This window comes from Paenibacillus turicensis (assembly GCF_017873435.1).
GTDB lineage: Bacteria > Bacillota > Bacilli > Paenibacillales > Paenibacillaceae > Fontibacillus > Fontibacillus turicensis.
The window spans coordinates 57,672-173,014 of the sequence record NZ_JAGGKG010000004.1 but is presented as its reverse complement, the minus strand read 5'-3'; the positions used below and the strand labels follow the sequence as shown (position 1 = coordinate 173,014).

The 115,343-nt window shown below is 39.9% G+C and carries 98 protein-coding genes, 2 pseudogenes and 2 riboswitches (1 of these 102 only partly in view); of the genes and pseudogenes, 68 read left to right on the top strand and 32 right to left on the bottom strand.

The features are described 5' to 3' along the window. The 3 genes from J2Z32_RS06370 to J2Z32_RS06360 all read left to right on the top strand — a co-directional run. Positions 1 to 510, top strand: the 3' portion of a protein-coding gene (locus J2Z32_RS06370) for an ABC transporter ATP-binding protein (RefSeq protein WP_210088338.1). Its footprint begins 393 nt before the window's first position; 510 of the gene's 903 nt are visible here — the last part of the coding sequence; its start codon lies off the left edge, out of view; its stop codon occupies positions 508 to 510. Beyond that, entirely contained in the window at positions 485 to 2,467 is a 1,983-nt protein-coding gene (locus J2Z32_RS06365; RefSeq protein ID WP_210088337.1) for a hypothetical protein, read from the top strand. Before J2Z32_RS06370 ends, J2Z32_RS06365 begins: the two co-directional genes overlap by 26 nt. A 197-nt stretch (positions 2,468 to 2,664) precedes the next feature. After that, the gene (locus J2Z32_RS06360) at positions 2,665 to 3,174 is read left to right on the top strand and encodes a VanZ family protein (RefSeq protein ID WP_210088336.1); all 510 of its coding nucleotides are present in this window, start codon (positions 2,665 to 2,667) and stop codon (positions 3,172 to 3,174) included. A gap of 525 nt (positions 3,175 to 3,699) precedes the next feature. Here J2Z32_RS06360 and J2Z32_RS06355 read toward each other — a convergent pair. Further along, positions 3,700 to 4,077 carry a MerR family transcriptional regulator gene (locus J2Z32_RS06355; RefSeq protein ID WP_210088335.1) on the bottom strand — a complete coding sequence of 126 codons (378 nt, stop codon included), beginning with the start codon at positions 4,075 to 4,077 and terminating at the stop codon, positions 3,700 to 3,702. Positions 4,078 to 4,202: 125 nt separating this feature from the next. On the opposite strand from J2Z32_RS06355, the gene J2Z32_RS06350 reads away from it, so the two are divergent. Continuing rightward, positions 4,203 to 5,174, top strand: coding sequence for an aldo/keto reductase family protein (locus tag J2Z32_RS06350; RefSeq protein WP_210088334.1), 972 nt, complete (start codon positions 4,203 to 4,205; stop codon positions 5,172 to 5,174). 321 nt (positions 5,175 to 5,495) lie between these two features. Further along, positions 5,496 to 7,031, top strand: a complete 1,536-nt coding sequence (locus J2Z32_RS06345) for a flavocytochrome c (protein ID WP_210088333.1) — start codon at positions 5,496 to 5,498, stop codon at positions 7,029 to 7,031. Positions 7,032 to 7,155: 124 nt separating this feature from the next. On the opposite strand, the gene J2Z32_RS06340 is transcribed toward J2Z32_RS06345, so the two are convergent. Both J2Z32_RS06340 and J2Z32_RS06335 read right to left on the bottom strand, forming a co-directional pair. After that, on the bottom strand, positions 7,156 to 8,331 hold the full coding sequence (locus tag J2Z32_RS06340; protein ID WP_210088332.1) for a phosphodiester glycosidase family protein: 1,176 nt from the start codon (positions 8,329 to 8,331) through the stop codon (positions 7,156 to 7,158). Positions 8,332 to 8,393: 62 nt separating this feature from the next. Continuing rightward, positions 8,394 to 9,026 carry a hypothetical protein gene (locus tag J2Z32_RS06335; RefSeq protein ID WP_210088331.1) on the bottom strand — a complete coding sequence of 211 codons (633 nt, stop codon included), beginning with the start codon at positions 9,024 to 9,026 and terminating at the stop codon, positions 8,394 to 8,396. A 199-nt stretch (positions 9,027 to 9,225) separates the two neighbouring features. Between J2Z32_RS06335 and J2Z32_RS06330 the strand changes: the two genes are divergently transcribed. Together J2Z32_RS06330 and J2Z32_RS06325 are read left to right on the top strand one after the other, a co-directional pair. After that, on the top strand, positions 9,226 to 9,582 hold the full coding sequence (locus J2Z32_RS06330; RefSeq protein WP_210088330.1) for an MmcQ/YjbR family DNA-binding protein: 357 nt from the start codon (positions 9,226 to 9,228) through the stop codon (positions 9,580 to 9,582). A 183-nt stretch (positions 9,583 to 9,765) separates the two neighbouring features. Then, positions 9,766 to 10,152, top strand: coding sequence for a hypothetical protein (locus J2Z32_RS06325; protein ID WP_210088329.1), 387 nt, complete (start codon positions 9,766 to 9,768; stop codon positions 10,150 to 10,152). Between the two features lie 96 nt (positions 10,153 to 10,248). Here J2Z32_RS06325 and J2Z32_RS06320 read toward each other — a convergent pair whose 3' ends face one another. Continuing rightward, a complete protein-coding gene (locus J2Z32_RS06320; RefSeq protein ID WP_210088328.1) occupies positions 10,249 to 10,815 on the bottom strand; it encodes an NADPH-dependent FMN reductase in 567 nt (188 codons plus the stop codon). A 14-nt stretch (positions 10,816 to 10,829) separates the two neighbouring features. Next, positions 10,830 to 11,894, bottom strand: a complete 1,065-nt coding sequence (locus J2Z32_RS06315; RefSeq protein WP_210088327.1) for an LLM class flavin-dependent oxidoreductase — start codon at positions 11,892 to 11,894, stop codon at positions 10,830 to 10,832. Positions 11,895 to 12,014: 120 nt separating this feature from the next. On the opposite strand from J2Z32_RS06315, the gene J2Z32_RS06310 reads away from it, so the two are divergent. Next, positions 12,015 to 12,356 (top strand): winged helix-turn-helix transcriptional regulator, encoded by a 342-nt coding sequence (locus J2Z32_RS06310; RefSeq protein ID WP_210088326.1) that lies wholly within the window; start codon positions 12,015 to 12,017, stop codon positions 12,354 to 12,356. Between the two features lie 14 nt (positions 12,357 to 12,370). Here J2Z32_RS06310 and J2Z32_RS06305 read toward each other — a convergent pair whose 3' ends face one another. Then, the gene (locus tag J2Z32_RS06305) at positions 12,371 to 12,703 is read right to left on the bottom strand and encodes a hypothetical protein (RefSeq protein ID WP_210088325.1); all 333 of its coding nucleotides are present in this window, start codon (positions 12,701 to 12,703) and stop codon (positions 12,371 to 12,373) included. 200 nt (positions 12,704 to 12,903) lie between these two features. On the opposite strand from J2Z32_RS06305, the gene J2Z32_RS06300 reads away from it, so the two are divergent. After that, positions 12,904 to 13,683 (top strand): MerR family transcriptional regulator, encoded by a 780-nt coding sequence (locus J2Z32_RS06300; protein WP_210088324.1) that lies wholly within the window; start codon positions 12,904 to 12,906, stop codon positions 13,681 to 13,683. Between the two features lie 59 nt (positions 13,684 to 13,742). Next, positions 13,743 to 14,495 (top strand): SDR family NAD(P)-dependent oxidoreductase, encoded by a 753-nt coding sequence (locus tag J2Z32_RS06295; protein ID WP_210088323.1) that lies wholly within the window; start codon positions 13,743 to 13,745, stop codon positions 14,493 to 14,495. A gap of 136 nt (positions 14,496 to 14,631) precedes the next feature. Here the strand turns inward: J2Z32_RS06295 and J2Z32_RS06290 are convergent, their stop codons facing one another. Beyond that, positions 14,632 to 16,782: a TerD family protein gene (locus J2Z32_RS06290; protein ID WP_210088397.1), complete on the bottom strand. Its 2,151-nt coding sequence runs from the start codon at positions 16,780 to 16,782 to the stop codon at positions 14,632 to 14,634. A 388-nt stretch (positions 16,783 to 17,170) separates the two neighbouring features. Here J2Z32_RS06290 and J2Z32_RS06285 point away from each other — a divergent pair, with 388 nt between their 5' ends. Beyond that, on the top strand, positions 17,171 to 19,453 hold the full coding sequence (locus J2Z32_RS06285; protein WP_210088322.1) for a hypothetical protein: 2,283 nt from the start codon (positions 17,171 to 17,173) through the stop codon (positions 19,451 to 19,453). Positions 19,454 to 19,498: 45 nt separating this feature from the next. Further along, the gene (locus tag J2Z32_RS06280) at positions 19,499 to 20,650 is read left to right on the top strand and encodes an immunity 26/phosphotriesterase HocA family protein (protein WP_210088321.1); all 1,152 of its coding nucleotides are present in this window, start codon (positions 19,499 to 19,501) and stop codon (positions 20,648 to 20,650) included. 149 nt (positions 20,651 to 20,799) lie between these two features. Here the strand turns inward: J2Z32_RS06280 and pelA are convergent, their stop codons facing one another. Then, a complete protein-coding gene (gene pelA / locus J2Z32_RS06275) occupies positions 20,800 to 21,753 on the bottom strand; it encodes a pectate lyase (protein WP_210088320.1) in 954 nt (317 codons plus the stop codon). A 238-nt stretch (positions 21,754 to 21,991) separates the two neighbouring features. Between pelA and J2Z32_RS06270 the strand changes: the two genes are divergently transcribed. From J2Z32_RS06270 to J2Z32_RS06260, 3 genes are all read left to right on the top strand, one after another. Continuing rightward, a complete protein-coding gene (locus J2Z32_RS06270) occupies positions 21,992 to 22,594 on the top strand; it encodes a DUF1349 domain-containing protein (RefSeq protein ID WP_210088319.1) in 603 nt (200 codons plus the stop codon). Positions 22,595 to 22,766: 172 nt separating this feature from the next. Next, on the top strand, positions 22,767 to 24,980 hold the full coding sequence (locus J2Z32_RS06265; RefSeq protein WP_245251249.1) for a peptidase G2 autoproteolytic cleavage domain-containing protein: 2,214 nt from the start codon (positions 22,767 to 22,769) through the stop codon (positions 24,978 to 24,980). A gap of 122 nt (positions 24,981 to 25,102) precedes the next feature. Then, positions 25,103 to 26,365: a peptidase G2 autoproteolytic cleavage domain-containing protein gene (locus J2Z32_RS06260; RefSeq protein WP_210088318.1), complete on the top strand. Its 1,263-nt coding sequence runs from the start codon at positions 25,103 to 25,105 to the stop codon at positions 26,363 to 26,365. Positions 26,366 to 26,500: 135 nt separating this feature from the next. Here the strand turns inward: J2Z32_RS06260 and J2Z32_RS06255 are convergent, their stop codons facing one another. Further along, a complete protein-coding gene (locus tag J2Z32_RS06255; RefSeq protein ID WP_210088317.1) occupies positions 26,501 to 26,974 on the bottom strand; it encodes an RNA polymerase sigma factor in 474 nt (157 codons plus the stop codon). A 202-nt stretch (positions 26,975 to 27,176) separates the two neighbouring features. Here J2Z32_RS06255 and J2Z32_RS06250 point away from each other — a divergent pair, with 202 nt between their 5' ends. The 6 genes from J2Z32_RS06250 (at position 27,177) to J2Z32_RS06225 (ending at position 33,891) form a co-directional block, all read left to right on the top strand. Then, positions 27,177 to 27,890: a response regulator transcription factor gene (locus J2Z32_RS06250; protein ID WP_210088316.1), complete on the top strand. Its 714-nt coding sequence runs from the start codon at positions 27,177 to 27,179 to the stop codon at positions 27,888 to 27,890. Next, entirely contained in the window at positions 27,887 to 29,344 is a 1,458-nt protein-coding gene (locus J2Z32_RS06245; protein WP_210088315.1) for a sensor histidine kinase, read from the top strand. The genes J2Z32_RS06250 and J2Z32_RS06245 overlap by 4 nt, the downstream gene beginning before the upstream one ends. Then, on the top strand, positions 29,344 to 30,540 hold the full coding sequence (locus J2Z32_RS06240) for a hypothetical protein (RefSeq protein ID WP_210088314.1): 1,197 nt from the start codon (positions 29,344 to 29,346) through the stop codon (positions 30,538 to 30,540). The genes J2Z32_RS06245 and J2Z32_RS06240 overlap by 1 nt, the downstream gene beginning before the upstream one ends. Before the next feature lie 183 nt (positions 30,541 to 30,723). Next, the gene (locus J2Z32_RS06235) at positions 30,724 to 31,404 is read left to right on the top strand and encodes an ABC transporter ATP-binding protein (protein WP_210088313.1); all 681 of its coding nucleotides are present in this window, start codon (positions 30,724 to 30,726) and stop codon (positions 31,402 to 31,404) included. A gap of 23 nt (positions 31,405 to 31,427) precedes the next feature. Further along, on the top strand, positions 31,428 to 32,786 hold the full coding sequence (locus J2Z32_RS06230; RefSeq protein ID WP_210088312.1) for an ABC transporter permease: 1,359 nt from the start codon (positions 31,428 to 31,430) through the stop codon (positions 32,784 to 32,786). A gap of 28 nt (positions 32,787 to 32,814) precedes the next feature. Further along, positions 32,815 to 33,891, top strand: coding sequence for an efflux RND transporter periplasmic adaptor subunit (locus tag J2Z32_RS06225; RefSeq protein ID WP_210088311.1), 1,077 nt, complete (start codon positions 32,815 to 32,817; stop codon positions 33,889 to 33,891). 64 nt (positions 33,892 to 33,955) lie between these two features. Here the strand turns inward: J2Z32_RS06225 and J2Z32_RS06220 are convergent, their stop codons facing one another. Continuing rightward, entirely contained in the window at positions 33,956 to 34,900 is a 945-nt protein-coding gene (locus J2Z32_RS06220) for a MerR family transcriptional regulator (protein WP_210088310.1), read from the bottom strand. Between the two features lie 444 nt (positions 34,901 to 35,344). Between J2Z32_RS06220 and J2Z32_RS06215 the strand changes: the two genes are divergently transcribed. From J2Z32_RS06215 to J2Z32_RS22695, 11 genes and pseudogenes are all read left to right on the top strand, one after another. Further along, positions 35,345 to 37,198: a sensor histidine kinase gene (locus tag J2Z32_RS06215; protein ID WP_342453922.1), complete on the top strand. Its 1,854-nt coding sequence runs from the start codon at positions 35,345 to 35,347 to the stop codon at positions 37,196 to 37,198. Continuing rightward, complete coding sequence (locus J2Z32_RS06210; protein ID WP_210088309.1) at positions 37,186 to 38,268, top strand: response regulator transcription factor; 1,083 nt, start codon at positions 37,186 to 37,188, stop codon at positions 38,266 to 38,268. The genes J2Z32_RS06215 and J2Z32_RS06210 overlap by 13 nt, the downstream gene beginning before the upstream one ends. 111 nt (positions 38,269 to 38,379) lie before the next feature. Continuing rightward, positions 38,380 to 39,693 (top strand): extracellular solute-binding protein, encoded by a 1,314-nt coding sequence (locus tag J2Z32_RS06205; protein WP_210088308.1) that lies wholly within the window; start codon positions 38,380 to 38,382, stop codon positions 39,691 to 39,693. A 176-nt stretch (positions 39,694 to 39,869) separates the two neighbouring features. Then, a complete protein-coding gene (locus J2Z32_RS06200) occupies positions 39,870 to 40,739 on the top strand; it encodes a carbohydrate ABC transporter permease (protein WP_210088307.1) in 870 nt (289 codons plus the stop codon). Between the two features lie 10 nt (positions 40,740 to 40,749). Then, entirely contained in the window at positions 40,750 to 41,631 is an 882-nt protein-coding gene (locus J2Z32_RS06195; protein ID WP_210088306.1) for a carbohydrate ABC transporter permease, read from the top strand. Between the two features lie 185 nt (positions 41,632 to 41,816). Next, entirely contained in the window at positions 41,817 to 42,614 is a 798-nt protein-coding gene (locus tag J2Z32_RS06190) for an alpha/beta hydrolase (protein WP_245251247.1), read from the top strand. 327 nt (positions 42,615 to 42,941) lie between these two features. After that, positions 42,942 to 43,565, top strand: a complete 624-nt coding sequence (locus J2Z32_RS06185; protein WP_210088305.1) for a polysaccharide deacetylase family protein — start codon at positions 42,942 to 42,944, stop codon at positions 43,563 to 43,565. Between the two features lie 535 nt (positions 43,566 to 44,100). After that, positions 44,101 to 45,978, top strand: coding sequence for a carbohydrate-binding protein (locus tag J2Z32_RS06180; protein ID WP_210088393.1), 1,878 nt, complete (start codon positions 44,101 to 44,103; stop codon positions 45,976 to 45,978). Between the two features lie 95 nt (positions 45,979 to 46,073). Next, positions 46,074 to 47,618, top strand: coding sequence for a glycoside hydrolase family 43 protein (locus tag J2Z32_RS06175; protein ID WP_210088304.1), 1,545 nt, complete (start codon positions 46,074 to 46,076; stop codon positions 47,616 to 47,618). Positions 47,619 to 47,761: 143 nt separating this feature from the next. Beyond that, positions 47,762 to 48,988 (top strand): annotated as a pseudogene (gene xynC, locus J2Z32_RS06170) (glucuronoarabinoxylan endo-1,4-beta-xylanase XynC); the annotation flags it as partial. Between the two features lie 90 nt (positions 48,989 to 49,078). After that, positions 49,079 to 49,429: a carbohydrate-binding protein gene (locus tag J2Z32_RS22695; protein WP_425342982.1), complete on the top strand. Its 351-nt coding sequence runs from the start codon at positions 49,079 to 49,081 to the stop codon at positions 49,427 to 49,429. A 127-nt stretch (positions 49,430 to 49,556) separates the two neighbouring features. Here J2Z32_RS22695 and J2Z32_RS06165 read toward each other — a convergent pair whose 3' ends face one another. From J2Z32_RS06165 to J2Z32_RS06155, 3 genes are all read right to left on the bottom strand, one after another. Next, the gene (locus tag J2Z32_RS06165; RefSeq protein ID WP_210088302.1) at positions 49,557 to 50,315 is read right to left on the bottom strand and encodes a ChbG/HpnK family deacetylase; all 759 of its coding nucleotides are present in this window, start codon (positions 50,313 to 50,315) and stop codon (positions 49,557 to 49,559) included. A 61-nt stretch (positions 50,316 to 50,376) separates the two neighbouring features. Further along, positions 50,377 to 52,344: a glucose PTS transporter subunit IIA gene (locus J2Z32_RS06160; RefSeq protein WP_210088301.1), complete on the bottom strand. Its 1,968-nt coding sequence runs from the start codon at positions 52,342 to 52,344 to the stop codon at positions 50,377 to 50,379. A 198-nt stretch (positions 52,345 to 52,542) separates the two neighbouring features. Next, positions 52,543 to 53,373, bottom strand: a complete 831-nt coding sequence (locus J2Z32_RS06155) for a PRD domain-containing protein (RefSeq protein WP_210088300.1) — start codon at positions 53,371 to 53,373, stop codon at positions 52,543 to 52,545. Between the two features lie 302 nt (positions 53,374 to 53,675). On the opposite strand from J2Z32_RS06155, the gene J2Z32_RS06150 reads away from it, so the two are divergent. From J2Z32_RS06150 to allD (J2Z32_RS06105), 11 genes and pseudogenes are all read left to right on the top strand, one after another. Continuing rightward, positions 53,676 to 54,449, top strand: a complete 774-nt coding sequence (locus J2Z32_RS06150; RefSeq protein ID WP_210088299.1) for a Cof-type HAD-IIB family hydrolase — start codon at positions 53,676 to 53,678, stop codon at positions 54,447 to 54,449. Positions 54,450 to 54,642: 193 nt separating this feature from the next. Beyond that, positions 54,643 to 55,431, top strand: a complete 789-nt coding sequence (gene allE, locus J2Z32_RS06145) for a (S)-ureidoglycine aminohydrolase (protein WP_210088298.1) — start codon at positions 54,643 to 54,645, stop codon at positions 55,429 to 55,431. A 25-nt stretch (positions 55,432 to 55,456) separates the two neighbouring features. Beyond that, on the top strand, positions 55,457 to 56,530 hold the full coding sequence (gene allD / locus J2Z32_RS06140) for an ureidoglycolate dehydrogenase (protein ID WP_245251245.1): 1,074 nt from the start codon (positions 55,457 to 55,459) through the stop codon (positions 56,528 to 56,530). A 268-nt stretch (positions 56,531 to 56,798) separates the two neighbouring features. Then, the gene (gene allC / locus J2Z32_RS06135) at positions 56,799 to 58,025 is read left to right on the top strand and encodes an allantoate deiminase (RefSeq protein WP_210088297.1); all 1,227 of its coding nucleotides are present in this window, start codon (positions 56,799 to 56,801) and stop codon (positions 58,023 to 58,025) included. 88 nt (positions 58,026 to 58,113) lie between these two features. After that, on the top strand, positions 58,114 to 59,316 hold the full coding sequence (locus J2Z32_RS06130) for an MFS transporter (protein WP_245251243.1): 1,203 nt from the start codon (positions 58,114 to 58,116) through the stop codon (positions 59,314 to 59,316). A gap of 202 nt (positions 59,317 to 59,518) precedes the next feature. After that, a pseudogene (gene fdrA / locus J2Z32_RS22325) lies at positions 59,519 to 61,282 on the top strand (acyl-CoA synthetase FdrA); the annotation flags it as partial. A gap of 30 nt (positions 61,283 to 61,312) precedes the next feature. Further along, entirely contained in the window at positions 61,313 to 62,572 is a 1,260-nt protein-coding gene (locus tag J2Z32_RS22320) for a YlbE family protein (RefSeq protein ID WP_425342981.1), read from the top strand. A 12-nt stretch (positions 62,573 to 62,584) separates the two neighbouring features. Then, positions 62,585 to 63,442, top strand: a complete 858-nt coding sequence (locus J2Z32_RS06120; RefSeq protein WP_210088294.1) for an oxamate carbamoyltransferase subunit AllH family protein — start codon at positions 62,585 to 62,587, stop codon at positions 63,440 to 63,442. 13 nt (positions 63,443 to 63,455) lie between these two features. Further along, positions 63,456 to 64,415, top strand: a complete 960-nt coding sequence (gene arcC, locus J2Z32_RS06115; protein WP_210088293.1) for a carbamate kinase — start codon at positions 63,456 to 63,458, stop codon at positions 64,413 to 64,415. A 273-nt stretch (positions 64,416 to 64,688) separates the two neighbouring features. Beyond that, positions 64,689 to 65,477: a (S)-ureidoglycine aminohydrolase gene (allE, locus tag J2Z32_RS06110; protein WP_210088292.1), complete on the top strand. Its 789-nt coding sequence runs from the start codon at positions 64,689 to 64,691 to the stop codon at positions 65,475 to 65,477. A 26-nt stretch (positions 65,478 to 65,503) separates the two neighbouring features. Further along, positions 65,504 to 66,577: an ureidoglycolate dehydrogenase gene (allD, locus tag J2Z32_RS06105; RefSeq protein WP_210088291.1), complete on the top strand. Its 1,074-nt coding sequence runs from the start codon at positions 65,504 to 65,506 to the stop codon at positions 66,575 to 66,577. 73 nt (positions 66,578 to 66,650) lie between these two features. Here allD (J2Z32_RS06105) and J2Z32_RS06100 read toward each other — a convergent pair whose 3' ends face one another. Next, the gene (locus J2Z32_RS06100; protein WP_210088290.1) at positions 66,651 to 68,282 is read right to left on the bottom strand and encodes a PucR family transcriptional regulator; all 1,632 of its coding nucleotides are present in this window, start codon (positions 68,280 to 68,282) and stop codon (positions 66,651 to 66,653) included. A gap of 142 nt (positions 68,283 to 68,424) precedes the next feature. Here J2Z32_RS06100 and J2Z32_RS06095 point away from each other — a divergent pair, with 142 nt between their 5' ends. From J2Z32_RS06095 to allB, 3 genes are all read left to right on the top strand, one after another. Beyond that, entirely contained in the window at positions 68,425 to 69,645 is a 1,221-nt protein-coding gene (locus J2Z32_RS06095) for a pyridoxal-phosphate-dependent aminotransferase family protein (protein ID WP_210088289.1), read from the top strand. Positions 69,646 to 70,005: 360 nt separating this feature from the next. Further along, positions 70,006 to 71,463, top strand: coding sequence for an allantoin permease (allW, locus tag J2Z32_RS06090; protein WP_245251241.1), 1,458 nt, complete (start codon positions 70,006 to 70,008; stop codon positions 71,461 to 71,463). Between the two features lie 69 nt (positions 71,464 to 71,532). Further along, complete coding sequence (gene allB, locus J2Z32_RS06085) at positions 71,533 to 72,900, top strand: allantoinase AllB (RefSeq protein ID WP_210088288.1); 1,368 nt, start codon at positions 71,533 to 71,535, stop codon at positions 72,898 to 72,900. Between the two features lie 76 nt (positions 72,901 to 72,976). Here the strand turns inward: allB and J2Z32_RS06080 are convergent, their stop codons facing one another. Further along, positions 72,977 to 73,417 (bottom strand): pentapeptide repeat-containing protein, encoded by a 441-nt coding sequence (locus J2Z32_RS06080; protein ID WP_210088287.1) that lies wholly within the window; start codon positions 73,415 to 73,417, stop codon positions 72,977 to 72,979. Positions 73,418 to 73,677: 260 nt separating this feature from the next. Here J2Z32_RS06080 and J2Z32_RS06075 point away from each other — a divergent pair, with 260 nt between their 5' ends. Further along, entirely contained in the window at positions 73,678 to 74,199 is a 522-nt protein-coding gene (locus J2Z32_RS06075) for a DinB family protein (protein WP_210088286.1), read from the top strand. Between the two features lie 149 nt (positions 74,200 to 74,348). Here J2Z32_RS06075 and J2Z32_RS06070 read toward each other — a convergent pair whose 3' ends face one another. Continuing rightward, positions 74,349 to 75,281, bottom strand: a complete 933-nt coding sequence (locus tag J2Z32_RS06070; RefSeq protein ID WP_210088285.1) for an AEC family transporter — start codon at positions 75,279 to 75,281, stop codon at positions 74,349 to 74,351. 40 nt (positions 75,282 to 75,321) lie between these two features. Beyond that, entirely contained in the window at positions 75,322 to 76,188 is an 867-nt protein-coding gene (locus tag J2Z32_RS06065; RefSeq protein ID WP_210088284.1) for an alpha/beta hydrolase, read from the bottom strand. 245 nt (positions 76,189 to 76,433) lie between these two features. On the opposite strand from J2Z32_RS06065, the gene arcC (J2Z32_RS06060) reads away from it, so the two are divergent. Further along, entirely contained in the window at positions 76,434 to 77,381 is a 948-nt protein-coding gene (gene arcC / locus J2Z32_RS06060) for a carbamate kinase (protein WP_210088283.1), read from the top strand. Positions 77,382 to 77,502: 121 nt separating this feature from the next. On the opposite strand, the gene J2Z32_RS06055 is transcribed toward arcC (J2Z32_RS06060), so the two are convergent. Then, positions 77,503 to 77,676, bottom strand: a complete 174-nt coding sequence (locus J2Z32_RS06055) for an N-acetyltransferase (RefSeq protein WP_245251240.1) — start codon at positions 77,674 to 77,676, stop codon at positions 77,503 to 77,505. 174 nt (positions 77,677 to 77,850) lie between these two features. On the opposite strand from J2Z32_RS06055, the gene J2Z32_RS06050 reads away from it, so the two are divergent. Continuing rightward, entirely contained in the window at positions 77,851 to 78,303 is a 453-nt protein-coding gene (locus J2Z32_RS06050) for a hypothetical protein (protein ID WP_210088282.1), read from the top strand. 313 nt (positions 78,304 to 78,616) lie between these two features. Here the strand turns inward: J2Z32_RS06050 and J2Z32_RS06045 are convergent, their stop codons facing one another. The 3 genes from J2Z32_RS06045 to J2Z32_RS06035 all read right to left on the bottom strand — a co-directional run bounded on the left by J2Z32_RS06045 (position 78,617) and on the right by J2Z32_RS06035 (position 81,415). Beyond that, on the bottom strand, positions 78,617 to 79,561 hold the full coding sequence (locus J2Z32_RS06045) for a DMT family transporter (protein WP_210088281.1): 945 nt from the start codon (positions 79,559 to 79,561) through the stop codon (positions 78,617 to 78,619). Between the two features lie 107 nt (positions 79,562 to 79,668). Beyond that, positions 79,669 to 80,613, bottom strand: coding sequence for a sulfurtransferase (locus tag J2Z32_RS06040; RefSeq protein ID WP_210088280.1), 945 nt, complete (start codon positions 80,611 to 80,613; stop codon positions 79,669 to 79,671). Between the two features lie 19 nt (positions 80,614 to 80,632). Next, positions 80,633 to 81,415 carry a CPBP family intramembrane glutamic endopeptidase gene (locus J2Z32_RS06035; RefSeq protein WP_210088279.1) on the bottom strand — a complete coding sequence of 261 codons (783 nt, stop codon included), beginning with the start codon at positions 81,413 to 81,415 and terminating at the stop codon, positions 80,633 to 80,635. A 755-nt stretch (positions 81,416 to 82,170) separates the two neighbouring features. Here J2Z32_RS06035 and J2Z32_RS06030 point away from each other — a divergent pair. The 3 genes from J2Z32_RS06030 (at position 82,171) to J2Z32_RS06020 (ending at position 86,010) form a co-directional block, all read left to right on the top strand. Beyond that, positions 82,171 to 82,812, top strand: a complete 642-nt coding sequence (locus J2Z32_RS06030; protein WP_210088278.1) for a restriction endonuclease — start codon at positions 82,171 to 82,173, stop codon at positions 82,810 to 82,812. Positions 82,813 to 83,282: 470 nt separating this feature from the next. Continuing rightward, positions 83,283 to 85,403 carry a DNA topoisomerase III gene (locus J2Z32_RS06025; protein ID WP_210088277.1) on the top strand — a complete coding sequence of 707 codons (2,121 nt, stop codon included), beginning with the start codon at positions 83,283 to 83,285 and terminating at the stop codon, positions 85,401 to 85,403. Between the two features lie 196 nt (positions 85,404 to 85,599). Beyond that, positions 85,600 to 86,010, top strand: coding sequence for a DUF4183 domain-containing protein (locus J2Z32_RS06020; protein WP_210088276.1), 411 nt, complete (start codon positions 85,600 to 85,602; stop codon positions 86,008 to 86,010). Between the two features lie 116 nt (positions 86,011 to 86,126). Here J2Z32_RS06020 and J2Z32_RS06015 read toward each other — a convergent pair whose 3' ends face one another. From J2Z32_RS06015 to J2Z32_RS05985, 7 genes are all read right to left on the bottom strand, one after another. Then, positions 86,127 to 86,777, bottom strand: coding sequence for an HAD family hydrolase (locus J2Z32_RS06015; protein WP_210088275.1), 651 nt, complete (start codon positions 86,775 to 86,777; stop codon positions 86,127 to 86,129). Further along, positions 86,774 to 87,439, bottom strand: a complete 666-nt coding sequence (gene thiE, locus J2Z32_RS06010; protein ID WP_245251238.1) for a thiamine phosphate synthase — start codon at positions 87,437 to 87,439, stop codon at positions 86,774 to 86,776. Before thiE ends, J2Z32_RS06015 begins: the two co-directional genes overlap by 4 nt. A gap of 10 nt (positions 87,440 to 87,449) precedes the next feature. Further along, a complete protein-coding gene (gene thiD, locus J2Z32_RS06005) occupies positions 87,450 to 88,292 on the bottom strand; it encodes a bifunctional hydroxymethylpyrimidine kinase/phosphomethylpyrimidine kinase (protein ID WP_210088274.1) in 843 nt (280 codons plus the stop codon). Positions 88,293 to 88,461: 169 nt separating this feature from the next. Further along, positions 88,462 to 88,561, bottom strand: a riboswitch (TPP riboswitch). A 64-nt stretch (positions 88,562 to 88,625) separates the two neighbouring features. After that, on the bottom strand, positions 88,626 to 89,867 hold the full coding sequence (bcmE, locus tag J2Z32_RS06000; RefSeq protein WP_210088273.1) for a thiamine pyridinylase: 1,242 nt from the start codon (positions 89,865 to 89,867) through the stop codon (positions 88,626 to 88,628). 44 nt (positions 89,868 to 89,911) lie between these two features. Further along, positions 89,912 to 90,676, bottom strand: coding sequence for a class I SAM-dependent methyltransferase (locus tag J2Z32_RS05995; RefSeq protein WP_210088272.1), 765 nt, complete (start codon positions 90,674 to 90,676; stop codon positions 89,912 to 89,914). Further along, positions 90,654 to 91,664 carry a thymidylate synthase gene (locus J2Z32_RS05990; protein ID WP_210088271.1) on the bottom strand — a complete coding sequence of 337 codons (1,011 nt, stop codon included), beginning with the start codon at positions 91,662 to 91,664 and terminating at the stop codon, positions 90,654 to 90,656. Before J2Z32_RS05990 ends, J2Z32_RS05995 begins: the two co-directional genes overlap by 23 nt. 12 nt (positions 91,665 to 91,676) lie before the next feature. Next, a complete protein-coding gene (locus J2Z32_RS05985; protein WP_210088270.1) occupies positions 91,677 to 92,111 on the bottom strand; it encodes a nucleoside 2-deoxyribosyltransferase in 435 nt (144 codons plus the stop codon). A gap of 225 nt (positions 92,112 to 92,336) precedes the next feature. Between J2Z32_RS05985 and J2Z32_RS05980 the strand changes: the two genes are divergently transcribed. Together J2Z32_RS05980 and J2Z32_RS05975 are read left to right on the top strand one after the other, a co-directional pair. Beyond that, on the top strand, positions 92,337 to 92,600 hold the full coding sequence (locus tag J2Z32_RS05980) for a DUF1294 domain-containing protein (RefSeq protein ID WP_210088269.1): 264 nt from the start codon (positions 92,337 to 92,339) through the stop codon (positions 92,598 to 92,600). 106 nt (positions 92,601 to 92,706) lie between these two features. Further along, positions 92,707 to 93,141: a universal stress protein gene (locus J2Z32_RS05975; protein WP_210088268.1), complete on the top strand. Its 435-nt coding sequence runs from the start codon at positions 92,707 to 92,709 to the stop codon at positions 93,139 to 93,141. Positions 93,142 to 93,257: 116 nt separating this feature from the next. Here the strand turns inward: J2Z32_RS05975 and J2Z32_RS05970 are convergent, their stop codons facing one another. The 4 genes from J2Z32_RS05970 to J2Z32_RS05955 all read right to left on the bottom strand — a co-directional run bounded on the left by J2Z32_RS05970 (position 93,258) and on the right by J2Z32_RS05955 (position 97,027). Further along, entirely contained in the window at positions 93,258 to 94,109 is an 852-nt protein-coding gene (locus tag J2Z32_RS05970; RefSeq protein ID WP_210088267.1) for an SDR family oxidoreductase, read from the bottom strand. A gap of 154 nt (positions 94,110 to 94,263) precedes the next feature. Next, the gene (locus J2Z32_RS05965; RefSeq protein ID WP_210088266.1) at positions 94,264 to 95,433 is read right to left on the bottom strand and encodes an MFS transporter; all 1,170 of its coding nucleotides are present in this window, start codon (positions 95,431 to 95,433) and stop codon (positions 94,264 to 94,266) included. Between the two features lie 51 nt (positions 95,434 to 95,484). Further along, positions 95,485 to 96,306 (bottom strand): MerR family transcriptional regulator, encoded by an 822-nt coding sequence (locus J2Z32_RS05960; protein WP_210088265.1) that lies wholly within the window; start codon positions 96,304 to 96,306, stop codon positions 95,485 to 95,487. A gap of 259 nt (positions 96,307 to 96,565) precedes the next feature. Then, positions 96,566 to 97,027, bottom strand: a complete 462-nt coding sequence (locus tag J2Z32_RS05955; protein WP_245251237.1) for an ASCH domain-containing protein — start codon at positions 97,025 to 97,027, stop codon at positions 96,566 to 96,568. A 275-nt stretch (positions 97,028 to 97,302) separates the two neighbouring features. Beyond that, positions 97,303 to 97,404, top strand: a riboswitch (purine riboswitch). A gap of 158 nt (positions 97,405 to 97,562) precedes the next feature. Between J2Z32_RS05955 and purE the strand changes: the two genes are divergently transcribed. The 14 genes from purE (at position 97,563) to ilvA (ending at position 115,055) form a co-directional block, all read left to right on the top strand. Continuing rightward, on the top strand, positions 97,563 to 98,060 hold the full coding sequence (gene purE, locus J2Z32_RS05950; RefSeq protein ID WP_210088264.1) for a 5-(carboxyamino)imidazole ribonucleotide mutase: 498 nt from the start codon (positions 97,563 to 97,565) through the stop codon (positions 98,058 to 98,060). Beyond that, the gene (purK, locus tag J2Z32_RS05945; RefSeq protein WP_210088263.1) at positions 98,057 to 99,310 is read left to right on the top strand and encodes a 5-(carboxyamino)imidazole ribonucleotide synthase; all 1,254 of its coding nucleotides are present in this window, start codon (positions 98,057 to 98,059) and stop codon (positions 99,308 to 99,310) included. Before purE ends, purK begins: the two co-directional genes overlap by 4 nt. Beyond that, a complete protein-coding gene (purB, locus tag J2Z32_RS05940; protein WP_210088262.1) occupies positions 99,307 to 100,602 on the top strand; it encodes an adenylosuccinate lyase in 1,296 nt (431 codons plus the stop codon). Before purK ends, purB begins: the two co-directional genes overlap by 4 nt. A 25-nt stretch (positions 100,603 to 100,627) precedes the next feature. Next, positions 100,628 to 101,530 (top strand): phosphoribosylaminoimidazolesuccinocarboxamide synthase, encoded by a 903-nt coding sequence (locus J2Z32_RS05935; protein ID WP_210088261.1) that lies wholly within the window; start codon positions 100,628 to 100,630, stop codon positions 101,528 to 101,530. Between the two features lie 1,158 nt (positions 101,531 to 102,688). Then, a complete protein-coding gene (purS, locus tag J2Z32_RS05930; RefSeq protein ID WP_210088260.1) occupies positions 102,689 to 102,934 on the top strand; it encodes a phosphoribosylformylglycinamidine synthase subunit PurS in 246 nt (81 codons plus the stop codon). Positions 102,935 to 102,937: 3 nt separating this feature from the next. Beyond that, a complete protein-coding gene (gene purQ / locus J2Z32_RS05925) occupies positions 102,938 to 103,627 on the top strand; it encodes a phosphoribosylformylglycinamidine synthase subunit PurQ (RefSeq protein ID WP_210088259.1) in 690 nt (229 codons plus the stop codon). Then, complete coding sequence (purL, locus tag J2Z32_RS05920) at positions 103,605 to 105,848, top strand: phosphoribosylformylglycinamidine synthase subunit PurL (protein ID WP_210088258.1); 2,244 nt, start codon at positions 103,605 to 103,607, stop codon at positions 105,846 to 105,848. The genes purQ and purL overlap by 23 nt, the downstream gene beginning before the upstream one ends. Next, the gene (purF, locus tag J2Z32_RS05915) at positions 105,833 to 107,320 is read left to right on the top strand and encodes an amidophosphoribosyltransferase (RefSeq protein WP_210088257.1); all 1,488 of its coding nucleotides are present in this window, start codon (positions 105,833 to 105,835) and stop codon (positions 107,318 to 107,320) included. The genes purL and purF overlap by 16 nt, the downstream gene beginning before the upstream one ends. A gap of 513 nt (positions 107,321 to 107,833) precedes the next feature. Further along, positions 107,834 to 108,877: a phosphoribosylformylglycinamidine cyclo-ligase gene (gene purM / locus J2Z32_RS05910; protein WP_210088256.1), complete on the top strand. Its 1,044-nt coding sequence runs from the start codon at positions 107,834 to 107,836 to the stop codon at positions 108,875 to 108,877. Further along, entirely contained in the window at positions 108,877 to 109,488 is a 612-nt protein-coding gene (purN, locus tag J2Z32_RS05905; RefSeq protein ID WP_210088255.1) for a phosphoribosylglycinamide formyltransferase, read from the top strand. The genes purM and purN overlap by 1 nt, the downstream gene beginning before the upstream one ends. A 261-nt stretch (positions 109,489 to 109,749) precedes the next feature. Then, the gene (gene purH, locus J2Z32_RS05900; RefSeq protein ID WP_210088254.1) at positions 109,750 to 111,297 is read left to right on the top strand and encodes a bifunctional phosphoribosylaminoimidazolecarboxamide formyltransferase/IMP cyclohydrolase; all 1,548 of its coding nucleotides are present in this window, start codon (positions 109,750 to 109,752) and stop codon (positions 111,295 to 111,297) included. 30 nt (positions 111,298 to 111,327) lie between these two features. Beyond that, entirely contained in the window at positions 111,328 to 112,605 is a 1,278-nt protein-coding gene (gene purD / locus J2Z32_RS05895) for a phosphoribosylamine--glycine ligase (protein WP_210088253.1), read from the top strand. A 175-nt stretch (positions 112,606 to 112,780) separates the two neighbouring features. After that, positions 112,781 to 113,713 carry a VOC family protein gene (locus J2Z32_RS05890; protein ID WP_210088252.1) on the top strand — a complete coding sequence of 311 codons (933 nt, stop codon included), beginning with the start codon at positions 112,781 to 112,783 and terminating at the stop codon, positions 113,711 to 113,713. Between the two features lie 79 nt (positions 113,714 to 113,792). Then, positions 113,793 to 115,055: a threonine ammonia-lyase IlvA gene (ilvA, locus tag J2Z32_RS05885; protein ID WP_210088251.1), complete on the top strand. Its 1,263-nt coding sequence runs from the start codon at positions 113,793 to 113,795 to the stop codon at positions 115,053 to 115,055. Positions 115,056 to 115,343: the final 288 nt, after the last annotated feature.

The following is a 115,343-nucleotide window of genomic DNA, read 5'->3' as shown; positions in this document are numbered from 1 at the left end:
CAACGTCAAGCGGCGTTTTGGTTAGCATTAAGCTGTATGCCAGAATTGCTTATTATGGATGAACCTATTGATGGACTTGACCCCGTAATGCGTCAGCAAATTAAAAATTTATTATTTCAAGAGGTAGCAGATCGAGAACTCACCGTTTTGATTTCCTCACATAATTTACGGGAAATTGAAGATTTATGTGACCATGTGGGGATTATGCATAAGGGGCAAATGATTGTGGAGAAAGAATTGGATGATCTCAAGGCAGATACACACAAAATCCAAGTTGCCTTTCGTAACGCACAGGATGCAGATGCCATACAAGGACAACTCAACCTATTACATACAGAGCGAAGGGGGAGTATTGTGTTGTACATTGCAAAAGGGGAGCGAGAACAAATTAAATCACAATTTCAAAGCTATAAACCTTATGTGCTAGATATTTTACCATTAACGTTAGAGGAAATATTTATTTATGAAATGGAGGATGTGGGTTATGACGTCACACCGCTTATATTGTAATCGTAGCATCCTTATTCAAAATTTTAGGCAACATGGCTGGATTAGTATTTTATACTTGTTAGCATTACTATTTGTGTCGCCTTTATATATGTTGGGGAGAACAGCTGAAGATCGGGTCTCGATTTCAAGCTTATTTGAAGTAAATGGTACAGGCCAAGGGCTAATGATTTTAATTTTCCCTGTGCTTGCTGGTATTTTTATTCTTCGTTATATTCAGTCGAATAAGCAGTCAATCCTAATTCATAGTTTACCTCTTCGGAGACAGCATATTTTAAGCACAAATCTAATTTCAGGTTTCATTATGCTGTTGGTCCCGATTTGGATTGTTGCAGGATTTACCTCCATATTATCATCCGTTACAACACTATATTATGAATTTTCTGGTTTGATCATTTTAGAATGGGGTCTAGTTGTTAGCATATTTACTTTATTTATGTTCAGCTTCACCGTATTTGTGGGTGTATGTATCGGGCAATCGATTTTACAAGGAGTTATTACTTATGCGTTTTTAATCTTTCCAGCATTAATGAGTGCTTTAATTAAAGAACATTTATCCTTTTATTTAAAAGGGTATTATTCAGCTGTTGGCATAAGAAGTGATGATACAGTAATTTCACCCTTCATTTATATGACTACGTTAGGAAATTCTGCACCAGACATAACTTTATTGTTAGTTTATTGTGGTCTAATTATTTTATTTACAGTCCTATCATTTGGTTTATATAAGCTTCGTCAGGTTGAAAATGCAACACAAGCGATAGCTTTTAAATTTTTAAAGCCCTTATTTCGGATTGTGATGATGCTTGGGTCAGCGTTAATTATGGAAGAGTATTTTTCAATGCAGTGGACGAATTGGATATCTGCTTGGACTGTGGCAGGTTGTATCCTTGGCGGATTAATAGGATTAATACTCGCAGAAATGATTCTTTTGAAAACATGGTTAGTTCCATTTCGTGTCCTATCTAAAGGCGCTTTAATATACGGAACTATAACAGTGCTGATGTTGTATATCCCTGTTGCGAGCTGGAATGGCTATTCAAGTAAAATTCCTGCTATAGAGCAAATTGAGAGTGTAAGTATGGGGCATCCTTATTTATATATGGATAGTTACAGTGAAGGTGGTAGGGAGCCAAAGCGATATTCTAATGACCCAGTGTATGTGAGTGCAGTTCATCAATTACATGAAAAGTTGATTGAGGCAGACTTCCCAACGCCTAGCCGTAGATTTGATCCAAAAGGAAATCAACTACTGTCTATTCGTTACAAGCTTAAGGATGGAGAAGAGTTGAACAGAAATTATAATTTGCCAACAAGTATGTTTGAACAAGAGCTGTTAGCAATCTTTAATACAGATGCTTACAAATATAATGAAAATCGATTGTATGAATTTGATTATGTAATTCGAAGTATTACGTTAACCTCAGAGTTGATACCAGAACGTATAATTGTGCTCAGTGATCCGCAGGAAATGGATGAGTTTAAAAAGCTTTTGAAAGAAGAGATCTTATCTCAGCCAGCAAGTCTAAAACCAAATGATATTGCTCCAATAGCCCGTATTAAAATGAGTCATGGTGATGATAGCAATGATTGGTCAGGTGAAATCGAACCTAGCTTCGATAAAATTAGAACTTGGTTAAAGGAAAAAGAACTCTCAGAGCGTCTAGAGGTCACTCCAGAACAAGTCGAGTCTGCGGATATTGCTTTGGTATCTATAAAGACGCCAGGATTTACTTATCCTCATAAAGATGACGTAAAGGCAAAAATGAAAAATATTAAAAAAATATCTGTTGAGGATCAAGCGATTATTTCTGAGGTTTTAAATCGGAACAGTCGTTCATTTGAAAGCAGTGGTGAGCAATTATTTTATGTAGCCTTAAAGCTTAAAAATGGTCAAGAGGTATACACAATGGTAAGAGAAAAAAATGCCTCTACAGCTTTAAAGGGATTGTTTAATTAAGAGCAAAGAATAAAAAACAGATAGAAAAATATAAAGATATAAAGATATAAAGATATAGAGATATAGAAAGAGATAAAATTAAGAAGATATGAAAAGGAATCCCCTTACGTTCAGCATCAAGATACGCTTGTTATACAGAGCATATTTTCTGGTGTGATCTAAGGGGATTATGTTTAATTAGCTGTAGGAGGCGCAAAATGAAAGACAAAGTAACGAAAGTGACCAAGCTTCTTTTTTCTATTTATTTGATTGCATTAGTATGGATTATTTTATTTAAATTAAGTTTATCGTTTGAAGACCTTGGTCATATGAGAAGTATCAACCTAATCCCCTTTAACGAATCGCTTGTACTTAATAACAAGTTAGATTTTAGTGAAATCATAATGAATGTCATTATTTTTATGCCGCTTGGGATTTACATAGGAACCCTTTGTTCAAAATGGTCAACAGGGAGAAAGATTTTCCTGCTCTTTTTAGTCAGCTTATTATGTGAAGTCTTCCAATATATTTTGGGTGTAGGCGCATCTGACATTACAGATATTATTAACAATACCGTTGGGGGTATCGTGGGTTTGCTTATTTACGTTGGGATAGTGAAAATTTTCAAAGATCAGTTAAAAGCACAGAAATTTATTAATGTAATTGCTGGAATTGGAACAACGTTGATGGTGGTAGTGCTGGCTATTATTGTGGTGAGTAATATGTAATGAAGATTGATTGTAACTTTATAGAGTAAAGAAATTCATAACAACAGCCTCCACTGTTTTAAACGTCGCACTCACATAGAGTGCGACGTTTATATGACGTAATATTGGAAAGTCGCAAACCAATTTCAATCCACGCGCTCACATAGAGTGCGACTGCCGTAACTCCTGAATCACTCACCAAATAAGTATTTTAATCCACGCACTCACATAGAGTGCGACAAATACTGATTTTAATAGTATGACAGATGAGGTTATATTTCAATCCACGCACTCACATAGAGTGCGACAGCGGCACTTTTCGCCCCTTGTGCCATAAGGGATTTGAGCCGCAAAAGTGCGAAGGAATTATGTAAGCGTTTTAATTATACCTAAAAAATCATCAAAACGCTACAATCCCTTACTGGGCTTGAGGTGCGGAGGAGCCGGGGTTTTCATGTGAGCTTGGGGTTCGCACCAACAAGTTCTTATCACACATTTCACATTCTACTTTCCTATCTGCTCAAATCAAATCATTACTTATATCTATTAATGTGTATCAATATGAAACGTTCCTATTTCTTGATAATGCTCTAGTTTATAGTTGATGATGCCCAAGCTACGATTTAGCATGTTAATTTGATCCAAAATTTTGTCCTTATGCTCTTCTAGCAAATGTTTCCGCTCTTCACATGTCGCTGAGCCCTCTAAGCACAATGTCATAAATGCTTTGATTTCGTCTAAAGACATGCCGCTATCCTTCAGACAACATACTAATTCAAGCCAGCAGATGTCCATTTCAGAGTATTTGCGTGTACCGTATTCCGTCTTTTTTAATAAAGGCATAAGCCCCTCTTTATCATAATAACGTAAGGTTGACGGGGGGAGGTTAGTACGTTCTGCAACCTGCTTAATTGTAAACTCCATATAAATCTTCCTCTCTACAGAGAATGGTGCTTGACTTAAAGTTAAGTTTAACTCCTATTATTAGATTGAGCAATAAATTTACTTGATCCTGATAATTCAACAAAAAATTTCAAGGAGTGATCGTATTGAAATATAGACGTCTAGGAAACAGTGGGCTTAAAGTAAGTGAAATTGGGCTAGGGAGCTGGTTAACGTATGGCTCGGCAACTGCGGAGGAAACGGCGAAGGCCTGTATTCACAAGGCGTATGAGCTAGGTATTAATTTTTTTGACACCTCTAATTCATATGCTGGAGCGGAAAAGGTAATGGGGAACGCCTTAAAATCCTACCCTCGCAGCAGTTATGTGCTTGCTACAAAATTGTTTTTTCCACAAGGAAGTGGGCCAAACGACAGGGGATTGTCACGCAAGCATATTATGGAGCAATGTGAAGCTAGCTTGAAACGACTAGGTACAGATTATATCGATTTATATCAATGCCATCGTTTTGATGCGGACACACCAATGGAAGAAACACTTCGAGCGTTAGATGACCTCAAGGTACAGGGGAAAATTTTATATTCAGGTGTAAGCGAGTGGTCTGCATCGCAAATTGCAGAGGCAACGTCAATTAGTAAGCGTTTGCAGTTACGCCCATTAATTTCTAATCAACCGATTTACAATATGTTTGAGCGCTACATTGAAAAGGAAGATGTGATTACAAAATGTCAGCAGGATGGTGTTGGGTTAGTCGTATTTTCACCGCTTGCTCAAGGCGTGTTGACGGGGAAATACAAGCCAGGGCAAGAAATTCCACAAAATAGTAGAGCGGCTAATGAGCAAACAAATGGTGTAATTAACAGCTACCTACGTGAAGACGTATTGAACTGTGTAGCTAAGCTTACGGATGTTGCAAATAATATGGAATGCACCTTGTCACAGCTTGCGCTAGCATGGGTATTACGACAACCTGTTGTAAGCTCTGCTATTATTGGCTCAAGTCGTCCTTCTCAAATTGAAGAAAACGTGAAAGCGTTGGAATTAGATTTAACCCCAGAGGTGGTTGCAACAATAGATACTATTTTGTCTGAGGTTAGCGACTTTGCACCAATGAGATAAAGCATAAAGTAGAGAAAGAGAATATAGTAGAGATACAAAAAATAGAAATAGAAAAATAGCAGAATGAGATATAAAAGGTAGATGCAAAAAGATAGACAAAAGAAGATAGACAAAAGTAAAAACCCTTTAGCTTTTAACAAAAACTAAGTTGCCGTTAAAGATGTTACGGAGCACTTAGTCATTGTTTGGCTAAGGGGTTTTATTTGTGACATTACTTACATTAGTTTAAAAACTATTTTATTAATTAAATAAGCTATTAATATAGTGAACTTTATTACTATAATGATATTGTGAAATAATGCACAAGGGGGCAAATACAAAATGAAAAAGAAAACAACGGTCCTATTTACACTCCTTCTTTCCATGATTCTTGTTATTGCAGGATGCGGAAATAGTGGTAGCAGTAATACCGACAAAAAAGCGAATGAACCACAAACGAAAAATGAGGAGAAAAAGGAAGATTCAGTTGCAGGTGCGTCTCAAGCTTCATATACTCCAATTGATCAATTAAAAGATAACTACGATATCATTATTGTTGGTGCTGGTGGTGCGGGGATGTCTGCTGCACTTGAAGCAAAAGAAAAAGGATTAAACCCTGTTATTTTTGAAAAAATGCCAGTAGCTGGTGGGAATACTACAAAGTCTTCTTCTGGTATGAATGCATCTCAAACGAAATTCCAAAAAGAACAAGGGATTGAAGATAAAAACGATTTATTTTATGAAGAAACTTTAGCTGGGGGTCACAATACAAATGATAAAGAAATGCTTCGTTTCTTTGTAGACAACTCTGCTAGCGCAATTGACTGGTTAGATTCAATCGGTATCAAATTAAACAACATTACCATTACAGGTGGAATGAAGGAAAAACGTACTCACCGTCCTGAAGATGGTTCCGCAGTAGGTAAATATCTTGTAACTGGTTTAGTTAAAAATGTACAAGAAAAAAGTATTCCTTTGTTTGTAAATGCAGATGTAAAAGAAATTACGCAAGCAGACGGTAAAGTAAACGGTGTTAAAGTCGTTATTGACCAAAAAGACGAAAAAACGATTACTGCAAAAGCAGTCGTAGTGACTACAGGTGGATTTGGTTCAAACGCAGATTTAATTGCTAAAGTTAGACCAGATCTAAAAGGCTTAGTAACTACAAACCAAGTTGGTAGCACTGGTGACGGAATTACAATGATTGAAAAGCTTGGTGGCGTAACCGTTGATATGGATCAAATTCAAGTGCATCCAACCGTACAACAAGATAAATCTTATTTGATTGGTGAAGCTGTACGTGGTGAAGGTGCAATTATGGTTTCTAATGAAGGTAAACGTTTTGTAAATGAATTAAATACACGTGATAAAGTAACAGCAGCAATTAATACTTTACCTGAAAAAGCAGCAACCTTAGTCTTTGATTCAGGTGTAAAATCTCGCGTAAAAGCAATTGAGCAATACGACAAAATGGGCTTTGTTGTAAAAGGTGACACAATTGAAGATTTGGCAAAAGCAATTAATGTTCCTGCAGATCAATTAAAAGCAACGATGGATACTTGGAACAAAGCAGTGAAGGATAAAAAAGATAGTGAATTTGATAGAACCACAGGAATGGATAATGACTTATCTGGTGCACCTTATTATGCAATCAAAATCGCGCCAGGAATTCACTATACTATGGGTGGCATTAAAATCAATACAAACACAGAAGTGTTAAATAAAGAGGGTAAAGCGATTGCTGGTTTGTTTGCAGCAGGGGAAGTCACAGGTGGATTACATGGTGAAAACCGTATCGGTGGTAACTCTGTAGCTGAAATTATTATTTTCGGACGTCAAGCAGGAATCAAATCTGCAGAATATGTTCAAGCAAAATAATACAACCTCATAGAAGCATTTTAAAAACAGCAGGCTATAGGAGATTATCCTTAAGCCTGCTGTTTTTTATTTGAAGCCACTCCCTGCTATGTAGTCTCTTACCTCATAGCTGATCAAGTACTGATTATTGATATTTCACAATGATTGCATTACTAATTTTACGCCCAGGGCTTGTTAAATACTTTCCGTTATAATACAGCCCACTTGATGCGCCACCATCTAAGTTCATCGCCTGATAAGCACCTGCCTGCTTCATAATTTCGGCAAGCTGAGGAATGGTTGCTCCACCTGTGGTGATCAAAATGAGCTTGTGATCCTTTGTAATCCCAAGTGCACTTCTAGCCCCACCACCTGTTAAAATTTTAGGGTCTTTAAAGCCTTCATTTTTCACATCTAAGGCAATTTTACCGTTAACGAGAAGTCTTGGTCCTGCTTGAATTGCACCGTTGATTTGTTCCGCTTCCATCTTCTCTTTGTATTCAGCCTCATGAATCACGTTTGCGAATGAATTGTAATCAAAGGTAAATATAGATCGGTTGTCACCATAATGCTTGCGCTCCCCTTGTTGAACGATATATCCGTAAGGAGTTTTAAAGCTTTCCTTCGTATAGGCATCAAAAAATGTCCCGTTAATTGCTACGATGGCTTTGTTACGTTTAGCAATACTGCTTAAATCCTCCACCTTACCAATTTCATTGCCTGCTAAAGCGACGTCAAGCTGGATTTTAGGATGTAATAAGGAAACGGTAACCATTTGTACAGAAAATGATTTGGACTTCACCTTAAATGTTTTACGCTCGTTAGTAATAGGTTTGCTACTTGCGGTAAATTGCCCCTTCTTAGCCACAGGTAATATTACATTAGCATCGCCGAGTCCAATAGAAATCGAGGAGGATGTATTACTCCATACAACAGAATATCCAAATGCTTGTCCTAATGGTGCAACAGGGATGTAGGTAACTCCATTTTCTACAAAGGGTGCTTCTATGAGCGTGATCATTTCCTCATTGTTTTGTGCGGATTTGCTCCCGACTGTAAATGTGAGGGTTTTATCATTTTGCGTAATGATAATTTTTTTCTGATCAGCAATCCATTGTACCGTTACATCAGGAAACTGGCTTAAAGTAGCCACTGGGATAAAGGTTTGATTACTTTTAGCATCCAATAAACCAACTTGCTTCGGAGTAGGTGCAGCGGCTTGAGCTGAACCCGAAGCAATAGTCGTTAGCGTGACAGTGAGCAGTGCTGCACATAGTGCTAAGCTTCCCCTTTTTAAAACAGACAAAACCTTTTTCTTCATTTGTTTAAGTCCCCTTTAGTATGATGATAGTTATAAAGTAGTGCGCAACTAGTTCTAAAGTATTATCGGGATAAAAGTAGTTTTTGTGAAGGGAAATGTTCTTCCCAATATTGTTTCATCGTATGAAGTACATCTAGCTTTTCTTGTTCTGTCACCCCTTGTTGACTAAAATCTGCTTGTTGCCAATATCGATAGTTCATATAAATCGCATGCTTGTGTGCTCTAATTTCGCAATAAAAATCCATAGAGTTATAATCCAAGATATTTTTCCAAATTAAAAATTGTTCTTCGACTCCTTTGTTCTCAAAAATGGGGATACGTGGCGTAGCATCATGCCCTGTATACTGTTCGCCGTAAAAGGCATCTATAGTTTGAATATGTCCTACAATATTGTGATTTAGCTCATCTAGATCCTCCGCAGGGATCCATAACTCATGATGTTGCTTTGAGCCTACAATCTGCTCCTCATATTGATCAATAAATGGGCTAGCCACCTCAAATTTAGTAACGAAGCCTACATATCCTGAAAAAGGGTCCTTAGTATTCCAATCCCGTGCAATTTGTGTAGCATATTTTTGATTTAGTACGGGGTAGAAAATAGGCTGTTCAGGCAAACGCGGAGGAAATGCCTTTAGGTCAAGCTCTAGTATAAGTTTCATTTCTTGTGACCCTACCGGTCTATATAAGGTTTTCATGACGGTTGCTCCTTATCTTGATTAGCTTGATTATAAGTACTAGTTTTTTTAGTTACTCAACTAAATTATATGAAAAGTTTACCATCTTTGAAATGAATTTAAAAGAATAATACGAACGTCAGTTTGTTTTTGGAGTGGGATTAACCTATACTTACAGTGAAGTGTTTTAAAAGGATAAAAGGATAAAGGGATGATTAGGATGAAGCTACGACAAGAAGTGATTGAATATTGCTTAACCCTAGAAAATACATATGAAGATTACCCATTTCATGATAGTAATTGGGCTGTCATACGTCATGGAATGAATAAAAAGATGTTTGCATGTATCTTTGAGAGACAAGGTTATATTTGGATCAATGTGAAGGGTGAGCCTGAGTTATTAGACTTGCACAGACAAATGTACACCGCAGTAGTTCCTGCGTTTCATATGAATAAAGAGCACTGGAATTCAATTATTTTAGATGGAACCGTACCAGAAGAAGAAATCTGTGCGATGATTGTTCATAGTTACATGCTAACCAAACCAAAAATAAGAATAAATAAAAGCAGTAACTGAGTGAATGGTAGGGAGAGCCTTAAAAGTTACGTGGTTTTTTGTGATTTTTATTATTTTTGAAAAATTGAACTTAGACTATTCTAAACTTAATATAAGATTTAAAACTTGAGAAATCTGATGTTACAAGTTACGGGGAGTAAAGGGATGAAGGGGTTGAACATTTAGAAGTAGGGGGCACAGAGTATGAGAAAAATTAAATTAGGCAACTTGATTAGTTTACTGATTTTGACCCTAGTGATTGTCATTACTGGTTGTGATCGAAGATTATTGTATATAGGAAATAGTACTTCAAATGCAATGAATGGTTCGTATAAGTTGTTTAGTGGGACTGAAGATAAAAATATTAACCTGAAGCAAGGGGAAATCTTGAATATAAAGTATTCTTCCGAGGTGACAAGTGGCAAGTTGTTCATTCAATTGTTTAATCCTGAGAAAGAGCTTATTAACGATTTTAAAACAAACGCATCAGATGATGTAGAGATCAAGGCAGAGCAAAGTGGCAAATACCAAATAAAAGTCATAGGTGAAGATGCCAGCGGCAGTTTTGATGTCAGTTTCTCAGTAAAGTAAAAGAAGAAAAAAAAGCACCGCTAACGAAGTAGATGAATCTCATCTTTTCATGCAGCAGTGCTTTTTTTTAAAAAATATGATCAAAAACCATATTCCTTAAAAACCATATTCCTCATCTTTTTTTGCTTGAATCGCTTGGTACAAATCTGCTTGGAGCTTAATATCCTCTGCAAGACGTTCCATCCGGAACAACACATCATCGTTGGTAATCGTTTTTTGTGCAAAATCCTTTTCTTCGATAAATACGTAGGTTTGCACAATTTGTGCCTTCATATAAGATAAAATAGGTTTGAGCTGCTGCTCTGCAACGAGATAATGCTTGCTTGAGCCTGCGGTAACCACGATCCCCACCACTTTACCAAGTAAAGCCTGTGGAGGTAACAGGTCAAAAATATTTTTTAATGTGCCTGGCAAGGAGGCTTGAAATACAGGTGTCCCAAAAATAATGACATCCGAGTCCATTAACTGCTGTGTGACATACCCCGTATCCCCTTCATATTCCAAATAGTTGCGTCCATCGCTAAACTGTAGCTCATAATCTGCAAGATTTATGAGCTCGACGGTGTCCGAATTAAATTGCTTCTCTACATATCCTTTCATTATTTCAAGGGCTGTATTTGTTTTAGAGCCAACAACGGTGCCCACAAGTAAGGTGACCTTCATTGTATCTTTCTCCTTTACGACTTAGTTTTAACAGAATTAGCAGTGTACTTCCGTAAAGCAGGAAGTATCTCCGTTCCGATAATCTCAATGTTATTCATAATTTTCGCATGAGGTACACCACCAAAATCTAGTTGTCCCGTATATCGTTGATTACCGAAAACTTCATGCTGATGAAGAATTTTTTCGATAATCTGTTGAGGACTACCAACATTAATTGTGTCGCGTGTATCCATACCCTGCGCGAAGTTTTGTTTAGGATAGCCATGTCCATTCGTAATCTTCATTCCTTCATTAATATGTGGGTAGTATTCTTTAAGTGCCTGTTGGGAAGTTTCACTCACATAAAAAAATCCTGCCGTGGCAATAGGAAGCTGATTTGGATCAAAGCCAGCGTCAGTTGCCGCCTCTCGATAAGCATCAACAGTATGCTTAAATGTAGAGGCGGGGCCACCAAGATGAGCCATATACATCGGTACACCTGCCTGCCCCGCGCGAATAGCGCTTTCCAAGCTACCACCAACCGCTCGCCATATTGGTAACTGTCCAGTCTTCGGACGTGGTAAGACATGTGCATTTGTTAAAGGCTTACGGAAGGAGCCACTCCAGTTCAGATATTCCTGTTGATTAATCTTGAGTAATAAATCAAATTTTTCCTCAAATAGCTCCTCATAATCATTTAGGTTATAACCAAGTAATTTATATAAGCCAACTCGAGAAGCACGACCTGCAATAATCTCGGCTCTTCCGTCTGAAATTAAGTCAATAGTAGCAAAATCCTCAAATAAGCGTACTGGATCAAGTGTACTAATTACTGTAGTTGAGCTTCCAATCTTTATTGTATTAGTTGCCTGTGCAATGGCGGATAATACCACCGTGTGAGCCTGTGTTGCAAAATAGTCCTGATGGCTCTCGCCAACGCTAAAAAAGTCAACTCCCGCTTGTTCAGCGAGCTGTGCCATTTCAATAATCTGCTTAACTCTCTCCTGTGCTGAAATATGTTCTCTGGAAACTGGATGTGGAAGATGATCACCTAACGTATATATCCCAAACTCAAAGTTATTCTGTGAGGGAAAAGACATCTTATACACTCCTTTAATTATTGATATAAACTAATTATAATTTATTATCTATAAAATTGTAAGTAGTATATAAAATGTGCTATAGTATCCTTAAGGAAACTAATGGGAGGATATCATATTATGGTTCGTAAAAATCCTGAGTTTTGCAAGATAGAAAATGCCCTAGAGGTGCTTGTAGGAAAGTGGAAGCCCATCATTTTATTATATTTAATGGAGCATGATAAGATGCGTTTTGGAGAGCTACGACGTAAATTACCAGGCATAACCCAAAAAATGCTCACCAAGCAGCTAAGAGAACTTGAAGCAGAAGAGCTGATTAGTCGCAAGGTTTATCCAGAAGTCCCACCCAAGGTGGAATATTCAATTACTGAATACGGAAAAACATTAAATGGAATTTTAGAGGCGATGCATGAGTGGGGCGTGCGCCATCAGGAGCGGATGAGTGGAAAGCAGGGAAAATGAGGCTATCAACGTCCTTATGTTTCACTTTTAATTTTATCAATCGCAATGGCGTAAATATTTTCAATTAAACCATGCTTATCACTTTGCTTAAGTAATTTTTTCAGTTTAGGTAATGCGGGTTTTCCTAATTCAACTATGTTTTCAAAAGCCTGATTATTCTTAATATAGTCATAGGGACTAGAACTAAGGCCAACTGGTGTAGACGCCAAATCAGAGATGGATTGCTCAAGCTCCGCTATATTTTGTTGAATTTTTTGTTCCATATTAACCTGAACTTTAAAATACGATACAGTCACAAACACAATAATAAACGAAGTCATTAACAAATAAAATAATTTCTTCTTCATAGGTTCACGTCCTTTAGGATCTGAATGAGAGGATGTTATATACATAACGTAGTAGGCATAGAAAAATTTCTATTTTCACTTCAAAAAATTAAATAAAAACTGATATAAGTGCTCTTGTGCTTGTTTAATTGATGAAAACTGATATATTCCTTTCCAAACAATATATATAGTTAGAAACTATGACGAGGAGGAAAGAATTGATGGATGAAGGGTTGCTTTTAATTAATGACTTCAGCAAGTTAACTGGTCTCTCCAGAAAGGCATTGTATCTCTATGACGAACAAAACCTCTTATCTCCTGCTTTTGTGCACTCTGAAACAGATTATCGTTACTACCATCAGAATCAATTGCTGACTGCCAAACGGATTCGGTTGTTGAAACAAGCTGGTTTTGGACTGAAAGAGATCAAGCAGGTATTTGATGAACAGTTAGATAAAGATGAAATTCAAACCCTGATTGAACAGAAGGTAAAAGCAGAAGAGCAGAAGATCATTCAGGCGACGGGAGCAATCGAGCAATTAAAACAACTGACAAGAGATCTGGATGGTTTAGCCGCGGAGGAAACTAGCTATGTTCCTGCTATAGAGGTAACGGAACTACCGGTATTGATGAATGAGAATATCTGTGTCGTCCTTAATGAAGCAGAAAAGTTACTAGCTGAGAACAATACAACGCAAGACGAGCGGATAATCAAGTACAGGATACAGGATGGGAAGGTAATTCCAGTGGCAGTGGCTTTTCGAGGAATGGGGCAAAACTTTGAGAGGGGTGTGCCCCTATCGTACTTTGGGTTTAACGCACAGATTTTCCGATGCGAAGTGAATCCTTACCAGGAAGAATCTCCACTAAAGATTTTGGACCTTATGGAAAAATCTCAACGAGAATTTTCTACCATTTTTGTCTATGAACGAATCTTGAATCCGGACGATTTCCTGTATTCTACCAACCGTTTTTCCGAATTTATTATTCCAATCAGCTAATCCTAGTTGACCTTTCCCTTAGGGAAAACCTTATAGTCGTTACTAGGAGGCGATAGATAATGGAAAAAAGTAAGTACGCTCTGGTCACAGGTGCTTCAAGAGGGATTGGAAAAGCGATTGCCATCCAATTGGCAAGGGATGGATTTCACCTGCTGTTGCATTATAATCAGAACCTGGAACAAATAAAAGAAGTTCAACGGAACATTCATGCTTTAGGCAGACTGAGTCACCTAATCCAAGGGGATTTCAACACCACCCAAGAAATCCAGAAGTTCATTGAGAGAGTTAATGACCAAATGGCACAAGCAAGCATACTTCTTCATACCATCGTCCATAACGCCGGACATGCAACGTCAAACGGGTTTGCGGAAGCGGACTTTGAGGAGTTCGACCTGCTCTTCAATGCTAATGTAAAAGCGCCATACTTTATCAGCCAATCGTTGCTGGAGAAGGTGGAAGACCAGGGGCGGATCATCTGTATCTCTTCAGGTGTCACCCGAATCGCCTTTCCGCACATGATGCTGTACAGCATGACTAAAGGGGCAATCAATACAATGACATTTACGCTAGCGAAAGAAGTCGGTAAGAGAGGGATAACTGTCAATTCGGTGATGCCTGGGATCATCGACACGGATTCGACTGCAGACTGGCTCCATACAGCTGAAGGCCAGAAAAACGCAGCGGAAATGAGCGCACTTGGACGAGAAGGGCAGCCAGAAGAAATCGCGCAGGTTGTTTCTTTTCTGGCGAGTGAAAAGGCGAGCTTTATTACGGGACACAATTTGGACGCAACGGGTGGCAGCCATCTATAGGTCAGTAAATAACAGCCAAGGGATTCCATGAGAATTTTCTTGGCTTTTTGTATGAGCCGCCTGGCGTTCTTGTCTGCATCCTTACGTACAAAACATATAAAACAAAAAAAGAAGAACTTCATGACGAAGCTCTTCCTTATAAATATTGACCAACAATAGTACCTGTGTCAAAAGGGGTAACCCCTTCATCCATTGAAAAGATAGTGTCGGCTTCTTCAATATTGCTTGTAACCACACCTCTTGCTGTCGCATGTAATTGGAACAAATCGTATAAATTAGGCTTCACCACAGATGTCATCGCTTGCCCAATTGCGATCATTCCCTTTAAATTACCTTCGACATTGTTGTAATAAGCAGGATGTCTACGAAGTGCAAGATCACACCAAATGACTTCTCGCTTGAACAAATCAAGAATAACAGGGATTGCAATTTGTGTATCTGCGGCTAAGTCAATCACATCTACGACGGTTTTAGGATTAAATACTTCTCTAGAATCCGTTTTGCTACGCATCATCCAACCAGCAAAGCATTCAGGCAAGTCACAAAAGGCTTGGAGTGTAAATGAATTTAAATAGGATACGACATAACGACCGCCATATTGCAGAACAGAATCAATATCGATATCAATGAATTCACATGCGCCTTGAGGGGCAGAGACGATATCCCCACTATGATATGCCTTGTACTGGGAAGAACGAAGGTTGGTATAAGAAATATGCTCCATATATTCCCATTTCTTATTATACATAATGCCAGACAAGTCAATATCTACACGTCCACTATGCGTACCATTGATTTTTCCTTCCTTCCACCACAAGAAAAAGCGAATTGTATTACCTTGAGGCATCGCAATGCGACTTCCTCTCGTTAATGTACGGAGCGATTTACTTGCAGAACGCATTCCGAAGGGAACATGATGTTTTTGCAATGAATCTGCAATAAACACCTTCCCTAAAGGCTCAAGAGTACTGAAGCGCTCAATAAGCACCTGCTGGCATAACGTAACAATTTCTGAACAGAACTGTTCACTTAATTTAGGCAATGTATTTGGAATCGCTATCGCTTTACCGACACTCCCCTTTGGGAAAAAGGTACGCCATTTAGGTGCATGATTTCTATGGTTAAAGTGGGTCATAACTTGCAATAGTACAGGTGTAGAAACCTCCTTAGCGATGAGGCTAAAGGTAAAGACAACCTCATCAGGCGAAGGATGTGTACGAAGCAAATGATCAAGACGACGAGCAAATTCACCAGGACGTTCTGCTAAAAGATAGGTTGCCCCTACGGTATTATGATAGCGAAGCGCCTGCTCTACCTCAGTACGAAACGTTACTATTTTTTGTCCATTACGAATAGAGTCAAAGGCCTCTGCACTTTGCGGATACTGTTTTTTATATTCCGAAGGATGGATAATTTCACCTAAACGAATCCAGCGCTCTTTATATCTCACCATATCCTCTAGCGGCTCATTGCATTGATTCAATAAACCTAACAGCAGTCTGCGCTCTGAGCGCTTGAACTTTCTGAATTTAGTATTGTCGGCTAAGCTGACATCGCCCTCTGATAAGGCTACCGCTAGGCGAAGCACATCCGTTGCTGTCTTAAAATAGCGGCCAATATAAGTGACATCGGCTTTCCCGTATTTTAGTAACAATCCTGCAATAAAGGCTACATTTTCTTTTAAAGGAATCTCTGAAGGTAATAATTGCGCTACATTTTGTTCCTCCATAATAACAAGCTCTATAAGCTCCTTGTCCCCTGGGGAAATGGAGGTTTTAGCTGACATTAAATGCTGAATCATTTCATAAAATTGCTCTAGACCACCTAGTTCAATCACACGTAAGTTCTTTTTAGCTAATTTCTCTTTTTCTTTATTATTCTCTTTATCATTAAATATAGCGGTTTTGATTTCATGTGCGGATGTCTGATCAATGACTTCTTCCTCTGGCATTAGCAGCGTATAGTAATGATAGATTGCATTCAAGTAAAGCTCGGCTTCATCCATCTCCATCACTTGCTCAGGAAAATTTGGATACATCGGCTTGTATTTGTAGTTTGCCTTTACCATCCTTTTAAGCTGTGCTTCAATAGAACGATAATTTGCAATAAAATTAGGGATAGATAATGTTCGTAAGGCTTCAATTAATGGTTTAGAAAAGGTAAAGCCAAGCTGCTCTATATTTTTAATTGCAGAAGCTAAGTAGGATGTAGGAACACGATGTTGACTTGGTTCAATGATCCATTTTAGTTGCTGTTGTAAGTAAATTTCATTGTACATCGTATTCATGTTTGATTTGGTGGACAATATGGCCACCTCCTTAATAAGTAATACACAAGCAGGAAACCCGCATCTCTGAACGCCTAATGTTTTATAGAAGGAAGAAATGCGATAGCCTGCTTGCGTCATCTGGAAGTCTGCCACCCTATTAGATTAAGGGTTAATTAGAAGGAAGGATGGCAATAGCCTGATGATAAGAAGAAGCGTATGCTGCTTCCTGTCATTTACTTTAGCAAAGGAAAAATATACTGAACATGGTAAAAGTATTACGAACCGAAAAATTACATGATCACATTGTTGTTTCATTTTCCTATTTTTAGTTTTATGTAAAGTGGGCATAATTACCTGATTTGTATACTTGTCTGTTGTTTTGGATTAGAGAGAAGGAGAAAAGAATATGAAACGTATTGGAAATTTTTTAATGAAATTTATTTTTTTATTCCCTGTCATATTTTTAAGCTTTATGGTATGGCGGGATTATAGTTCTGAAATAAATTACGTGAATGAAAGCCCCCCGTCATTAAGTGGAATATATTATTTTGATGAAGGGAATAAACTTGCGGTGTTGAGAGCTGGGGAACATGGAAACCTTAATCTCAATATTATTGACGCTAAAAGTGGGGAAGTTTTAAAAACAACAACGATGCCTTCTAATGTTCACAATCAGGTTGTAGGTGCATATCAGCAAGATAAATTAGTGCTTACAACTTATGGGGATGAAGAGAAGCTAGTGGTCAAAACGATTGATCCTAGTATGGAGATCACTACGATTTCACAAGGAGAGCTTCTAATTCCAACCTTTTTAGGATCAGATGTAAAAGCGTGGCGGGATAGATTGTTTATGGCTGGAGATACCGTTAATAATGAAATGTATGTGGCGCAAATTAGAGATGGCAAGCTGGAGAAGGCGATCCTAAAAAAAGGGGATTTGCTACCCGTACGACCTGAACGAATACGTCTAGTAAATGGTTTAGAGGATCAAGGCTCCACGGTTCCAATATTTGAAGTTAGCTTAATCAATGATGAGACGGCATACATAAGTGGCATTTTAAACGACAAGCAGGTTCCGTTAGTCACATTGCAGCAAAAAAATGAAAATACCTTTACAGGCAGAGAGCGAGCAGAAGCGGAGTTTAAAAAACAATTTAAAATAAACCAGACGAAACGAATTGGGGTGGACGGAGGTTTCCCGTCACAACCTAAATATTTTAATACAGTAACTCAGAAATGGGGAGCGCGTGTTGCTACGCCAAAACCCCTGTATAATGCGATCATCTATACTTTAAATCAAGATGAGGTTTTAATGCTGGGATCAACGACTGAAGATAAACTAGAGGGCAAGTCACTTGGTTATATTGTAAATACACAATCGGGAGCAATGACAGACGTAACGCCACTGGTTGCTCCGCTTGCATACAGTGATTTAGAAAAAGCAGGAGTTTCTTTCTTTAAAAATTATAAAAGTGAATGGTTGTATTACAACATTCAAGGGCAAAATGCCGGCGTGATGAATGTAGCAAACGACCAAACACAGCAAGCTACAGAGCAGCAAGCTCAGAAGTGGATTAATTATAAAGTTGCGAGCGTTTCTTTAGAAAGCTTTTTGCATTATTTGAGTAGCTGGAATGCTTTAGTGATTAATTGGATTGTGTGGGTTGGCATAACACTATTTACTGTATTAGGTCTAGGCATATTACCCGGATTAATGAGAAGAAGTCGTATGAGTAAGCTAGCCAAAGGTGTCGTATGCCAAGGGACGATCATCAATATGAAGGAAACGGGCTTATACGTCAACGAACGACCACAGGTGTTATTTACAGTTGAATTTGAGGATGAAGGTAGATTAAAAACAGTAGAGATTAAACAAGTAATTTCCTTCTTAAATGCGGGGAATATTGGCGATTCTGTCGTGATTAGTTATGATCGTAAACGAAATCGTGCGATGTTCCTTACAGAGGAAGATACAATGCCTTCAGGCAATTCACCAAGAGGGAAAGCTGCACAAGGTGAGCAAAGTGAGCAAATTAATAATGCGGTGTTAGAGCAAATTGAGAAGTTTGGATCAATTGGGCGAGGGAGAGCACTACTCTTACATTTTAATGCGGCGGGTAAAAAGTATGCTGTGCCTGTCGTTCAGCCTATTGGATTTGAATATCGAATTGGTGAGCAGGCGACACTCCTTATCGTAAATGGATTAACACGAATTCGTAGCTACTGTCGTGCTTTATATAACAAGGATAGTAACATGGTTCAGCTACAAGGTAAAATTGTAGGAATTGATAAGTACTCCATTACGATTCAAAATCGTCAGTTGATGTTGGTGGATGTCGTTGTTGAAGAAGGCCCTGTACGTTTAAATAAAAGTAACAGCTTGTTTGTACCTCAAGGCATGCCATTACAAGAAGGTTTACCACTGCCAGTGAGCTTTAGAAATGAGGATTTCAGGAAAGAGGTTCGCTTGCTGAAAGGAAAGCAAGGTGGGGCAAAGGTTGTGGATGTGACATATTCAGGCACAATTGGAGAGCGGCCGTTTGCTCATATTACAGTCGAGCGTGCAGGAACTTTGTTCACAATTGAGCAATCGATTGAACCGGTTTATGGAGTTGCTGTTGGGGATGAAATTTGGATTGCGTATGACGAGGTCTCAAGAGAAGCAGTAATTATTAATTATGCATCGTAGGTGGCATACACCAAAATCAAACATACTACCAGAGGGGATGTTGAGTTGGAGCAGTGGCAGTGGCTTAGTAATGAAATTCGTCCATTTGTAGGGCTAGAATTGGTTCAATCCTCTTGGGATTTAGTAGAGCTAAAAAAAGGTTATTATGTTTATTTTGATGGCGATTTGATCCGTAAACGAATTTCAAGTTCACTTGAAGCTTATCAGGAAGAGGATGTGGACATCAAGGTTCGAGAACGCGCCTTTGTGTTGCCAAAAACAAACAGAGGCAAAGAAAAAAAACTGAATTATACAAGTGTGTCTAGCTTCAAGGCAGATGGAGTCACCTTCTCGACTGGAATAATAAGGGATAATGGTCAGGGCTACGTTACTGCGTATAATTCACGGAATAGTATGAACTTGCCCTTTTCAGGATATGAGCATTTGAGCAGTAAGGAAGAAATTGTAGCATGGTTAGCTCATTTTCCTACAACGATACCTCCAGATTATAAGCAGAAGCTAAATCGCTTAAAACATATGAAAAATAAAGGTTATCACGCTGTGCCTGGAGATATTTTTAGAGTCGAGCTTGATTTATTTACTTATGGATATGTATTAGTGATTGGCAAACTGCGTGACTTGGAGAAGGATAACCTATTTATAGAGGAAAGTATTTGGAAAAATGTAATGACGATGCCACTGTTCGTGAGACCTTATTTATGGAAAACGACGGAGCGTTCACCATCATTAGAGGACATTGTTGCCGCTCCATTATCTGAGTCAACAAAAATCGTAATGGACGATCACTTTTTACGTGGGAGATATGAGTTTCTCTATCACAAGGAGCTAGAGGAAGAGGATATTGTTTTTCCAGTTGGATACGGACCTAGCTTGAACTACGGCAAGGAACGTATTTATCGATTAAGCTGGGGGTTAGGTACAGTGTTTAAGCCTGAGGAGCAAACCACCTTTAAACCTGATTGGAATTTTCTTAATCATGGTGTGTCTGCGGGCATTTCACCAGTGAACTTTGCTCCACCCTCTGAACGGGGAAACGAAAAAGCCTTAACTCATCCTCAGTATGAACAGGCGTGGAAGGAAGTACTTAGAGAGTTTGGTTTTTCGGATGATATTACGTACGATGAGTTCTGCCGAGAGACAGGAGCTTTAACCCGATCACAATATCTTGATTATGTGAAAAGCAAATACCTTCGCTAGTTTTGGCTTTTGCCAACCACTAATTTATATAGAGGAAGAGAAGGATAATATAGAAAATGATTTAGCCCCTTATATCGTATTCCGCTACAAGGGGCTAAATTTTATACTAATATGTTAAGCATGAAATTAAACATGTATTAAGCTGACCTCTATAATTTTGAAGGCCAATTTCCGTACCACGCATAGCCTGTTCTACGTTCTTTTTCAATATCGCTGAGTCTAAATTTTACGACACCGTCACGTCCTACAAAGATAGGGCGATGGGTATTAATTTCATAAAATCTAGCCCAAATTGGTGTTTTGTTGCTTGGGTCACTGATTACGACAACATCGCCATTTTTCTTTTCTACACGAATGCCTGTGATTTGGACAGATTTAAACCAATTTTCAGCTGCCTTAATTGAAGCTGTAATTTTGCTGTTAGCTGGTCTAGTTTTAAGGAATTTAACAATGTTAACACTTTCAGAAGCAGTTATTGATGGCACCTCATAAGCTCTTGCACTAGCAGGTGCTAGATTACTAGCATTGTGCTGTTGTCCCCATGCCGTTAACACACCTTTAGACACGATTTGTGTCTTTAAGATACAATCTACGCCTTTATTAACAGCTTGTTTGCTTCTATTTGCTAAATTACTATCGACAAAAGAGAAATCGCCTTTTCTATTTCCAACATCATCTAATAATATCATTACATTAATCATCGCATTATCATTATACGTAATATGAGCGTGATAACCGGACCCTTGATATACTTGTGGCCATCCACCATTAGAATACTGCATATTTAGTAGAAAATTAATTCCTTTTATCGCTGCGTTAGAATACGTTTTATTGTTTGTTTTCTTGAACTCAGCAGCGAGTCTTCTTATTTCAGTATAAGTTGCTTTGTTGTCAATGGTAGCTTTAGCCCATTCACCACTAGTTTGCTTGTAATCCTTACGCCAACCCCCGTTAGAAAGCTGGTTTTTAACAATATCCGAAATACTTGCCGTTGTACCTGAGGCATCTGCAGCAACAACGGTGCCAACTGGCTGTAAAATGGCGGCAGGGACAGAGAGAAGTAGTGTGAAAGCGATTGCAGCAGAAATCGTACTCTTTTTCATAAAATCAACCTTTCTATAATTATATTAGTATTTTTGTAATAAATTACAATTAACTAGAGTGTAAAGGATAGCTCAGATGAAAGTCAATATTTGTAAGCATTTTTAAAGTAATAAAACTTAAATTGTTATGAATTAAGGTTAGAAGTATATTTTAGAGGCATAGATTTGATGGTATATTATACCTTGTGGTGCACCCTTTTTACGAGAGAGCGTTGTAACTATGGAGGAGGAGCTTGTTATGAAAAAAATCGATTTCGAGCATTTCAAGTGGCTTAATGAAAGTGACCTTAGATTTGAAGATGACAAAATGATCATGTATGCCCCACCACAAAGTGATTTCTTCTGCAGTCATAAAGTTTCTTCCCAGACGGGAACGCCTGAGTCACGTACAAATGCTCCTTTTTTCTTTACAGAAGTAGCGGGTGATTTTGTAATGAAGGTGAAGGTGGAGCTTGAATTCAAGGATGTCTATGACTCTGCCACCATTATGGTAATGGATAATTTGGAGTTGTGGGCGAAGTTATGCTTTGAATATACCGAATTTGATACACATGCAGTGGTGAGTGTCGTGACCAATGGGATGTCGGATGATGCCAATGGCAACAACGTAGAGGGAAATGAAATGTGGCTACAAATGACACGAGTAGGGCAATCCTTTGCTTTTCATTATTCCGTAGATGGGAAGAAATACGATATGGTCAGGTATTTCCATCTACCCGTTCAAGATACAGTCAAAGTCGGGTTTGTACCCCAATCCCCCTCAGGTCAAGGTGGGAAACGTGTCTATTCCCAATTTTCATTACAATCTAAGACGGTAAGTAATCTAAGAATGGGACAATAAAATAAATTACTTATAGCAGTTACTTAAAAACACTTAAGCTTGTGCAAAAATAAGCTAAGTGTTTTTTTGTTTGTTTTATACATAGCTTGGACTAATAACCGAGTATGTTTGCCGTTCCGACAATTTTTAATAGGAATAAACTGAAAAAGAGAACGAAAAAGGAGGAATTATAATGGAAAATAATACCAATAATAATGCTTCCGGTTTTGGCGCTACAGCAGAAGGCATTGAAACTTCAGCGATTGGTATGGCTTCGCATACAGAGGGTTACCAGACTAATGCGCTGGCGACCTCGGCGCATGCCGAAGGGAGCTTTAGTAACGCATCAGGTGTAGCTTCGCACGCGGAAGGGTACCAGACGCAGGCGACAGAAGAGTCTTCCCATGCCGAAGGCAATGCCTCGATTGCTGCTGGGATTGGGTCTCACGCGGAAGGATTTTTGACGATTGCAGGTGGGCAAGGTGCTCATGCTGAGGGCTTGCGAAGCAATGCAGGGGGTGTAGGTGCCCATGCCGAGGGAGCCAGTTCCTTTGCGAGTGGGGACGTCTCGCATGCGGAAGGATTGGGGGCGGCAGCAAGCGGAAGTGCTTCTCACGCCGAAGGCAGCTTTACGACTGCTTTAGGTGATGCTGCGCATGCTGAGGGACATTTTTCAATAGCCTCAGGAGCCGTATCCCACGCGGAAGGGATCAGCACTTCTGCAATTGGAGACTCGTCCCATGCGGAGGGGAATCAGACCCGAGCAACTGGAACGTCTTCGCATGCGGAAGGGAGTTTATCGGTAGCTTCAGGAGCTGCATCTCATGCTGAGGGACAGTCAACCGTAGCCTCAGGAGCTGGTGCGCATGCGGAAGGGAGTTTATCGGTAGCTTCAGGAGCTGCATCTCATGCTGAGGGACAGTCAACCGCAGCCTCAGGAGCTGGTGCGCATGCGGAAGGAACCAGATCTACTGCAATTGGAGACTCGTCCCATGCTGAGGGAAATCAGACCCGAGCAACTGTAACATCTTCGCATGCTGAAGGAAGTCTATCCGTATCATCAGGAGTAGCATCCCATGCAGAAGGACAGTCCTCGGTAGCCTCAGGAGTAGCATCCCATGCTGAGGGGTATTTCTCCGTAGCCTCAGGAGCAGCATCCCATGCGGAGGGAGCCCAGACCCAAGCAATTGGAACGTATTCCCATGCTGAGGGGTATTTATCTGTGGCCTCGGGGGTATTTTCCCATGCCGAAGGAAGATCACAGGCAACAGGCGACACTGCCCATGCGGAGGGTGTGGTTACAAAGGCCTCTGGACATGCAGCTCATTCAGAAGGATACGGTACAGAGGCCTCAGGAGAATTTTCCCATGCCGAGGGACAGTCATCGGTGGCCTCAGGAGCGATATCTCATGCTGAGGGATTCAGTACAGTGGCCTCGGGAATTTATTCTCATGCTGAGGGGTATTTAGCCGTAGCTTCAGGGGGGTATTCCCATGCAGAAGGAAGATCACAGGCAACAGGCAATACTGCCCATGCGGAGGGGGTAATTACAAAGGCAACTGGATATGCATCTCATTCGGAAGGTAACAATACAGAGGCGTCAGGGGATTATTCCCATGCCGAAGGACAGTCAACTATAGCATCAGGTGCTATATCCCATGCGGAGGGAAACGGCACAGTGGCATCAGGGAATTATTCCCACGCTGAAGGGTTTTATACCACCGTTACTAGTAATCATATTTACTCCCACATTATGGGCACTTATGGTTCAAGCTTATATCCAAACTCATGGCACCTTGCCAACGGGACAAGTGCTAATATTCCCGGACTCGCCGCAGTCCTAGAAGGCGCAACAGGTAACCTGTATATTGACGGCACAGTGATGTCTCCTGCTGCGGATTATGCAGAGATGTTTGAGACTGTAGACGGACTCCCATTGGAACCCGGCTATTTTGTTACGTTGGTTGAAGAGAAGATTAGAAAAGTAAGTGCGGAGGATGACTATGTATTGGGCATAGTAAGCGGTAGATCCTCTGTGGTCGGAGAGGCACATCATCTAAACTGGCAAGGTAAATATGTGACGGATGAATGGGGACGTATCAAATATGAGGAAGTACCACCGTTGGATGAGAAGGATGAACAAGGGGACACGTTAATAGAAACGAAGATAAAAGCGGCAGTGTTAAACTCTGAATTTGATGCTTCGCGTTCTTATGTTCCTCGGATAGAGCGTCCAGAATGGGTGACAGTTGGATTAATTGGAAAGCTACTCGTACGAGACGACGGTACCTGCGTAAAAAATGGATATTGCCGTCCTAACCGTGACGGGATTGCAACAGCCGCTTCGTCGGGCTACCGAGTTATTAAGAGAACAGGCGCCAATCAGATTAAGGTGCTATTCAGATAAAATCAGGTCTTCCCTTGTTCCCTTTTCTGGGGCAAGGTTTTTTTATAATTTAGTCTATTATCCATGTTTTCTAGTAAAGCATTTCATAGAATATATTACTGGAGAACAAGGAGGTAATTAAGATGACGGATGAATACAACAATAACGCATTAGGCTACGGCTCAACTGCGGAGGGGATCAATACAACAGCATTAGGGATGGCATCGCATACGGAGGGCTATCAGACATATGCGTTAGCCACATCGGCGCATGCCGAAGGAAGCTTCAGTAACGCATCGGGTGCGGCCTCGCACGCGGAAGGATACCAAACGATAGCGGGGGAGCAGTCTTCCCACGCGGAAGGCAATGCCTCAATTGCTACAGGGATTGGATCTCACGCGGAAGGATTTCTGACGACTGCAGGAGGAACAGGGGCGCATTCCGAAGGCTCAAGAAGTACTGCTTATGGAGGAAGTGCACATGCGGAAGGAGTTAGTTCCTTAGCAAGCGGAGATGGATCTCATGCCGAGGGACTTGGAACGGTTGCAAGCGGTATCTATGCCCACGCGGAAGGCAGTCTTACGACTGCCTCAGGCTTAGTATCTCATGCGGAAGGACAACTTTCCGTAGCGTCAGGACCTGTCTCTCACGCCGAGGGCGGAAACACAACGGCTTCAGGAGCCTTTTCCCATTCAGAGGGATTTTCAACCACAGTTACTAATAATCACCCTAATTCGCATATAATGGGTATTTATGGTAACAGTTTATACTCCTCCTCATGGCACCTTGCCAACGGGACAAGTGCTACTATTCCCGGATTAGCCGCAGTCCTCGAAGGTGCCACAGGCAACCTCTATATTGACGGCACAGTAATGTCCCCCGCCGCGGATTATGCCGAAATGTTCGAGACGGTAGACGGACTCCCGTTGGAACCGGGTTATTTTGTCACTTCAGACAAACAAAAAATTCGAATAGCAACAGATGAGGACAACTATATTTTGGGGATTACTAGCGGAAGACCATCCGTGGTTGGAGGGGCCTATCATTTAAATTGGCAGGGGAAATATGCAGTAGACGAGTGGGGCAGAGTCAAATATGAAGAGGTCCAAATCCCAGAAGAGAAGGATGAGCAAGGCCATACAATGATGGAGATAGAGCCTACTGTGATCAAAAGGGCAGTGCTCAATCCCAATTTTGATGCCTCACGAAGCTATACTTCCCGAATCGATCGACCAGAATGGGTGGCAGTCGGAATGCTTGGAAAGCTACTAGTACGCGATGATGGCACTTGTGTGGAAAATGGCTTTTGCCGTCCGAATCGCGATGGAATTGCTACAGCGTCAGAGGAGGGTTATCGTGTATTAGAACGTATGGGTGCAAATCAAATTCTAGTTGTGGTAAAGTAGCCTAACCTTGTTTATAACATTAAATTATGGCTCAATCTTGAAATCAGTGCTTGGCCGCTGACACAATCGTCAGAACGCTCTGGATCGTAGTTACCACCCTCTAGTCGCTGTCAAGTACTGATTTATAAATAGAGCCTAAATTATATTCGCCTTAATTTTATTTACTGCATGAAAAAGAGACGATTTCACCATGCTTTCGCTACGGTTCATAAGCTGAGCGGTTTCTTTAATAGAGTAGCCATCAATCACACGAAATTTCACAACTTTTTGGTGCTCGATATTACTTACATATGACATTAAATCTGTCACGCCTTCCCCAACTTCTAGTTGGGAAATATCACTATGATACGTTGGCACTTGAAGCTTATAATTACGTAGTAATTCATACTTTCTTTTTCGATATAAATCAATAACGAGATTACGAGCAATCCTTTTTAGAAAATAGAGTAAACGTTCCTCTGGAACATGTAATTCATATCGCATTAACCGAATAAAGCACTCCTGAGTTAGATCCTCAGCGTCTTGTTGTTGTTTTAATAAACCATAAATATATTGATTAAGTTCAAATTTGTATCGATTATAGGCTTGTTGAATATCAAGTGGATTCATTTAAGCTGCTACCCCTTACTTCATTGTGTAGAAATATGATCATGCTCTATGAACTCTATTTTATGTAGGTGATGTTTCTAAAACTCTCTTACTTGTATCGGAGTTGTAACATTTACCTGTTAGGGCTAGTCAAGTTGTTTGCTAGAATACAAAATGATAGGTGAGTAGGTTTAACCTAAGTGACAGGAGATAGACAAAAGCGATGAAACCAAAACAAATATTAATTATTGAAGATGAGGAATCGATTCGGGATATATTGTCTTATTCATTACGAAAAGAAGGCTTTTTAGTGATAGAGGCAGCGAATGGAGAAAGAGGTCTTCACTACGTTAAGCAGCACAAGCCTGACTTAGTATTGTTAGATTTGATGTTGCCTGATATGAGTGGGTTTGATGTGTGCAGACAACTCTCCTTTACTACGAAAATACCAGTCATTATGATTACGGCCAAATCAGATATGTTAGATAAGGTGCTTGGCATGGAAATTGGGGCAGATGACTACATTACGAAGCCGTTTGATATTCGCGAGGTTGTGGCACGTATTCGTGCTATTTTTCGTCGGATTGGGTTACTCACTGAGCTTCCCCTACAGTCTGAACGAGAAGTTACGCGCATTGGCAAATATGTTGAGGTGTATAGGGATGAACGAGAAGTGTGGAAGGATGGCGAACGTATTTTATTAACGAATAAAGAGTATGACTTACTTCTGTTTTTAGTGGATCATGATCGCAGAGTATTTACCCGTTCAGAGCTACTAGATAAAGTATGGGGCTTTGAATTTGCAGGGGATACACGCACTGTAGATATTCATGTTCAGCGAATACGGAAAAAGCTAGATCATGATCATCATGCGACGTCCATCATTGAAACGGTGTTTGGAGTTGGTTATAAGCTGGATACGAAGGTGCAGACATGAGATGGACGATTCAATTTAAGATGGTTGTGTTATTTTCTGTCATTATTTTTATTGGTTTTGTGGCGATGCTGATTGCTTTTAATCAACTGAGTGAAAAAAATATTTACCGTGAGGTGGATGAGGATATGGTTCAGTCCAAAGTGAATTTGGATATTGCCATTAATCAATATTTTCTTTTACTGAATAAAAGAATCAATGAAAATAGTATTGAAAATGAAGTGAACGAGATTGAAAAGCAGATCGGAATTTCCGTTGGAGGCGTGGTAAATGTATATCGGCCAGATTCCTCCTCTTTCAAATATAGCAAAGGGGATAATAAGCATGCGATGATCTATCGCGAGGATCTTGAAGCCGCAGCCAAGGCGAAGGTGGCGTATAGCACCACCATGAACAATGGACATGTTACAGCGCGCTTATCTGTCCCTTTATTAGAGGACGGGAAGGTCATTGCGATTGTCTCTTTAGAAAAGGATTATTCGGGATTGCTCCTACAGCACACTAAATTTCAAGATACGATTACTTTGTTTGCAATCGTTATATTTATTTTTGTGTTTTTAGGCTCAGTTTTCATTTCTAGTCGCATAACTAAGCCAATTCGGGTGCTGACACAGCATGCCAAGCTGGTTGGTCAAGGAAGCTTGAATGGGGATATCCAAGTGCACACACGGGATGAAATTGGACAATTAGCAGGTAGCTATTCAAATATGATCCAGCACATTAAAACGCAGATTGATGTCATTCAACATGAACGGGATGAGGTTAAACAGGTTCAGGAACGTAGCAAGGTTTTTTTTGATAATGTGACACACGAACTAAAGACACCACTCACTACGATTTTAGGTTATGCTCAAATTTTGCGAGATAACGGCTTTAGTGATCAGGCTTTTTTTGAAAAGGGGCTTAATTATATCATTAATGAAAGTCGTCGTCTTAACACGATGGTGGTTGATATTTTGGAGAGATCGGCTTCCGCTGCACCAGGGCACACCTTTCGCTTTGAAACAATCGATGTGTCTAGCATTTTACAGGAAACCTGTGATGATATGTCGATTAAAGCTGCAAAATATAATATTACAGTTGTTACCGAAATTGAAGGCCCCTTATTTTTAATGGGAGATGCCCATAAATTAAAAGAAGCTTTTATTAATGTGCTCGATAATTCTATTAAGTATGGCTACGTTAACTCGTTGATTGAAGTAAGTGCCTTTCGGTTAGGGAATGAGATTGTAATCCGTATTCAAGATCAAGGTGAGGGCATTCGTGAAGAAGCCTTGGAGCGAATATTTGAGCCGTTTTATCGTGAAAATGATGTAAATCGAGAGGAAAAGGGCAGTGCAGGACTTGGTTTGTCGATTGTTAGAAATACAATTGAACAGCACGGAGGGAAAGTAAAAATGGCCAGTATTTTAAACCGAGGTAGTGAAGTGAGAATGACTTTACCTGAGCGCCGATGATGAGGAACCTATGGGATATGAGAGCGCTTTGCAATAAGCTTGGAGTTAAATGGAATGCACTTGTGTTGTTAGGGTTATTGATCCTATTTGTTGCAGGTTTGTATAGCGTAAATCGATTTTTTGGACAAGACAATAAAACGAGGTTAGTCGTGCTGTCAGAGAAACGTGATAATGGAGCATTAATTGCTTCTCCAAATACGTCCTTTCGTATTGAATCTGTGACGAAGCAACGGAACACCTTTCCGATTTATAACTTTTCTATCGCTGATGACAACACGGTGTTGCTAAATAGAATGCAGGACTCCTTTACTGGAATTAAGCTATCCATGCTTCAGATGAATGATAATGAAGTGAAGGATATTTCGAAAAATACAGGGTTTGGGACTACGATTACCCCAGATCGTACACAGGCTATATTTACAAAATATGGGGCGAGTGAGCAGGATTATCATGCCTATGCATATGATTGGAAAAGCAATAAGCTTAAGCAGCTAGGGAAGGAACAATTTTTCAACAGACAGTTTATTCGTAACGATACCTACATTGGTTTTGACGAAAAATACATTAAGGAAGTGCAATTAACGACAGGGAAAGAACAAAGCATAGCCAGTATAGAAGAAATCAGAGCTCGTATATCGAAGCACAATGGCAATACTAAAATAAGTGAGGACATGTTCCTGCCTAATCATTTTGTCATCGATAGCAATCAATATCAAATGTATTTCACAGCTTATACGGCCCAAGACCATGTACAACTATATCAGATGCCACTTCAAGCTGATCAAGATAACAATGATGATGATAAAATGTTGGTGGATATGCAGCAAATTGATCAGGTTTCACTCTTAGATGATGGCAATATTATTTTATTAGGTGAAATGGACAATAGTTATGGCTTGTATTTATATGACAAACGGGAAGAAAAATTGAAGTTACTCAAAAAAGGAAATATTTTAGGCTTTGATTTAGATGCCCAATCCTCACGTCTAGCCTATCTGCAAATATTAGATAATCAAAAAGGGAGTAATGAACTTCATGTTACTTATTTGAGAGGTGATGCTCTTGATACAGATACTGTCATATATCGTAACATTCAGGACTTTATTAAAATGAATTGGTTTGATAATAACCTATTTGTAGGTGGAAGCTCGATGGAAGCGAGTGAGCTATATCGTTTTACTTTTAAAGTCTGGTAATAGGATTAATTAAATATTAGAACTTGACTTGCATGGAAGCTTTATTGCTTTTGTGCAAGTTTTTTTATGCTGACATGTTACAAGTTGGATACATCTTAGAGGAAGACGGAAACATTTTGAAACTATAATAAACCTGTACATAGCAGATGTAATGTCTCTAGCAAGAAAGGAAGAAATCTAGCCATGCTTCGGGTAAAACAGTTGTATCATGCCTTTAAAAATGGACAAGAGATCGTGCCAGTGCTTGAAAATATTAATATTACGATTGAAAAGGGGCAAATGGTAGCTTTGCTTGGCAGCTCTGGGTCAGGGAAGTCTACCTTGCTTAATTTGATGGCAGGCTTGATGAAGCCAGATCAAGGAGAAATATGGATCGCCGATCAAGATATCGTCCAGTTTGGTGAAAATCAGTTAGCTGAATTTCGGCGAAGTCATATTGGCTTTATTTTTCAGGCTTATGAATTACTTTCGAATTTAACGATTCGTGAAAATGTGGAGTTACCGCTTGTATTTATGGGGATTAGTCCTGCTAAACGGAAAGGGAAAGCGCTAGAATTGCTGGAGCAGGTTGGACTGATGGAAAAATCGGAAATGTTCCCTTCACAGTTATCTGGAGGACAACAGCAGCGGGTCAGTATCGCGCGTTCGCTTATTACGGAGCCTTCGGTTATTTTTGCAGATGAACCAACGGGAAATTTAGATACGGAGACAGAGGAAGAAATCATTTCAATCCTACAGCAATTAAATGCAAAGATGGGCACTACGTTTGTCATTGTTACACATGAGTCTGAGGTGGCAGCGCAGATGCAAAAAATTATTAGATTACAGCAAGGACGATTATTTGAGGAGGAGACCTCGGAGTAAGCGCGTAGCGAAGGAGAATGATCGTGAGAATTTGGGATGTATTACGTATGGCTTGGGGTCAAATTATTCGTAGAAAAATAGTGACCTTATTGTGTCTACTTGGGTTATCGATTGGTTCAGCAGCCATGATCATTGCTTTAAGTGTCGGACAATCTGTACAAACCTATAGTGAAAAAACGTTAAATGATAATTATAAAATGGATGAAATTACGGTCGCGCCAAATGAAGGGATACGTTCAGGCAATAAAAGTCAGAGCTCGAAGTTTGATCGTGGCGCTTTAACAGCCGAAAAAATTAAAATCATTCGTAGACTTCCTCATGTAGCTGCAGTGTCTCCCCAGCTTAGACTTGATCAATTGGAGATGGTATTGGCAGATGGGCGTAGCGGTTATGTTGAGGTGATTGGAACAGAGCTAGAAACGTTACAAGGGTTCGGGAATAAATATACGCAAGGAAGTGGCTCTGGTAATGGAAGGACAGCTGTTGCTAACTATGGATCGACGTTCGGATTGATTAATCAGAAGGAAGTTATGAAAATGATGGAGCAATTAAATAGTGATCCATATAACAATGAAATCTTGCAAAAGTTTACTGAAATGAACTCACAGCAAGATAATCTGTTATCACAACGAATTCAGTTTCGTAACGAGGATTTCTCCAATCCAGGCAAAGGAAAGTTAAGTGGTTCTTTGCGTGTAACGGGTGAGTTAGCCAAACCCTCGACGATGAGTGATGAAAATGCTCAATATGATAAAAAAATATATGTACCGATTGAAACTGCGCTTGCACTTCAATATGAATTAGGCCTGCAACAAGATAGTAAAGCTGCAAATCGCTATAATTCAGCCATGATCAAGGTGTCGGATAAGCGTTATGTTGCACAGGTAGAGGCACAAATTAAAAAGTTAACCTTAAATACACAAACGAATTTGTTCCAAGAGGAAGCGATGAAAGGTCAACTAGCGATGTATCAAAAGGCTGCATTTGGAATCGGAGGTTTTATTATGCTACTTGCTTCCCTGTCAATTATTGTGGCAATGATTATGTCAACGCATCAGCGGCGTAAGCAGATTGGTGTGATGAAGGTGCTTGGCGCAAATTTATGGCAAATTCGCAATATGTTTATTACGGAAGCTGCGCTGTTAGGACTATTTGGGGGTGTGGTTGGCGTAGTGATTGCGTTTGCCTCCATTGGGGGTGTAAATACGCTCCTAGCGAGTCAAATGGCGGATCAGCAAAATGGTCCAATGACTATCATTATCCAGTTTTCAGTACTCCCATTGGGCATTGTGTTTGCTGTATTGGTAGGGATTGCTTCAGGGATATACCCCGCGATCAGCGCCTCTCGCACGAATGCTTTAAGTGTAATCAAATCAAATTAATTTTTTATCGGAAAGGGAAACTACAGCAATGAAAAAGTGGATTAAAATTGTGATCGCTGGTGTTCTGGTTGCGGGTGTAGGTTATTGGGGGTATGGAAAGCTGAAGCCTGCGTCTGAGCCACTAGTAGAGGCTGATGCACCGATAACATTTGAGGTAACGAAGGAAACGATGACGCAAAGTGTACAGGTTAAAGGCAAATCGGTATATACGGAATTAAGTGATATTGTCGCGCCTTATTCAGGCAACATTAAGAAATGGCATGTGAAAAACGGTCAGCAGGTGAACAAAGGGGACGTATTATTTACGCTGGACACGACGACACTGCAAAGCGAATTAAAGCAATTAGAAAGTGAAATTAAGAAATCAAAAATAGATTATGAGTTAACTAAGGTGAGTTTGAATCAAAATAGTGACAGTGAAGCACTTGGTAGTAGTGAAGAGGAGCGTAAAAAGGCATTTGCCGATCGTGAAGGGAAACGTCTTACGAATGAACTTAACCAGCAGGCGATTTTGCTGAAGCAAGAGGAGCTACAACGAAAAAAAGAGACACTTAATAAAGCGGTTATGCGTGCCCCTAGTGCAGGTGTGTTTCAATTAACTGACATTGATAATAAGACACGTATGGTAAATGAAGGGCAACTGATCGGAAGTGTTACTAATACATCAAAAATCCAGTTTCTTGCTATTGTTGGTGAAGAAGAAATGTTTAAGCTGAAGGTAGGTATGCCTGCGCAGGTTCAGATGTCCGCACAAAAGGAGCTTATGTTCACAGGTAAGGTAAGCAAAATTTCTAAGTTTGCACGTAAGTCGTCGGATGTGGATTTGAAGCAAGCCTCCCAATTTGATATCGTGATCGATCTCAAGCCGGATCCTAAGCTGTTTGGAGGCGTTAGCCTAGAAGGAAACATAGAAACGTTGCGTAAGGAGGATGTCATTGTCGTCTCTAGTCTTGCAGTTATGCGCGACCAAGAAGAGCCGTATGTACTCCTTGATAAAGGAAATGGGCAGTCAGAGCAACGCATAGTTAAGACGGGAATCGAGTCAGGGGATAAAACGGAGATTATTAGTGGATTAAAGCCTGGCGATATTGTAGTCTTACAATAAAAAAGAGCAGGAAGAGAAGTCTGTGAAAGAAGTCGATTGATCTTCATGCTCTCTTAAACTCCAATTAGGAGTTTCTTTTTTTTACTGGAATTAAAATCGGGATATAATAAGCATCTTTACCATCCCCACGCGCGATATGCTCCTCTAAACCAGGGTGTCTGCTGGTATCATATTCCCATTCAAATTTATTATCTTGTAATAGTGCTTGTGCCTTTTTCCAGCCGTAGCTAGGATCTCCTTCATATTCGCTAATGACGACGTAAGTCCCACCAGGTAATCTCATTTCATATAACGGAGCTGGAATTTCAATGCCTTCTGGTATCGATGCACAATATCCAAATCCATACTCAGGACTATTTTCTGTTGGGTACGGCTCTGTATTGAAGCCAAACAAACGCATCGTGCCTTCTAAGTTTTTCTCCTTAATCCATGCAAGGACCGGCGCAGACGCCTTATCTTCGGGTTCAACCCCTACATAGGAATAAGCTGCTGTTCTCATCGGTGGCAGGTTAACGAACTGTACCTCACCATATTTAGATTTCATATTTTCCATTTTTAATCCTCCTTGAATTTTAGTAAGAGCTTGAACTTTAGTAAGAGTATGTTTTGTTCGTTCTAATGCAGTTGGAAGCAAAATGTCTTCAATTGAATCTAGTGTAAGCACGGTTCCTTCTTCTAGCATTTCTATTAGTGCTGTGATAGATTGCTTGCGAATCTCTAAATCAGCATTCATGGTGTCTAATTTTCCTAGCTGCTTGCCTAAAACTTCCTTTAAAGCATAGGTCGTTTTGTTAGTGATCACCTCCTTAATATCTTTAATAGGAACATCTAGTCGTCTTAATAAGTCTGTAATTCGGATGCATTGCAATGCGTTGCCGTCATATAGTCTCCAGCCAGATTGGGGGTCACGTGTCGCTTCAAACAGTCCAGCATTTTCCCAATGGCGTAAAGTTCGACTCGTAATTGATGTGAGGGAAGATACTTGATTAATGGGTAGTAGCTCAGCCATTTATATACCTCCAGATTTAGTAAGTGAAATTTATAACTTTATTGTATCAGCTATCATCGCGTCAACTTCAACCCCTTTCCTAAAAAAATTCCAACCTAAAATTTTGACTCTTTATTTTAAATTAGTGGTTTTCACCCCCCCAAGCTAGCGAAGGGACAGAGAGATTCTGGAGAAGTGGAACGTTCGTCTCTTAAAACCGGATTTCCACAATTAAATGATCAATAACGATGAAATCTGGTTTTAACAACGATCGGAAGAACTCTCTGTTTCGAGCCTACCCTCTCCATTGTTGACAACTACTAATTTTTAGTTAGAGGCAAAATTTATATCACCATAGCTTGTTAAAATGAAATAAAGGTTGTATAAACGTAAACAGGAAAAGTAAATAAAAGGGAAACGAAAAAAGTAGCGTATACCAAAGCAATAAGAGGGTGAGGAGATTAGGTGGTAACGTATGAAAAGCAAAGCGTGCGTAGCTTAAAAGGGGCTAAACTGTGGATGGGCAGCAAATTCAAAAAGTTGTCTTTTAAAATCCCATTTGCCTATTTTCTAATTATTTTATTTACTGTTGTTGTTAGCTATATCGTGTTAGACAAGGTTTCTACAAATTCAGCTCAAAGGAAAATTAATGAGACGTCGTTGCAAACGATTACCTCGATTCAGACCAATATCAATCTAATGATTGAAAATGTGAACAATTACTCCAAGATGATTTTTTCCGATTTCAATTTACAAGGCTTGTTAAGGCAAGGTGATATTTATAGTAATTTGCAGGCACAAGGTCAGGTTAGCTCTTATATTTATAATCTAATGCAAGCGGTTCCAATTATCGACTCCGTGTATGTGTTTGATAACGGTGGACATCGCCTCTCTGTGGGGACACAGCAATTACCGACCTTTGTGAATGCGGATGTAGAGGAAACATCATGGTATAAACGTGCGATTGCAAATGAAGGGAAATATTTTTTGCAATTAAACGGGAGAGACGACAATCATAAGTTTGTCTCCTTTATTCGCTTAATTCGTGATTTAGATAACACTTCACAATTAGGGGTACTTGTCATAAACATTAAAGTAGAGTCGTTCGCCCAAGCTTATGCCAATTTACTTGGCGAAGATTCCTTTCAGGTGGCCATCTTAGATGAAAATAATGAGCTTATTGTGGCAAATGCTTCAAATGATAAGCAAATTCACACTCCGATTGAGGATGTGCTTGCAGAAAATAAAAAACGTTTAGAAGCAGAACTCCAGCAAAGTGACTCTGGTTTTTTTTCGCTAAATACGGAAACACAGCAATACACCGCCTCTTTTTTAGTTGATGAGAATAATCATTGGAAGTTTATTAGCTTAAATCCTTATGATTTTGTTGATACGAGAAATAAAATGCTGGTGTTAGTCATGTTTCTTTTATTAATTGTGAATGGAACCGTGTTTTTCGTAAGCTCCTTTATTATTTCCAACAGCATTATTAAGCCGATTCATAAGCTATTAAGAGCGATGAATAAAGCACCAAGTGGTAATTTGAGAAAAGTAAATGTTGAGTTAAGTAGCTATGAATTTGAACAGCTTTTTATCGGCTATAACGATATGATTCAGCAAATTGATCAGATGGTTGCCGAAATGATCGAGGAACAAAATACGATTCGAAGGGCAGAGCTAGGTGCACTACAGGCGCAAATTAAGCCCCACTTTTTATATAACACATTAGATTCGATTACCTCATTAGCGTTGTCAGGCTTGAATGATCAAGTCGTTGAACTGCTTGACGCTCTTGGTAGCTATTATCGCCTGAGTGTTAGTAAAGGACGCGAGGTCATTACAATTGGCGAAGAAATAGAAATGGTACGCAATTATTTAATTATTCAACAGGTGCGCTATCGAGATGTATTTGAGGTGGAATTTGATATTGATGCGCGTTGTAACTCTGTATTGATTCCTAAGCTTGTCCTACAGCCTTTAGTGGAAAATAGTATTTATCATGGAATTCGGCCTAAAGGAGGAAAAGGGAAAATTAGAATTACAGTGATGCCGATGGATGGAAAGCAGAATGGGCCGCAAGAAGGTGTACTGTTAAGTATTAGTGATGATGGAATTGGCATGTCAAAGCCTGAAATTACACAAATTTTAAATACAGAACGAAAAGGACAAATTCAAAGCTTTGGCTTATGGGGAACGATGGAGCGTTTGCGTATTTTTTATAAGGATGAAGGTCAGTTTTTAATAGATAGTGAACATAACCAAGGCACAACCATTACGATAGTGATTCCGAATGGAGTAGATATGTCATGGGAAAATTAAAAGTTTTAATTGTTGATGATGAGCATTTAATTCGTAACCTGCTACGGATGCGGATTGATTGGGAAGCTCAAGGCATGGAAATTGTTGGTGAGGCAGCTAACGCTGAGGAAGGTATGGGGGTTGTGGAGCAGCTTCAGCCTGACATTATTTTTACTGATATTTATATGCCGAAGGTGGATGGCATTGAATTTAGTGAGCAAGTACTTGCCAAATATCCTCATATTAAGATCGTTGTTGTTACAGGGCATGATGAGTTCGAGTATGCAAGAAGAAGTATCAAAATTGGGGTGTTTGAATTTATTTTAAAGCCAATTCGCCCTGATGAGTTGCTTCAAGTTACTTCTAAATTACGTCAAAAAATAGAGAAGGAGCGTTTAGATCAGCACAAATTAAAGCAGTTGCAGGAAGTGATGGACACCTCCTATCAGTCAGATCCTAAAGTATTAGAGCAGCTTCAATTTCATATCTCAATGGGCGATTCGGAGCAAGCAACAAAGCAATTACATTGTATTTTTGATAACGCCATTTTAAGTGTAGCTCAATTCCGAATGGTAGCGATTGATATCATTATGGAATGCCAACGTGCAGCGATTGAACAACAGCTTCAAAGTGAGGTTGCATTTGATAGGCAAATGATTGGATCGATTTTAAGTGCTAATCAGTTAGCAGAACTGCTGAAAGCCTTACAAGCGTATGTGAGAGAGGTTGCAGCTGCGATTTGTGATAAACTCCAGCCACAGGAAAATAATTTGATCCATCAGGTGAAGACTTATTTAGAGGCACATTTGAGTGATGCTAATTTAGGGTTGGCGAGTACTGCGGCACACTTTTATGTTTCACCAGGTCATCTGGGACGACTGATGAAAAAGGAGACAGGACAAACCTTTGTAGAATATTTAACGCAAATTCGTATGAAAAAAGCGGAATTATTGCTAAAGCAAACCGACTTAAAGGGATATGAGATTGGGGAGCAGGTAGGCATTCCAGACCCACACTATTTTAGCGTTTTGTTCAAGAAAAGCATAGGCAGATCGATGAATGAGTATCGCAGTGTGCGTAATTTTAAATAAAGGTTGTTTGAATTTTAAAAGTTGATGTTCGTATTTTGCATGGAGATGCTGTTCCCTCTTCCCTACAATAAGCAATAGAGCTAACAAATTTAATAGGGAGGTTATATAGAAATGAAAGCGCTATTAAAAAAGACGTTAACTGTAGTTTTAGCTGTGGGTTTAGTCGGTAGTCTAGCGGCATGTTCATCAAACTCCTCGGGCGATAAAAAAGGAGATAGTGGCGGTAAGATAAGCTTAACTCTATGGGATCAATCCGTTGGTAACACAGATCCTTCAGCTAAATTATTGCCTGAGATCGTTGCTCAATGGAACAAAGACCACCCTGATATTCAAGTGGAACGTGTAGGAACGACTGGAGAGCAATATAAAACAAAGATCAAAACGTCGATTGCCGCAGGGGAAGCACCTGATTTATTTTATGGCATGGGTGGCGGTAGCTTTATGCAGCCGTACATTGAATCCAAAAATGTTTTGGAAATTACAAGCTATTTAGATGATGACATTAAGAGCAAAATGGGTGCGGGTATGGCCGAAGCGATTGAAACAGACGGAAAAATATATACATTACCTGTCTACACGCATATTGCAAATTTATATGTAAATACAGCGCTATTTGAAAAGGCAGGCGCTAAAATTCCAACCACCTATACTGAATTGCTAGATGCAGTAGAGAAACTCAAGGCAGCCGGAATTACACCTGCATTGCTAGGGGAAAAGGATCGTTGGCCTGGTATGTATTGGTATGACATTATTGCGATGCGCCAAGCCGGAAATGCCGCAGTCATCGAAGCGTTCAAAGATCCGTCTAAATGGAATTCACCTGATTTCGTGGCGGCAGCAACAAAAATGCAGGAGCTTGCGAAGGCAGGTGCATTTAACACGAGTATGTTTAGTATGAGCTATGATGAAATGTTAGGTGCATTTAATGCGGGCAATGGAGCTATGATGTTCCAAGCGAACTGGGTAAATGCTGGAATTGAAGACCCTGCCTCTGCTTCTAAAGGGAACGTCAAGGTTATTCCTTTTCCTGTAATGGAGGATGGCAAAGGTACAGCGACAGAAATATTTGGTGGCGCAGTAGATGGATTCTTTATTAGTAGTAAAACAAAACATCCAAAAGAAGCGGTTGAATTTTTGAAATATTTAAGCGAACAGCTAGGGACACAAGGCTTCTTAGCAGGTGCAGGTCTTCCAAGCTGGAAAACAGATGGATTAGATACGTCGAGCTTATCTTCTCTTGATTTATCAAGTGCTGAAATTATGAAAACGGCAACCTCCTTTATCGGGTGGTGGGATAACATTCTTCCAGCCGAATCCGCCGAAGCACATAAAAACTTAATTGCACAGCTATTAGCGGGTGATATTACACCTCAGCAATTTTGTGAGCAAATGGCACAATCGAAACCAACAGAGCTGAAGCTGTAAACATAGAAAATTGAGCTAAAGTGAGATGAGCTGTTTAAGCTATAAGCTCTAAAATCTAAATGCTAAGCTCTATACGCTGTATAAAGCTATAACGAAAGAACGTGCTAGGGCAAGTGTAGAGTCAAGTGTAAAGTCAGGGAGAAGTCCCTGGCTTTCTCTTGAAAAGGAGGACAATCATGAATACTGTATTTTCAAAAAAAACAACGATAGCAATCTTTGTATTGCCTACAATTATCGTTTTTTCTGCCATTGTACTTATTCCTATTTTCGTATCAAGCTATTACAGCTTGTTGGATTGGAATGGCGTTGGCAAAGGAACTTTTATCGGATTAGACAATTACGTGGCAATGATGAAGGACCCGCGGGTAATTAATTCGATTAAAAATTCACTTTTATTTGCAGCCGCTTCGATTTTTATTCAATTACCGATTTCCTTGCTGCTTGCATTGATTTTAGCCTCTTCGGTTAAAGGAGAAGGTTTTTATCGTACCGTCTACTTTATCCCTGTTTTAATTTCGACGGTTGTTATCGCGCAACTATGGAGCAAAATTTACAATGCAGATTACGGTCTATTAAACACACTATTAGAAAATATCGGGTTATCGAGTTGGGCGCAGGATTGGTTAGGGCAAAAGAAAACCGCGCTAGCGGCTTCGTTTATTCCTACACTATGGCAATATGTAGGGTATCATATGCTGCTCATGTATGCAGGGGCAAAGTCAATCTCTAAAGACATTTTTGAAGCTGCAAAAATGGACGGAGCCTCACGTATTCGCACCGCCTTTTCCATTACGATCCCACTGATGCGCCCTATTTTAAAAGTATGTCTCATTTTCTCTGTAATAGGTGCGTTTAAAGTGTTTGATTTGATTTACGTATTAACCGCAGGAGGGCCTTTCTATACGACGGAGGTACCAAGTACCCTCATGTACATGACGATCTTTGATACGTACAAATATGGCTACGGCAGTGCTATCTCAGTATTTATTATTTTAGAGTGTTTGGTATTTACAATCCTCATCAATAAATTTTTTAAGACGGAATAGGGGGAGGGACATGCGTACAAATCCAGATTCAAAAACACAGACACAAACAATCGTTTTGCCAAAAAGATCGATCTCAGTGGGCGGTATTTTGCTGCAAATATTTCTAATCATCGTTGCCATTATTCAGGTTTACCCGCTTATCTGGCTTGCTTTTTTCTCACTCAAAGACAATAGTGAAATTTTTGGCGGTGGTGTGTTAGGTTTCCCTAAGCAATTTTTGTGGAGCAATTATAGTAGAGCCTTGTCGGAAGGACATGTGTTCAGTTACTTTTTAAATAGTGTATTTGTCACGACCGTTTCGATTGTACTCGTTTTAATTTTGTCGTCGATGACGGGCTATGCCATTACGCGAATGAAGTGGAAGCTAAGTAATGCTACGATGACGATGATTTTACTTGGAATGATGGTTCCGATCCATGCTGCTTTGTTACCGTTATTTATGGTATTAAAAAATTTAAGCCTATTAAATAGTTATTGGGCATTAATTATTCCTTACGTTGCATTTGGAATTCCGATGGGCGTTTTTATTATAGGTAGCTTTTTTAAAGGGATACCCCGCGAACTAGAGGAAGCCGCTGTAATTGACGGCTGTGGGGTGTACAAAACATTTCTGCTCATCGTGTTACCGCTTGTGAAGTCGGCGATTGCCACAGTAGCTATCTTTACTTTCTTATCGTGCTGGAATGAATTGATGTTTGCCGTCACTTTTATTAATGACATTAAATTCCAGACGTTAACGGTCGGAATGATGTCGATGGTGGGTACTTACATTACGCAATGGGGGATCATTGGTGCAGGACTTATGATTACCACGATTCCAACGGTAGGTATTTACTTACTATTAAATAAGCAGGTTCAAAATAGTATGATTGCAGGCGCAATTAAAGGATAAATGTGGAGGGCTACTCTATTAAGGGGTAGCCTATTTTTATTTTTTAACGTGAACATTTTAAGGAAAATGGTGGTAAACTAAATATAGTTTTTTATGTAATCGCATTCATAGAGGGAATTGTTGCAAGCCAAAACAACGTTTAAGTATGAATTTGATTTAAGCATTTTAAGAAAAAAGGAGGAGGTATGGAATTGAATATGAGCTATAATCCACATCTACATCCAGCTCCAGCAGGATTTGATATGCCACAAAGCAAAGTAGAACAGGGACAGGTTTTGGACTTTACGTATTTTTCAGGCGTAGTAGACAAGGAGCGTGCAGCTAAAATTTATTTACCCCCACACTACAATAACGAGACAAAATACAATGTGCTTTACTTACTGCATGGTGTTGGTGGGGATGAAGAGGAATGGTATAAATATGGCACGCCACAGCATATTTTGGATCAATTATATGCTAATCAAGGCATCCAGCCTATGATTGTTGTGTTACCAAATGGACGTGCTGCACAAAATGATCGGGCTGAAGAGGACCATTTTGCACCCGATAAGATTGAGGGCTTTAGGCGTTTTGAACGTGATTTACTAGAGTATTTAATTCCACATGTTGAGGCTAATTATTCTGTTCTTACTGATCGTAAGCATCGTGCTTTAGCAGGCTTGTCTATGGGTGGTGGGCAAACCTTAAATATTGGGCTTCACCATGTTGATCAATTTGCGTGGCTTGGCGCTTTTTCATCTGCACCTAATACATTGCCACCTGAGCAGTTATTGCCTAACCCTGAAGAAGTAGCAACAAAGCTTGATTTGCTATGGTTGTCTTGCGGATTAGATGATGAGTTGAAGCATGTTAGCGATCGAACCCACGAATACTTGGCGGCACATGACGTTCCGCATATTTGGTACGAGGAGCAGGGTGGGCATGATTGGCCTGTGTGGAAAAATGATTTGTATCACTTTGTACAATTAATTTTTAAAAACTAGTAATAGACAATTGGAGATGGTAGCTACGAAACAGAGAGTTCTTCCGATCGTTGTTAAAATCAGATTTCTTTCGTTGTGTAATTATTTGTTGAAATCAGATTTTAAGATACGAGCGTTTCACTTCTCCAGAATCTCTCTGTTCCTTCGCTAGCTTGGGCTGTTGTCTATTACTAATGCTCAGAGCATTTAATTGGAAACTGTTATTGAGAGCTCAATCATTTTTAGAATTAGTACTTGATAAATACATCGTAGCCCCCACCTAGAAAAATGATCAAGTACTCATTGTTGTGTTGAGCTCAAACTAGAGTATAGAAAGGAACAACGACATTGGTTAAATTAATAGAGAAGATTGCTACAGAGCATAAGGTAGTAGCATTTACGTTTGATGATGGTCCAGATGCACAGTTTACTAGACAAATTTTAAATATATTCCGAAAAGTGAATGGCAAGGCAACATTTTTTATGATTGGTGAGCAAATGGACGCAAACGAAGAAATTGCTAGAGAGGTGTATGAGGCAGGTCATGAAATTGGCAATCATACGTATTCCCATCCTGATTTAACGACGTTGCCAATGGAACAAGTAGCATCGGAGTTACAGAAAATGCATGAGCGCATCCACCAATTAACGGGGCAATCGCCAATCAGCTTCCGCCCTCCTTTTTTTCAAATCAATGCAAGTATCGCTGAGCTAGCTACAAATGCTGGGTATGCGATGATTAGCGCCTGTAACACTGGGGCTAGAGATTGGGAGCAGCCACAGCCAAGTGTTGACTTCATGGTGACTCAAACAAAGGAAGTGACTCAAGCCGGTAGTGTGTTTATTTTCCATGATGGATATGGTGATCGCACCAATACAGTAGAGGCTGTATCTATTTTGGTAGATGCGCTTCATGCTGAAGGCTATCGCTTTGTTACGATAAGTGAACTAATTAGTTTGTCTAAGGACTAAACTATTTATAATCTGTTTAGTAGAGTGAGACTGTCGAAAATTTGATTTTCGGGGGTCTTTTTTATTTGTCTAGTACTAAATTATACGATTAATCTATAAAATTAATAAAATGTAAAAAAATAGATTGTATTAATTTGGAAATATGTTACTATATTAGGTGATAAGGTTAAAATTTATTAACTATTTAAAAATATCATTTATGAAAACGTTTACTAATTAGTTGGGGTTTATGAACAAGCTTGAATATTTTAATTTTTAAGTGAGGGTCAGGCTTGTCTTCAACCATAGAGTTTATTTGAAATACTTTGGAAGGGGGACGTCTATATAAGATTAATAAAAATTAAGTATTTTGCATGATTACATTGTAACCGCTTTCTTTTAGGGAAAACAGCTTTGAGAGATAGAACCTATCATCATGAATTGTACCGTTATGCAATTGGAAATATAGTTAAATTCCAAATTGGAGGAGATTTGTGTGATTCGTAAACGATTGATAACTTTACTAGCATTTGTGCTTATATTTGCAGGTTTACCTATGGGAATTGGACATGCAGCTAATCAACCTATTGCGAAAACTCCTGGTAATGCAAATCCGCTCATGGATCATAAGTTTGGGGCGGACCCTTATGCTTTGGTGCATAACGGTAGAGTTTATGTGTACATGTCTGGTGATGATCTTGTTTATAACAGCAATGGAACAATAAAGGATAACGACTTTAGCAAGTTAGTTAAGGTTCGTGTTATTTCATCCGCTGATATGGTGAACTGGACAGATCATGGAGATATTCCAGTAGCAGGAGCAAATAATTTAAATAACGGCCAAGGGATTGCAAAATGGGCTTCTTTTTCATGGGCACCTGCCGCAGCTAAGAAGACCATAAATGGTAAAGATAAGTTTTTCTTGTATTTCGCGAATAGCGGTGGAGGTATTGGTGTTTTAACTGCTGATTCTCCGATTGGACCTTGGTCTGATCCTTTAGGTCGCGCACTTATTACACACAATACGCCTGGAATGTCAGGAGTTCATTGGTTGTTTGATCCAGCAGTGCTGGTGGATGATGACGGTACAGGTTATTTGTATGTGGGTGGCGGAATACCAAACGATAAAGATCCAGTATCGATCGCAAATCCAAAAACAGCACGCGTCATTAAATTAGGCAATGATATGATTAGCCTTGCGAGCAGTGGTGTGACGATTGATGCGCCATATCTGTTCGAGGATTCAGGGATTCATAAATATAATGGCAAATATTATTATTCCTATTGCTTTAACTTCTCTGGCACACATCCACCTCAATATCCTGCTGGTGAGATCGGATATATGGTGAGTGATAGCCCGATGGGACCATTTAGATACGAAGGTCATTTCCTTAAAAATCCTTGGGCTTTCTTTGGCGTAGGCGGTAATAACCATCATGCGGTATTTAACTTCAATAATCAGTGGTATGTTGTGTACCATTCGCAAATTGTAGCTAAAAATCAATTGGGTGATGGCAAAGGGTATCGTTCCCCTCACATCAATAAATTAACGCATAATGCTAACGGAACGATCCAAGAAGTACAAGGGAACATGCAAGGAGTAGCTCAGCTTGCGAACTTCAATCCTTATACAAGAGTTGAAGCGGAGACGTTTGCTTGGCAAGCAGGCATTACAACAGAAAAGAGTAATGCTACTGGTGGCCCAGCCAACAACCAAAATGTTACGAATATTAACAATGGAGATTGGGTTGGAATTAGTAACGTTGATTTTGGCTCTGCAGGTGCAACGAAATTTAAAGCTAATGTAGCTGCAACAACAGCTGGAGGCAAAATCGAAGTGCGATTGGATAGCCCAACGGGTCCTCTTGTAGGCACTTTAAATGTTCCTTCTACTGGTGGTGCACAAAACTGGAGAGAAGTAGAAACTAGTATTTCTAATGCTACAGGCGTACACCGTTTATTCCTTGTATTTAGTGGTAGCGGAGGCGGTAACTTATTTAACTTTGATTCTTGGCAGTTTTCTAACGAAGCTGGTGGAAATCCTAATCCAAACCCAAATCCGAATCCAGACGTAACGAGAGTGGAAGCGGAAAACATGAGAATCAGTGGGACATATGCGGGAGTCATTAGCAATCCTTTTAATGGCGTAGCCTTATATGGAAATGATGATAGTATTGCATATGATCAATATTATGCATTCGATACGCATCAATTTTCACTACGTGGCGCATCTAACAACAATAGTACAGCGCGTGTGGATCTACTGATTGGTGGTCAAAATGTAGGCTCGTTTTATTTCACAGGCACAACACCAACGGTGCAAACCTTAACCAACGTGAAGCATCTTACAGGTGCACAAGAAGTGAAGCTAGTTGTAACTACAGATAATGGTACATGGGATGCATATGTAGACTATCTTGAATATTCATTATAGTTTTTATGTATGCGCTTACTCTAGGGTGGAATATTGAAATGCCAAAATGTTGAGTTGTTGCATACGGAAGGAAAGGTCAAGAAAGGAAGAGGAATATGAAAAAGTTAGCTATTTTATTCATGCTTTTTCCACTTATTCTGGCATCGTTACCAACAGGTCACGCCTCCGCAGCAACGTTTAACAATCCTGTTATTTATGCAGATGTTCCAGATAGTGATGTCATTAGGGTAGGTAACACCTATTATATGACAAGTACAACGATGCATCTAAGTCCAGGTGTACCTGTTATGAAATCATACGATTTAGTAAACTGGGAAACGGTGAACTATGTATATGATACCCTTGCCAATACGAATTCTTTTAACTTAGATAACGGACAAAATGAATATGGTCGTGGTTCTTGGGCAAGTAGCTTGCGTTATCATAACAATATTTATTATGTCGTCTTTGCTTCATTATCAACGGGAAAAACGTATATTTACCAAACTAACAATATTGAAAATGGTCCATGGACGTCATACAGTATTGGCGGTTATTATCATGACCCTTCGTTATTGTTTGATCAAGGGCGTGCCTTCCTTGTTCATGGTAATGACAATATTAGTATCGTTGAATTGACTGCGGATGCCAAAGCTCTGAAGTCTGGTGGAATGAATCAAGTGCTAATTCCGAATGCAAGTCAAGTTGCGGGTTCTAGCATGATCGTCAAGGCTGAGGGAGCTCATATCCAAAAAATAAACGGTAAATATTATGTGTTTCTTATCGCTTGGCCTTCGGGACAAGGACGTACCCAACTCGTTTATCGTGCGGATAGCTTAACAGGTTATTATACAGGTCGTGTTGCATTACGTGACTCAGGGATTGCTCAAGGTGGTATTGTTGATACGCCAAATGGTACATGGTATGGCTTACTATTTAGAGACAGTGGTGCAGTAGGGCGAATTCCGTATTTGGTCCCTGTTAGCTGGTCTGATCAATGGCCAGTGTTTGGTGTTAACGGTAAGGTTCCACTTACGATGAATATGCCTGCTGATGGTTACCCAGCTAAGAAGGTGTATGCATCAGATGAGTTTAATAGTGCGGCACTTTCAAAGGTATGGCAATGGAACCATAACCCTGATCCTCAAAATTGGTCATTATCAGAGCGAAATGGTTTTATGCGTATCAAAAATGGAAAAATCAGCAAAAGCATTCTTGAAGCGCGTAATACTTTGACACAAAGAACGTTTGGTCCTAAAAGCACAGGTATCATCGCAATGGAAACATCCGGAATGAAGGATGGAGACTATGCAGGGCTTGCTGCTTTTCAAGCAAAGTATGGATTTGTTGGCGTGAAGGTGTCAGGGAATACGAAGTCGATTGTAATGGTAAATGCGAGCTCTGGGACAATGTCTGAGGTTGCTAGTGTACCTTTAACACAAAACCAAATTTATTTGAGAGTGATGTGTGATTTTACCAATCAGACGGATAAAGCCTATTTTGCTTATAGCTTGAATGGGACAAATTGGACCTCCATCGGCAATACACTTCAAATGTCTTACACGATGCCACATTTTATGGGATATCGATTTGCTTTATTTAACTATGCTACGAAAGCTACAGGTGGTTTTGTAGACTTTGATTATTTTCATATTCAGTAAGCTGAGTTAATGACTTGATTTAGATCTATGGTATTATTTATATTTAATGGAAAATATTATATTATCATTACGAGTTTTATAAATTAATAGAAAAGGGAGTTGAATTTTTAATGTTTTCTCGCATAAAAAAGTCATTCATTACAATGTTAGCAGTGGCTACGTTATTACCTCTAATCACCATTCCAATGTCTCCTAAGGCAGAAGCGGCAGGGAACGTTACTGTTAATTTAGCGTCGGAGAAGCAAAGAATTCAAGGATTTGGAGGGATGAACCACTCCGTATGGATTGGAGATCTTACTGCAGCCCAACGTGAAACAGCATTTGGCAATGGGGCTAATCAACTTGGATTTTCTATTCTGAGAATTCCGATTCATGAAAATAAAAGTAATTGGCAATTAGAAGTAGCTACAGCAAAAGCGGCAATTGCGAAAGGTGCGATTGTATTTGCCTCTCCTTGGAACCCACCTAGTGATATGGTAGAGAACTTTAATAAGAATGGACAAACTGCAAAACGTCTTAAATATGATAAGTATGCTGCATATGCTCAATATTTAAATGAGTTTGACACTTATATGAAAAACAACGGGGTTAATCTGTATGCGATTTCAGTGCAAAATGAACCTGACTATGCGCATGAATGGACATGGTGGACACCAAACGAAATTCTTCGTTTCATGAAGGAAAATGCGGGAACGATTAACAACCGCGTTATTGCGCCTGAGTCATTCCAATATAGAAAAGATATTTCAGATCCAATTTTAAATGATCCACAAGCGTTGCAAAACATGGATATTCTTGGTGCACATACGTATGGAACTCAATTTAAAGATTTTGCTTATCCTTTGTTTAAACAAAAAGGACAAGGTAAAGGGCTTTGGATGACAGAGGTTTATTATCCTAATAGTGATATGGATTCAGGCAACCGTTGGCCAGAAGCCTTAGATATTTCCTATCATATGCACCATGCAATGGTAGAAGCCGATTTTGAAGCTTATGTATGGTGGTATATTCGTAGAGGATATGGCCCAATGGCTGAAAACGGCACAATTACTAAACGTGGCTACAATATGGCGCACTTCTCTAAATTTGTACGTCCAGGCTACAAACGTGTAGATGCTACGAAAACGCCTGAAAATAATGTTTTTGTATCTGCATACAAAGGTGATAATAAAGTTGTTATTGTTGCAATTAATAGAAATACATGGGCAACCTCTGAAAATATTACATTGCAAAATGGTTCAGCATCAACCGTGTCTTCATGGGTAACAGATGCTTCTAGAAACCTAGCAGCAAATGCAAATATCAATGTCACTAATAATGGATTTACAGCACAATTGCCTGCACAAAGTGTAACAACATTTGTAGCGGACTTAGGCGCTGGAAATACAAACCCAGGAAATCCTGGAAATCCAGGAAATACTACGGGTACAACTTACGAAGCTGAGAAGGATACTACATTAGTGAATGCTATTGTAGAACAAACAGATGAAGCTAACCCTATTAGTTTTGTGAACTTTACTGGTGTAACAGGTGCATCTATTCAATGGGATAACATTTATTGTGCAGTATCAGGAACTAAAAATGTTCGCTTCCGTTATGCTTTAGAAACAGGAACAAGATATTTAGATGTTTATGTAAATGGAACTAAAGTGATTAATAATGCACCATTTACAGCAACAGGACACTGGGGAACATGGGGGGAAACAACCATTCAAGTTCCAATGAATGAAGGAATGAACTCATTTAAGGTAGTGACTACAGGTACAGAAGGACCGAATATTGACAATATTCATGTAACTGCAAGCAACTAAGTTTAGAATTAACAAAGGAGCCTATCTACCATGTTATATGGCGAATAGGCTCCTTTTGCTTGCATAAAAGGGTAATCAAAAACGTATTAAGTTTTGTTATAATATTAGAATTAAGTTACTGATACTGCTATAGATCATGATACGTAATTAATTCAACGCCCTTTTCTTGTAACCACTGCAAGGTAGTAGGATCGCATAACATATCTACTTCTAATGCCCTTGGTATAGTAAGAGAAGAGTTTTTCAAAATGTAACCGTCCAAATAACCCGGGTGACAGACGAACATCAGGTAGTTGTCGTTGGTGTTAATGGTGTTACTTTGCTCAACAAAAAGCTTTAATGCTTCAAACGGGTCATAGTTTGGTTTCATGGCCTCCATGTTAATTTCAACTTGTTTCCCATTGATTGGGATAACTCCACCTAATGAGTAGGGTGAATATTTCAAATTGTACTTTTGAGCCACGAGCTCTAAGCCCTTAAAAAAGTTATCACTTGCGATGGCATGGCCTTCGAAATAGCTTGGCTGATGACCTGTTAACTCGATGAAACGCTCATATTGAGCTTCAATTTCTAATATGACTTCTTCTAGCACGACAAAATCTTCTTTTGCCTCACGATATTCCTTGGACGATTTGAATTCGCCATTTTCATTCGTAATGCTTGGGATTAACGATGGATCAGTTAAAGGTTTGCCAATACAAATATTTGTATGCTGTCCCAAACAAACCTCAGTCCCCTCCAACAAGTTAAGCCCATGCTCAATGGCAGGCATATTGGTCATAATTCCAACGCTTCCGATAAGTCCATCGATGACACTTTTAGCTATGCCATAGTTCACACCTTCGGAATAACCAAGATCATCCGCACGTATTAGTAATTTTTGCAATGTTATTACCTCCTTATTAGTTACAATATGCGATGTTATCGGCTGATTTAATAATAATTAATTAGTAGTTTAGAATGATATCTGTAGGAGATTTTTCGCCAGTCAGAACAACAGGATCGCTTACACTGATGTCAGTATTCGTAATAATAATCGCCGTAGTTGGAGAGTAACCAGCCGCCTCGATCTCTGAAATTGAAAATGTCATGAGTAACTGTCCAGCCTTCACCTTGTCCCCAACCCTGACTAATGGCTGGAAGCCTTGTCCTTTTAATTTTACCGTATCCAATCCAACATGAATTAAAACTTCCGTCCCATGATCACTTTTTAGTGCAATTGCGTGATTTGTTTTAGCGATAACCATAACTTCAGCGTCAAAAGGGGAATATAGCTCTCCTTTAGATGGCTCCATGCCACAGCCTTGTCCTAACTCACCTTCCGAAAATACACCATCTCCAATTTCCTTTAGCGGGATGACCTTCCCGTATAAAGGGGCATACAGTGCTGTGTCATTCATGTTATTAGTTATGTTCATATTCATTGAATGCATAGCTTCAACATTGGTATCTGATGCTAATACTGGTGTTCCCGCATGAATGATGTTATCCTTTTTTTCACCCTCTTGGGTAGTCGGATTTTCTTCTTTAACTCCTAGGAAATAACTTGCTATAGCTGCTACGATAAAGGCAATGACCATGGAGATGATACCATTAATAAGATTCCCCGTTGGTCCCCCTACAAAGCTTAATCCACATAAGACGTTAGCAACTGGGATTAAAGCATAGGCTGTTACTTTGGTAATACCTGCATATAGTCCACCGGCAAATGATCCGATCATTAACCCGATGAATGGACGTTTAAAGCGGATAGCAAGACCATACATACCTGGCTCTGTCACTCCACCAATCGCACCAGCAATTAAATAACTGAAGCTCAATGCACGCTCTTCTTTGTTTTTCATACGAAGTGCTACACCAAGACACATTCCTGCTACAGCCATACTTGATGCGATTGCAGCGGGAAGAATCAGTGATTCCTGTCCATTTTGAGACATGACGAGAATCAAGGTAGAAATCATCACTAGATGCATACCACTAATAACTAAAAATTGCCATAATGCAGCAATGATTGCGACAGCGACAAAACCAAATCCAAGGTCTGACATGCCTAATAATCCTTTGGAAATATAAGCCCCAACCCAAGCCCCAGCAGGACCTAGAACCACTAAGGAAATAGGCAACATGACAAAGATGGTTAAAGCAGGTGCAAATATCGTTTTTATTGTTGTAGGTAAATATTTTTTGAAAAATTTCTCGATATAGGACATAACCCATACTGAGGCGATAATCGGCAAAATGCTACTACCATAGTTCTGAACCTGTGCAGGAATCCCAAACACAGTAAATGCTTTTCCTTCTAGCGCCATGTCTACAAATGTAGGATGAAGCATGATACCTCCGAGGAACATTGCAATAACAGGTGTAGCTCCAAACTTTCTAGCTGCGGTGTAACCTACGATAATAGGGAAGAAATAAAAACCAGCATCGCCTACAAATGTTAGCAACGTAGCAACATCACTACCTTCACTAATCACATTAAGCATAGATGGTCCAAGTACAGCAACAAGAAGCTTGAACATAGACGCAGCCATAAGTAATGGGATGAGTGGTGTTAAACATCCTGCAAGTCCATCAAGAATACCTTTTCCAATAGATCCTATTGTTTTTTTCTTCTTTTGACCTTGACCTAAATCAGTACGAAGAGAATCTTGTTTAAAGTCTCCAATTTCAACAATACTGTTATAGACCTGTTCCACCGTTTGTCCAATAATAATTTGATATTGTCCACCAGCATCCATCACACCAATTACACCAGGAATTTTCTTGATTTCTTCCTGATTAGGGACGCTTTCATCCTTCAAATTAAATCTAAGTCTTGTCATGCAATGGGTAACATGCCCAACATTGTTTTTACCACCAACGGCGTTGAGTATTTGTTCTGCTGTTTTTCTGATTTGCTCCTGCTTTGCCATTTGTAGTTCCTCCCTTTGAAGTCATAAATTTGAGTGCTAGAGCTGTGTATAAAAAAACCCAAAACCATACGAGTAAGCACTCATATTAGTTTTGGGTAATGCCCCATAGTTGGGTAACAATCCACAATATTTAGATGTTAAATGTTACATGCTAAAGTTAAATGTTAGATTTTAAATACTAAAGTTAGGTGATAGAATTTAGATATTGTTATTTTTAGTGATACGATAAATATGCATCATCAGATAGAGAAATTCATCCTTTGTAGTTTCAGCATGCAAAGTTTTATCGATGAAATCGCTAATGATGAGCGCACAATCGTATACCTCTGGATTACTTTCCTTCATCGCATCAAAAATTGCACTATTATCATTCATAAACTGTGCTTCTTCTTTGATGCGCTTCAGATAATATCTCATATGCATTGCGAATCGATTGTAATTAAAGCTGTTACGATCTACTTCAATCTGAAAATATCCCTCAATCATTTTAGCAACCTCGGAAATGACCATTTCAGTGTCAGGGCCTTCGGTTTCAGGCTCTTTTTCCTCCTTTGCATTAACAAGGTGCATCGCAATATTGGTAATCTCACTCTCTGGCAGAACCATGCCAAGCTTTCGCTTAATTAAATCGACTGCAAAACGCCCTAATGCCGTTTCCTTTGGATATAGCTGCTCTACATCATAAGAAAATAACATCTGCATCTTTTTGTATTTCCTTAAGCGAATAACGGCGAAGTTAATGTGATCCGACAAACCAATTAACAAGTTAGGGTTGAGGGGAGAGAGCAATGTCTTACGGGCTTCATCCACGATTAGCGCTGTCACCTCAAGCACTTGCTCAGGAATATCTTCAATCAAATCATAGAATCTTTTATCAATTCGGTAAAAGGTCATGGTCAAGGCGCTAAGGTCTTTAATCTCATAAGGCATTGGCGGAAATCCAATACCTTTACCAAACGCAATCAATTCCTTATTGTTGTTATCTACGCAGATAGCTACATTGTTATTTATTTTCTTGGTCGCTTTCATAATTGTAGCTCCTTATTAGAGTTGTAAACGCAAAAATCTCCTTGAAGACATACCTAATACGTACAGGTAATGCCTCAAAGAGAATGATTCCAATGAGTAACAATCCTTAAAGGAGATGTTATATATGTTAACGCTTACTTCATGATAGCATATTAAATTTTTTCAGGCAATAGTTAAAATCTTGGAGTTAGTTATACTGCCCATCCTATATACTAATTAATAAGGGTAATAATGGGAAACTGTTAATTTAGATTATTTAAATAAATCCAAGTGTAGTGAAATTGCAGAGATGGAGGGGCAGTATGTATAAAGTTGTGTTTTTTGATGTTGATGGAACTTTATTAAGTGAGGTAGATAGGAGGATAAAAGAAAGTACACGTGAGGCTGTTAAATGTTTAATGAATAAGGGGATAAATGTAGTCGTTGCAACAGGCAGACCTTACAGCATGTGTGGAGAACTTGAAGAGATGGGGATAAAGAACTTTATTTCTGCAAATGGAGCTTATATTAAATGTGAGGATGAGATTATTTATAAATCAGTTTTATCCAAAGAAACTGTAAGAGATATTTCTGAATTTGCGAACGAAAATGGGAATGCTGTTTCTTATTTTACTAGCTCCTTTACAATGAATGGTTTAGGTCTAAACGATCCAAGAGTTATGCATGCATTAGATGAAACTTTAAATATAACCAGCTATCCTGAAATAATAACATCATTAGTGGATGAGATTTATTGTATATGTTTATACGCAAATAGGGATGAAACTACGAAATTTATAAAAAGATTCCCACATTTAAAATTTGAACGTTTCCATAGCTATGTTAACAATGTGTTAGAGCGGGACGTATCTAAATTAACTGCGATTAAGTATGTTTTAGCCTATTTAAATTTAAGTAAGAGTGAGGCCATCGCTTTTGGCGACGGAGGAAATGATGTTGATATGTTGGAATACGTCGGTTTAGGGATCGCAATGGGCAATGGAAGTGATGATTTGAAGGCAAAAGCTGATTTCATTACTAAGAATTCAAGTGAAGACGGAATTTATTATGCACTTAAAAAAATGAATATAGTTTGAAAGCCTTTTAAATTTAGTCCCTTAGTACTTAAAATTTTGTGCGTTATACCTAATCCGTTTGTTCACATTCAACAATGAAATAAGAAGAATTGTAGCTTTTGAAACTAGTCGCATATCAGATAAGTGCTACAATTAATTAATAACAGTGTTTTTTTGAGCTGTAGTCTTATTAACGGAAAGGGAACGATTAGACATGGGTTATAAAAATAATAATGTTGGCTATTTGGATGGATTGTTAACTTCACGTGCAGTTGTTAAAAAAGATAATTACGCTATTTTGCCACATGATGGTTTAGTGAATAATGTTGTACCAGGCTTTGAGAATACAAGAATTAGTATTTTAGGTTCACCTCGTATCGGAGCAAGCTTCTCTGATTTTATCGCTGAATTTCAAGAAGGCGGCAAAAACACATTAGGCTTTGGTGGCGAAGGGATCGAAACCTTTGTATATGTTATTTCAGGAAAGTTAATTGTAAGCGATAGCAATGAGAAGCATGAATTGACAGATGGTGGTTATGCGTTTTTCCCTGTAAATGAAAAGATGTATTTCGAAAATGGGCAAACTGAAATGACCGAAGCATTTTTGTACCAACGTAAATACGATGCAATTGAAGGGCACAAAGCACATAAAGTTGTAGGCAATCGTGCTGATATTACACCTATCGAATACGAAGGTATGAGTGATGTGTTGTTCTGGAATTTGCTACCTACCGATGATTTAGGCTTCGATATGAATATGCACATTTTAGAATTCTCTCCTGCTGCAAGTCACGGTTATGTTGAAACACATTATCAGGAGCATGGTGCATATATCCTTTCTGGTAAAGGCATGTATAACCTCGACAACAATTGGTATCCTGTTGAAAAAGGCGATTATATCTTTATGGCGTCTTATGTACCACAAGCTGCATATTCAACAGACCGCAAAGAAAAATTAGCTTACGTTTATTCCAAAGACGCAAATCGTAACCCAGGCGTGTAAGCGCAGAGAAAGGGGATAAATAGAAATGCAAATCACCGAAGAAAAAATGGTTAGAGTGAGCAGTGAAAAGCTTCATGAATTAATCAAAAATAAGCTGATGAGAGCAGGCTTAAAGGAAGAACAAGCCCAAGAAACAGCAAATCACCTTGTTTTCGCTGATCTAAGTGGTATTCATTCGCATGGTGCGGTTCGTGTTGAATATTATGCGGAACGAATTAACAAAGGCGGAATAAATTTGGAGCCTAAGCTTGAGTTTGAACAAACAGGTCCAAGCACCGCAATTTTCCATGGGGATAATACGCAAGGACACTATGCTGCAAATTTAGCATTGGAGCCTGCGATTAAGATGGCGAAGGAAAGTGGCGTTGCAGTCGTTGGTTTATCCAGAGTAGGCCACACTGGCATGTTGTCCTATTATGTTAAAAAAATTGCTGAACAAAATTTAATCGCAATTTCTATGTGTCAGTCTGATCCGATGGTTGTGCCATTTGGTGGTGCTGAAACCTATTACGGAACAAATCCGATCGCATTTGGTGCTCCTAGCAATGGTGCAGATCCATTGATCATAGATATGGCTACAACGGTACAGGCATGGGGTAAAATTCTTGATGCACGTTCCAAAGGCAAATCGATCCCTGATACTTGGGCAGTGGATAAAGACGGTGCTCCGACCACAGACCCGAACAAAGTAAATGGTCTTCTTCCAATTGCAGGACCAAAGGGCTATGGTTTGATGATGATGGTCGATATTTTATCCGGTGTGTTGCTTGGATTGCCATTTGGTAAAGAAGTTAGCTCCATGTATCACAATTTGCATGAGGGTCGTAACTTAGGACAGATTTTTATAATTATTGATCCTGAACGTTTTGTAGGTGCAGAACTATTCAAACAGTATATTTCACGTTCCATGAAAGAACTGAATGAAATTAAACCTGCTAAAGGCTTTGATCGCGTCCTATATCCTGGACAGATCAGCCAAGAGCAATATGTGAAAAATCTTAAAGATGGTATCGATATTCCTGAATCAATTATTTCTTATTTTGAGTCAGACGATATTCATTACAACCGTTATGAAGGGCTTGGAGCGTTTGCAAATTAATCCAGTAATGGACTGATTTAACGCAGTTTTTAACAATTTTTTGCGCATTTTAAGTGTTAATCCGTTTGATCCAGTTGAATGGGAAAGTTAACTCCCCTTTGGCTGGATATTTTTTTGTCGAAAATACGTATATTTTAGCGTATTACATGTGCATTTTAAACAAAAGAGCTTTGACCTTTTGTTTAAATGAACAATGATATTGTAAGCGGTTATATTTATACTGGTAATAGCTTAAAAAATATAAACTTTGAAAAATGAGGTGGTCTTTGTGATCCGAATTGAACCGCAAACAATCGATGACTTGATGGACTGGATTTCGAGCATATCAGATGTCGAAGGTCCTGGGACAACTCGATTGCTTTATAGCAAATCTTGGATTGAAGCACAAAAAGCTTTAAAAGAAAAGTTTGAAGAGCTTGGAATGAAGGTTGAGTTTGATGCGGTAGGTAACCTATTTGCAACCATTGAAGGTACTGAACAGCCAGAAGAGATTATTGCTACAGGCTCTCATGTGGATACGGTTGTTAAAGGTGGCCGTTTGGACGGACAGCTTGGCATTATGGCAGGTTACATGGCAGTGAAGGGATTACTAGAAACCGAAGGGAAGCCGAAAAAGTCTTTGCAGATCATTTCGATGGCTGAAGAAGAAGGTTCCCGTTTTCCTTATGTTTTCTGGGGTTCGAAAAATATTTTCGGAATTGCTGATCGCAAAGACGTTGAGGGTATCGCAGATGCTCAAGGTGTAAAATTTGTTGATGCTATGCGCGAAGCTGGATTCGACTTTATGCAAGGTGAACCACAGCACAATAAAATTGCGGCATTCCTTGAACTGCATATTGAGCAAGGTAACTTCCTAGAGAATACCGGTAAAAAAGTAGGCGTCGTGAATGCGATCGTTGGTCAAAAACGGTATACAATTGTGCTAAAAGGACAAGCTAACCATGCAGGTACTACCTTGATGGAATACCGTAAGGATACAGTAGAATGTATGGCTCGTATCATTACACAAAGTATCGATAAAGCAAAAGCGGAAGGAAATCCACTTGTATTAACTTTCGGTAGAGTTGAGCCGAAGCCAAATACAGTAAACGTCGTTCCAGGTGAAACTTTGTTCTCCATGGACTGCCGTCATACGGATGCTGACGTATTAGCTCGTTTCACTAAAGAAATTGAAGCCGATATGAAAGAAATTGCTGACAAAATGGGCATCGAGATTGAAATCGATAACTGGATGAACGAGAAACCAGTTCCGATGGACGCTAAAATTATTGATACAATCGAAAGTGTATGTAAAGATAATGACTTGAACTATCAAGTTATGCATTCTGGTGCAGGACACGATTCACAAATTTTTGCACCACGTGTACCAACAGGTATGATTTTTGTTCCTTCTATTGACGGAATTAGTCACAACCCTGCTGAGCATACAGAAGCGGTTGATATTCAACAAGGTGTACAAGCATTAGCTGAAGCACTAAAACGTTTGGCATATTAAAATAGAGAGTTGGGTAAAGATGTCTCAAAGTAAAAATGCAAGCATATACCCTCCAAATTACTGGAAAAGAATCGTTTTTACATTCTGTATGGGTTGGGCAATCATCTGGATCTATCGGTCCATGCTTTCCCCGATCTATTCTGAAATTCAAGGTACGATCGGACCGCAGACAAATGCGGCTATGGGTTTGATTGCTTCTTGTTATTTCTTTGGTTATACAGCATTGCAGATTCCGTCCGGTATCCTCGTGGATAAATTTGGACAGAAAAAAGTATTAATTCCGGGCTTTATTATATTTGCGATGGGGATTTTATCCATTGCATTCGCTAGTAACCTAACAATGATTTATTTAGGTTCCGTTTTAGCAGGTGTAGGTTGTGGTACTTATTATGGTGCAGCATTCTCACTGACAGCAGAACACGTTCCACCTGAGAAAAAGGGGATCGCAACTGCGATTGTAAACTCCGGTTCTGCACTTGGTTTGATTTTAGGGATGACAGGTTCTTCCTTTATCGTTAAACAATTGAATTTGCCTTGGCAAACAATGGTATTCATCTCTTCTGGACTAGTTATCTTTTTGGTAATCTGGTTTGCAGTGATGATCATCAATGCGCCAAAACATAATCCAAATGTTCAAGCAGCAAAAGTTGCTAAAAATGAGCAAACCGTTAATCCTACGGTTTCTACAGATGCTCCGAAAAAAGGATTGTTCCGTAAAGAACTATTGGCTTCCTATTTGCTGTATTTCTCAACATGTTATGCATATTATCTAATCGTAACTTGGTTGCCTAAATTCCTTGAGTCAGAGCGTGGTATTCAAGGTTCGATGATCGGTTTGATCACTTCTATGATCGCTGTTGCTGCAGTACCGGGCGCATTGTTCTTTGCTAACTTGTCTGACAAAATGAAACACAACAAGCCAAAAATTATTATTGGTCTTGAAATTGCATCCTTTATTTTAATCGCAGTTTCTGTATTTGTACCAAATGCTGGTTTGCTAGCAGGTGTATTGTTGCTTTACGGCTTCTTAGGTAAATTGGCTGTTGACCCTGTATTGATTTCTTACATTACAGACCAAGCAGACTCCAAATCCGTTGCATCGACACTTGGCGTATTTAACTTCTTTGGTATGTCTTCTTCTGTTGTGGCGCCAGCTTTAACAGGTTACATTATCGATAAAACGGGTTCAGGCACATGGGGATTTTATATCGGTGCGATCATCTTATTAGTAGGTACAGTTGTATTTATGATAAGTGTAGCGACCTCCTCTTCAAAAGCTAAACGTGCTTAATTAAAACTTATAAAGATGCAGGACTAGAAGATCTAGCTAATAGAATCCGTAGTCCTGTTTTCTTTTATTCTTTATTAACGATAAGTTGATGGATTTAAAAAGGTGTTTGGGAAAAATACGGTGGATTACATCAAAGTGTTTATTGTTCAAAGTGCACAAAAGGTATTAGCGTTTTTATATAAAATGCTCCTTTTTTGGCCTGATGAAAGCGTTTATACTAAATGTTACAAAGGAGGCTTTTTTAATGTTACATTCTGTAATTCAAAAAAATAATTATCAAGATTCAATTAACTTAATGTTGTTAACAAATTCCATTAATAAATTAGATGGCGTGAAGCAAGGTCAGGTCATGATGGCAACGGATGCCAACAAAGACATTTTAAAAGCAGCGGGCCTATTCACGGATGAAGTTCAAGGCGCAGGTGCTAACGATATGGCAATTGTCGTTGAATCCGACAATGCAGACGTACTTGATGCAGTCATCGAAGAAGTAAAACACTTCCTCAGCAACTTAGCTTCAAACAAAAAAGAAGGTGGCGTATCTAGCGTAGATAACTGGAAGGATGCACTAGATGCGATGCCAGATGCAAACTTGGCGTTATTCTCCATCCCAGGAATTTATGCTGCGGGTGAAATTGAAAAAGCGTTAGATTCAGGTCTACACGTATTTTCATTTAGTGACAACGTAAGCCTTGAAGATGAAGTGCGTTTGAAGCAAAAAGCGCATGAAAAAGGCTTGCTATTGATGGGTCCTGACTGTGGAACAGGCGTATTGTCCAGCATTCCACTTGCGTTCACGAACGTAACAAACCCAGGGAATATCGGAATCGTGGCAGCATCTGGTACAGGGATTCAAGAAGCAACTACAATTATCGACCGTTTAGGCGGCGGCGTGGTACATGCGATCGGTACAGGTGGACGTGACCTGAAGGAAGATGTACAAGCACGTACGATGATTGATGCAGTGGTTGCCCTTGAGCAACATGCCCCAACGGATGTGATCTTGGTTATCTCTAAACCACCAGCTAAAAAAGTGCGTGACAATGTGATGCAACTGTTGCAATCCTTGTCTAAGCCTGTGGTTGCATTGTTCTTAGGCGAAAAACCAGAAGCGCATGTTGGTAACGTATCGCTTGCATACACGCTTGAAGAAGCAGCGAAAATTGCTGTGGATCTTGCAAACGGCGACGAAGTGAAAGCCAACTACAATGAGCCAATTGAGTTTGTCGTAGATCAAGCCCTTCCTGAAGGCAAAACGGTAAAAGGTTTGTATTCAGGCGGTACATTAGCGAGCGAAGCGGCAACCTTGATTTCGGATGCACTTGGTTTAGCGAACGTAAAAGGCGAAGAAGGCTACATTTTAAATACCCAAGGCTTCCAAGTGATGGATCTAGGTGACGATGTTTACACGCAAGGTAAACCACACCCAATGATCGACCCTGAAGTCAGAGTGAATAAATTAAAAGAAGTATTAAAAGACGAAACGACTGGCATCATCTTGGTGGACGTGGTTCTTGGTTACGGTGCTCATGCAGACATGGCTGGCGCGTTAGCTCCAAGCATTAAAGCGGCACTCGACGAAGCAAAACAAAGTGGTCGTCAATTGTATGTCATCGGTAGTGTCGTAGGGACAGAAAGTGACCCGCAAAACTACGCACAAGCGGTTCAAACGTTAAAAGATGCTGGCGTGATCGTGGAAAGCAGTAATGCACGTGCGATTCGTTTGGCACTTAAATTGATGGGACATGAGCTTCAAGTGGCAGATAAAGGTCGTGTGGACTACACCGATGCTAAAATCGCTGTACCAACCCCAAGCGAAAAAGTACTTGAGCTATTAAACAGCGTACCACGCGTAATTAACATCGGGATTTCCAGCTTCACGGATTCCATCACAAACTTTGGTGGTAAAGCATTGCAGTTTAACTGGCGTCCAAAAGCAGGCGGAAACCAAAAATTGATCCGTATCTTAAATGAACTTGAGAAACGTGAAGAGGAAATTAACGCAGCAAACGATAAGATCGTTGCTCGTTACTTAGAATCTCAACCGTTCTTGGTGGATGCTCGCTTAGCGAAAGAAGTTATTCCTGAACTGAACACAGGTGAAAAAGTCGTGCTTCATGCAGGACCTCCAATTAAATACGAAAACATGACAGGCCCAATGCAAGGTTCTGTAATTGGTGCGATGTTGTTTGAAGGATGGGCAGCAGATCAAGCCGATGCACGTCGTCAGCTTGAAAATGGCGAAGTGACCTTCATCCCATGTCACCATGTGGGTGCAGTTGGACCGATGGGCGGAATCACAACGGCAAACTTCCCTGTGTTTATCGTCGAAAACAAAACAGACGGGACAACAGGCTATTGCATCATGAACGAAGGCATCGGCGAAGTACTTCGTTTTGGTGCAAACAACGAAAATGTAATTAACCGCTTGAAATGGATGCGTGATGTGTTAGGTCCAGTGCTTGGTCAAGCGTTAAGAACGTTTGAAGAAGGCTTGAACCTAAACGTAATGATCGCACGTGCGATTGGTATGGGTGATGAGTTCCACCAACGTAACATTGCAGCATCGCTTGTATTCTTGAAAGAAATTACACCTGCAATTACAACCCTAGATATCGATCAACAAAGTAAAGCAGACGTGATTCAGTTCTTAGCAAATACCGATCAATTCTTCTTGAATATTATGATGGCAACCGGTAAAGCAATGGTTGATTATGCACGTAAAGTAAAAGAAGGTTGCGTGGTTACAACCATGGCACGTAACGGCGAAAACTTTGGTGTACGTATCAGTGCATTAGGCGACGAATGGTTTACAGGTCCTGTAAACACGCCAGACGGCTTGTACTTCACTGGCTATTCCGCAGAGCTTGCTAACCCGGATATCGGGGACAGTGCCATTACCGAAACCGTAGGTGTCGGTGGTATGGCAATGATCGCAGCACCAGGGGTAACCCGCTTTGTTGGACTTAGTGGTTTAGATGATGCACAAAAGATTTCTGAAGAAATGCAACGGATTTCCATCACAAACAACCCAACTTGGGCGATTCCGAACTGGAACTTCAAGGGTGCAACACTAGGTATCGATATTCGTAAAGTCGTGGAAACCGGCATTACGCCAATCATCAATACAGGGATTGCGCACAAAGAAGCAGGTGTGGGTCAAATCGGTGCAGGTACAGTAAGAGCACCACTAGTATGCTTCGAAAAAGCTTTGATTGCCTATGCAAAATCTCTAGGCATTCAAGTTGAAGAATAATTCAAGTAAACGATGAACAATCACAGTCTAACATTTGAAAAAGCTTATATAAGCTCATATGTACGACAATTGATTTTACAACATGGAAGTATTCAGGCACGAATCCATTCGATTTTTTCGAATGGATTCAACCTGAAATATAATGATTCTTTACTGTTCGTTGGAAAAAATGAAGAGAGCTTATCCGCGATTGGGCTTGCAATCAACGCCGCAGATCTTGAACTTGTTCAGTCCGCATTGACAGTTGGTGATCCAGTCAAAATAAGCCCGTTTTTTTCCAGTTCAGAAGAAAAGCTTAGTTTAACTTTTACCTGTTATACTCGTCCTCTCGTCACAACCGCAATATTCCCGTCGATTCAAAGTATAGATTTATCAATACCACATGTAACACAAGAACAAATAAGCAAAAGTGGTTTATTACATCATCTTGAAGAAGCGGATGTTTGGACGCAGTCAGGTTTTGCTTCATCGCAATTAACGCAAATGTACGACAATTTCGTTAGTTTAATTAGCACAAGCACAGTTTCTTCTTTAATTGGTGCAGGAGTTGGTTTAACACCTTCTGGCGATGACTTTCTACAAGGAATGATATTGTTTGAAGCCATCACTGAGAGTGGAGGCTACTTGAAAGAACTCGTGAAGCAGCAGTTACAGCACCGTTCAACAACAGATGTCAGCTTGGCTTATTATGAGGCGCTGTTTGATGGATATGTGAATGCACAATGGATTAATCTCTGCGCAGCAATTTTAACAGAAAATGAGCAACAGCTTATTGAAGCAATAAAAAAGATTCAAGCATATGGAGCAACTTCTGGAAACGATAGTTTAGTTGGTGTTCTTACATTTTTAAAACAAAAGACAACAAGATAAAATGGAGGCAATTATGGGAAAAAGAATTGTAGTCGCATTAGGTGGTAACGCGATTTTAACTGATGATCCAACGACAGAAGGACAAATGAAAGCATTACGTCATACAAGTAAGCAATTGGTAGAATTAATCAAACAGGGACATGAGCTTATTATTAGCCATGGTAACGGCCCGCAGGTTGGTAATTTATTGTTGCAGCAAGCTGCAGCTGAATCTGATAAAAATCCGTCAATGTCACTAGATACTTGTGTAGCAATGACACAAGGTAGCATTGGCTACTGGCTACAAAATACAATGAACGAAGCAATGGTTGAAGCAGGTCTAAACAAGCAAGTGGCAACCGTTGTAACCCAAGTCGTTGTCGATGAAAACGATCCAGCTTTCACTAACCCAACGAAGCCAATTGGTCCATTTTTCTCTCAAGAGGAAGCAGAAAAAGCAGCAGCAGAAAACGGAGAAACGTATGTTGAGGATGCGGGTCGCGGATATCGTAAAGTCGTAGCATCCCCTAAACCACAAACAATTGTGGAATATCCGATTATCAAAACATTGATTGAAAGTGGATATGTTACGATTTCTGCAGGTGGCGGTGGTATTCCTGTGAAGAAAGTAACCAACGGTTACGAAGGTGTTGAAGCTGTAATCGATAAAGACTTCGCATCTGCAAAACTAGCAAACTTGGTTGAAGCGGATTACTTGTTTATTTTGACAGGTGTAGATAACGTATATGTGAACTACAATAAACCAGACCAAGAGAAGCTAGAAGAAGTAACTGTTGATCAATTGAATAAATGGATCGACGAAGAACAATTTGCACCAGGTAGCATGTTACCTAAAGTTGAAGCAGCAATTTCATTTGTGGAAGGTCGCCCAGGAAGCAAAGCGATCATTACTTCACTTGAAAACATTAATTCCATCTTTACTGGTGGTTCAGCAACGGTTGTACAAGCGAGTCCTGTCGGAGCTGTAAACTAATATAATACAAATAATCAAAAAAGACCCTTTTGCATTTACGTTTAGTAATTGTAGAAGGGTCAACTTTTAATTATTTATATATTAATTTTTTAATAAAATGGGCATTTTTAAAAGAGGTATTTTTTAAAAAAATTGTTCATGCTTTGTTCATCATCAACAACTTTGCCTCAAGAATTGTAGCTTTTGAAACTATGCGCTTATCAGTTAAGTGCTTACAATGAATTAAAGCAGTAATTTTGGCTGTAATCCTATTTAGAAAGGGAACGATTAGACATGGGTTATAAAAATAATAATGTCGGTTATTTAGACGGCTTGTTAACATCGCGTGCAGTCATTAAAAAAAATAATTACGCTATTTTGCCACATGATGGTTTAGTGAATAATGTTGTACCAGGCTTTGAGAACACAAGAATTAGTATTTTAGGTTCACCTCGTATCGGAGCAAGCTTCTCTGATTTTATCGCTGAATTTCAAGAAGGCGGCAAAAACACATTAGGCTTTGGTGGCGAAGGGATCGAAACCTTTGTATATGTTATTTCAGGAAAGTTAATTGTAAGCGATAGCAACGAAAAGCATGAATTGACAGATGGTGGTTATGCGTTTTTCCCTGTAAATGAAAAGATGTATTTCGAAAATGGGCAAACTGAAATGACGGAAGCATTTTTGTACCAACGTAAATACGATCCACTTGAAGGACATCAAGCACACAAAGTTGTAGGTAATCGTGCTGACATTACACCAATTGAATACGAAGGTATGAGTGATGTGTTGTTCTGGAACCTGCTACCTACAGATGATTTAGGTTTCGATATGAATATGCACATTTTAGAATTCTCACCTGCTGCAAGTCATGGTTATGTCGAAACACATTATCAGGAGCATGGTGCATATATCCTTTCTGGTAAAGGCATGTATAACCTCGACAACAATTGGTATCCTGTTGAAAAAGGCGATTATATCTTTATGGCGTCTTATGTACCACAAGCCGCATATTCAACAGACCGTAAAGAGAAGTTGGCTTACGTATATTCCAAAGACGCAAATCGTAACCCAGGTGTGTAAACAACACTGAGGAAGGGGCTGTAAAAATGTCAAATACAGAAGAAAAAGTAGTTAGAGTTAGCGGTGAACAACTGCATGAACTAATCAAAAACAAGCTAGTTAAAGCAGGATTAAAAGGTGAGCAGGCGGAAGAAACCGCAAATCACCTCGTATATGCAGATTTGTGTGGTGTGCATTCACATGGTGCTGTTCGTGTTGAATATTATGCTGAGCGGATTAATAAGGGCGGGATTAATGTTACGCCTGAGCTTAACTTTGAGCAAACGGGTCCAAGCTCTGCGATTTATCATGGCGATAATACGCAAGGGCATTATGCTGCAAATTTAGCGTTGGAGCCTGCAATTAAGATGGCGAAGGAAAGTGGCGTAGCAGTCGTTGGTGTTTCCAAAGTAGGTCATACTGGAACGCTTTCTTATTACATGCGCAAAATTGCTAAAGAAAATTTAGTTGGGATTGCTATGTGTCAATCCGACCCGATGGTTGTGCCGTTTGGTGGTGCGGAAAGATATTACGGAACGAATCCGATCGCTTTTGGTGCACCAAGTGATGGTGATCAACCATTGGTTTTTGATATGGCTACAACAGTACAAGCATGGGGTAAAATTCTTGATGCACGCTCCAAAGGGAAATCAATCCCTGATACGTGGGCGGTGGATAAAGATGGCGCGCCAACAACAGATCCAAATGAAGTAAATGGGCTTCTTCCGATCGCTGGACCTAAAGGTTACGGCTTAATGATGATGGTCGATATTTTATCTGGTGTGTTGCTTGGATTGCCATTTGGTAAAGAAGTTAGCTCCATGTATCATAATTTGCATGAGGGACGCAATTTGGGTCAGATTTATATTCTTATCGATCCTGAGCGTTTTGTTGGTCTTGAGTTGTTTAAGAAATATATTTCTCAAACCATGCAGGAGTTAAATGAGATTAAGCCAGCATCTGGGTTCAGTCGTGTTCAATATCCAGGTCAAGGCAGTCAAGAGCGTTATAGCAAGCATCTCAAGGAGGGTGTGGACATTCCTGAATCCATTATCCGCTATCTTGAGTCTGACGATATTCATTACAATCGTTATGAAGGACTTGGGGCGTTTGCAAACTGAATAAAAGCATTGAATGTTGAATCGTAATAGCTATCAACAGCTTATTCGCGATTCAATCTTCAATGCTTTTTATTTAATAGCTTTCCTCGCTAAGGGCAAGTGCAAGACGTAAGTTCAAGGAATGACTTGGTGAATTGACGGAGTGGCCAAGTATTTCCTCGCAACGAAGAATCCGGTATTTTACGGTATTACGATGCACGAATAAAGCAGAGGCTGCGCTGGCAATTTCGCATTGTGCACCTAAATACACTGATAATGTTTTGCGTAACTCAATTAATACAGGTTCTTTAGGATAAGCGAAATCTTTCAGAATGTTTTCACAGAAAAAGCGCACATCATTTTTTTCAAGGTGATGGAACAATTGAACCATACCCTTATCTTTATAATGGATGATCGGTTGAGTTTGATGCTTACTTCTACGTTCGTCAAAGACTAACTTAGCTTCCGTATAAGATTGGTTAATTCGTTTCCAATCGGTGTACGGATTTGCGACACTAAAGATCAATTGAATATCTAAGGTTTCATGTAGCTGATTGCGAATATCCAATAGTTTTTCGTCTAAATCTTCAACCTCTTGTTGGATTAAAATGAGGGTTTCCTTGGTAACGCTAAAGAAAATGACTAGTCCGTTAGTAAAATATTCGGATACATGTTTTTGTAGCCATTGTGATGCAAGGACTAAGCGTTCCTCTTGATTTAGATTAAGCAATGAGTCTTCCAGTGCTGCTTCGTCAAACACGTGAACAACCTGATAGTAATTGGATAACACGTAGCCATATTTTACATTTAGCTCAAAAGCACGTACTGGCGCATTTGAACTGGAATGATAATCGATCAGTTCTTTAAAGTATTCGGTTTCGATCGACTGTTGCGACTCTGATACCTTCTCATTTTTAAAAAGGACAAAAGATAACACCATTGCTGCCTGATCAATGGCAAAGCTGGAGATCGGATAAGGAATTTGTTCAGGATTCACAATCACTAGGTAATGTGGAAAATAGGTATGGACCTTAATAGGGACAAGCGAAACCTGAATTTCATGACCTTTTGGATTTTTAATTATAAAGGAATCCCGTTCTTTCGGAATTTGTTCGATTTTTTGCACAATCTCGTTCACATAATGCTGAGCTGGATTGCTGGAAAGATTGAAATGCTTGGAGTAATCCATGATTTCTTTAAATGGGTTCAGCAAAATAATTGGTGTTTTTACGATCTGGCTTAATTTGTTAATTACGATTTGATTCGTCGCATTTTGGATCAATAAGTTAAAAAATCTTTTTTGAATATCTAAGGCGAAGGAAATTTCTTCATAACGTGTGCCCCAGATTTTATTTAACAATTGATGCATCAGCGAGCCAAGAGAGTAGGTGTTAGGAATTTCAAATAATGGGAAATTAACCTTCTCCGCGTATTCAATAACTTCGGGTTTTATTTTACCAAGAAATCGCCCTGTCTTAATCCCGAGACCTATGGTTTTGGCCCGAATTAAAGAATCAATTAACGGAATTAATCCGTCTTGATCGTTTGCATAAGTCATTGCTGTAGTTAGAAGTAAAACGTTAGCAGGAATGTAGAATTCGATATCAGGCGTTTCAGAGATTTCAACGCTTTCTATCGTTTTATGTGTATCGACTAAATTTGCATTCGTTAGTAATTTTAGATCCGAGTAGCGTGGAAGCTTTAGAATGTCGGCTATGGTCGTCATATCTGTATCCTTTCTGTAAGCCTATATAGAATTCAAAGTTTTTTCTATTATAAAGTATAACAATTATTTAAGTATAACATGTCTGCCACAGAGCTGTATTGTTGGCTGTCAATAAATTGAGGATGGATGGTGAATTTTTAACATGTTTAAAGAAATAGATATCCCACAAAGAACGATTATGACACCCGGACCCGTAGAAGCACACCCAAAAGTGTTACGCGCAATGAGCCATACGATCCTTGGACAATTTGATCCAGCCTTCTTATCCATCATGGACGAAGTGAAAGAAATGATCAAAGCTCCGTTCGGTACAACTAACGAGCAGGCATTTGCAATTGATGGAACATCCCGTTCAGGAATTGAAGCTGCTATGATTGCTTTAATTGAGCCAGGGGATAAAGTGTTAATTCCTGCTTATGGACGATTTGCGTATTTGTTAGCTGAAATTGCAGAGCGTGCACAAGCAGATATTGTTATGCTGGAAAAGGATTGGGAGACTCCTTTTGATCAGCAGGAAGTCATTGAGAAGATTAAAGAGGTTCAGCCTAAAATCGTAGCCATGGTTCATGGTGAAACTGCGAATGCTCAAATTCAGGAAATGGAAAAAATAGGTGCTTATTGCCGTCAAAACGATGTTTTATTTTTGGTTGATATGGTTGCGACTTACGGCGGAGTAGAAATTAAAGTGGATGAATGGAATATTGATATTGCTATTGCTGGTTCTCAAAAATGTGTCAGCGTGCCGTCAGGTTTATCTCTTATTACTTTTAACAAGCGTGCCCAAGCAATTATTGAATCACGCTATCAGAAGGAATTAGGACTTAGCAAAGTAGAGCGTAACGAGCGTTTCATTCAAAGCAACTATCTGGATTTGAGTCAGTTGATTAATTATTGGAATAATAATCGAATCAACCATCATACAGAAGCGACCTCTATGATTTATGGTATTCATACGGGGTTACGTGTTTTACTTGAAGAAGGACTTGATCGTGTGTATGCACGCCACACCTTGAATAATAAAGCGATTGTCGCTGGAGTTAAGGCGATGGGTCTTGGTATTTATGGTAACGAAGATACTAAGATTCCTACAGTGACACCAATTCTTGTTCCGGAAGGCATTGATGCTAATGGCGTTAAAGACTTTTTGCTGGAGCAGTTTGGCGTTGAAATAGCTGGAAGCTTTGGTGACTTACAAGGGAAAATTTGGAGAATTGGTAATATGGGATATAGCAGCCGCAGAGAAAATGTACTACAAGTATTGGGTGCTTTAGAAGCAGCTCTCATTTACTTTGGTGCGCCGATTCAAGTGGGCAAAGCGGTTAAAGCAGCGCTGGATGTTTACCAAGCAAATCACAAAAATTAACATAATAAAGTAATATGGATTTCATATAACTTAAATGGAATTTATATCCGGTCAAATGCGGATTTCAACCGTATTTGACCGAAATTTTTTTATTATATCAATTATTTTTTAAAAGGTAGATGTGCAGTTTAAACAAAAACATACTTACGTTTTGTTCAATTTTACAATGATGATGTAAGCGTTTTCATTTATACTTAATATAGAACATTAAAATTAAAGACAAAATAAGAGGTGAGCCCAATATCTAAGTGAAAGAAATGCTTACAGTCTGTTATTATAGGGTAATACCAACAGAAAGCCGCGTTACAACTTAGAGGTTTGTGGTTACTGTAAAATTTGGTTTTTAGGGAGGTCAACATTTTGAATCAGGTTATCGAGACCAATATCGAAGTGTATCAGCAACGGGGATATAGCAACGAAGACATTTTACCTAAGTCCCCAGAGAAAAGAAATATGGGCGCAATGAACTATTTTACGCTCTGGATGGGTTCTATTCATAACATCCCTAATTATGCGGCTGTAGTCGGTTTTTTATTGCTAGGCTTGTCACCGATCAACGTCATCTTTGCAATGATCATTAGTGGGATTGTACTTTCCTTGTTTATGGTTATCAACGGCCGAGCAGGGACTAAATACGGAATTCCTTTTGCGATACATCTACGTTCAGCTTATGGAAGTAAAGGCGCTAAACTACCCGGATTTCTACGGGGATGTGTGGCAGCAATAGCTTGGTTTGGAGTACAGACTTACGTTGGGGCTGCTGCATTAACAATTTTGATAGGTAAGATTTGGCCTGCATATTTGGAAATTGGATCAGGTGCAAATATTCTTGGTATATCTGTACCTGAATTAATCAGCTTTGTGCTTTTCTGGGCAGCAAATATGGCAATTGGTCTAGGTGGTGGTGGAATTCTGAATAAGTTTACTGCTGTACTAAGTCCAATTATTTATATTGTTTTTGGTGCGATGACTGTATGGGCGGTTAATGTCGGTGGCGGAATCGGAAATATCTTTACTTTTAAAATGACTGAAGCCACTGCAATTAATCCTGTTTATGGATACTTAATTGTAATTGCATCCGTGCTTGCTGTATGGGCAGCACCGGGCGTAAGCGTATCTGACTTTACACAAAATGCAAAATCTCAAAAAGCACAAACGGTTGGACAAATCGGTAGCTTTTTCGTTGGGTACTTCATATTCGCAATCATGGCTGTTCTCATTATTATTGGTGGAACCATTCATTATGGAGCACCTACTTCAGGTAATGGTGTTTTGGATTTCATTAATCAGTGGGATAGTCTTCCTGCCATACTATTAACAACCTTAGTATTTTTGATGACAACAATTTCAACAAATGCTACAGGTAACATCATTCCTGCGGGTTATCAGTTAGCCGCTTTATTCCCAAAATCGATCAATTATCGTAAGGGTGTAATTATTGCCGGAGTGGTCAGCGTTTTGATTATGCCATGGCGTTTTATGTCTGGCGGTAGCGCAATTATCGTATTCTTGAATGGAATTGGAGCTTTACTTGGTCCAGTTGCAGGTGTAATGATCGTTCATTACTACTTTGTGCAAAGACAACACATTGATTTGGATCAGTTGTATTATGATGAAAATGATCAAGCAACTAATCGTAGCATTTACAATAGCGTCAACGTTAAAGCGTACATTGCAACGATTGCAGGACTGATTTTATCCTTAATTGGACAATTTGTTCCAGCCTTTTCGTTCCTTTCTGACATCGCTTGGATTGCAGGATTTGTATCCGCATTTATTATATATTGGATTTTGATGAAAGTATCGCCAAATAATTGAGATGCTGTTTTACAAAATCTGTGATCTGTAATTGATTTAAAAACTACAATCAAATTGGAGGAATATGAGATGACTTATGATCTAGTGATTAAGAACGGTCTTGTTATTTTGGATAGCGGAGAGGTAAAAACAGATATTGGTATTCAAGACGGCGTGATTGCTGCAATCGGCTCTCAGTTAGAAGGCTCCAAAGTGATAGATGCTACAGGCTTAATTGTAAGCCCAGGAATGATTGATGCTCACGTTCATATTACAGAGCCAGGTGGCGGCTACCGTGATGAATGGGAAGGCTATTCAACTGGAACAGCTTCTGCTGCAAAAGGTGGAGTAACTTCATTTTTAGAAATGCCTTTGAACCAAGTTCCTGCTACAACAGATGGCGAGTCTCTCAAAATCAAATATGCTGCTGGGGAAGGCAAATTGAGATCAGACGTTTATTCCTTTGGCGGATTAGTGCCTTACTCTCTTCCTAAAGGCGGTATTCAAGAGCTAGATGAAGGTGGCGTAATTGCTTATAAATGTTTTATGGCAACATGTGGTGACCGTTCAATTGATGGCGACTTCATGAACGTGGATGACTACTCGTTGTATGAAGGTATGAAGCAAATTGCGAAAACTGGAAAGGTTTTAGCTATCCATGCTGAAAATGCTGCAATTACCGATAGATTAGGTGAGATTGCTTACAAAAATGGTGAGAAAACTCTAAAAGCCTATGTTGAAACTCGTCCAGTATTTACAGAAGTTGAGCCAATTCAACGTGCAATTCTTTTCGCTAAAGAAACAGGATGCCGTATCCATATTTGTCACGTCGCTTGTCCAGAAGGCGTTGAAGCTGTAACGAAAGCTAGACAAGAAGGCGTTGATGTAACATGTGAAACTTGTACACATTATATGTATTTCCATACAGATGAGTTGGATAGTATCGGTCCTGTTGTTAAATGTTCTCCTCCAATTCGTGATAAACAAAACCAAGATGGCATGTGGGAAAAATTGTTGGCAGGTGAAATTGAGTTCGTCACTTCTGACCACTCTCCATGTACACCTGATCTAAAAGATAAAGAAAATGCATTTGAAGCATGGGGTGGAATCTCTGGACTTCAAAACAATGTGGATGTTCTATTTGACGAAGGTGTTCAAAAACGTGGCATGTCACTTCAACAATTTGCAGGTATCATTGCAAGCAATGTAGCGGATCGCTTTGGTATTACGAATAAAGGCCGGATTAGTGTAGGCAAAGATGCTGACATTGTGTTGATTAAGCCAAATGCACCTTACACACTTAAAGCGGAAGATCTAGAGTACCGCAACAAAATTAGTCCTTATATCGGTCGTGAGATTGGTGCGCAGATTGATACTACTATTTTGCGTGGTCACATCATCTACTCCCAAAAAGATCAGGTTACACCTGAATTCCCAGGCGTGTTCGTGAAGTGCTAATAACTACAACAAAGTGAATCAAAAAGGGGATGTCCTCCGAGTCATAAAAATGGCTAAGGACATCCCCTTTAGTTATTTATTTATCCTTCAATAAATCCGAAATTAAAATCCCATTTATTTTTAAGCCAGTAATATCACAATCGGATATTTCGACATTTGATAAATTACAGTTTTTTAATTGAGTATTTGTAAGGTTGCAATCTTGAAAGGTTATCGGTTTATATTGTCCCTCAGGATTATAATTCCCATCACCCTCCATAGGAAGCACTACATTGTGGAACTCTGTCCCAAACAGATGGGCGTGATCAATAACGATATGGCTTAAGTTTACATCCGAGATTTTACTCTTACTCATATTAATATCATGTAGTGACAATTCACTCATATTTACGTTATTTAATTTTGTTTTCGCCAAGCTAACATTATCAATATCAAGCTCTTCTGCTCTAACCTCCTGCCACTTAGATCCTGATATGTCCCTCATTTGTAGATTTAATTGCTCAACCTTTAGGCTCATTTACATCCTCCTTAAAATTTTAATTAAATACTAACCACTAACTTCGACATATTCCACGTATTTCCTTTTAAAAATCCAAAAATATTTAAGCCTCTGAGTATTTATTATTATTTTATTTCAGTCTGCCAAAAAAGAATGGTAAAATAAAGGCTCAATCTTGAAATCAGTACTTGACCGCTAACCCCAACTAGCGAAGAGACAGAGAGATCGCCATAATAAATACCAAAAAAATAGAAATTAATTACAAAGGAGAGGTGAACATGTACGAAAGACCTGATAGAGAAGAATATGCTTCATTTTACGAAGGTTACATCGGCCTTGTCCCTGAAGGTAACGTCATTGAAATATTGGAGCAGCAAGCTGACAAAGTGAGTAAAGCTATTCGCTCTTTAACTGAGGAACAAGGGAACTATCGTTATGGTGAAGGAAAATGGAGTGTAAAAGAGGTTTTTGGTCATCTTATTGATAATGAACGGATTATGAGTACCCGTTTGCTTCGTATCGCGAGAGGGGATACTACACCTCTTCCGGGGTATGAGCAGGATTTATTTATGGTAGAGCATCCATTTGAAGCATACAGTATCGAGGATCTTGCTGAAGAGTATGAAGCTGTAAGACACTCCACAATTGTAATGCTTCGCCATTTTAGTCCTGAAACGTGGTTACGTAAAGGAATAGTTAACAATTATACCGCCTCTGCTCGCTCCATTGTGTGTGTGATTGCTGGGCATGAGTTGCATCATTTGTCTGTACTTCAAGATCGTTATAAAATTCAAGTGTAGTGAAAAGCCGATAATAACATAAAAACATAATAATAAAAGAGTCGAAGGAAGATCAATGAACTGTGACTACGTTCACAGATCACAACCTATTATCCGGCTCTTTTTCTTTATATATATGGTGTTATTTATTTTGTGAATTGCTATCTTGCCTATAAAAATAAGGTGACGATCGGAATGGAAATCATGGACATTAACGACGATACAAACACGATTTGACTTGCAAACTTAGCGTCGTTGCCATAATTACCGCTGAACATAGCGACATATGACGCAGTAGGCATAGAGACTGCCAAGATTGGAATGATAAGCGAGGGTCCAGTTAAGCCAATACTTTTTAGAACAAACGTCAATATAAGTGGAACAAAAAGTAATTTAAAAAATGCAGTTAAATATAAATATTTGTTTTTAAATGCTTCCATAATGTTGCTTCTAGACAGCATTAAACCAATTACGATCATCGCCAAAGGAGAGGTAGCTGGACTTACAATATGAATGACACTGTCAAGTGGCTCTGGAACAGGTAACTGGAATGCAAAAAAGACCAAACCAAATAAAATGGCAAGAATTCCTGGACTAATTAAAACCTTTTTTAAATCAAATGTAGCAGTTCCCGTTCCATTTCTGGAGATGAAAAAGACACCAAATGACCATGATACGATTTCGAATATAAAGCCTGCTCCAATCACTGCATAAAATAAGGCTTCTTTTCCTAACAAGCTTTGAATAATAGGATATCCCATAAATGAAGTGTTAGATAACAGTAAAGCAGTAAGGATGACATCTTTTTTATCGTTGGATAAGGCTAATTTTCTAGATAATAACCATCCCACAGTGAACATAAAGAAATAACAAAAAATCATAATCCCAACAATCGTAAAAGAGGTATTTAAACGTTCTTCACTCATTTTAAGCTGCATTGCTGAAAATATTGTCGCTGGCATTGTAATGTAAAGGACCAGCTGCGTAATATCCTTTTGGCCTTTTTCACTAATTAAATTAAGTCGCCCCGCAACAAATCCAATTACAATTAAGAGAAATAGCACAGAAACCTTTTGTAAAGTGAGAAAAAAATCAATCTGCATTAATGAAGTCCCCCATCTCTTTATAAAAAACGGAATCCAATTAGTTGTTATCTAGCCATTTCACTAATCTCGAATAGATCTCTATCCCTAGCTCATCCACCTGTGTACGATCAAAGTCATGTTCCACCGATTCCACAAGATGTAGTTCACTTTCAGGTATAAATTTATGCAGCATCTTTGACTGCCTTACAGGTACATCGGGATCTTGTGTTGCAGCAGTAATAAATGTTGCTGGTAGTGTAGCTAATTGTTCCTTTGTTAAATCATAATCTCTATTTTGCTGTTGATTGCCAGAAATAAATGAAATCCAATTGCCACGCTGACGTGCTGCAAGATAGAGCAGATAACGCTGCTTAGAAGGTTCTGATGCAATCGGTTGTTTAACAATAAGGCTATCCATCATTTGATCAGAAACCTGCGGATATTGGAGCGCATAACGGCTAGGCACGTTGAAGCTTGCATCGCTTAGTGTGTAGTAACCGTAAAATGCAATGACCCCACGGGGTTTAGTACTTGCATGTGCCGCATGATACAGTGCCAGGTATCCTCCTGCGGAACGTCCCATGAGATAGTACTCGGCATGATCAAGGTTTAAGGCAGTTGCACCTTCCTGAATAAACCATTCGATGGATTGGCTAATCCCTTGCATAATCGCTGGAAGCTTACTTTCAGGTGCGAGCAAGTAGTCGAGGGCGAGTAGACCATAGCCATTTTCAGTCAGCAAAGATATATAAGGCTGTGGCAAATCTTCCCGATGTCCAAAAATCATTCCTCCACCATGAAAATAAAGAATAGTGCCTTTATAGGCTCCGTTTTTACTCGGGTGATAAAAGGTTCCATACAATTGTTGCCCATCAATTACATTAACGGGAATCGTAGCGCTTTCATAGCCAAAACCCTTACTCAATTTTTTCAGCACCTTTCATTATAAACTTCTACATCTCTTTACTATTAACATATCACAAACTAAGGTGATCTCTTTTATTGAAAGTGCACAAAAGTCTCGATGTTTTTATATACAGTGTTCATTTTTTGGCTAAATGAAAGCGTTTATACTAAATTTTAAAAGGAGAATTTTTAAATGATCAAGATTCAATTAACTTAATGACAGTTGAAGAGGAATAAACAAGAAGTATGGAGGCGGCTATGGCTATGGGAAAAAGAATTGTAGTTGCTTTGGGTGGAAATGCAATATTAAGTGACGATCCTTCAACAGAAGGACAAATGAAAGCATTGCGTCATACAAGCAAGCAGTTGGTGGAACTGATCAAGCAGGGACACGAGCTTATTATTAGCCATGGCAATGGGCCTCAGGTGGGTAATTTGCTCTTGCAGCAAGCGATAGCTCAATCTGATAAAAATCCAGCGCTCTCACTTGATACATGTGTAGCCATGACGCAAGGAAGCATTGGTTATTGGCTACAAAATACGATGAATGAAGCGATGGTTAAAGCAGGATTAAACAAGCAGGTGGCATCTGTTGTCACCCAAGTTGTTGTGGATGAAAACGATCCAGCCTTCAGTAATCCAACAAAGCCCATCGGTCCATTTTTCTCCCAAGAGGAAGCAGAAAAAGCAACGGCACAAAACGGAGAAAAGTACGTGGAGGATGCAGGTCGTGGTTATCGAAAAGTTGTGCCATCTCCTAAACCACAAACGATCGTAGAATATCCGATCATTAAAACCTTGATCGAACACGGATATGTTACGATCTCCGCAGGAGGCGGCGGTATTCCCGTGAAAAAAGTAGCCAATGGTTACGAAGGTGTTGAAGCGGTGATCGATAAAGACTTTGCATCCGCGAAGCTAGCGAACTTGGTTGAGGCGGATTACCTGTTTATTTTAACGGGCGTAGATAACGTATATGTGAACTACAATCAACCAAACCAAGAGAAGCTAGAAGAAGTAACGGTGGACCAATTAAAGCAGTGGATTAAGGAAGCGCAATTTGCCCCAGGAAGCATGTTGCCTAAAGTGGAAGCGGCAATTTCCTTTGTAGAAGGTCGCCAAGGAAGCAAAGCGGTCATTACCTCGCTTGAAAATATTAATTCTATCTTTACAGGTGGCTCAGCGACTGTGGTACAGGCAACAGGCAGATAATTCTTTGGAAGCTGAGAAGTAACATAAATCCTAAAAAACAGACCCTTTTGCAACTGTTTGACAGTTTGGAAAGGGTCTTATCTTTTAGTTCATTAAGAAATATTATTAGTTAAAATTTATATTAAAACTTCTTTTTTAGAAAAAATTGTTTTATATCTTCTGGATATTCATCATTAATTGCAAATATTTCGTATCCCATACTTGTATAAAAGTGAGGGGCTTGATAAGAAAAAGTGCAAGTATGTGCAAATGTGCACCCAAGCTCTTGACCCATTCGTTCAGCTTCGGCAAGCATGATCTTTCCATATCCTTTATATTATAATGGCAATGTGTTAATAGGTATATAGACCTGTTTGTTCTGCTAATTGAACATAAGCTAAATCTGAACGTTACTGAAGTCTTAATCTATACACGATCCAAATATTGGTTTAAACTAGGCATACATAAGTTGGTTAAAGGAGAAACAAACATGAAAAAAGCTTCATGGTTTTTGTTTTCCAAAGCCCCTTGGCATCTGTGGGTCATAGCTAGTATATTTTTATTTATTTATGCCAATGGGGTTTATGATTATTTTATGATGCTTGGACTAAATGAGGACTACTATACCGCTAAAAATTATGGGGAAGCGGTGATAAATTATTTCTCCAATTATCCTGTTATTCCGTTAATTTTGTATACTATTAATATCTTTTCGGGTGTATTGGCACCCTGTTTCTTGCTGCTACGTTTGCGATGGGCTGTAACACTTGCTGGATTATCCGCTTTTTCTATCTTGGGATTGGAGTTCATTACATTTACGTGGATGAATCGTTGGGATATTCTTGGAGCAGCCGTTTCGTTATTTGATATCTTTATCCTGTTGCTCACTTTTGCAATGTATCTGTACAGTAAATTTTTACTTCGGCGTGGAGTATTAAAGTAAATAACTTAGATATCTCAAATACCAAGATAAGTTTTCAAGCTTGTAAATAGTTTCATAAATATAAAGCGCGAAGGAGGGATAATGTGACCCATCTTCGCGCTTACTTATGTTCATCCCATCTATCTAGTCTAAAGATTACTCTTTATACAAATGGTTTGAATGAAAGCATTAGGATTGCTACTTTCTTCATTATGTATCTCCTTTGTTTGTTTTTGTGATAGAATCCCGATTCCTTCAGCGAAATCACGTTTGGTAGGCGGAGACACGGGGAACCGCAGGAAAAGATAATCGCATCAGCTTTTCCTGGTATCCATTACACTGTCTTGGGTTCAACAGAGCCTGAAGCGGCTTTGGGAGTATCAGCCGATATAGGCTGAGGTTTGATTTTGTCATAACGAATGAAGATCCACACGCCGAACAGGATAACGACACCTGCCGACATTTGTAGTGTACTCAGTGATTCACCGAGCAGCATCCACGCTAGCATGGAGGAGAATACAGGCTCTCCAAGAACACCCATCGACACCGTAGTTGCATTCATATACTGCAACAGCCAGTTAAAGAGATAGTGGCCAAAGATGGTAGGTACAATCGCGAGCAGCAGGAAGATACCCCATTCAGAAGCAGCATAACCCCCAAAAGCATGACCCATAAGCAGATTGTAAACAGCAAACGTACAGGCAGCAACAAGGAACACCCAGAAATTATACGAAAAGGCACTGAGCCCCATCCGCAAAAATTGACCCAGAAGCATATGCACAGCGACCGCCATCGTGCCAAGCAAGGATAAAATATCCCCTTTCAGTGCAGTACCTGCCACCTGGAAATCACCAGCACCGATGATGATAGATCCGACCAGCGCTATACCCATGCCGATCAGCATCATGCGATTGATTTTGGCTTTGAACAACCAGACCGAGCCTGCCAGAATCAGAATCGGCTCCAGTGCAAGAATGACGGTGGAGCTCGCTACACTGGTTAATCGCAATGATCCCATCCACAGCAGGAAGTGCAGGGCAAGCATGACACCGGAAGCAAGCAGCAGAGCCGACTGACGGAAATCAAGCCGTATCATCTCATGTCTGTGAGGCCAAATGAAAGGAAGCATAACCAGATTGGTTAAAAATAGACGATACATGGCAATGACAGCAACATCTGCGTCAGACCAGCGTACAAAAATAGAGGAGAAAGAAATGGCAATAATGCCGACAAAAAATAACAAATAGATAGATTTACCAGCACGGTTTATACTTGTCATGGGTGTGACTCCTTCTTGAAAAATAGATAACCTAAATTATCTAATTATACAGGAGAAGATCACTGCAGGGAAGCAAATCTGCGAGGAGCGCTGAATGTTTAAAATTTTTACTCTTCCCCCGTCGCCACCGCATTCCCCTCATACGAAATCCAATCACTCCAGCTCCCACCATACAGCTTCACATTTGTGAACCCTACAGTCTTCAACGCCATTATGTTAGGACATGCAGACACGCCTGAACCACAATACACGATAATTGGGGTATCGTAGCCAGTATTGTAGTGCGCTGAGTCTGTGGAATTTGAATTCGCTATTTCAATAAGCTCTGCAAAGTGCTGCTGTAGTTGCTCCTTACTTTTAAAACTGCCATCCTCTTGTAATACATCCTTCCAAAAGTAATTTACAGCCCCAGGAATATGCCCTGCTTTAGTATCAATCGGTTCTTCTAGCCCAAGGTAACGGCGGTTTTCTCTGGAATCAATAAGAATAACCTGTTTTTCAAGGAAAGCAGTGTTGTCAGTATCATCAGTTAAATCCCTTTGCTCTTTTTGATGGAGACTCCTAACGATTTCAGCAACCTCATTCATACTCACTAACCATTCCTGATTAACCTTTGGCTCAAAGGAGGCTGGAATGACAATCGGTTGCTCCTTTGATACAGGAAATTTTGCTTGTTCCCATGCCGTAAAGCCTTGCTCCATGACATACGCTTTTTCATGTCCTAAATACTGAAGCATCCACCATACTCTAGCGGCAACCATACCTTGCTGATCATCATAAATGATGACGCGATGCTCCTGTGTAATCCCTGCTTTACTGAATGTTTTCACCATAGAGGCTACATCTGGTAATGGGTGACGACCGCCATGCCCTTGGATTGGAGCAGATAGGTCTTTGTCTAAATCTAAGTAAACCGCACGAGGGAGGTGGGATTCAGTGTATTTTTGATGTCCTAATGTGGGTTCATTCATCCAAGCTCTACAATCAATAATGACGATATCTGGTTCGTACAAACGAGCTAGCAACCATTTAATAGAAACGGTAAATGACATAAATAATCTCTCCGATACGTTAGATGGATTTTTTTGGTGTTAAGCCTGTTTTATTACGTCTTATCCATAGCAAGCTAAGGGCAACTAGGGTTACACCAACGGACGTAGCTAATTTGATGAAAAGACTTTCATCTATTTCCCAAGAGGATAAAAAAGCATTGATGACACTATGGAATAAAATACATAACCAGATGCTCTGAGTCATTCGATAAATGACGGCAAGTGCAACTGACATCCCTATAATCATAATGCTAAATAGCCCGAAATTCCAATTATATTGGCTTGTGCCCTTAATAAAAAATAGGGGGAGATGCCATACAGACCAGATGCAAGCTGTAACAAGGGTTGCCTTTATAAATCCAAGTGACTTTTCAAGTCGTGGTTGTAGGAGAAAACGCCATCCTAATTCTTCTAATCCGCCTCCAATCACCATGAGGGGGATAGATAATATCGCAATATAGACGGGAAAATTAGGTGTTATCCCACCTAGAAGAGCTGGAATACCAAAATACGTAGCGGTGAGTAAAAATACGACTATGTATGCATGAAAGGGTTGTTTAATTGCAAAAGCTTCCTTTATATAGGCTTTGATGCCTGTAATTTTACCTTGCCGTCTTAAAATAAAATAAGCAACAATGGGTGGTGCGTTCCCACCTATAGTTAACAGCGTCATACCTAAAGGTGAACCGAATTTTAACCATTCAACTTGACTAGCTAAGATTAGAATTCCCCATGAGCAATAAGTGATGAGAAAGGTCCATAATATATAATGAAATAATAACTTCGTATTGGTTGTTTTCATTTCTATTTGCTCCTATTGTATTTTTTTAAATTATTTTTCTTGAAGTTGAATACGTTTCGTAGTTTATAAGATGAAGCTGATGCTCAGCTAGACTTTTGTCAACTATCTTTTGATTAACGTTATTTTGGAGACACTGCTCCACAGCACTTATATCTTTAGTTTTATTGGAATGTTTACTGTGCTTTTTTCTGAAAAAATATGAAATCATAATACTCTCCTCATTTCTATATGTTTTCTCAACGCTGTCTCACGTTTTTTCTTATATTGAGTATAGATTGTGAGAAGTTCCGTTACATTCAGCCACAGAAGGATTTAAACTCGGTCTACAGCATGAGTTTTATTACTCTTTCATAGTATTCAATGTAGAAAAGTTAATAGATGTTGTTTTGATCTTTGTTGCGTTGTTTGTGTTATGTTGCATATTTTGCCTGCTGTGCTTTGGATTAGTAGGCTAGCGAGATATAATAGAATGAAAAGATAAATTTGTATTTATTAAAGGCTCAATCTTGAAATCAGTGCTTGACAATAAACATGCTTAGCGGAGGGGCAGAGAGATGGTGGAAAAGCGATAGCGGCCGCCTTTAAGGTCTCATTTTCATCGCCATTCAAATATTATAAAAGAAAATGGGAACTTAACAGCGGTTGAAGCCACTCTCTGCACCATAGCCTACTTCCTCATAACACTGTCAAGCGCTGATTTTTAAATAGACTCTTATTTAATATATGAAATATATAAATTCCGATTGGAGCGTCAGATGAATAACGACAACCCTTTATTTTATTATGGTTTAATGCTGTTGGTGTGTGTGGGTATACTTGTATATGTTGTTTTTAGGTGGAGAAAATCTAATTTTGCGCGTAAACTAAGTCAAGCAAATCCTTATAAAATTAGCATTAAGGATATCGATCGAATGGAGGATGGTAGTGAGTTTGAACAATATTTATACCATCTATTAAATGAACTTCATTATGAGGAAATATATAAAACAACGGCAAGTAGAGATTTTGGGGCAGATCTTGTATTTCAAGATACGAGGGGACTTCGATGTGTGATTCAAGCCAAAAGATATGGAGTGTCGAATCCGGTTGGGCTTAGTGCGGTTCAAGAAATATACGGCTCAATGCGCTATTATAAGGCGCAACGGGCGATTGTTTTAACGTCAGGCAGATTCACAGAAGCAGCTCGAATTTTGGCGGGGGTTAATCACGTATTATTGCTAGATCGCAATGAGCTTAATGATATCATTCATCATTTTAAGGAAAGGGATTGGGAGGAGGCAAAAGCGATATTAGAGCAGCCCCCTGAAACAAGAGAAGTGGAGTGGAAGCCATCTGCATCTGCTCATACTACTCATTCAAGCGGAAAACAACTTTCACGTAGAGGCTCCTCAAAGTGACTCACCGTCGCAAGGGGCATGGAGGTAAGCTTTAATTTCTTCTAAGCTCAAAAAACTGACAGCTGTCCCGATTATGGTAACTGATCTCGCTCACACCTTTTTGCGTAATGACGGTGTCTGCGGTGAATCTTAATATAATACTGCCTGACTCTATATAGTGGTTATTTTCAAATACCCGAATGGGTAACTTACGATTTTGTGCATCTTGTAAATCTAAATCTGTGTCAAGCCGTCTAACTGTAGCGATACAAAGCCCTCCTAGCTAAAGTGCTTAATAAATGAATTAGTTTCTTCATTATTTTAGCACGTATAGTCATATAAAAGCATTAAGCTAGGGACTTATTAACAATTAAGGATACAATTTATTTTATAGTGTGTATGGATTTTGAGTTTAAAATGGGTACACATAAATTACCTTTTAAAAAAATGTTATAATAAACCTTTATGAAAGGAGTGTCACAAATACATCCATGAAAATTTTAGTGTTAGCAGAAAAGCCGTCGGTTGCCAAAGAAATTGCCCGTGTCATGGGTAGCCGAGACAAGCATAAAAGTTATTTTGAAGGACCAAAGTATATCGTGACTTGGGCGTTAGGTCATTTGGTTGGACTAGCGGAGCCTGAGGATTACGATAAGAAATATAAGCAATGGGAGCTAGAGGATTTACCGATTTTACCCGGGCATATGAAGCTCAAGGTACTTCGGGAAACGAATCATCAATTTAAAGCAGTAAGCCAATTAATGCGTCGTCCAGATGTTAGTGAATTGATTGTTGCGACTGATGCGGCTAGAGAAGGGGAGCTGCTAGCTAGATGGATCATGAACATGGTCAAATGGAATAAACCCTTTAAGCGTCTATGGATTTCATCTCAGACAGATAAAGCAATCAAAGATGGCTTTGCTTCCTTAAAACCAGGTCAGCAATTTGAAAGACTATATCATTCCGCACGTTGTCGCGCCGAGGCAGACTGGATGATTGGTTTAAATGTAACGAGAGCGTTAACCTGTAAATTTGGTTCGCCTTTATCAGCAGGACGCGTGCAAACACCAACCTTAGGGATGATCATGCAACGTGAGCAGGAGATTACAAGCTTCGTATCCCAACCGTATCATACCTTGCGCGTCCAACTGGACAATTTCGGAGCATTATGGCGGGGCAGTAACGGGGATGCACGAATTTTTGATGAAGGACAAGTGCAAACATTAAAAGGCAAGTTAGATGGACGTAGCGGAAAAATTGTGAAGCTGAAAAAAAATGAAAAGGTTGTGCCACCTCCACAAGCGTATGATTTGACAGAATTACAACGTGATGCCAACCGTATATTAGGCTTTTCAGCTAAAATGACTTCCAATGTTCTACAAAAGCTATATGAACAACATAAGCTAGTGACGTATCCACGTACAGATTCCAGATATTTGACCTCTGATATGGTCGCAACCTTGAAGGAGCGACTTACAAGTGTAGCTGTTGGCCCATATGCGAAAACTGCTGGGGATGTAGCACGCAAGCCGATAGCTTTAGGCAAAAGGGTTGTGGATGATAGCAAGGTAACTGATCACCATGCCATTATCCCTACAGAGCAAACTGTACTTCTAAATAACTTAAATTCAGAAGAACGTAAGCTGTATGATCTCATCGTGCGTCGTTTTATTAGCTTGTTTTATCCACCTGCAAAATACGATCAGGTTACAGTCGAGCTTGAAGTGGCTGGCGAGAAGCTTCACGCTAAAGGCACAACAATGAAGGAAAGTGGTTGGCGTATCGTCTATGACGGACAGTTGATGGAAGACGATGAAAACGAGGATGAGGAAGAAAAGGCAGGGTTATTGCCAGAGCTTCGTGAAGGTGAAGCTGTGGTTGTAAAACGTTGTCAGGTACAGCCAGGACGCACATTACCGCCAAAACGTTATACAGAAGCAGCCTTGCTTGGTCAAATGGAGAAGCATGGTTTAGGCACACCAGCAACACGAGCGGATATTATTGAAAAGTTGGTGAATTCTGATACGATTGAGCGTCAAGGGAATCTGCTTCATCCAACGGGTAAAGGAAAGCAACTAATTCAGCTTGCACCTGCTGATCTAAGAACACCCCAGCTTACTGCGAAATGGGAAGCAGAGCTTGAGCGGATTGCCAAGGGGCAAGGAAAACCTGAACCATTCCTTGTAGGTATTCGTAAAATGGCAGAGGAGCTTGTAGCTGGCGTAAAGCAAAGTGATGCGAGCTATAAGGCGCACAATGTTTCAAACCATTTTTGCCCTGAATGTGGGACTAGAATGTTAGAGAAAAAATCGAAGCGCGGCTTAATGCTTGTATGTCCGAAGGACGACTGTGGCTATAAGCGATCAGGAGAGAAGCGATTATCCAACCGTCGTTGCCCACAATGCCATAAAAAGATGGAAATGAAGGAAGGCAAAGCAGGGCTTTATGTGCAATGCTTAACGTGCGGTGTGATTGAAACGATGAAAAAAGACGCAGGTCGAGTCAGCAAGCATGAGCAACAAAAGCTTGTGAAGCAATATGCCAAGAAAGAAACGATTGGCTCCAACCTTGGTGATTTGCTGAAGGCGGCGTTAGAGAAGCAGGATAAATAATAAAAATCAGGTAACTTACAAATGATTTTCAAGCAACTAGTCACCTAACATATAGGGTGGCTGGTTGTTTTTATTTGTTTATTTGTCTATTAAACTTTTCTACTAATCTAGTAATTTTTAGTATAAAGTCCAAGCGAATATCCCTCTTAGCACATATAATATATAATCATTACGCTATTGGTAAGGGGGAATTTGAATGCCGGTTATACGACAGCAATTTAATGTGCAGAGTGCAATTACCGGTAGTGTGAGCACAACAACTACAACTTCCTTGGTACCAACAGTGAATCGCTATACTGCTACAATTGTTCTTGGAGATATTTTGGGCTCAACCACAACGGTTGTTGCGACTAGATTTACGAATAATAGCGGAACAACCGTACCCGCAGGAGGGCTTGTTGTTCCAACTGCTAGTGGATATTACAATTTGTATGTTAATGGCGTTATGCAGCGTGGGGGATTAAGCACATTAACTACTTCTAACTTAGTCATCAATTCAGCGTTAGTTATTGGAGCATCTGTTGTGGTAGAAGTCGTTAACTTCGTTGTCACATCCACGTCAACATCAAACACAAATAATTTATCCGTATCTACCACAATAACCTAAACAATCTAAATAACCTAATCGTATTTTAAAAATGGAAAAGCCAAAGGAAATAAACGTTCTTGGATTCATTTAAGGGAATAATCCTAAGATCCAAGAACGTTTATATTTTACAAAACTTATTTTGTTGGCAACGGCGCATGCTCGAAGCTATACAGATAGCCATCTGCGATTGCTCTAATTTGTTCCTCATGGTGCGCGGAATATTGATCATAAACGCCATAAGTGATCATCCCTGCACGTTTTGCACTTTGTACAGCAGGTAAAACATCCTCAAACGCAATACAGTGTTGGGCCTCCACCCCTAAATGCTTAGCTGCATAAATATATATATCGGAGGACTGTTTTCCACGATGGACATCATCAACCGAACATGTAAAATCAAATAGCTCGTAAATTCCATTTTGAATAAGACAAGGCTTGTACAATTTTTCAGGTAATCCTGTTGCAGCGGCAATTTTAATCCCTGCGGCTTTTAATTTTAAAATATAATCATAGGTAAATGGCATCAAGCCAACATTGTGAGCATATTCATGTGCTGCCATGACATTCCATTCTGCTACAATATCTTCTACACTTTCGGATAAATTAAACAATTGAATTGTATATTCCGCTGCTTCCTCGAAGCTACGTGCACAAATTTCATTGACATAATTGTCTGGCACGGGCAAACCTCTTTTCGTTAGAAAAGCGATGTCGATTTTTTCCCATACCTGCATGGATGCTAATAAAGTCCCATCTAAATCAAAAATTGCTGCCTTAAAATTCATCGTGTATTCTGATCCTCCTGTTGAAAGAGACACTTTAATTGTTTTGCTGCGCCTTTAATATCTGACTCCGCTATAATCGCAGATACAATTGCCACACCATCGATATTCATAGGGGGGAAGGAGTCAATATTATGTTTATTAATCCCACCAATGGCAACGATGGGGATCGTTACCGCTTGCTTGATTTTACGTAACTCGTCCATCGTCACAGCTCTAGCATCGTCCTTGGTACCTGTAGGGAACATCGCCCCAATCCCTAAATAATCCGCACCATCACGTTGTGCCTGAATGGCTTCATCAACTGAAGCGGCAGATACACCTAGCAGCATATTGTGAGGAATGAAGTTACGTACGGCAGAGGCAGGGATGTCGTTTTGACCAACATGCACCCCTGCAGCCCCAACAGCTAGGGCAATATCAATGCGATCATTAATAATAAGTGGAACTTCATAACGATCTGTAATTTGTTTAATTTCCTCTGCGAGCTTAAAAAAGGAAGAAGCCGATGCTTCCTTTTCTCTTAATTGCACCATCGTACAGCCACCTAAAATCGCTTGCTCTACCGCCTCTGACAAGGTTGCTGTACTCATTAACCTGCGATCCGTTACTAGATAAAGAGTATAATCTACGTTCATTTTCATTCCCTCATTCTTATTGCTCATTCTCATTTCCTCATTTTGATTCTTTTTCTAAAGGTTGTAGCTCCTTCTTTAACTCATTGCGTAATCCATGCTTATAAAGGTCATAGAAATGATGGGTTGGTCCATGCCCTTTCCCGATGCTAAGTGAATGTTCAATTGCAGTGGTTACATACGTCTTGGCTTGCGCTACGGCATCCTTCATGCTGTGTCCATTAGCAAGCTGTGATGCAATCGCAGATGAGAACGTACAGCCTGTGCCGTGTGTATTTTTAGTTGAAATCCGTTCGATTTCAAAATAATGAAATTCCTTGCCATCAAATAGCACATCAATCGCGTTTCCAGTAGCATGTCCACCTTTTACAACAATCCCTTTACAGCCCATCTCGCATATTTTTTTTGCAGCGGCTTCCATATCCGCAAGCGATGTAATTTGCATATTTGCAATTTTTTCAGCCTCAGGGATGTTGGGAGTTAACACATCCGCAAGGGGGATAATCACCTTGATAAGCGTATCAATGGCAGCGGGGTCCATAAGTGCACTTCCATTTTTAGCGTACATGACAGGATCAATGACCACGTTAGCTGGTTTGTATTCCTTTAGCTTTTCAGCAACCGCAAACATACATTCATCGGTAGACAACATCCCTACTTTTACAGCATCCACCTCAATATCCTCAAATACAGCATCAATTTGTTTTTTAATCATATCTGGGGATACATCCTGAATATCAATGACACGGCTTGTGTTTTCTGCCACTACGGACACGATGACACTCATCCCAAACACACCATGTGCCGAAAAAGTTTTTAAATCGGCTTGAATACCTGCGCCACCACTACAATCAGATCCAGCGATACTAAGTACCTTTTTCATATTTTTTCCTCCTATGTTCCTGTTATTCGGGAAAACTACTAGTAGAATGACTAGGATTAGAATTAGGATTACAAAATAAAAAGGAGCCCCAAAATAAATATTTGGAAGCTCCTGTACATACAAGGATAACATAAGAAATAACAATGTATCACTTATGCCACTGTAACAGTGTAAATACTTGATTGCTTCCCTACGTTGGTATTAACCATCAGGTTCAAAGGGTCAGGTTTTACCTTCTCAACTACAACGTAGTCCCCCCGCATGTGTCATATCTGTAATTGTCTTAGATAATATCATACTATAATTTAAAATCAAGGAAAAAATAGTATAATATTAGGCTGCGTGATTAGATAGATAGGTAGGGACAGCGCTTGCTTGATTTAATAAATTCTTAATCACTGATTTTGCATTTGGCATCCATTCATTAATCTCTGGTCCGATTAAAAACAGCTTATTGGCTGGATTGGTTGCAATCGTACGAAGCTTACCGTAAATCGGATAAGTTACATTCATCGTATCGTAAACACTTTCCCGAGCGGGTAATAAATATTGAGGGTAAAGGTTGTTTTGATCTGGAGAAAGTGCATCTACCATCGTGTCCTTCGCGCCAATTGTGTTCATTAGCTTAATAGCAAGGTCTTTCTTTTCCGTGCTAATGTTTGCGTTAATTCCAATCACATCCCCGTAAAAGATAGGAATATTGTCGAAACGGCTATAAGAAATCGTTTTAAAATCGATGTCGTTTACAAAGTTGCCCATCGTAGACATGGCTTCGGTATAACCTAGATAGGTTCGACCTTTCCCCTCTGAAAACCATTTTCCTCTAATATAGGCATCATTGTTATCTGGCCAGTAATTTGCTTGCGCTTTACCAGCCATCGATTGGAACATTTCCAAGTAGGAAACGACCTGCGGCTTAAAGCTGGTTGGAAGCTGCGTATAGGTTGTATACAACCCCGTCTGATCGATAAGTGCATCTAAATATAAGCAGACTTTAGTAGTTCCACCTGACATATCAAATAATAAGCCTTCATTTGGAGCTGGAATGATTGTATTGCTTTGTCTATCTCCTAATATTTGATATAAATCAGTCACTGTGTTGACATTTTGGATCTGAGTATCATTTTTTCGATAATATAATAGATTAGTACATATGATTTGGGGGAGCGCATAAATGTTACCATTCATCGTTGTGCCTGACAGAGCAAAGGGGAGCAAATCGTCCTTGTCTTGAATTTCATTTGGTGCTATCGGCAATAAATAACCTTCCGACACATAATGCTGAAGATAAATGGAATCAAACACAAACACATCTAAATTTTGATTAGGCTCTTCCTCATAGCAATCCCAATCGACAAAGTTAAGCTGTACGTTAGGTTCGATCGCATTCCAAGCTTTTTTCACTGCGTTCTCAAATCGCTCTGTATCGGGCACATACCCATATAAAGCAACGTTAATCGTCGTTGGGGATTGGTTGTTAGTGTCAACTGCAGCTAAGACTGAAAAAGGAAAAAGTCCAAACGAAACAATCATTACCATACTTAATAAAAATAAATGAATTTTTTTAGTTTTCATGACATATACTCCTTTCAAATTTTGCTAGCTAGATTTAACTAGATTTAGCTGGATTTAAAAGCATGAAACACAATAAATGGGGGTATCGTCACTTCATTTCCCCAATCGTTAAATTGGTATTGCTGTTCATACATGACTCTTGCCTTTTGTGGCAGATGTCCAATGGTTGCTTCTGTAATATGAATCGATTCAAATCCAGTCATCGATATCCATTCAATGTAATCCTGCTTAGACCAATACCAATCGTGCAAAATCAAATCAGGCTGACCTTCCACTTTTAAAAATTGCTTCTTTTTATCCCCAGATCGGTAGCGTATCCCCCTTTCTCCGTTGGTAAAGGTAGTGAAGGAAATCCCAGTTGCATTTGGATTTGAATCTAGTAGGATGAGTTGCCCTTTTGGTTTGAGCACGCGATAAACTTCAGCTAACATCGTAATAATTTGATTTCGCTGGGCGTTATTAATAATGACAAAGCAAATAATGGCGCAATCTATACTATTAGAATCAATAAATGCTAGATTGTTGTTATGAATGCAGTGATAGCTAATGTTGTCATGTTTTCTTATAGATGAGGCGATATCGATCATTTCTTGGGATTCATCCACTGCAAAAATATTGTAGTGTGGGTTGCGCTGAGCTAACCTTTCCGATACCTTCCCAGGTCCACAGCCGTAATCTAAAATGTGACGTATATTTTGATTGTGCTCAATCAGATTAAAAATACATTGAAAGCCTAAAATATCCTCCAACATATCGTTGTATAAATTAAATTGTTCTGAAACTGACTTATCTTTCCATGACGTTTCCATTTTTGGATATCTCCTTAAATAGATTTTCCCATTTATTTTGGACCAAATATTGATATAAAGGGTGTAAGTTATGAAACAAATCAAAATCTATACAATTTTCTTTTATAATACGCTGATATAGTGCAAATAAAAAAATGATCTGTTTCCAATAGGGAGCAACATTGATGTCGTGGATGGCCTTTGAAGACAACGTGATGTTTCCTTCTCTTAGTTGCTGTTCATAACGAAGAACAGTATTTATGTTTTCCCATATTTGCTGTGAGGGGATTCTTGGAAGTTCAAAAGAGTGACTCTGCTCGGGAGGTGTGGCTAACAAGGCTTCAACTCTTGTAAAGTCAGTATCGTAAATGTGGGTGGTTGCTACGTTGTGGCAATAGTGTCCTACTCTGAGCCCTAGCTGAGCGGCAAATACCTCTTGAAGAAAGGTAAATGAAAATATATCACTTAACAGTCCGCGATAGGCATCATTAGCTCTCATAAAGGTGGATAAAAATAAGGCATCCTCTCTAATAAAAAACTGTAGTCCAATTGTGCAGGATACATCGATATTTTGAAGGGATAAATCTTCATGTGGGTCAAAGATAGAAATAAAAGCTCTTTTACTGTCTCTATCTTCTTTAAATAGTTCTATTAATCTAGCCCATTGATTTATATGGTGCTCACCGTACGAAAATATTTTAGGTCCATACGCGGTTCCAGTTAAGATCGATCCATCTGCGGAGTATTTAGCCATGTTTTTTGCGTAATATTCAATGAAGTTAAGCTCATTACTACCAGATAAGTACCATAATGCTTCGGCAAAGTTAAAAATAATATTACTTTTTCTTGTCTTCACTGTGCAATATCGATTCATGGGGTTCGTAATGATAAAGGATAGGTTTAATGTTTCTTTGCTGACATTTCCACGTGGCTTATTTATAAATTCAGGATGTTCATACACATTTCGTAGATTGTCTAAATAAGCATCTTGAAGGTTGGCGTATTTCAACGAAAACACCTCCTAAACGTAGTTATTTAGTTGCTCGTAATAATGTTCTGCATTGTCATAGATAATGTAAGTGACATTGGCTACAGTATGTAACCCACGAATAAGGTATGCATAATCCTCTTCATTTTTGTGGAGAAGGAGAATGATCTTTTTTTGTAATGCGGATGCCCAACCAATTTCAATATGAGTACCAGGGGAGGCTGGGTTTCCTGGAAAAGCAATAAATAGATCACAAGCTTTAATTTCATTAAAATCAATTTCTGTACATTGAGGTGGCGTCATAAATTGCTTGCCCCATTCTTCACGTTTGTGGGCATTGTGAACCTCATAGCCTTTGTTCTCTAAATAAGCAATTAAATTTGAAATCTCAGCTTTGGCTTCTTCTTGCATCATGTTGGCTTCGTTTACTAGACTTTTAAATGGAGCGGCTAAAAAGATCTTTTTCATCTACATTACACCAACCATCTTTTATATTTTAAGTTAGTATTTTGAATCCAATTTAATTGGAACATAGAAAGAAATATTTGTCAATAATTAGGATATTGATTCATATATTATAAAAATATTACTCGATCTAGAAATCTTGTTTAGAATGATAGCGTGTTTTCTTGTCAGTAAGTCATCGATTTTAGTAGAGGATCGATTTATAATAGAACTAAAGGAGGGGAGGCCATGAAGACGGGTCTGCTTCTGTGGTTTATATTTATTAATTTAGTTGCCTATATCGCGATGGCAGATGATAAAGCAAGGGCTCGCCAAAGGCGAGAGCGTATCCCTGAACGAACGTTATTTTTGCTAGCAGCGATTGGTGGAGCAGCAGGCACGTTCATCGGTATGAAAAGCAAAAGGCATAAAACAAAACATGCTAGCTTTCGCATTGGGATTCCGTTTCTTTTATTACTGAACGCGATTTTATATGGATATTTTTTATGGTAAAGAGTTAGTGCGTAGGTTTCTTGCATAGGATGGTATGCTTTAAAAAATGAATTTATGGGTAATAGTGAAGAAGTAGTGATTTAATTTTGTAAAAGGGGTGTTTACGATGTTATTCGATAAAATCCTTGTAGCATATGATGGTTCAAAGGCGAGCAAAAAGGCACTAGATAAAGCGTTGGAATTAACAAAACTAACACCCGGCGTGAAGCTAGACGTGATCCATGTCTATGACTTTCCTAGATTTTATGTAGCGGAAGGGTTTGTGCCCATTTCCCCAGCGGTACATCAGGAGTTTTATGACATGGCGCAGCAAACGGTAGATGATGCTACTAGACGTATAGAGGAAGCGGGAATTAACGGGCATACAGAGCTTGTTCAAGGCTCACCCTCTGAAGCCATTTTAGAATATGCGAAGCAAAACGGTCATGATGTCATTATTATTGGTAGTCGTGGTTTAGGTGGCATTCGTGAATTTGTATTAGGTAGTGTCAGCCATAACGTTGTGCAGCATGCGCGCGTGCCTGTTCTTGTGGTGAAATAATCGATTGAGATTGTTATAAAAGTTGATGACATGTAAAAAACGGTTGTCCCGTGGAGTAATGTAGTCTCCATAGGGCAACCGCTTTTTTATGTTATTCGTTAGAGAAAGGTTTTGTCTTAGCCTTTTACAATTTCAGCAATGCCTTGACTTAATGGAGTTACTTTGCGACCAAGTAAAACTTCAAGATCATTACTATCCACTGCAAGTGAACCATTTGCAATTGCGGTTTGAACGCCAACTAAGAAAGGAATGACGGGTTCTGGCACGCCAGCCGCTTTCATTGCTTCGGAATAGGTGTCTTCATCTACGTGTTGTACTGGCACGTCTTTACCTAAAACTTCAGCCGTAATTGCTGCAAGCTCATCATACGTAATAAGCTTCCCAGCAAGCTCATAAGTTTTATTTTCATGTCCTGTACCTGCAAGCACATTTGCGGCAGCTTCGGCATAATCCTGGCGTAATGCCCAGCCTACTTTGCCTGACCCACCCATGGTGAGCCATGGTGCGCCTACGGCTGCTCCCTTAATCGAGCCTGCTTCATTTTCTAAGTACCAGTTGTTACGCAAAATAGAGTAGGGAATGCCAGAAGCGATAATTGCATTTTCCGTTGCACGGTGATCGTTAACGAGGAAAAATGAGCTTTTCTGTGCATTTGGTGCACTTGTGTACACGATGAAGCTAACGCCAGCCGTTTTAGCCGCTTCAATCGCCGCCGTATGTTGTGCAACACGATCTCCATCCGAGGATGAAATAAGTAACAGCTTATCAATGCCTGCAAATGCAGCAGCAAGAGACATTGGAGAAGTGAAATCAGCCTGACGCACATCTACACCACGAGCTTGAAGATGCTCTGCCTTTTTAGGATCACGTACACTTACAGCAAGCTGATCCGCAGGAACAGTTTTAAGTAAAGCCTCAACGACAAGGGACCCAAGCTGACCTGTTGCTCCAGTGACTAATAATTTCATAAAACATCTACCTTTCGTAAATGGATTAGATTAAGTGTTAATACAAAATTTATTCCAACTAAATATAACTAAATTACTTTATGTAAGCTAGTATATTTTATTTATGAAACTCAGTCAAGCTTGGATTTATGGCGTCTTCATTTGAGCTAGAGCTTTAATTTTGGGTTAAGGAAGATGTGTGTTTCATTCTTTTGAACAGTAAGAGGGCAAGCAATAAAGAGAGAGCTACCGCAGCTAAACCTACCCAATTCAAATATTGGACAGAGGTTTGACTAATGACAAGCCCGCCTAATCCTGATCCTAATGCAAACCCAAACTGGATAAATGAAGTGTTTACGCTAAGTGCAATGTCTGGATTTTGTGGTGCTAGTGTAACCAAATATAACTGTTGAGCAGGAGAAATACTCCAAGTTGCTAGCATAAAAATCATAAGGACAATAATTAATACAACAAGATTAAAGCCTGCGACTGCAAACAATAGCAGTGTTATGCCTTGTAGCAGCAATCCAAGTAGAATCGTGAACTTAGAGCCTTTAGCATCTGCCAATTGCCCACCCATTTTTGAGCCTATAAAGCTACACACACCTGCTAAAAATAAAATGCCGCTTATTTGCGTGATTGAGAGCTGTGATGTGGCTTGTAAGAAAGGTGTAATATAAGTGAACAGTGTAGCGTAACCACCAATATATAATAATGTAATAACTAAGGCCGTTAATATTTTGGAATTCCCTAAAATCGCTAGCTGTATTTTGAGCGTCACTTTTTCCTCTTCTTTAATAGAAGGTACCTTTTTGAAAATAATTAGCCATGGAAGTAGGCTTAACAAGCCGATGAAAATAAATAATAACCGCCATCCAAATAACTCACTAAAAAACGTACCGATTGGAACACCTAACACTAGGGAGCTACTGAGCCCCATCAAAATAATACCGATTGCATTCCCTCTTTTTTCTGGCTCTACCAATCGTGTTGCAACAGCCATAGCGACTACAGTTGTAATGCCGCCACTAGCCCCTTGAATAATTCGTACCCACAATACAATTTCGTAAGAAAGATTAGTTAGCATAAGTGCGTTACTAGCAATAAATATACCAAGTGTAATTAATAGTAGCTTTTTTCGATCCATATTTATCGTTAATGCAATTAAAATGGGTGCAATAATCGCTGCTGAAAGCGCAAATACAGTTACAAACAATCCAACCTCTGAAGTAGACACACCCATGTCCACTGCCATCATATCTATGACACCCGTAATAATGTACTCAATCGTTCCAATGAGAAAAATGGCTAAAGCCAAAATATAAATGATCCCTTTATTTTTCAATTCACTCCATACCTCCGTAGATCTTTTATTTTGTATTAGTTCAATAAAATTCTAATCATAAATTTTGATTGGAATTTGTATTTCCATTAGCTGAGCATCTTGGGTCGAAGTCAGCGGTAAATAAATTTCGCGTCCAGGTTCATTTTCCTTGACCTGATAGTTGTTTTTTTGAATCCATTTCGCTAAGTCAACACAAGCTGTAGCTGCGAATTTAGCATTAGATTGAAATGCCATCGTAGCCATCATCGGCTCAGCGGGAAGTGTTTTTAGTTGGAGCGAAGGGGGGATCGTCATATGTGATTCAGTTACAAAATAACCAACCTCAAATTCGAACTCATCCTCTTTTTCATCAACTTCTCGCCACAAAACAACCTGAGGTCCTTGAGCTAAGTGCTGAAACTCATTGGTTAACAAGTCCTGAAATTGGTGAAATAAAGTTGGAATATTTTCCGTGCTCCCACGTGCTTTTAGGTAAAGAAATAGCTTTGCCTCTTCCGCTTTAATTCTAATTTCTTGCCCTGTTTCCGCTTGCCCCTCTTTTTCAATCAGCAGCATACGCTCCTCAATGCGTGCAAGCTTGGTTTGCTCCGTCTCAATAATCGTTTCAATCTCGCTTTTTTTGAGCTTAAACATCCCTTGAATATGTTCGACCGAAATATCCTCATGAAGTAGCTGTGAAATTTGAGGCAAAGTGAAGCCCAATTCCTTATAAATTAAAATTCGGTTAAGCTCTAGCAGCTGTTCCGCTGAATAATAACGGTAACCTGTACTGTCATCGACTTTGCTTGGCTTCAATATGCCAATCTGGTCATAATAACGTAACGTTTTTAAGGAAACCTTGCTTAACCTAGAAAATTCACTGATTTTGAACATAATATAACCTCCAATCCAATCTAATTTAGTGTAAGCTAGACTTTAGTTTTATAACCTACTAGCAGTATAGAGCTTCCCCTATAGGGGAAAGTCAAGGGTACAAATTATATATAGTGAAAATTATAGTGATGATAAAAAAGACGACATCGCTGTCGTCTATAAGAGTCATATTTACTTCAATACTTATGCTCAATCTTGAAATCAGTGCTTGGCGCTAATCCAATTTTAACAACAATTGCAAGAACTCTCTGGATCGTAGCTACCGGCTAGCAATATCTACGACTTTAAACGTCTGACAAGTAAGCAATAAATCGTCACTAAAGGTAAGGTTGAATAGACCTAGGTTCCATGTGAAAAATTTAACATGCTCGTCATACCAATACTTATAGCTTAAGTCACCTTCACCTTCTGATTTGGCAAACTCAGGGGTGACCTCATTCATTTTAACTAGCTCAATCTTTGTATATTGAATAATCGCTAACGGCTGATTACTACCATCTAAAACAATATCGTATTGCCCTTCTTTAGGAGGCTCTTCGTTTTCTAATTCATAGACACAATGAGCAGAGCAGGTGCCTGTTTTTAGCCCCTTTACAACTAGTTGCCCTAACTCGTCTCCCATTTCCTTTGAACCATCACCAAACATCCAGGCCGCTGGCATCTCTATATTCAAATTCATTTTATTTGCATAATCATTCCAATATTGCTCTACTACATTCATAATTATTTATCCACCCATCAGATTCATTTAATTAGCTATTTACTAAAGTATAACAAGTCCCCTCTGTAAAAGAAAAATGCATTCTTTTTTTATATCAAAATCTATATGGTTAAAAAACGAACATTATTGTTATGTGAATGTTAAATGTTCGTGTTTTAGTTGACATAGTCGGGCAGGAATTGTTAGAATAAGAGAAGAAAAAAGTCGAAATGCAAAAAAATATGTATAATAACATGTTATATGCTGAGCATTATTCTAATATTAATGTGTGAAGATGTATAACGTTTTATGTACCTCGTATAAAGCTGGGGATATGGCCCAGAAGTCTCTACCCGATTACCGTAAATTTTCGGACTACGAGTTGATACGTATGTAAAGCTATAGGCTGTATAGTTGTTTAGTTTTATAGCTTTGGCTGTTAAAGCTTGCGTATTAACGATTGATATCCGGAAATTCTGAGAATATAAAATCTTTCAGAGCTTGCCGGATTTTTTTATTGGTTGCTTTGTTAATGAAGCGAAAGGTAGGTTGAATCATGTCAGCACAAGTGGCAGTAATTATGGGCAGTACATCCGATTGGGAAACGATGTCTCATGCATGTCGTGTATTAGAGGAGCTTGAAATTCCGTATGAGAAGCAAGTTGTTTCCGCACATCGTACCCCTGATTTAATGTTTCAATTTGCAGAGCAAGCAGAACAAAAAGGACTGAAGGTTATTATAGCAGGTGCAGGAGGTGCAGCGCATCTTCCAGGAATGGTTGCAGCAAAAACATTGGTTCCCGTCATTGGCGTGCCAGTTAAGTCTGCGGCTTTAAATGGATTAGATTCGCTGCTTTCTATTGTACAAATGCCTGGTGGCGTCCCCGTTGCGACGGTTGCGATTGGCAAAGCTGGTGCAATCAATGCAGGATTGTTAGCGGCACAAATGATTGGTGTGTTTGAGCCAGCTGTGATGAAGCGACTACATGCGCGTCGTGAGCAAATTAAGAGTGAAGTATTAGCTAGCAGTGATCAGTTAGGAGAAACGGTATGACAAGGGAAACAAAGGAAACGAAGGAGCATAAAACAATTCCATCTGGTTCTACGATTGGCATATTAGGTGGTGGACAGCTTGGCCGTATGATGACATTAGCGGGAACGAACCTAGGTTATCGCTTTGTGACCTTAGATCCCACACCTCAGTCACCTTGTGGACAAGTTGCGAGGCAGATTGTAGCGGCTTATCACGATCAGGACGCAGCTAGGAAGCTAGCAGAAGTATCGGATGTCATTACGTATGAATTCGAAAATGTAGATGCACAGGTTGCTGAGTTGCTGGAGCAGTCGTCTTATGTGCCACAAGGCAGTAAGCTTTTATATACCACCCAACATCGGATTCGAGAAAAGCAAGCGATTGAGGCGGCAGGCGTGAAGGTTGCTCCTTATGCAGTTATTCAAAATGTGCAAGATTTACGCAGTGCTGTGGATGAGCTTGGTTTACCTTCTGTGCTAAAGACAGCAACAGGTGGTTATGATGGTAAAGGACAATGGGTGATCAGATCAGAGCAGGAAATTGAACCCGCCTTTGCACAGTTAAGTCAAGGTGGAACAGAGCTAGTGCTAGAGCAATTTATCCCTTTTATTAAAGAGTTATCTGTGATCGCAGCACGTAACCCACAGGGTGAAATTTCAACGTTCCCTGTAGCCGAAAACATTCATATAAATAATATTTTGCACACTTCCATTGTGCCAGCTAGAGTTAGTGAAAATATTTTAGAGAAGGCAAATGCACTTGCAGTTAACCTTGCTGAATCCCTTGGTATGGTTGGGCTACTCGCAGTTGAATTGTTTTTGACCGAAGCTGGAGAACTATATGTCAATGAGTTGGCACCTCGCCCACACAATTCAGGTCATTATACGATGGAGGCTTGTACAACGTCACAATTTGAGCAGCATGTGCGTGCCATTTGCAACTTGCCATTAGGAGAAGCAACATTATTAACTCCTGTCGTAATGGTCAATGTGCTTGGGGAGCATGTGGAAGAAGTTCAGGCTAGATTGCTAACGGGAAAATGGTTACCTGAAGATGGACATCCTATAGACACGGAATATGCAGAACATGCGGAACATGCGGAACATGCAGAAATCATCTTAGATGACGTTGTGCCTAAGGTTCATTTGTATGGGAAAGAGGGAACCGCCCCAAAGCGCAAAATGGGACATATCAACTTGCTGTGTAAAGATGTAGAAGCAGCACTTTTATGGATACAACAAACTAACATTTGGAGGAATCAGAATCAATGATAGAACGTTATAGCAGACCGGAAATGAGAGCAATTTGGACAGAGGAAAATAAATTTAAAGCATGGCTTGAAGTTGAAATTTGTGCTTGTGAAGCTTGGGCAGAACTAGGTGTAATTCCAAAAGCAGACGTAGCATTACTTAGAGAAAAAGCGACATTTGATATGGATCGGATTTATGAAATAGAACAGGAAACACGTCATGATGTGATTGCCTTTACACGTGCGGTATCTGAAAGCTTAGGCGAGGAACGTAAATGGGTGCATTACGGCTTAACCTCTACGGACGTGGTAGATACAGCACTAGGTTATCTTCTAAAGCAAGCGAATGAAATTTTGGAAAAAGACATTGTAAACTTCATTGCGATTTTAAAAGAAAAAGCAGTTGCCTACAAAGACACGCCAATGATGGGACGTACACATGGTGTTCACGCTGAGCCAACTACATTTGGACTGAAAATGGCGCTTTGGTATGAGGAAATGAAACGTAACCTGGAGCGTTTCCGCAGAGCAGCTGACAATGTGCAATACGGTAAAATTTCTGGTGCAGTAGGTACTTATGCCAATATCGATCCGTTTGTTGAGGAATTTGTATGTGGCAAGCTAGGCACAAGTGCAGCGCCAATTTCTACCCAAACATTACAACGTGACCGTCATGCTGAATATGTAGCTACGTTGGCATTGATTGCTTCTTCCTTAGATAAATTTGCGACAGAAATTCGTGCATTACAAAAAAGTGAGTTCCGTGAGGTTGAGGAAGGTTTTGCAAAAGGTCAAAAAGGTTCCTCTGCAATGCCACACAAACGTAACCCAATCGGCTGTGAAAACATCTCAGGCTTATCTCGTATCATCCGTGGACACATGATGTCTGCATATGAAAATGTAAACCTGTGGCATGAGCGTGATATTTCCCACTCCTCTGCAGAGCGTATCATCTTACCAGATGCAACGATGCTGTTGAACTATATGCTCAACCGCTTTGGTAATATCGTGAAAAACTTAACGGTATTCCCTGAAAACATGAAGCGCAACATGGGTCGTACTTACGGTGTGCCATTCTCTGGACGCCTAATGACCAAAATGATTGACAAAGGTTACAGCCGTGAACAAGCATATGACACCGTTCAACCACGTGCGATGCAAGCATGGGAGACAGGTCGTCAATTCCGCGACATCGTCGAAGAAACCGAAGACATTACTTCAGTACTAAGCAAGGAAGAAATCGAAGATGCCTTTAATCCTGCATGGCACCTCAAACATGTGGATACAATCTTCAAAAAGCTAGGCTTAATTTAATCTTCACTAAGGAGGAAACCAAACGATGTCGCCGTCTTCACAAGCAATTTCAACAGCAGAAGGTATGATCGACGCTCCATTGCTCTACAAGGGCAAGGTACGTGAGCTTTATGATCTAGGAGAACACTATTTAATCGTGGTGAGTGATCGGATCTCTGCATTTGATTACGTGCTTGACCCTGCTGTCCCTGATAAAGGGAATGTGCTTAACCGATTAAGTGCCTACTGGTTTGAGCTAACTACGCATTTAATTGATAATCACGTCATTCATACCGATATTGACCAACTACAGCATATTATAAAGCCACAATATCGAGAGCTACTAAAAAATCGGATCATGGTTACCCGCAAAGCAGAGCGTATTGATATCGAGTGTGTTGTTCGAGGCTATATTACTGGTGGCGGCTGGCGTCAGTACCAGCAGGGGGGCGAAATCAACGGTATCCCGTTGCCAGCAGGCCTGCGCAAAAACGACAAGCTAGAGACTCCAATCTTCACACCTGCTGCCAAAAATGATGTTGGACATGACGAGGACATATCGTTTGAAGTTATGGTTGACATGGTTGGCTTAGCCGTTGCTGAGGAGCTTCGAAGTCAAAGCATTATGTTGTATCAATATGCTAGTAGCTATTGCGAAGAACGAGGCATCATTCTTGCCGATTGCAAGCTAGAATTTGGACTCATTGATGGTAAAGTGATTTTGATTGACGAAATTTTCACCCCGGATGCTTCCCGCTTCTGGGCAAGGGAGCAATACGCACTTGATGTCGAAATTGACAGTATGGACAAAGAGCCTGTGCGTGCGTACCTAGCAACTAGCGATTGGGACAAGCAAAGCAAACCCGATCCACTCCCAGCACATGTTGTAGAGGAAACGACTGCGCGTTATCGCGATATTTATGCGCGGTTAACAGGGGCACATATCTAAAGGGGAGTCTAAGGGCGTCAGGTCAAAAGTTCTTCCAATCGCTGTTATTCCCAGATTTCCTTAAATGGTTTAAGCAGGGTTTAAATCTGGGAATAAAGGCGAGCGCTACGCTTTTCCAGAATCTTTTGACCCTCCGCTAGACACGTTTGAGGATAGAGAGAATTAAAACAGAGCTACCTGAAAATTAAGCTTGTTTCCAGTTGTTAAGTAAACTCACTCATCAGCGTAAAGCAACTTGAAGCTAAAGTAACGTGCATTTGCGGTTTTGTTAGCAAATGCCAACCTATCTACAGCATATTCAATTGCTGGAGGTGCAAAAAGTAGATTCTGCTGAGAGGCGAAAGCAGTGGCGGAAGGACAAAGGGATTGTGGAGAAGCGAAGCGGGTGCCTTTAAAAAACTAATTTTATCATTAGCATATACAATCATAAAAAAATTAGTTTTTAAGAGCACTCGAAACAACCCTTTGCCCGCAGCCCCCTCTCAGCCATATACAGCAACATCAATTGCTGGAGCATACAAATTTTGATTCTGCTGAGAGGCGAAAGCAGGGGCGGAAGGGCAAAGGGATTGTGGAGAAGCGAAGCGTGTGCCTTTAAAAAACTAATTTTATCGTTAGCATATACAATCATAAAAAAATTAGTTTTTAAGAGCACTCGAAACAACCCTTTGTCCGTAGCCCCCTCTCAGCCATATACAGCAACATCAATTGCTGGAGCATACAAATTTCGATTCTGCTGAGAGGCGAAAGCAGGGGCGGAAGGACAAAGGGATTGTGGAGAAGCGAAGCGCGTGCCTTTAAAAAACTAATTTTATCCTTAGCATATACGATCATAAAAAAATTAGTTTTTAAGAGCACTCGAAACAACCCTTTGTCCGTAGCCCCCTCTCAGCCATATACAGCAACATCAATTGCTGGAGCATACAAATTTCGATTCTGCTGAGAGGCGAAAGCAGGGGCGGAAGGACAAAGGGATTGTGGAGAAGCGAAGCGCGTGCCTTTAAAAAACTAATTTTATCCTTAGCATATACGATCATAAAAAAATTAGTTTTTAAGAGCACTCGAAACAACCCTTTGTCCGTAGCCCCCTCTCAGCCCTCAACAATCATTTTGTATAATCCAGCAACCACCACCCATTACTAGGAGGAATACGAGATTATGATTAAAGCGACCGTTTATGTCACGATCAAGCAAAGCGTTTTAGATCCACAAGGAGTAGCTGTACAAGGGGCACTTCATTCTATGGGATTTCAAGAGGTAGACAGTGTTCGTATCGGAAAATATCTCGAAATTAATTTAGATACAGATAATCGTGAAGAAGCAGAAGCGAAAGTCACTGAAATGTGTGAAAAGCTGCTCGCGAACACCGTTGTGGAACAATATCGCTTTGAATTGGAGGGCTGATTCATGAAATTCGCAGTACTCGTATTTCCCGGCTCCAACTGTGATATCGATTGCTACAAAGCAGTAGAAGATACCGTTGGACAACCTGTTGATTATGTATGGCACACCGCAACTGACTTGTCAGCTTATGATTGTATTTTAGTTCCAGGTGGTTTCTCTTACGGAGATTACTTGCGTTGTGGTGCGATTTCTAGATTTGCACCTGTCATGAATGAAGTAGCTAAAGCAGCAGAGAAAGGTAAATTTATTTTAGGGATTTGTAATGGATTCCAAATTTTGACGGAAGCAGGACTTTTGCCAGGAACATTGCTTCGTAATACTTCATTGAAGTTCCGTTGTCATGATACGGTGCTTCGTGTGGAGAACAATGAAAATCCGTTTACCTCCCATTATGCAAAAGGACAAGAAATCAATATCCCGATTGCACACGGAGAAGGCAATTACTATTGTGATGACGCAACGTTAAAAGAACTGCAAGATAACAAGCAAATTCTTTTTAAATATGTAAACAATCCTAATGGTTCGTTAGAGGACATTGCAGGAATTTCAAATAAACAAGGTAACGTAGTAGGAATGATGCCTCACCCTGAGCGTGCGGTAGATACACTGCTTGGATCAGAGGATGGAAAATTGATGTTTACTTCGATATTACAAGCTTGGAGGGATCGCCATGAGTCAGCAAGTATCCGCTAAGGAACCAACAGCACAGCAAATTGCGGAGCAACAAATTTACAAACAAATGGGTGTTTCAGATAGCGAATATGATTTGATTTGTGGATTCCTTGGTCGCAAGCCAAACTACACTGAAATTGGTGTATTTAGCGTAATGTGGTCTGAGCATTGTGCATACAAAAACTCGAAGCCATTGCTTAGACGCTTCCCTGTAACAGGTGAACGTGTACTGATGGGACCAGGTGAAGGCGCAGGAATTGTAGATATTGGCGACAACCAAGCGGTTGTATTTAAAATTGAAAGTCATAACCATCCGTCCGCAGTGGAGCCGTACCAAGGTGCAGCAACAGGCGTGGGTGGGATCATTCGTGATATTTTCTCCATGGGAGCTAGACCGATTGCATCTCTTAACTCCCTTCGGTTTGGAAAACTAGATCAACCACGTACCAAATATTTGTTCGAGCATGTGGTATCAGGGATTGCAGGTTATGGGAACTGTATTGGGATTCCTACTGTGGGTGGCGAGGTTGTTTTTGATGAGAGCTATGAAGGTAATCCGCTTGTAAATGCCATGTGCGTAGGTTTAATCGATCACGATAAAATCCAACGTGGTGTGGCAAAAGGGGTAGGTAACCCTGTCTTCTATGTCGGCCCTCCTACTGGACGTGACGGCATTCATGGTGCAACCTTTGCATCTGAGGAATTAACAGAAGAATCTGAAGCAAAACGTACCGCAGTACAGGTTGGCGATCCATTTATGGAGAAGCTCGTTATGGAAGCATGTCTTGAACTGATTGATACAGGGATCGTGCTTGGAATTCAAGATATGGGTGCTGCGGGCTTAACATGCTCCAGTGCTGAAATGGCAAGTAAAGCAGGGAACGGTCTTGAGTTATACCTTGACCAAGTGCCACAACGTGAAGAGGGCATGACTGCATACGAAATGATGTTGTCTGAATCTCAGGAACGTATGTTATTTGTGGTTGAGCCAAAGGATGAAGCGCAGGCGAGAGAAATTTTTGAGCGTTGGGGTGTCATTTGCGCCAAGGTGGGTAAAGTAACGGATGACGGTCGCTTGAAGTTAATTCATCATGGTGAGGTTGTTGGTGATATGCCTGTAACCGCACTTGTAGATGAGTGCCCAATCTATAACAAACCATCAACAGTGCCTGCTTATTATGAGCAAAATGCAACGGTAGACACACTTCGTTATGACGAAGTAAGTGATCTTGGTACAGCACTTGAGCAAGTGTTATCTTCACCAACGGTAGCAAGTAAAGCATGGGTATATAACCAATATGACTATATGGTTCGTACGAGCACAGCGGTTGCGCCAGGTTCAGATGCGGCGGTCGTAACGATTCGTGGCACACGCAAGGCGCTTGCGATGACAACAGACTGTAATGGACGTTTTGTTTACCTTGATCCTGAGGTGGGCGGAAAAATTGCAGTTAGTGAAGCGGCACGTAACATCGTCTGCTCTGGTGCAGAACCACTTGCGATTACAGATAACTTAAACTTTGGTAGCCCTGAGAAAAGTGATATTTTTTGGCAAATGGAAAAATCCGTTGATGGTATGGCAGAAGCTTGTCGCGTGTTAAGCACACCAGTTATCGGCGGTAATGTTAGCTTATATAACGAAAATGCAAAGGGTGCAATTTACCCTACTCCAGTCGTAGGTATGGTTGGACTTGTGCATGATGTTGATCATATTACGACCCAAGGCTTTAAAAATGAAGGTGATGTCATTTTAGTATTGGGCGATACTTTGGCAGAGCTAGGTGGATCTGAGTTCCAAGCCGTGGTGCATGGGGTAACAGAAGGTCGTCCACCACAAATTGATTTGGATACAGAAAAACGCCTACTTGAAACAGTATTGGGTGCAATTCAACAAGGTCTTGTGCAGTCGGCTCATGATTTGGCAGAAGGTGGACTTGCTGTTGCACTTGCAGAGAGCTGTATTAGTGGCAATGTTGGCGCTAAGGTACAACTAGAAACGAGTCTTCGTCCTGATGTTGCTTTGTTCAGTGAAACTCAGTCCCGTATTTTGTTGTCCGCATCCCCAGCGCAGGCAGCAGAGCTTGAACAATTTATTGCTTCCAGAGGTGTGCCAGTTGCTAACATTGGTATAGTGACAGGGACAACGCTAGAGGTACAAGTAAACGGCGCAGCTACATTGAACAGACCAGTTGCAGGCTTGAAGCAGGTCTGGGAGGATGTTATTCCATGTCTGATGAAGTAAAACGTGAAGTCGAACACACGCTATGGACTGGCGATTACTACAACGAAGGTACTGGGCGCGACGATATTTTTGATACGTTAAAAGAGGAGTGCGGCGTTTTTGGGGTGTTTGGTCACCCCGAAGCCGCTTCATTGTCTTATTATGGGCTACATGCGTTGCAGCATCGTGGCGAAGAAAGTGCTGGGATGTGTGTATCGGATGGCGTGAATTTTAACTATCATCGGGAAATGGGCTTAGTAAAGGAAGTATTTGACCGTGATAAGCTTTTGTCACTCCAAGGTAACCGTTCGATTGGTCATGTTCGTTACTCAACAAGTGGGGACAGTCGTATTCAGAATGCACAACCACTTATTTTCAAATATCGTGACGGTGACTTAGCTGTAGCAACAAATGGCAATATCGTAAATGCACCTAAAATTCGTCGTGAATTAGAGCAAAACGGTTCCATTTTTCAGACGACAAGTGATACAGAGGTCATTGCCCATTTAATTGCTAGATCTTCTAAGGATTTTGTTGAGGCGGCAAAAGATGCCCTTCGTCAGTTGGTAGGTGGTTTTGCTTTCTTAATTATGACCAATGACAAGCTCATTGTAGCTAGTGATCCTAACGGCTTACGTCCTATCTCGCTAGGAAGATTGGGAGATGCGTATTTATTTTCATCGGAGACGTGTGCATTTGAAGTAATAGGTGCCCAAACCGTTCGGGATATTTTACCTGGTGAAATGTTAGTGCTTGATAAGGATGGAATGCGTGAAGATCGTTACACCGAAGCAGGTCGTAAAGCGTTGTGTGCGATGGAATATATTTATTTTGCACGTCCTGACAGTGATTTGAATGGCGCTAATCTACATTCTGCACGTAAACGGATGGGGCAAATGCTAGCACAGGAATCATTTGTGAATGCAGATGTGGTGACAGGGGTGCCTGACTCCAGTATTTCCGCGGCAATCGGTTATGCCGAACAGACGGGAATTCCGTATGAGCTTGGTTTAATCAAAAATAAATATACAGGCAGAACCTTCATCCAACCAAGCCAAGAGCTACGTGAGCAAGGGGTCAAAATGAAGCTGAGCGCAGTACGTCGTGTCGTCGAAGGCAAACGTGTCGTCATGATCGACGATTCCATCGTGCGAGGGACAACCTCTCGCCGCATTGTGAATTTATTGCGTGAAGCAGGGGCAACAGAAGTGCATGTACGTATTACTTCACCGCCATTTAAAAATCCATGCTTTTATGGCATTGATACCCCAGATCGAGCGGAGCTAATCGCTTCCTCGAAAACGATAGAAGAAATTTGCAAAGAGATTAATGCAGATTCCTTAGTATTTTTAAGTAATGAAGGTTTAATCGAAGCCGTGGGCGGAGAAAACAAGGGTGATTATAAAGGCGGTCTATGCATGGCTTGCTTTGATAATGAATACCCAACCGAAACCCATTTTGATGGAGAAGAAAAATTTGGCTGTAGTTGTTAGCCATCAAGCATAATAACAGCATAATCAGTGTAAGAGAGAATTGAACTTAAAATGAGTGATTGTTATCAGACTGATAAGAAGAAGAGTGGATGACAGAGAGATTCTGGAAAAACGAAGTGTTCGCCTTTAAAGACTTTATTTTACCAATAAAATTTTTATTCATGGAATGAAGACTTTAACAGCGATTGAAAGAACTCTCTGTCCAGTAACATCTTCCTCTAACTATGTCTTACTAAATTCTCATACTCACCAGTGTAAGAGAGATTTGATCTTAAAATGAGTGGTTTCATCAGACTGATAAGAAGAAGAGTGGATGGATAGAGAGATTCTGGAAAAACGAAGTGCTCGCCTTTAAAGACTTTATTTTACCAATAAAATTTAATTCATGGAATGAAGACTTTAACAGCGATTGTAAGAACTCTCTGTACAGTAACATCTTCCTTATCAGCACTAAGCATTCGTTTTCATCAAATCTCAATAATACTTTCAACCAACTAAAGGAGCGTGCCTTTCGTGTCAGAAGCGTATAAAAATGCCGGGGTAGATATTGCAGCGGGAAATGAAGCTGTAGAACGGATGAAAAGCCATGTCAAACGGACATTTAGACCTGAGGTTATGACAGATTTAGGCGGCTTTGGTGCTTTATTTGGACTAAACAATAAAAAGTACGAAGAGCCTGTACTTGTATCAGGAACAGATGGAGTAGGAACAAAGCTGAAAATCGCTTTTGCGATGGATAAGCACGATACGATTGGCATTGATGCCGTAGCGATGTGTGTAAATGATATCGTAGTGCAGGGAGCTGAACCTTTATTTTTCCTCGATTATCTTGCTTGCGATAAAGTAATTCCTGCGAAAATCGAAGCAATTGTAGCTGGGATCGCCGACGGATGCCAAGAGTCAGGCTGCGCCTTAATTGGTGGAGAAACTGCTGAAATGCCAGGCATGTATGCCGAAGGGGAATATGATATTGCTGGCTTTACAGTAGGTGTAGTTGATAAAAGTAAAATCGTAAATGGTAGTACAATCAGTGCTGGTGATGTTGTTATTGGGCTTGCTGCAAGTGGTGTGCATAGTAATGGATTTTCTCTTGTTCGTAAAACATTGCTTGAAGATCATGGCTATAGCTTACACGATACTGTTCCAGAGCTTAACAATGAAGTGTTAGGTGAAGTGTTGTTAACACCTACAAAGCTATATGTGAAGCCAGTTTTGGCATTGCTGGAGCAAGTAAACGTAAAAGGGATGGCACATATAACAGGTGGCGGTTTTATCGAAAACATACCACGGGTATTACCTGAGGGTGTGAATGTTAATGTAGACTATGGCACATGGCCAATTCTACCAATCTTCTCCTTACTTCAACAAAAGGGAAATGTAAGCAATAAGGATATGTTTACGACCTTTAATATGGGAATTGGACTTGTTATTGTCGTAGCTGAAAATGAAGTAGACAAAGCATTATCAGCGTTGAGTAACGCAGGAGAAATGCCATATGTGATTGGCAAAGTAACAGAAGGGAAACGTGAAGTGACCTTCACAGGGATCGAAATATAATGAGTTCTCGTTACAAAATTGCCGTGTTTGCTTCAGGAAGTGGTAGTAACTTTCAAAACATTGTGAATGCTGTGGTAGATGGCAATATTCAGGGTGAGGTAAGCTTGTTAGTTAGCAATAAGCCAAATTCACGCGTAGTGGAGCGAGCACGTCAAGCCAATATTGATAGCTTTGTTTTTAATCCAAAGGATTATAAAGATCGTAGTGAATATGAATTAGAAATCGTTGCAGAGCTTGAACGTAGAGAAATTGATCTGATCGTTTTGGCGGGATATATGCTCTTAGTGACCCCAGTGTTAGTAGAGCGTTATGCAGGGAAAATGATTAACATTCATCCATCCTTGTTGCCTTCCTTTCCAGGTTTAAACGCAATTGGACAAGCGTTTGATTATGGTGTGAAGCTAACCGGAGTCACTGTTCATTTTGTTGATGGTGGCATGGATACTGGAGCAATTATTGCTCAAGAGGCTGTTGCGATTGAAGCGGAGGATACCTTGGTATCCTTGGAGTCGAAGATTCGCAGTATTGAAACGACATTATATCCTAAGGTTGTGTCATGGTTTGCGGATGGACGAGTAACCTTGGATGGTCGTAAAGTAACGATAAAATAATAATTAATAATATAAATTTTAGTTTTAACAGTGAGTGAAGCAACCCTCTGTATGTAGCGAAGCTTAACTCCTACAAATCATTTAAAAGTTAACGCCATAAATTAGTATTAAATCAGTAAATTTGTCACTCGTTGCAACTGGTTGTTTAATGATAAGTAGTTACGAAGCAAAAAGTAGTCCTTTTCGATATTTCTCGGGAAATAAATCATTTTAAATCAAAATAATAGATTAAATTAGATTTTTTAGGGAGGCGTTTGTCGCGTGGCAATCAAAAGAGCATTAGTGAGTGTATCAGATAAAACAGGTATCGTTGAATTTTGTCGTGGTCTAGCAGAACTAGGTGTAGAGGTCATTTCTACAGGAGGAACAAAAAATCTACTTGCAAAAGAAGGCGTTCCTGTCATTGGTATTTCTGATGTTACAGGTTTTCCTGAAATTTTAGATGGTCGTGTTAAAACGTTACATCCTGCGGTTCACAGTGGATTACTTGCCATCCGCGATAGTGAAGAGCACCAAAATCAGATGAAGGAGCTAGGGCTGGATTACATCGATCTTGTTGTTGTTAACCTGTATCCTTTCCAAGAAACGATTGCTAAACCAGACGTAGCCTATGAAGATGCGATTGAAAATATCGATATTGGTGGGCCAACGATGTTGCGTTCTGCGGCAAAAAACCATGCTTTTGTTAGTGTTGTGGTGGATGCGGCGGATTATGGGAAAGTGCTTGAGGAAATCAAAGTAGAAGGCGATACAACTTTAAATACACGTAAAGCATTAGCGGCAAAAGTGTTCCGTCATACTGCCTCTTATGATGCATTAATCTCTGATTATTTGTCACAAGTTAACGGTGACCCATTACCTGAACGTTACACAGTTACGTATGAGAAAATACAAGATTTGCGTTACGGTGAAAACCCTCACCAAAAAGCGGCATTTTATCGTAAGCCGTTAGCGGCACAAGATACGCTTAGCAATGCGAAGCAATTACATGGTAAAGAACTGTCTTATAACAACATTAATGATGCAAATGCGGCGCTTCAAATGGTGAAGGAGTTTACAGAGCCTGCTGTAGTTGCAGTTAAGCACATGAATCCATGTGGCGTAGGTGTCGGTGCAAGTGTATTAGAAGCTTTTGAAAAGGCATATGCTGCTGATCCCGTCTCCATTTTTGGTGGTATCGTAGCTGCAAACCGAATTGTTGATGAAGATACTGCAAACTTGCTTAAAGATATTTTCTTGGAAATTGTGATCGCACCAGGCTTTACTCAAGAAGCATTGGCGGTCTTGATCAAAAAGAAAAACATTCGTCTACTTGAAATGGGAAATTTACAAGCAGGAGTGGATCGTCAGTCGCAATTTGTTGTGACTTCGATTGATGGTGGCATGATTGTGCAAGAAAACGACGTTCATTCGATTCAAGCGGAAGATTTAAAGGTCGTTACCGATCGTCAGCCAACTGAGGAAGAGCTGAAGCAACTTTTATTTGGATGGAAAATTGTGAAGCATGTTAAATCTAATGCGATTTTATTAGCTAAAAACAATATGACTATCGGTGTTGGTGCAGGGCAAATGAACCGTGTGGGTGCAGCCAAAATTGCGATTGAGCAAGCAGGAGCAGAAGCTAAGGGAAGTGTAATGGCTTCCGATGCCTTTTTCCCAATGAGTGATACGGTGGAGGCGGCGGCAAAAGCAGGAATTACTGCGATCATCCAACCAGGTGGCTCCATTAAGGATGAGGAATCGATTGCGATGGCAAATCAGCATGGCATTGCTATGGTGTTCACAGGCGTGAGACACTTTAAGCATTAAGCAGGTCGATGTGATCATAAGGAGGAGCTTATGGATATTTTGGTGGTTGGTGGTGGTGGACGTGAACATGCGATCTGCTGGGCTTTATCTAAGAGCCCTAAGGCAAATACGATTTATTGTGCACCGGGAAATGCAGGAATCGCGGAAGTTGCTACCTTGGTTCCAATTCAGGTAAAAGAGTTTGATAAATTAGTTGAATTTGCACAGCAAAAGAAGGTGGGGTTAGTCGTCATTGGCCCCGATGATCCTTTGGTTGAAGGGATTGTAGATCACTTTGAAGCCGCAGGTATTCCGGTATTTGGACCTCGTAAAAATGCAGCTTATATTGAAGGTAGCAAAACCTTTATGAAGGATTTGTTGAAAAAATATAACATTCCAACTGCAGCTTATGAAAAGTTTGATCGCTATGAGGAAGCTTTGACTTATTTAAGGACAAGACCTGTTCCGATTGTGATTAAAGCAGATGGTTTGGCAGCAGGCAAAGGGGTTACGGTTGCTTTTACAATCGAGGAAGCCGAGCAAGCCTTGTCTAATATTATGATTGATAAAGTATTTGGTGAGTCTGGTAGCCAAGTGGTGATTGAAGAGTTTTTAGAGGGACAAGAAATGTCCATCTTAGCCTTTGTGGATGGCGAAACGGTTCGCCCCATGGTGGCAGCGCAAGACCACAAGCAAGTGTATGACGAGGATAAAGGTCCAAATACAGGTGGAATGGGGACGTATTCCCCTCTTCCACATATAGCAGATTCAATCATTGAAGAAGCAGTTAAGACTATTATCGAGCCTACAGCAAAAGCGATGGTTGCTGAAGGTCGTCCATTTAGAGGTGTATTATTTGCAGGCCTGATGATCTCACCAGATGGAACTCCAAAGACGATTGAATTTAATGCACGTTTTGGTGACCCCGAGACACAGGTTGTTTTGCCAAGATTACAAAGTGACTTAGTAGAAATTTTCTTAGCTGCTATCAATGGTACGTTAGATCAGATTGAAATCAAGTGGAGTAATGAAGCCGCAGTTTGTGTCGTATTAGCCTCAGGTGGTTACCCTGCTTCCTATCCAACAGGAGTTCCGATTAAAGGTCTTGAAGCAGTAAAGGCAGCTCATCCATCTAGCCTAGTATTCCACGCGGGCACAGCTAAACATGAAGCTGGTGAATTCGTAACTAACGGTGGACGTGTGCTTGGTGTTGTTGGCTTAGGTGAGGACATTATAGCCGCACGCGAGCAAGCGTACAAGATTGCTAAGGAAATTGATTTTGAGGGCAAGCATCAGCGGAGTGATATTGCGCTGAAGGCGTTGGTGTAAAGGGAAAAAAAGACAAGATAAGGGAAAAGATTAAGACTACTTATAATCACATTTTGCTGTTTTTAGGCTATGTGGTTAGAGTAGTTTTTTTCCATCTACTTTATTTCTCCGTTTAACATCTCCAGAGAACTCCCTTATAATAAGGGTAGTTGTGTTAGTCAGGGGGAAAAGGGAAGTGCCAGTTACATTAGGAATACATCATATTACTGCAATGGTGAATGATGTTCAGGAAACGGTAGATTTTTACGCAGGTGTGCTTGGATTAAGACTTGTAAAGCGGACGGTTCATTATGATGCACCTGATGTGTATCATTTATTTTTTGGGAATGAGGAAGGTAGTCCGGGTACAATCATTAGTTTTTTGCCACAGGAGCAGGCAAGCCAAGGCATGTTAGGTGGAGGGCAGGTGGGGATCACTGTTTTTACTGTCCCTATGGGAAGCTTGTTGTTTTGGCGTAAGCGATTATCGTCCTTTGAAATTAAAGTAATGGAAAATAAGCGTTTTGGCGAGCAGTATATTACGTTTACAGATAATTCTGGACTTATTATTGAAATGGTAGAGCGCGAGCAAGGTCCAGTGAGCTGGTGGTCTACTCGTGGCATTCCACAAGAACATGCCATTAAGGGCTTAGGTGGCGTGATGCTTTTTAGTAAAAATAGTGAAGCAACAAGTGAAGTGTTAACCTCGATTTTAGGCTTACAGCTCATCGGGGAGGAAGATGGGGTTGTTCGTTTTCATGCAGAAGGCGAATTAGGAAATGTCATCGATCTTAGTGTAGAAAACATGCCTGCGGGTAGATTTGGGGCAGGTGTTGTTCATCATTTGGCATGGCGAGCAAGTAATCAATATGAGCAAGAGGATTTTTGTGCTATGATTGAGCATAATCATTTGCAATACACTGGCATTGAGGATCAGATTTATTTTAAAGCGATGTACTTTAGGGAGCCAGGTGGTTTGTTGTTTCAAATTGCCTCAGAAGAGCCAGGCTTTACCTGTGACCAAGAGGTTGGTGACCTAGGGAAGGAGCTTATGTTGCCTGAAGAGCTGGAAACGAAAAGAACCTCGATTGTGAGAAGGCTTCAGCCCTTTGTACTTAGGGAATTATAATAGATTGTACAGTATGGGCAATGGAGCAATAAATAATATACAGCATAATACAGCATAAAAAGTGAGGGAGTCAGAGAAGATGAGTCAGACTGAACATGTAACGGTAGGAATGGAAGATATCATTAAGGCACATCATGTGCTTAAAGAGGTTATAAAGCGTACTCCCTTGCAATTGGATGCGACGTTGTCAGCAAAATATAACTGTAAGGTGTATTTAAAGCGTGAGGATTTACAAGTGGTACGCTCCTTTAAAATTAGAGGGGCTTACAACATGATTCGTAGCCTTACACCAGAAGAATTGGCAAAAGGAATTGTATGTGCAAGTGCAGGAAATCATGCCCAAGGTGTGGCATTGTCTTGTCATGCCCTTGGGATTCAAGGTGCGATTTATATGCCGAGCACAACCCCTAATCAGAAAGTTAAGCAGGTTAAACGTTTTGGTCAGCAAAATGTAGAAGTGATTTTAACTGGGGATACATTTGATGATGCCTATGCTGAGGCGATGAAAGCGTGTGATGAAGGAGGAAAAACCTTTATTCATCCGTTTGATGATCCTAAAATTGTGGCGGGTAACGGTACAATTGGAATGGAAATTATGGAGAGCCTAGAAGGGTCTGCGGATTATGTATTTGTAACGATTGGCGGGGGTGGATTAGCTTCTGGTGTTGGACGTTATATGAAAACGATGAGTCCCTCAACAAAAGTAATTGGCGTAGAGCCTGAAGGTGCTGCTTCTATGACGGAAGCCTTGAAGCAAAAACAGGTCGTTACCCTTGATCAAATAGATAAGTTTGTGGATGGCGCGGCTGTTAAGCGTGTAGGACAGTTGAATTATGAAATTTGTAAGGAAACATTAGATGAAGTTGTGACGGTTCCTGAAGGAAAAGCATGTACAACCATTTTGGAATTGTATAATGACAGTGCGATCGTTGTTGAGCCTGCGGGTGCATTACCTGTATCTGCGCTAGACCAATATAAGGAGCAGATTGAGGGCAAAACCGTCGTATGCGTCATTAGTGGTGGTAATAACGATATCGATCGGATGCAGGAAATGAAGGAGCGTTCTCTTATTTACGAGGGGCTTAAGCATTATTTTGTCGTTAATTTCCCACAACGTGCAGGTGCGCTTCGTGAATTTTTGGAGAAGGTGCTTGGTCCGAACGATGATATTGCAAGGTTTGAATATACGAAAAAGCACAATAAAGAAAATGGTCCTGCGCTGGTTGGTATTGAGCTTTCCTGTAAGGATGACTATGCTGCGCTGATTAAGCGAATGGAGAAATACGGTGTTGTTTATACTGAGCTCAACCGTGATTTGAATTTATTTAATTTATTGATTTAGTTGAATTAAAGGTTCTGTTTATAAATCAGTACTTGACAATGGCTTGAAGCAAGAAGCTACGATCCAGAGTGTTCTTACGATTGTTGTTAAAACCATATTCCTTTGTATTGAAGTAAGTATAGGAGAGAATTTGATTTTAAGAGACAATCTTCAGAATCTCCCTGTCTCTTCGCTAGTTTGGGTAAAATGTCAAGTACTGATGTAACAAAAAACCAATATAGACAGCTTATTATGGGGTTAGTCCCTTTAGATAAGACAGTCGTATTGGTTTTTTTTATTAGAGTGTAA

Bases quoted from the DNA above. Each gene is read 5' to 3' on its own strand.
- J2Z32_RS06365 (WP_210088337.1), top strand. From the start codon at position 485: ATGACGTCACACCGCTTATATTGTAATCGTAGCATCCTTATTCAAAAT.
- J2Z32_RS06360 (WP_210088336.1), top strand. From the start codon at position 2,665: ATGAAAGACAAAGTAACGAAAGTGACCAAGCTTCTTTTTTCTATTTAT.
- J2Z32_RS06355 (WP_210088335.1), bottom strand. From the start codon at position 4,077: ATGGAGTTTACAATTAAGCAGGTTGCAGAACGTACTAACCTCCCCCCG.
- J2Z32_RS06345 (WP_210088333.1), top strand. From the start codon at position 5,496: ATGAAAAAGAAAACAACGGTCCTATTTACACTCCTTCTTTCCATGATT.
- J2Z32_RS06340 (WP_210088332.1), bottom strand. From the start codon at position 8,331: ATGAAGAAAAAGGTTTTGTCTGTTTTAAAAAGGGGAAGCTTAGCACTA.
- J2Z32_RS06335 (WP_210088331.1), bottom strand. From the start codon at position 9,026: ATGAAAACCTTATATAGACCGGTAGGGTCACAAGAAATGAAACTTATA.
- J2Z32_RS06330 (WP_210088330.1), top strand. From the start codon at position 9,226: ATGAAGCTACGACAAGAAGTGATTGAATATTGCTTAACCCTAGAAAAT.
- J2Z32_RS06325 (WP_210088329.1), top strand. From the start codon at position 9,766: ATGAGAAAAATTAAATTAGGCAACTTGATTAGTTTACTGATTTTGACC.
- J2Z32_RS06320 (WP_210088328.1), bottom strand. From the start codon at position 10,815: ATGAAGGTCACCTTACTTGTGGGCACCGTTGTTGGCTCTAAAACAAAT.
- J2Z32_RS06315 (WP_210088327.1), bottom strand. From the start codon at position 11,894: ATGTCTTTTCCCTCACAGAATAACTTTGAGTTTGGGATATATACGTTA.
- J2Z32_RS06310 (WP_210088326.1), top strand. From the start codon at position 12,015: ATGGTTCGTAAAAATCCTGAGTTTTGCAAGATAGAAAATGCCCTAGAG.
- J2Z32_RS06305 (WP_210088325.1), bottom strand. From the start codon at position 12,703: ATGAAGAAGAAATTATTTTATTTGTTAATGACTTCGTTTATTATTGTG.
- J2Z32_RS06300 (WP_210088324.1), top strand. From the start codon at position 12,904: ATGGATGAAGGGTTGCTTTTAATTAATGACTTCAGCAAGTTAACTGGT.
- J2Z32_RS06295 (WP_210088323.1), top strand. From the start codon at position 13,743: ATGGAAAAAAGTAAGTACGCTCTGGTCACAGGTGCTTCAAGAGGGATT.
- J2Z32_RS06290 (WP_210088397.1), bottom strand. From the start codon at position 16,782: ATGAATACGATGTACAATGAAATTTACTTACAACAGCAACTAAAATGG.
- J2Z32_RS06285 (WP_210088322.1), top strand. From the start codon at position 17,171: ATGAAACGTATTGGAAATTTTTTAATGAAATTTATTTTTTTATTCCCT.
- pelA (WP_210088320.1), bottom strand. From the start codon at position 21,753: ATGAAAAAGAGTACGATTTCTGCTGCAATCGCTTTCACACTACTTCTC.
- J2Z32_RS06270 (WP_210088319.1), top strand. From the start codon at position 21,992: ATGAAAAAAATCGATTTCGAGCATTTCAAGTGGCTTAATGAAAGTGAC.
- J2Z32_RS06265 (WP_245251249.1), top strand. From the start codon at position 22,767: ATGGAAAATAATACCAATAATAATGCTTCCGGTTTTGGCGCTACAGCA.
- J2Z32_RS06260 (WP_210088318.1), top strand. From the start codon at position 25,103: ATGACGGATGAATACAACAATAACGCATTAGGCTACGGCTCAACTGCG.
- J2Z32_RS06255 (WP_210088317.1), bottom strand. From the start codon at position 26,974: ATGAATCCACTTGATATTCAACAAGCCTATAATCGATACAAATTTGAA.
- J2Z32_RS06250 (WP_210088316.1), top strand. From the start codon at position 27,177: ATGAAACCAAAACAAATATTAATTATTGAAGATGAGGAATCGATTCGG.
- J2Z32_RS06245 (WP_210088315.1), top strand. From the start codon at position 27,887: ATGAGATGGACGATTCAATTTAAGATGGTTGTGTTATTTTCTGTCATT.
- J2Z32_RS06240 (WP_210088314.1), top strand. From the start codon at position 29,344: ATGAGGAACCTATGGGATATGAGAGCGCTTTGCAATAAGCTTGGAGTT.
- J2Z32_RS06235 (WP_210088313.1), top strand. From the start codon at position 30,724: ATGCTTCGGGTAAAACAGTTGTATCATGCCTTTAAAAATGGACAAGAG.
- J2Z32_RS06225 (WP_210088311.1), top strand. From the start codon at position 32,815: ATGAAAAAGTGGATTAAAATTGTGATCGCTGGTGTTCTGGTTGCGGGT.
- J2Z32_RS06220 (WP_210088310.1), bottom strand. From the start codon at position 34,900: ATGGCTGAGCTACTACCCATTAATCAAGTATCTTCCCTCACATCAATT.
- J2Z32_RS06210 (WP_210088309.1), top strand. From the start codon at position 37,186: ATGGGAAAATTAAAAGTTTTAATTGTTGATGATGAGCATTTAATTCGT.
- J2Z32_RS06205 (WP_210088308.1), top strand. From the start codon at position 38,380: ATGAAAGCGCTATTAAAAAAGACGTTAACTGTAGTTTTAGCTGTGGGT.
- J2Z32_RS06200 (WP_210088307.1), top strand. From the start codon at position 39,870: ATGAATACTGTATTTTCAAAAAAAACAACGATAGCAATCTTTGTATTG.
- J2Z32_RS06195 (WP_210088306.1), top strand. From the start codon at position 40,750: ATGCGTACAAATCCAGATTCAAAAACACAGACACAAACAATCGTTTTG.
- J2Z32_RS06190 (WP_245251247.1), top strand. From the start codon at position 41,817: ATGGAATTGAATATGAGCTATAATCCACATCTACATCCAGCTCCAGCA.
- J2Z32_RS06180 (WP_210088393.1), top strand. From the start codon at position 44,101: ATGGGAATTGGACATGCAGCTAATCAACCTATTGCGAAAACTCCTGGT.
- J2Z32_RS06175 (WP_210088304.1), top strand. From the start codon at position 46,074: ATGAAAAAGTTAGCTATTTTATTCATGCTTTTTCCACTTATTCTGGCA.
- J2Z32_RS06160 (WP_210088301.1), bottom strand. From the start codon at position 52,344: ATGGCAAAGCAGGAGCAAATCAGAAAAACAGCAGAACAAATACTCAAC.
- J2Z32_RS06155 (WP_210088300.1), bottom strand. From the start codon at position 53,373: ATGAAAGCGACCAAGAAAATAAATAACAATGTAGCTATCTGCGTAGAT.
- J2Z32_RS06150 (WP_210088299.1), top strand. From the start codon at position 53,676: ATGTATAAAGTTGTGTTTTTTGATGTTGATGGAACTTTATTAAGTGAG.
- allE (WP_210088298.1), top strand. From the start codon at position 54,643: ATGGGTTATAAAAATAATAATGTTGGCTATTTGGATGGATTGTTAACT.
- allD (WP_245251245.1), top strand. From the start codon at position 55,457: ATGCAAATCACCGAAGAAAAAATGGTTAGAGTGAGCAGTGAAAAGCTT.
- J2Z32_RS06130 (WP_245251243.1), top strand. From the start codon at position 58,114: ATGGGTTGGGCAATCATCTGGATCTATCGGTCCATGCTTTCCCCGATC.
- J2Z32_RS06120 (WP_210088294.1), top strand. From the start codon at position 62,585: ATGAACAATCACAGTCTAACATTTGAAAAAGCTTATATAAGCTCATAT.
- arcC (WP_210088293.1), top strand. From the start codon at position 63,456: ATGGGAAAAAGAATTGTAGTCGCATTAGGTGGTAACGCGATTTTAACT.
- allE (WP_210088292.1), top strand. From the start codon at position 64,689: ATGGGTTATAAAAATAATAATGTCGGTTATTTAGACGGCTTGTTAACA.
- allD (WP_210088291.1), top strand. From the start codon at position 65,504: ATGTCAAATACAGAAGAAAAAGTAGTTAGAGTTAGCGGTGAACAACTG.
- J2Z32_RS06100 (WP_210088290.1), bottom strand. From the start codon at position 68,282: ATGACGACCATAGCCGACATTCTAAAGCTTCCACGCTACTCGGATCTA.
- J2Z32_RS06095 (WP_210088289.1), top strand. From the start codon at position 68,425: ATGTTTAAAGAAATAGATATCCCACAAAGAACGATTATGACACCCGGA.
- allB (WP_210088288.1), top strand. From the start codon at position 71,533: ATGACTTATGATCTAGTGATTAAGAACGGTCTTGTTATTTTGGATAGC.
- J2Z32_RS06080 (WP_210088287.1), bottom strand. From the start codon at position 73,417: ATGAGCCTAAAGGTTGAGCAATTAAATCTACAAATGAGGGACATATCA.
- J2Z32_RS06075 (WP_210088286.1), top strand. From the start codon at position 73,678: ATGTACGAAAGACCTGATAGAGAAGAATATGCTTCATTTTACGAAGGT.
- J2Z32_RS06070 (WP_210088285.1), bottom strand. From the start codon at position 75,281: ATGCAGATTGATTTTTTTCTCACTTTACAAAAGGTTTCTGTGCTATTT.
- arcC (WP_210088283.1), top strand. From the start codon at position 76,434: ATGGGAAAAAGAATTGTAGTTGCTTTGGGTGGAAATGCAATATTAAGT.
- J2Z32_RS06055 (WP_245251240.1), bottom strand. From the start codon at position 77,676: ATGCTTGCCGAAGCTGAACGAATGGGTCAAGAGCTTGGGTGCACATTT.
- J2Z32_RS06050 (WP_210088282.1), top strand. From the start codon at position 77,851: ATGAAAAAAGCTTCATGGTTTTTGTTTTCCAAAGCCCCTTGGCATCTG.
- J2Z32_RS06045 (WP_210088281.1), bottom strand. From the start codon at position 79,561: ATGACAAGTATAAACCGTGCTGGTAAATCTATCTATTTGTTATTTTTT.
- J2Z32_RS06040 (WP_210088280.1), bottom strand. From the start codon at position 80,613: ATGTCATTTACCGTTTCTATTAAATGGTTGCTAGCTCGTTTGTACGAA.
- J2Z32_RS06035 (WP_210088279.1), bottom strand. From the start codon at position 81,415: ATGAAAACAACCAATACGAAGTTATTATTTCATTATATATTATGGACC.
- J2Z32_RS06030 (WP_210088278.1), top strand. From the start codon at position 82,171: ATGAATAACGACAACCCTTTATTTTATTATGGTTTAATGCTGTTGGTG.
- J2Z32_RS06025 (WP_210088277.1), top strand. From the start codon at position 83,283: ATGAAAATTTTAGTGTTAGCAGAAAAGCCGTCGGTTGCCAAAGAAATT.
- J2Z32_RS06020 (WP_210088276.1), top strand. From the start codon at position 85,600: ATGCCGGTTATACGACAGCAATTTAATGTGCAGAGTGCAATTACCGGT.
- J2Z32_RS06015 (WP_210088275.1), bottom strand. From the start codon at position 86,777: ATGAATTTTAAGGCAGCAATTTTTGATTTAGATGGGACTTTATTAGCA.
- thiE (WP_245251238.1), bottom strand. From the start codon at position 87,439: ATGAGCAATAAGAATGAGGGAATGAAAATGAACGTAGATTATACTCTT.
- thiD (WP_210088274.1), bottom strand. From the start codon at position 88,292: ATGAAAAAGGTACTTAGTATCGCTGGATCTGATTGTAGTGGTGGCGCA.
- bcmE (WP_210088273.1), bottom strand. From the start codon at position 89,867: ATGAAAACTAAAAAAATTCATTTATTTTTATTAAGTATGGTAATGATT.
- J2Z32_RS05995 (WP_210088272.1), bottom strand. From the start codon at position 90,676: ATGGAAACGTCATGGAAAGATAAGTCAGTTTCAGAACAATTTAATTTA.
- J2Z32_RS05985 (WP_210088270.1), bottom strand. From the start codon at position 92,111: ATGAAAAAGATCTTTTTAGCCGCTCCATTTAAAAGTCTAGTAAACGAA.
- J2Z32_RS05980 (WP_210088269.1), top strand. From the start codon at position 92,337: ATGAAGACGGGTCTGCTTCTGTGGTTTATATTTATTAATTTAGTTGCC.
- J2Z32_RS05975 (WP_210088268.1), top strand. From the start codon at position 92,707: ATGTTATTCGATAAAATCCTTGTAGCATATGATGGTTCAAAGGCGAGC.
- J2Z32_RS05970 (WP_210088267.1), bottom strand. From the start codon at position 94,109: ATGAAATTATTAGTCACTGGAGCAACAGGTCAGCTTGGGTCCCTTGTC.
- J2Z32_RS05960 (WP_210088265.1), bottom strand. From the start codon at position 96,306: ATGTTCAAAATCAGTGAATTTTCTAGGTTAAGCAAGGTTTCCTTAAAA.
- J2Z32_RS05955 (WP_245251237.1), bottom strand. From the start codon at position 97,027: ATGAATGTAGTAGAGCAATATTGGAATGATTATGCAAATAAAATGAAT.
- purE (WP_210088264.1), top strand. From the start codon at position 97,563: ATGTCAGCACAAGTGGCAGTAATTATGGGCAGTACATCCGATTGGGAA.
- purK (WP_210088263.1), top strand. From the start codon at position 98,057: ATGACAAGGGAAACAAAGGAAACGAAGGAGCATAAAACAATTCCATCT.
- purB (WP_210088262.1), top strand. From the start codon at position 99,307: ATGATAGAACGTTATAGCAGACCGGAAATGAGAGCAATTTGGACAGAG.
- J2Z32_RS05935 (WP_210088261.1), top strand. From the start codon at position 100,628: ATGTCGCCGTCTTCACAAGCAATTTCAACAGCAGAAGGTATGATCGAC.
- purS (WP_210088260.1), top strand. From the start codon at position 102,689: ATGATTAAAGCGACCGTTTATGTCACGATCAAGCAAAGCGTTTTAGAT.
- purQ (WP_210088259.1), top strand. From the start codon at position 102,938: ATGAAATTCGCAGTACTCGTATTTCCCGGCTCCAACTGTGATATCGAT.
- purL (WP_210088258.1), top strand. From the start codon at position 103,605: ATGAGTCAGCAAGTATCCGCTAAGGAACCAACAGCACAGCAAATTGCG.
- purF (WP_210088257.1), top strand. From the start codon at position 105,833: ATGTCTGATGAAGTAAAACGTGAAGTCGAACACACGCTATGGACTGGC.
- purN (WP_210088255.1), top strand. From the start codon at position 108,877: ATGAGTTCTCGTTACAAAATTGCCGTGTTTGCTTCAGGAAGTGGTAGT.
- purD (WP_210088253.1), top strand. From the start codon at position 111,328: ATGGATATTTTGGTGGTTGGTGGTGGTGGACGTGAACATGCGATCTGC.
- ilvA (WP_210088251.1), top strand. From the start codon at position 113,793: ATGAGTCAGACTGAACATGTAACGGTAGGAATGGAAGATATCATTAAG.